At 66.0% G+C, this 115,343-nt stretch carries 94 protein-coding genes and 3 pseudogenes (2 of these 97 cut by a window edge); 49 read left to right on the top strand and 48 right to left on the bottom strand.

Translation table 11 applies throughout. The annotated features are described in order from the left end of the window. On the bottom strand, positions 1-221 hold the start of the coding sequence (locus AC1VVG_RS28825; RefSeq protein ID WP_034189865.1) for a flavin-containing monooxygenase. The gene continues 1,357 nt to the left of window position 1, outside the view; only the first 221 of its 1,578 coding nucleotides appear in the window; its start codon is at positions 219-221; its stop codon lies off the left edge, out of view. 246 nt (positions 222-467) lie between these two features. Continuing rightward, on the bottom strand, positions 468-1,139 hold the full coding sequence (locus AC1VVG_RS28820; RefSeq protein WP_034189946.1) for a lysoplasmalogenase: 672 nt from the start codon (positions 1,137-1,139) through the stop codon (positions 468-470). Positions 1,140-1,501: 362 nt separating this feature from the next. Here AC1VVG_RS28820 and speB point away from each other — a divergent pair, with 362 nt between their 5' ends. Further along, a complete protein-coding gene (gene speB / locus AC1VVG_RS28815; protein WP_482836998.1) occupies positions 1,502-2,470 on the top strand; it encodes an agmatinase in 969 nt (322 codons plus the stop codon). Between the two features lie 57 nt (positions 2,471-2,527). On the opposite strand, the gene ilvA is transcribed toward speB, so the two are convergent. The 5 genes from ilvA to AC1VVG_RS28790 all read right to left on the bottom strand — a co-directional run bounded on the left by ilvA (position 2,528) and on the right by AC1VVG_RS28790 (position 7,840). Continuing rightward, the gene (ilvA, locus tag AC1VVG_RS28810) at positions 2,528-4,108 is read right to left on the bottom strand and encodes a threonine ammonia-lyase, biosynthetic (RefSeq protein WP_482836997.1); all 1,581 of its coding nucleotides are present in this window, start codon (positions 4,106-4,108) and stop codon (positions 2,528-2,530) included. A gap of 248 nt (positions 4,109-4,356) precedes the next feature. After that, positions 4,357-5,337 carry a sulfonate ABC transporter substrate-binding protein gene (locus tag AC1VVG_RS28805; protein ID WP_034187990.1) on the bottom strand — a complete coding sequence of 327 codons (981 nt, stop codon included), beginning with the start codon at positions 5,335-5,337 and terminating at the stop codon, positions 4,357-4,359. 123 nt (positions 5,338-5,460) lie between these two features. After that, positions 5,461-6,309, bottom strand: a complete 849-nt coding sequence (locus AC1VVG_RS28800; RefSeq protein WP_034187989.1) for a MerR family transcriptional regulator — start codon at positions 6,307-6,309, stop codon at positions 5,461-5,463. Between the two features lie 27 nt (positions 6,310-6,336). Continuing rightward, positions 6,337-6,879 (bottom strand): GNAT family N-acetyltransferase, encoded by a 543-nt coding sequence (locus AC1VVG_RS28795; RefSeq protein WP_034187988.1) that lies wholly within the window; start codon positions 6,877-6,879, stop codon positions 6,337-6,339. An 88-nt stretch (positions 6,880-6,967) separates the two neighbouring features. Beyond that, positions 6,968-7,840, bottom strand: coding sequence for a LysR family transcriptional regulator (locus AC1VVG_RS28790; protein WP_482836996.1), 873 nt, complete (start codon positions 7,838-7,840; stop codon positions 6,968-6,970). Positions 7,841-7,971: 131 nt separating this feature from the next. Here AC1VVG_RS28790 and AC1VVG_RS28785 point away from each other — a divergent pair, with 131 nt between their 5' ends. After that, on the top strand, positions 7,972-8,970 hold the full coding sequence (locus AC1VVG_RS28785) for a quinone oxidoreductase family protein (protein WP_069704608.1): 999 nt from the start codon (positions 7,972-7,974) through the stop codon (positions 8,968-8,970). Positions 8,971-9,029: 59 nt separating this feature from the next. Here AC1VVG_RS28785 and AC1VVG_RS28780 read toward each other — a convergent pair whose 3' ends face one another. Further along, positions 9,030-10,544, bottom strand: coding sequence for an MDR family MFS transporter (locus AC1VVG_RS28780; protein WP_482836995.1), 1,515 nt, complete (start codon positions 10,542-10,544; stop codon positions 9,030-9,032). Between the two features lie 231 nt (positions 10,545-10,775). On the opposite strand from AC1VVG_RS28780, the gene AC1VVG_RS28775 reads away from it, so the two are divergent. Next, complete coding sequence (locus AC1VVG_RS28775) at positions 10,776-12,335, top strand: methyl-accepting chemotaxis protein (protein ID WP_034187984.1); 1,560 nt, start codon at positions 10,776-10,778, stop codon at positions 12,333-12,335. 72 nt (positions 12,336-12,407) lie between these two features. Here the strand turns inward: AC1VVG_RS28775 and AC1VVG_RS28770 are convergent, their stop codons facing one another. The 3 genes from AC1VVG_RS28770 to AC1VVG_RS28760 all read right to left on the bottom strand — a co-directional run bounded on the left by AC1VVG_RS28770 (position 12,408) and on the right by AC1VVG_RS28760 (position 16,853). Beyond that, positions 12,408-14,021 (bottom strand): DUF6402 family protein, encoded by a 1,614-nt coding sequence (locus AC1VVG_RS28770; protein ID WP_482836993.1) that lies wholly within the window; start codon positions 14,019-14,021, stop codon positions 12,408-12,410. 191 nt (positions 14,022-14,212) lie between these two features. Continuing rightward, on the bottom strand, positions 14,213-15,880 hold the full coding sequence (locus tag AC1VVG_RS28765; RefSeq protein ID WP_482836992.1) for an ATP-binding domain-containing protein: 1,668 nt from the start codon (positions 15,878-15,880) through the stop codon (positions 14,213-14,215). Between the two features lie 118 nt (positions 15,881-15,998). Next, complete coding sequence (locus tag AC1VVG_RS28760) at positions 15,999-16,853, bottom strand: helix-turn-helix domain-containing protein (protein ID WP_034187982.1); 855 nt, start codon at positions 16,851-16,853, stop codon at positions 15,999-16,001. Positions 16,854-17,079: 226 nt separating this feature from the next. Between AC1VVG_RS28760 and AC1VVG_RS28755 the strand changes: the two genes are divergently transcribed. From AC1VVG_RS28755 to AC1VVG_RS28700, 12 genes and pseudogenes are all read left to right on the top strand, one after another. After that, entirely contained in the window at positions 17,080-18,414 is a 1,335-nt protein-coding gene (locus AC1VVG_RS28755; RefSeq protein WP_200089386.1) for an NAD(P)/FAD-dependent oxidoreductase, read from the top strand. Between the two features lie 60 nt (positions 18,415-18,474). Then, positions 18,475-19,569 carry a potassium channel family protein gene (locus AC1VVG_RS28750; protein ID WP_034187980.1) on the top strand — a complete coding sequence of 365 codons (1,095 nt, stop codon included), beginning with the start codon at positions 18,475-18,477 and terminating at the stop codon, positions 19,567-19,569. 431 nt (positions 19,570-20,000) lie between these two features. Further along, positions 20,001-20,363 (top strand): annotated as a pseudogene (locus tag AC1VVG_RS28745) (Rieske 2Fe-2S domain-containing protein); the annotation flags it as partial. 536 nt (positions 20,364-20,899) lie between these two features. Then, positions 20,900-21,370 carry a hypothetical protein gene (locus AC1VVG_RS28740; protein ID WP_482836989.1) on the top strand — a complete coding sequence of 157 codons (471 nt, stop codon included), beginning with the start codon at positions 20,900-20,902 and terminating at the stop codon, positions 21,368-21,370. Next, positions 21,294-24,242, top strand: a complete 2,949-nt coding sequence (locus AC1VVG_RS28735) for a bifunctional glycoside hydrolase/polysaccharide deacetylase family protein (protein ID WP_482836988.1) — start codon at positions 21,294-21,296, stop codon at positions 24,240-24,242. The genes AC1VVG_RS28740 and AC1VVG_RS28735 overlap by 77 nt, the downstream gene beginning before the upstream one ends. Continuing rightward, complete coding sequence (locus AC1VVG_RS28730; protein WP_482837236.1) at positions 24,145-28,365, top strand: tetratricopeptide repeat protein; 4,221 nt, start codon at positions 24,145-24,147, stop codon at positions 28,363-28,365. Before AC1VVG_RS28735 ends, AC1VVG_RS28730 begins: the two co-directional genes overlap by 98 nt. A 171-nt stretch (positions 28,366-28,536) precedes the next feature. Beyond that, positions 28,537-29,034 carry a penicillin-binding protein activator LpoB gene (locus tag AC1VVG_RS28725; protein WP_080287820.1) on the top strand — a complete coding sequence of 166 codons (498 nt, stop codon included), beginning with the start codon at positions 28,537-28,539 and terminating at the stop codon, positions 29,032-29,034. Positions 29,035-29,068: 34 nt separating this feature from the next. Beyond that, the gene (locus tag AC1VVG_RS28720) at positions 29,069-30,529 is read left to right on the top strand and encodes a PelD GGDEF domain-containing protein (protein ID WP_482836986.1); all 1,461 of its coding nucleotides are present in this window, start codon (positions 29,069-29,071) and stop codon (positions 30,527-30,529) included. Positions 30,530-30,593: 64 nt separating this feature from the next. After that, entirely contained in the window at positions 30,594-31,628 is a 1,035-nt protein-coding gene (locus AC1VVG_RS28715) for a tetratricopeptide repeat protein (RefSeq protein ID WP_059556724.1), read from the top strand. Next, positions 31,625-33,271 carry a GT4 family glycosyltransferase PelF gene (gene pelF, locus AC1VVG_RS28710; RefSeq protein WP_367188539.1) on the top strand — a complete coding sequence of 549 codons (1,647 nt, stop codon included), beginning with the start codon at positions 31,625-31,627 and terminating at the stop codon, positions 33,269-33,271. Before AC1VVG_RS28715 ends, pelF begins: the two co-directional genes overlap by 4 nt. Beyond that, positions 33,271-34,644, top strand: coding sequence for an exopolysaccharide Pel transporter PelG (gene pelG, locus AC1VVG_RS28705; RefSeq protein ID WP_069704616.1), 1,374 nt, complete (start codon positions 33,271-33,273; stop codon positions 34,642-34,644). Before pelF ends, pelG begins: the two co-directional genes overlap by 1 nt. A 6-nt stretch (positions 34,645-34,650) precedes the next feature. Next, positions 34,651-35,625: an endo alpha-1,4 polygalactosaminidase gene (locus tag AC1VVG_RS28700; protein ID WP_482836984.1), complete on the top strand. Its 975-nt coding sequence runs from the start codon at positions 34,651-34,653 to the stop codon at positions 35,623-35,625. On the opposite strand, the gene AC1VVG_RS28695 is transcribed toward AC1VVG_RS28700, so the two are convergent. Further along, positions 35,587-36,003, bottom strand: coding sequence for a hypothetical protein (locus tag AC1VVG_RS28695; protein ID WP_059556683.1), 417 nt, complete (start codon positions 36,001-36,003; stop codon positions 35,587-35,589). The genes AC1VVG_RS28700 and AC1VVG_RS28695 overlap by 39 nt on opposite strands. 516 nt (positions 36,004-36,519) lie before the next feature. On the opposite strand from AC1VVG_RS28695, the gene AC1VVG_RS28690 reads away from it, so the two are divergent. Continuing rightward, complete coding sequence (locus AC1VVG_RS28690) at positions 36,520-38,088, top strand: methyl-accepting chemotaxis protein (protein WP_482836982.1); 1,569 nt, start codon at positions 36,520-36,522, stop codon at positions 38,086-38,088. Between the two features lie 209 nt (positions 38,089-38,297). On the opposite strand, the gene AC1VVG_RS28685 is transcribed toward AC1VVG_RS28690, so the two are convergent. From AC1VVG_RS28685 to AC1VVG_RS28660, 6 genes are all read right to left on the bottom strand, one after another. Beyond that, positions 38,298-38,567 carry a hypothetical protein gene (locus AC1VVG_RS28685; protein WP_034187971.1) on the bottom strand — a complete coding sequence of 90 codons (270 nt, stop codon included), beginning with the start codon at positions 38,565-38,567 and terminating at the stop codon, positions 38,298-38,300. A 382-nt stretch (positions 38,568-38,949) separates the two neighbouring features. After that, on the bottom strand, positions 38,950-39,387 hold the full coding sequence (locus AC1VVG_RS28680) for a hypothetical protein (RefSeq protein WP_226227393.1): 438 nt from the start codon (positions 39,385-39,387) through the stop codon (positions 38,950-38,952). Further along, on the bottom strand, positions 39,384-39,914 hold the full coding sequence (locus AC1VVG_RS28675; RefSeq protein WP_482836981.1) for a chemotaxis protein CheW: 531 nt from the start codon (positions 39,912-39,914) through the stop codon (positions 39,384-39,386). Before AC1VVG_RS28675 ends, AC1VVG_RS28680 begins: the two co-directional genes overlap by 4 nt. Positions 39,915-39,948: 34 nt before the next feature. Then, complete coding sequence (locus AC1VVG_RS28670; RefSeq protein ID WP_482836980.1) at positions 39,949-41,679, bottom strand: methyl-accepting chemotaxis protein; 1,731 nt, start codon at positions 41,677-41,679, stop codon at positions 39,949-39,951. A 331-nt stretch (positions 41,680-42,010) separates the two neighbouring features. Next, positions 42,011-43,390 carry a sigma-54-dependent transcriptional regulator gene (locus tag AC1VVG_RS28665; RefSeq protein ID WP_482836978.1) on the bottom strand — a complete coding sequence of 460 codons (1,380 nt, stop codon included), beginning with the start codon at positions 43,388-43,390 and terminating at the stop codon, positions 42,011-42,013. After that, positions 43,372-44,871: a sensor histidine kinase gene (locus AC1VVG_RS28660; RefSeq protein WP_482836977.1), complete on the bottom strand. Its 1,500-nt coding sequence runs from the start codon at positions 44,869-44,871 to the stop codon at positions 43,372-43,374. Before AC1VVG_RS28660 ends, AC1VVG_RS28665 begins: the two co-directional genes overlap by 19 nt. 456 nt (positions 44,872-45,327) lie before the next feature. On the opposite strand from AC1VVG_RS28660, the pseudogene AC1VVG_RS28655 reads away from it, so the two are divergent. From AC1VVG_RS28655 to AC1VVG_RS28635, 5 genes and pseudogenes are all read left to right on the top strand, one after another. Then, positions 45,328-45,523: pseudogene (locus AC1VVG_RS28655) on the top strand (IS3 family transposase); the annotation flags it as partial. A 304-nt stretch (positions 45,524-45,827) separates the two neighbouring features. Then, positions 45,828-46,505 (top strand): YfdX family protein, encoded by a 678-nt coding sequence (locus tag AC1VVG_RS28650; RefSeq protein WP_034187967.1) that lies wholly within the window; start codon positions 45,828-45,830, stop codon positions 46,503-46,505. Positions 46,506-46,511: 6 nt separating this feature from the next. Next, the gene (locus tag AC1VVG_RS28645; RefSeq protein ID WP_034187966.1) at positions 46,512-46,772 is read left to right on the top strand and encodes a GlsB/YeaQ/YmgE family stress response membrane protein; all 261 of its coding nucleotides are present in this window, start codon (positions 46,512-46,514) and stop codon (positions 46,770-46,772) included. Positions 46,773-47,377: 605 nt separating this feature from the next. Continuing rightward, a pseudogene (locus AC1VVG_RS28640) lies at positions 47,378-47,599 on the top strand (methyl-accepting chemotaxis protein); the annotation flags it as partial. 195 nt (positions 47,600-47,794) lie between these two features. Then, complete coding sequence (locus AC1VVG_RS28635) at positions 47,795-48,706, top strand: alpha/beta hydrolase family protein (RefSeq protein WP_482836976.1); 912 nt, start codon at positions 47,795-47,797, stop codon at positions 48,704-48,706. A 518-nt stretch (positions 48,707-49,224) separates the two neighbouring features. On the opposite strand, the gene AC1VVG_RS28630 is transcribed toward AC1VVG_RS28635, so the two are convergent. Further along, positions 49,225-50,409 carry a GGDEF domain-containing protein gene (locus AC1VVG_RS28630; protein ID WP_059556722.1) on the bottom strand — a complete coding sequence of 395 codons (1,185 nt, stop codon included), beginning with the start codon at positions 50,407-50,409 and terminating at the stop codon, positions 49,225-49,227. A 509-nt stretch (positions 50,410-50,918) separates the two neighbouring features. After that, positions 50,919-51,311 (bottom strand): tautomerase family protein, encoded by a 393-nt coding sequence (locus tag AC1VVG_RS28625; RefSeq protein ID WP_482836975.1) that lies wholly within the window; start codon positions 51,309-51,311, stop codon positions 50,919-50,921. Positions 51,312-51,410: 99 nt separating this feature from the next. On the opposite strand from AC1VVG_RS28625, the gene AC1VVG_RS28620 reads away from it, so the two are divergent. Together AC1VVG_RS28620 and AC1VVG_RS28615 are read left to right on the top strand one after the other, a co-directional pair. Continuing rightward, positions 51,411-52,319, top strand: coding sequence for a LysR family transcriptional regulator (locus AC1VVG_RS28620; RefSeq protein ID WP_482836973.1), 909 nt, complete (start codon positions 51,411-51,413; stop codon positions 52,317-52,319). A gap of 133 nt (positions 52,320-52,452) precedes the next feature. After that, the gene (locus AC1VVG_RS28615) at positions 52,453-52,848 is read left to right on the top strand and encodes a tautomerase family protein (RefSeq protein ID WP_034188006.1); all 396 of its coding nucleotides are present in this window, start codon (positions 52,453-52,455) and stop codon (positions 52,846-52,848) included. A 105-nt stretch (positions 52,849-52,953) separates the two neighbouring features. On the opposite strand, the gene AC1VVG_RS28610 is transcribed toward AC1VVG_RS28615, so the two are convergent. Both AC1VVG_RS28610 and AC1VVG_RS28605 read right to left on the bottom strand, forming a co-directional pair. Next, entirely contained in the window at positions 52,954-53,901 is a 948-nt protein-coding gene (locus AC1VVG_RS28610; protein ID WP_034187962.1) for a GlxA family transcriptional regulator, read from the bottom strand. 62 nt (positions 53,902-53,963) lie between these two features. Beyond that, on the bottom strand, positions 53,964-54,152 hold the full coding sequence (locus AC1VVG_RS28605) for a hypothetical protein (protein WP_226227399.1): 189 nt from the start codon (positions 54,150-54,152) through the stop codon (positions 53,964-53,966). A gap of 257 nt (positions 54,153-54,409) precedes the next feature. Here AC1VVG_RS28605 and AC1VVG_RS28600 point away from each other — a divergent pair, with 257 nt between their 5' ends. The 14 genes from AC1VVG_RS28600 (at position 54,410) to AC1VVG_RS28535 (ending at position 69,793) form a co-directional block, all read left to right on the top strand. Continuing rightward, positions 54,410-55,219 (top strand): SDR family NAD(P)-dependent oxidoreductase, encoded by an 810-nt coding sequence (locus tag AC1VVG_RS28600; protein ID WP_059556676.1) that lies wholly within the window; start codon positions 54,410-54,412, stop codon positions 55,217-55,219. A gap of 31 nt (positions 55,220-55,250) precedes the next feature. Next, the gene (locus tag AC1VVG_RS28595) at positions 55,251-56,132 is read left to right on the top strand and encodes a type 1 glutamine amidotransferase domain-containing protein (protein ID WP_245169478.1); all 882 of its coding nucleotides are present in this window, start codon (positions 55,251-55,253) and stop codon (positions 56,130-56,132) included. Between the two features lie 433 nt (positions 56,133-56,565). Beyond that, positions 56,566-57,117 carry a sigma-70 family RNA polymerase sigma factor gene (locus tag AC1VVG_RS28590; protein WP_034187960.1) on the top strand — a complete coding sequence of 184 codons (552 nt, stop codon included), beginning with the start codon at positions 56,566-56,568 and terminating at the stop codon, positions 57,115-57,117. Next, a complete protein-coding gene (locus AC1VVG_RS28585; protein ID WP_059556675.1) occupies positions 57,099-58,073 on the top strand; it encodes a DUF4880 domain-containing protein in 975 nt (324 codons plus the stop codon). Before AC1VVG_RS28590 ends, AC1VVG_RS28585 begins: the two co-directional genes overlap by 19 nt. Before the next feature lie 132 nt (positions 58,074-58,205). Further along, positions 58,206-58,670 carry an Lrp/AsnC family transcriptional regulator gene (locus AC1VVG_RS28580; RefSeq protein WP_105392488.1) on the top strand — a complete coding sequence of 155 codons (465 nt, stop codon included), beginning with the start codon at positions 58,206-58,208 and terminating at the stop codon, positions 58,668-58,670. Positions 58,671-59,001: 331 nt separating this feature from the next. Beyond that, entirely contained in the window at positions 59,002-61,371 is a 2,370-nt protein-coding gene (locus AC1VVG_RS28575) for a TonB-dependent siderophore receptor (RefSeq protein ID WP_482837235.1), read from the top strand. 31 nt (positions 61,372-61,402) lie between these two features. After that, complete coding sequence (locus AC1VVG_RS28570; protein ID WP_482836970.1) at positions 61,403-62,158, top strand: energy transducer TonB; 756 nt, start codon at positions 61,403-61,405, stop codon at positions 62,156-62,158. Between the two features lie 22 nt (positions 62,159-62,180). After that, a complete protein-coding gene (locus AC1VVG_RS28565; RefSeq protein ID WP_034187958.1) occupies positions 62,181-62,915 on the top strand; it encodes a MotA/TolQ/ExbB proton channel family protein in 735 nt (244 codons plus the stop codon). Between the two features lie 13 nt (positions 62,916-62,928). Continuing rightward, complete coding sequence (locus tag AC1VVG_RS28560) at positions 62,929-63,351, top strand: ExbD/TolR family protein (RefSeq protein WP_080287816.1); 423 nt, start codon at positions 62,929-62,931, stop codon at positions 63,349-63,351. Then, positions 63,348-65,129 (top strand): ABC transporter ATP-binding protein/permease, encoded by a 1,782-nt coding sequence (locus tag AC1VVG_RS28555; protein ID WP_059556673.1) that lies wholly within the window; start codon positions 63,348-63,350, stop codon positions 65,127-65,129. The genes AC1VVG_RS28560 and AC1VVG_RS28555 overlap by 4 nt, the downstream gene beginning before the upstream one ends. Before the next feature lie 79 nt (positions 65,130-65,208). Further along, entirely contained in the window at positions 65,209-66,432 is a 1,224-nt protein-coding gene (gene trxA, locus AC1VVG_RS28550; protein WP_059556672.1) for a thioredoxin, read from the top strand. Between the two features lie 42 nt (positions 66,433-66,474). Continuing rightward, the gene (locus tag AC1VVG_RS28545; protein WP_175027751.1) at positions 66,475-67,833 is read left to right on the top strand and encodes a TldD/PmbA family protein; all 1,359 of its coding nucleotides are present in this window, start codon (positions 66,475-66,477) and stop codon (positions 67,831-67,833) included. A gap of 12 nt (positions 67,834-67,845) precedes the next feature. Next, entirely contained in the window at positions 67,846-69,321 is a 1,476-nt protein-coding gene (locus AC1VVG_RS28540; protein WP_482837233.1) for a metallopeptidase TldD-related protein, read from the top strand. Positions 69,322-69,361: 40 nt separating this feature from the next. Further along, positions 69,362-69,793 (top strand): Fis family transcriptional regulator, encoded by a 432-nt coding sequence (locus tag AC1VVG_RS28535; RefSeq protein WP_241510306.1) that lies wholly within the window; start codon positions 69,362-69,364, stop codon positions 69,791-69,793. A gap of 60 nt (positions 69,794-69,853) precedes the next feature. Here AC1VVG_RS28535 and AC1VVG_RS28530 read toward each other — a convergent pair whose 3' ends face one another. Beyond that, entirely contained in the window at positions 69,854-70,612 is a 759-nt protein-coding gene (locus tag AC1VVG_RS28530) for an SDR family oxidoreductase (protein ID WP_069704632.1), read from the bottom strand. A 140-nt stretch (positions 70,613-70,752) separates the two neighbouring features. Continuing rightward, positions 70,753-71,697: a LysR family transcriptional regulator gene (locus tag AC1VVG_RS28525; protein ID WP_034187951.1), complete on the bottom strand. Its 945-nt coding sequence runs from the start codon at positions 71,695-71,697 to the stop codon at positions 70,753-70,755. Between the two features lie 166 nt (positions 71,698-71,863). Between AC1VVG_RS28525 and AC1VVG_RS28520 the strand changes: the two genes are divergently transcribed. Then, complete coding sequence (locus AC1VVG_RS28520) at positions 71,864-73,078, top strand: FAD-dependent monooxygenase (protein ID WP_034187950.1); 1,215 nt, start codon at positions 71,864-71,866, stop codon at positions 73,076-73,078. A gap of 51 nt (positions 73,079-73,129) precedes the next feature. Here the strand turns inward: AC1VVG_RS28520 and AC1VVG_RS28515 are convergent, their stop codons facing one another. Together AC1VVG_RS28515 and AC1VVG_RS28510 are read right to left on the bottom strand one after the other, a co-directional pair. Then, complete coding sequence (locus AC1VVG_RS28515) at positions 73,130-74,065, bottom strand: alpha/beta hydrolase (RefSeq protein ID WP_059556670.1); 936 nt, start codon at positions 74,063-74,065, stop codon at positions 73,130-73,132. Positions 74,066-74,126: 61 nt separating this feature from the next. Beyond that, positions 74,127-75,224 carry an OpgC domain-containing protein gene (locus AC1VVG_RS28510; RefSeq protein ID WP_034188001.1) on the bottom strand — a complete coding sequence of 366 codons (1,098 nt, stop codon included), beginning with the start codon at positions 75,222-75,224 and terminating at the stop codon, positions 74,127-74,129. A 381-nt stretch (positions 75,225-75,605) separates the two neighbouring features. Between AC1VVG_RS28510 and AC1VVG_RS28505 the strand changes: the two genes are divergently transcribed. Further along, positions 75,606-76,760 (top strand): porin, encoded by a 1,155-nt coding sequence (locus tag AC1VVG_RS28505; protein ID WP_034187948.1) that lies wholly within the window; start codon positions 75,606-75,608, stop codon positions 76,758-76,760. A 37-nt stretch (positions 76,761-76,797) separates the two neighbouring features. Here AC1VVG_RS28505 and AC1VVG_RS28500 read toward each other — a convergent pair whose 3' ends face one another. Further along, entirely contained in the window at positions 76,798-77,709 is a 912-nt protein-coding gene (locus AC1VVG_RS28500; protein WP_482836968.1) for a LysR family transcriptional regulator, read from the bottom strand. A 142-nt stretch (positions 77,710-77,851) separates the two neighbouring features. Between AC1VVG_RS28500 and AC1VVG_RS28495 the strand changes: the two genes are divergently transcribed. Then, positions 77,852-78,853: an aldo/keto reductase gene (locus tag AC1VVG_RS28495; protein WP_034187946.1), complete on the top strand. Its 1,002-nt coding sequence runs from the start codon at positions 77,852-77,854 to the stop codon at positions 78,851-78,853. A gap of 114 nt (positions 78,854-78,967) precedes the next feature. Continuing rightward, positions 78,968-79,708, top strand: a complete 741-nt coding sequence (locus AC1VVG_RS28490) for a sulfite exporter TauE/SafE family protein (protein WP_124670985.1) — start codon at positions 78,968-78,970, stop codon at positions 79,706-79,708. 104 nt (positions 79,709-79,812) lie between these two features. On the opposite strand, the gene AC1VVG_RS28485 is transcribed toward AC1VVG_RS28490, so the two are convergent. The 3 genes from AC1VVG_RS28485 to AC1VVG_RS28475 all read right to left on the bottom strand — a co-directional run bounded on the left by AC1VVG_RS28485 (position 79,813) and on the right by AC1VVG_RS28475 (position 83,800). Next, complete coding sequence (locus AC1VVG_RS28485; RefSeq protein ID WP_124608791.1) at positions 79,813-81,984, bottom strand: hypothetical protein; 2,172 nt, start codon at positions 81,982-81,984, stop codon at positions 79,813-79,815. A gap of 497 nt (positions 81,985-82,481) precedes the next feature. Beyond that, the gene (locus tag AC1VVG_RS28480; protein ID WP_059556718.1) at positions 82,482-82,868 is read right to left on the bottom strand and encodes an ester cyclase; all 387 of its coding nucleotides are present in this window, start codon (positions 82,866-82,868) and stop codon (positions 82,482-82,484) included. 35 nt (positions 82,869-82,903) lie between these two features. Further along, positions 82,904-83,800, bottom strand: a complete 897-nt coding sequence (locus AC1VVG_RS28475; RefSeq protein WP_034187943.1) for a LysR substrate-binding domain-containing protein — start codon at positions 83,798-83,800, stop codon at positions 82,904-82,906. 497 nt (positions 83,801-84,297) lie between these two features. On the opposite strand from AC1VVG_RS28475, the gene AC1VVG_RS28470 reads away from it, so the two are divergent. The 3 genes from AC1VVG_RS28470 to AC1VVG_RS28460 all read left to right on the top strand — a co-directional run bounded on the left by AC1VVG_RS28470 (position 84,298) and on the right by AC1VVG_RS28460 (position 87,239). Continuing rightward, positions 84,298-85,149, top strand: a complete 852-nt coding sequence (locus AC1VVG_RS28470) for a peptidoglycan DD-metalloendopeptidase family protein (protein ID WP_226227408.1) — start codon at positions 84,298-84,300, stop codon at positions 85,147-85,149. A gap of 210 nt (positions 85,150-85,359) precedes the next feature. Beyond that, on the top strand, positions 85,360-86,259 hold the full coding sequence (gene bla, locus AC1VVG_RS28465) for a class A beta-lactamase (protein WP_482836967.1): 900 nt from the start codon (positions 85,360-85,362) through the stop codon (positions 86,257-86,259). Positions 86,260-86,366: 107 nt separating this feature from the next. Beyond that, positions 86,367-87,239 carry a LysR substrate-binding domain-containing protein gene (locus tag AC1VVG_RS28460; protein WP_034187999.1) on the top strand — a complete coding sequence of 291 codons (873 nt, stop codon included), beginning with the start codon at positions 86,367-86,369 and terminating at the stop codon, positions 87,237-87,239. A gap of 36 nt (positions 87,240-87,275) precedes the next feature. Here the strand turns inward: AC1VVG_RS28460 and AC1VVG_RS28455 are convergent, their stop codons facing one another. From AC1VVG_RS28455 to sapR, 9 genes are all read right to left on the bottom strand, one after another. Further along, positions 87,276-87,611, bottom strand: a complete 336-nt coding sequence (locus tag AC1VVG_RS28455) for a type 1 fimbrial protein (RefSeq protein ID WP_034187940.1) — start codon at positions 87,609-87,611, stop codon at positions 87,276-87,278. 363 nt (positions 87,612-87,974) lie between these two features. Further along, entirely contained in the window at positions 87,975-88,229 is a 255-nt protein-coding gene (locus tag AC1VVG_RS28450; RefSeq protein ID WP_034187939.1) for a GlsB/YeaQ/YmgE family stress response membrane protein, read from the bottom strand. 129 nt (positions 88,230-88,358) lie between these two features. After that, a complete protein-coding gene (locus tag AC1VVG_RS28445; RefSeq protein ID WP_034187938.1) occupies positions 88,359-89,135 on the bottom strand; it encodes an ABC transporter ATP-binding protein in 777 nt (258 codons plus the stop codon). After that, the gene (locus AC1VVG_RS28440; protein ID WP_069704638.1) at positions 89,132-90,025 is read right to left on the bottom strand and encodes an ABC transporter ATP-binding protein; all 894 of its coding nucleotides are present in this window, start codon (positions 90,023-90,025) and stop codon (positions 89,132-89,134) included. The genes AC1VVG_RS28445 and AC1VVG_RS28440 overlap by 4 nt, the downstream gene beginning before the upstream one ends. Position 90,026: 1 nt before the next feature. Beyond that, entirely contained in the window at positions 90,027-90,941 is a 915-nt protein-coding gene (gene nikC / locus AC1VVG_RS28435) for a nickel transporter permease (RefSeq protein WP_034187936.1), read from the bottom strand. A gap of 66 nt (positions 90,942-91,007) precedes the next feature. After that, positions 91,008-92,078, bottom strand: coding sequence for an ABC transporter permease (locus tag AC1VVG_RS28430; RefSeq protein WP_034187935.1), 1,071 nt, complete (start codon positions 92,076-92,078; stop codon positions 91,008-91,010). A gap of 10 nt (positions 92,079-92,088) precedes the next feature. Beyond that, positions 92,089-93,690: an ABC transporter substrate-binding protein gene (locus AC1VVG_RS28425; RefSeq protein ID WP_034187934.1), complete on the bottom strand. Its 1,602-nt coding sequence runs from the start codon at positions 93,688-93,690 to the stop codon at positions 92,089-92,091. A 61-nt stretch (positions 93,691-93,751) separates the two neighbouring features. After that, entirely contained in the window at positions 93,752-94,315 is a 564-nt protein-coding gene (ddpX, locus tag AC1VVG_RS28420; protein WP_069704641.1) for a D-alanyl-D-alanine dipeptidase, read from the bottom strand. 17 nt (positions 94,316-94,332) lie between these two features. Then, positions 94,333-95,232, bottom strand: a complete 900-nt coding sequence (sapR, locus tag AC1VVG_RS28415) for a sap1 transcriptional regulator SapR (RefSeq protein WP_069704642.1) — start codon at positions 95,230-95,232, stop codon at positions 94,333-94,335. Between the two features lie 398 nt (positions 95,233-95,630). Here sapR and AC1VVG_RS28410 point away from each other — a divergent pair, with 398 nt between their 5' ends. Together AC1VVG_RS28410 and AC1VVG_RS28405 are read left to right on the top strand one after the other, a co-directional pair. Continuing rightward, complete coding sequence (locus AC1VVG_RS28410) at positions 95,631-96,887, top strand: oxalate decarboxylase family bicupin (protein WP_482836965.1); 1,257 nt, start codon at positions 95,631-95,633, stop codon at positions 96,885-96,887. A 111-nt stretch (positions 96,888-96,998) separates the two neighbouring features. Then, on the top strand, positions 96,999-98,306 hold the full coding sequence (locus tag AC1VVG_RS28405) for an Nramp family divalent metal transporter (protein ID WP_482836964.1): 1,308 nt from the start codon (positions 96,999-97,001) through the stop codon (positions 98,304-98,306). Positions 98,307-98,321: 15 nt separating this feature from the next. Here the strand turns inward: AC1VVG_RS28405 and AC1VVG_RS28400 are convergent, their stop codons facing one another. The 6 genes from AC1VVG_RS28400 to AC1VVG_RS28375 all read right to left on the bottom strand — a co-directional run bounded on the left by AC1VVG_RS28400 (position 98,322) and on the right by AC1VVG_RS28375 (position 105,450). Continuing rightward, positions 98,322-99,575 carry a hypothetical protein gene (locus tag AC1VVG_RS28400; protein ID WP_482836963.1) on the bottom strand — a complete coding sequence of 418 codons (1,254 nt, stop codon included), beginning with the start codon at positions 99,573-99,575 and terminating at the stop codon, positions 98,322-98,324. Positions 99,576-99,763: 188 nt separating this feature from the next. After that, a complete protein-coding gene (locus AC1VVG_RS28395) occupies positions 99,764-101,353 on the bottom strand; it encodes an ABC transporter substrate-binding protein (RefSeq protein WP_069704644.1) in 1,590 nt (529 codons plus the stop codon). A 126-nt stretch (positions 101,354-101,479) separates the two neighbouring features. Continuing rightward, on the bottom strand, positions 101,480-101,812 hold the full coding sequence (locus tag AC1VVG_RS28390) for a sugar ABC transporter ATPase (RefSeq protein ID WP_034187928.1): 333 nt from the start codon (positions 101,810-101,812) through the stop codon (positions 101,480-101,482). Between the two features lie 268 nt (positions 101,813-102,080). Continuing rightward, complete coding sequence (locus AC1VVG_RS28385; protein ID WP_124670994.1) at positions 102,081-102,410, bottom strand: hypothetical protein; 330 nt, start codon at positions 102,408-102,410, stop codon at positions 102,081-102,083. Between the two features lie 180 nt (positions 102,411-102,590). After that, a complete protein-coding gene (locus AC1VVG_RS28380; protein ID WP_482836962.1) occupies positions 102,591-104,150 on the bottom strand; it encodes a DHA2 family efflux MFS transporter permease subunit in 1,560 nt (519 codons plus the stop codon). 397 nt (positions 104,151-104,547) lie between these two features. Next, positions 104,548-105,450, bottom strand: coding sequence for a LysR family transcriptional regulator (locus AC1VVG_RS28375; protein WP_034187925.1), 903 nt, complete (start codon positions 105,448-105,450; stop codon positions 104,548-104,550). A gap of 146 nt (positions 105,451-105,596) precedes the next feature. On the opposite strand from AC1VVG_RS28375, the gene AC1VVG_RS28370 reads away from it, so the two are divergent. After that, entirely contained in the window at positions 105,597-107,627 is a 2,031-nt protein-coding gene (locus AC1VVG_RS28370) for an FUSC family protein (protein WP_482836960.1), read from the top strand. A 5-nt stretch (positions 107,628-107,632) separates the two neighbouring features. Here the strand turns inward: AC1VVG_RS28370 and AC1VVG_RS28365 are convergent, their stop codons facing one another. Together AC1VVG_RS28365 and AC1VVG_RS28360 are read right to left on the bottom strand one after the other, a co-directional pair. Beyond that, positions 107,633-108,553, bottom strand: a complete 921-nt coding sequence (locus AC1VVG_RS28365; protein WP_059556653.1) for a bestrophin family protein — start codon at positions 108,551-108,553, stop codon at positions 107,633-107,635. Between the two features lie 12 nt (positions 108,554-108,565). Continuing rightward, positions 108,566-110,890: an FdhF/YdeP family oxidoreductase gene (locus AC1VVG_RS28360; protein ID WP_226227415.1), complete on the bottom strand. Its 2,325-nt coding sequence runs from the start codon at positions 110,888-110,890 to the stop codon at positions 108,566-108,568. A gap of 155 nt (positions 110,891-111,045) precedes the next feature. Here AC1VVG_RS28360 and AC1VVG_RS28355 point away from each other — a divergent pair, with 155 nt between their 5' ends. Next, entirely contained in the window at positions 111,046-112,467 is a 1,422-nt protein-coding gene (locus AC1VVG_RS28355) for an aminotransferase-like domain-containing protein (RefSeq protein WP_034187921.1), read from the top strand. A 48-nt stretch (positions 112,468-112,515) separates the two neighbouring features. On the opposite strand, the gene AC1VVG_RS28350 is transcribed toward AC1VVG_RS28355, so the two are convergent. Next, a complete protein-coding gene (locus AC1VVG_RS28350; protein ID WP_034187920.1) occupies positions 112,516-113,727 on the bottom strand; it encodes a mechanosensitive ion channel family protein in 1,212 nt (403 codons plus the stop codon). Between the two features lie 496 nt (positions 113,728-114,223). On the opposite strand from AC1VVG_RS28350, the gene AC1VVG_RS28345 reads away from it, so the two are divergent. Next, positions 114,224-115,343, top strand: partial view of a SulP family inorganic anion transporter gene (locus AC1VVG_RS28345; protein WP_482836957.1) — the 5' portion only. It continues 602 nt past the right edge of the window; 1,120 of the gene's 1,722 nt are visible here — the first part of the coding sequence; the start codon lies at positions 114,224-114,226; its stop codon lies beyond the right edge, outside the window.

The raw sequence follows: 115,343 nt of genomic DNA, 5'->3' as shown, positions 1-115,343 counted from the left end.
TGCGATTGCACGTCGCATGCACACCCGGGGTAATGATTGTCGCGCCACGTGCCGCCGACCGACGCGGCCTTCTCGAGGACGACGAAGTCGGTCACGCCTGTTTGCCGCAGGCGGATCGCCATCCCGAGGCCGGCGAAGCCGGTGCCGATGATGGCGATGTCGATGGTTTCGTCCTGGCCGTCGTGGCCGGGTGGACCGAAAGGCAACGTGCGAGCATTCATCCGGGTGTCTCCGATTTGGCTCATTTTTTAATGTTACATTGTTTGATGTAACGATAGTGGGTGAACCCGGAAACCGCAAGAGGCTAGAAGCGGCGCTCTAAGGGCCGGAAGCCAGGCGGGAAAAGGCTGGGCGGGGTTTGGAACGGTTCGTTTTCCGCGCCGCGGGATCGGCGGAAAGGGCCGTCGACAGGACGAGACCGGCGATGGACGAGACCGCCGGCGCGCGGCGGCCTGTTTGAAACGGTATCAGGGACGGATCGGGCGGGCGGTCGTCTCATGGAAAACCCCGGCCACGATCGTGACCTGCGCGAGCGCGTAGAGGCCCCAGATCAGGTAGTCGATACCCGGAAAACCGCCGAGGAACCGGCCGACGCCGATCAGCGTATCGGAGCCGACGAAGATCAGGCTGCCGATCGCGACGAGCGCGCCGTGCGTGCGGGCGGCGAGCGCGAAGCTCGCCATCACGCACAGCACCAGCATGTAGACGGCCACCGGCGCGAGCAGCGCGCCGAGATGCGGGAAGAACGCCGCGTAGAACGCCGGCGCGGCGATCCACAGGCCGATCAGCGCGACGATGCGCCAGCCGTGCGGCCGCGCGCGCCAGCGAAAGAAGATCGCGCAGTAGCACACGTGCGTGAGCAGGAAGGACCCGAGGCCGAGGACGAACGACAGCGGCCAGTCGGGCAGCGCGAGCAGGACGTCGCCGAGTACGGCGGTCGCGAGCGCCGCGCACAGCCACGCGCGTTCGCGCGGCGCGCCGCAGGTGCCGCCGGCCGCGAGCAGCAGGATGCCCATCGCGGCCTTCGCGGCGGCCTGGCCCGGATAGGGCGCCGCGGCGAGCGACAGCCCGTACAGCAGCGCGGCGGCGATGGCGAGCGGCCAGAGCCGGCGGTAGGTGGCGGGAAGCGTGGCGAGCAAGGCGGGGGTCTCCGGTGTGTCGTGGTCCGCGGTGGACGGCGCGCCGTCGAGGGCGTGGCTGCCGGCCATTATCCGGAAGAACGCGCGGGCGAAAACCGGCGAATCCTTCTAGGAATCGATGGCGGCCGGCGGCGATGCCGCCGCCGGATTTCTCGGCGCGTTGCCCCGGTTGAACCGGGGCAACGACTTCAATTCGGCTTGTTATGATCGCCGCGGTATTGCCGTTGTCGTTGTCGCTGTTCCGCCCGGCCGCGCGACTGGCTGCGCAGCCGGTGCGTGCCCGATGAATCCCTGCCGTGCCCGACCCGTGCGCTCACAGGGAGCAGGGCGGCGCCGGCTTCCCACGAAAACAGGTCCGACCCATGACCGAACTTCTCCACGGCGACGGCGCGATCCGTCGCACGACGCCGTACAGCTCCTCGATCGAAAACACCTATGCGGGCGTGCTGTCGTTCATGCGCCGCAACTATTCGCGCACGCTCGACGGCGTCGACGTCGCGATTTCCGGCGTGCCGCTCGATCTCGCGACGACCTATCGGTCGGGCGCGCGGCTCGGGCCGGCCGCGATCCGCGCGGCGAGCGTGCAGTTGGCCGAGCTCAATCCGTATCCGTGGGGCTTCGATCCGTTCGACGATCTCGCGGCCGTCGACTACGGCGACTGCTGGTTCGACGCGCACAACCCGCTGTCGATCAAGCCCGCGATCGTCGAGCATGCGCGCACGATCCTGCGGTCCGGCGCGAAGATGCTGACGTTCGGCGGCGACCACTACATCACGTATCCGCTGCTGGTTGCACATGCGGAGCGCTACGGCAAACCGCTGTCGCTGATCCATTTCGACGCGCACTGCGATACGTGGGCCGACGACGAGCCGGACAGCCTCAATCACGGGACGATGTTCTACAAGGCCGTGAAGGAAGGGCTGATCGATCCGGCGACATCGGTGCAGGTCGGGATCCGTACGTGGAACGACGATTTTCTCGGGATCGAGCGGCTCGATGCCGCGTGGGTGCATGACCATGGTTCGCGTGCGGCGGTCGAGCGGATCGTCGACATCGTCGGGTCGCGGCCCGCGTATCTGACGTTCGATATCGACTGTCTCGATCCGGCGTTCGCGCCCGGGACGGGGACGCCGGTCGCGGGCGGGTTGTCGTCCGCGCAGGCGCTGGCGATCGTGCGCGGGCTGGGGGCGGTGAATCTGATTGGCGCGGATGTGGTGGAGGTCGCACCTGCGTACGATCACGCGGACATCACCGCGATCGCGGCCGCGCATGTCGCGTGCGATCTGCTGTGTCTGTGGCGGCAGAAGAAGGTGGCGGGCGCGGGGAAGTAGGAGAGCGGGGGCATGCCGCCGGCACGTCGTGTGCGCCGTCGGCATGCGCTTTCGGTCCTACAGGAACAAGCGATAGGCGAGATTGTCGCCTTCCTCGATGGACGGGTAGCCAAGCGTCGACAGGAAGTGATCGAATGCCGCGCGGTCCGCTTCCGGCACCTGGATGCCGACGAGGATCGAGCTGTAGTCCGCGCCCTGGTTGCGGTAGTGGAACAGGCTGATGTTCCAGTCCGGCGCCATCGACGACAGGAACTTCATCAGCGCGCCCGGCCGCTCGGGGAATTCGAAGCGGAACAGGCGTTCGTCGAGCGCGAGCGGCGAGCGGCCGCCGACCATGTAGCGGATGTGTTCCTTCGACAGTTCGTCGTGCGTCAGGTCGACGCTCTTGAAGCCGTGCGACTCGAAGTTCGCGGCGATCTCCGCCGATTCGCCGCGGCGCTTGATCTGCACGCCGACGAAGATGTGCGCGGATTGCGCATCGGCGATCCGGTAGTTGAACTCGGTGACGTTGCGGTCGCCGACGAGCGAACAGAAGCGCCTGAAGCTGCCGCGCTCCTCGGGGATCGTGACCGCGAACACCGCTTCGCGCGCCTCGCCGACCTCCGCGCGCTCGGCGACGAAGCGCATCCGGTCGAAGTTCATGTTCGCGCCGGAGGTGACCGCGACGAGCGTCTGGTTCTCGACGCCTTCGCGTTCCGCGTACAGCTTCGCGCCGGCCACCGCGAGCGCGCCGGACGGTTCGAGCACGCTGCGCGTGTCCTGGAACACGTCCTTGATCGCCGCGCACAGCGCGTCGGTGTTGACCGTCACGACGCCGTCGAGGAATGCGCGGCACAGCCGGAAGGTTTCCTCGCCGACGAGCTTCACCGCGGTGCCGTCGGCGAACAGGCCGACCTCGCTGAGCTCGATGCGCTCGCCGGCGTCCAGCGACTGCGCCATCGCGCACGAATCCTCGGCCTGCACGCCGATGACCTTGATCTCCGGGCGCACGGCCTTCACGTACGCGGCGACGCCGGACGCGAGCCCGCCGCCGCCGATCGGCACGAAGATCGCGTGGATCGGGCCCTGGTGCTGGCGCAGGATCTCCATCGCGATGGTGCCCTGGCCGGCGATCACGTACGGATCGTCGAACGGGTGGACGAACGTGAGATCGCGTTCCTGCTGCACCTTGACCGCGTGCGCATAGGCATCACTGTACGATTCGCCCGTCTGGATCACCTCGACGCTCGGGCCGCCGTGCGCGCGCACGGCATCGACCTTCACCTGCGGGGTCGTGACCGGCACGACGATCACGGCCTTGACGCCCATCCGGGCCGCCGAGAACGCGACGCCCTGCGCGTGGTTGCCGGCCGACGCCGTAATCACGCCGCGCGCGAGCGCGTCCGCCGGAATGTGCGCCATCTTGTTGTACGCGCCGCGCAGCTTGAACGAGAACACCGGCTGGTTGTCCTCGCGCTTCAGGTAAACGGTGTTGTGCAAGCGGGCCGACAGGTTGCGGGCCGGCTGGAGTTCGGTCTCGCGTGCGACGTCGTACACACGGGCCGTGAGAATTTTCTTGACGTAGTCGATCGGTGGTCGGGCCTGCTTGACAGGTGCGACGCAGGCGTCGGGCGAGCTGCGATACAAAGACACGGTCATTTCCTTTCGAGGGCGGGTTTGACATGCCCTGGGCGGAAATGAAAAACCCGCCTCAGGGGCGGGTTGTCGTCATTGAGCCGGATGCGCGCTAACCCACCATTCGAAGAATGGTGCGAATAATCAGCGCGATGGCGAATGCTCGGTGGCTCATGTCTTGAAGCATCAACCATTGCAGTGGCAGTTGTCAACCGTACGGAGCGAATGGGTGCCTGGGCCGATCGCCGACACTTCGCGCCGCGGTGCGCGCGTTACTTCGCCGCCAGCGCGCTCGCCACGCTTTTGTCGGTCCACGCGTTCTCTGCCACGCTCAGCTTCTGCGGAATCAGCTTCGCCGCATAAAACGCATCGGCCACCCCTTGCTGGACCGCGACGATCTTCTCGTCGACCGGCACCGCGCCGAACGGCACGCGCTTGATCCACGTCTCGACGAGCGGCAACGGCAGGCCGACCTTCGGCGCGATCAGCGCGGCGGTCTCCGACGGATGCCCATTGACCCACAGGCCCGTTTCGCGCACCTGCTTCAGGATCGCGCCGACCACGTCCGCATGCCGTTGCGCGAAATCGCGCGTCGCTTCGTAGAAGTTGTTCGCCGGCGTCAGACCCGTGTAATCGGACAGCGTGCGAATCTTCAGCGAATTCTGCGCGGCCGCGTAGTACGGATCCCAGACTGCCCATGCATCGACGTTGCCGCTCTCGAACGCGGCGCGCGCGTCGGCCGGCGGCAGGTACACCGGGCGAATTTCGTCGTAGCGCACGCCGGCCTTCTTCAGCGCCTCGAGCAACAGGTAGTTCGCGCTCGAACCCTTCTGCAGCGCAACCTTCTTGCCGCGCAGGTCGCCGAGCGAACGGATCGGCGAATCGGCCTTCACGAATACCGCCTCGTTGTGCGGCGACGGCGGCTCCGCGCCGACGTACACGAAGCGCACGCCGGCCGCCTGCGCGAACACGGGCGGCGGCGCGCCGGTGTAGCCGAAATCGATGCTGTTCGCATTCAGCGCCTCGAGCAGTTGCGGGCCGGCCGGGAATTCGAACCATTGAACGTCGTAGCCGAGCGGCTTGAGGCGCGATTCGAGCGCGCCCTGCGCCTTGACGACCGACAACAGGCCGGCCTTCTGATAGCCGATGCGCACGACCTTGTCGGCGGCGCCTTGGGCGAAGCTGGACGTCGCGGCAAGCGCGACGAGTGTGACGGCGGCGGTGCGGGTGATCCAGCGGGTGAAACGAATCATCGAACGGACTCCATGCGAAACGTCTTCGGGGAGCGGCCGGTGCCGCTCGGTTGGAAGAATCGTCGCATGGGCGTTCGTGCCCGCAAACGAAGCATTGCCGATATGAATATGACGGCGGCGGTCCTATGCTTTGTCGCCGTCGCGTGCGGGATCGGATGTATCCGGCGCGCCGGACTGCCGCGCGGCTTCGTCGCTGAGCTTCTTGTCGAGGATCGTCGCGACGCGGCCGCCGAGATACGCGCCCGCCGCGGTTTCGAGCGCGCGGTTCGTCTCGCCTTCGACGAACACGGCCGCGAGCGGGCGCAGGCGCCAGATCGCGTCGACGAGTTCGGGCACGTCGGTGGCCGGCGGCAGCGTGCCGGCGTCGTAGCGGTCGAGCCGCTTCACGACGAGATCGACGAGCAGCCGCGCGATCGCGTCGAAGTGCGGCCGGGCGAGACTGATCACGTCGAGCAGCTCGCGCGGCGGAATGCCTTCCTTCGTCATCGCGGCCGCCGCCTCGAGCAGCGCGGGGCTCTTCGCGACGAACGACAGGCCGCGCCGTTCGAGCAGCCCGAGCTCGGTCACGCGCGACAGCTGCGTGGTCGCCTGCGGGCCGAACATCTGCGCGAGCGCGGCGAGCGAATAGGTCTTCGGCAACTCGTGCGACCAGCGGCCGCCGATCGCGTTTTCGAGGCCGAGGATCGAGCGCAGGTCGTGGCCCTCGTCGATCGCCTTGATCAGGTCCTGGATGTTCGACAGCGTGTAGCCGCGCGCGAGCAAATGGTTGATCAGCTTCAGGCGCGCGACGTGCGTATCGTCGTAGATGCCGACGCGCCCGCGTTTCTCCGGCGGCGCGAGCAAGCCGCGATCCTGGTACGCGCGGACGTTGCGCACGGTGGTGTCGGACACGCGCGCGAGTTCGTCGACCGTGTACTCGTTGCGGGAATCCGGCGCAGCCTCGTCGGGCGTGGAATGAGTCTGTTTTGACATGCGGGCATTCTAGCGCGACGCGGCGGGTCAGGGCGAGGCGGGGAGCGTGTGCGCGCCGCCGCCGAGCGGCCGTTGCAGCAGCGCCGTGTCGATCCAGCGGCCGTGCTTGAAACCGACCGCTTTCAGCACGCCGGCCGGTTCGAAGCCGAATGCGTGGTGCAGCGAGGTCGAGCCGCCGGTGCCGCCGTCGGCGATCACCGCGATCATCTGCCGCCACGGGCCTTGCTCGCAGCGCGCGATCAGCGCCGCGAGCAACGCGCGGCCGATCCCGCGCCCGCGCTGCGCATCGTCGATGTAGATCGAATCCTCGATCGCGAAGCGGTACGCGCTGCGCGTGCGGTACGGCGTGGCATACGCGTAGCCGGCCACGCGGCCGTCGCATTCCGCGACGAGATACGGCAGTCCTTGGCGCAGCACCGCGTCGCGACGCGCGCGCAGTTCGGCGACGTCGGGCGGCGTTTCCTCGAACGACGCGACGCTGTGGTGCACGTGGTGCGCATAGATCGCGTGGATCGCATCGAGGTCGGTGTCGACGGCGTCGCGAACGACGCAGGCAGGAGCAGTGGACATGGCGGAGGCGGCGGAGAAATGAAAACGTTACTATGCCGCTCGCCGTGCGGCTTGGCAAAGCTGTCGGGCAAATTACGGTGTCGGCTGTCTACAGCCGTCCGTCCGCCGCGTGAATCGCATCGGCGATCGCTTCGGCGACGCGCTGCACGCGCGGCGACCGGCGCACGTCCGGATGAACGACGAGCCAGATCTCACGCTCGATGTCGCAACGCGGGGCGTCGGTCAGCTCGACGAGCGGCGCAGCGACGCGGGCGGCCGGATCGTCGACGAGAAACCTCGGCAGCAGCGCGACGCCGGCCCCGGCGGCGCACGCGCGATGCTGCGCGGCGAGGTCGTTGGCGATGAACGCGAAACGGCGCCCGGCCGCGAAGCGTTCGAGCCATTGCTGCTGCGGCGTTTGCGCGAGCGCGTCGTCGTAGCCGACGAACGGCCAGGTGTCGGGCGGCGCGTCGGCCCATTCCGGCGCCGCGCACAGCGCGAAACGCATCGTGCCGAGCCGGCGCGCGGCGAGTCCCGGCTCGCTCGGCCGCGACAGCCGCACCGCGAGATCGGCCTCGCGCGCATACAGGTTCGCCGCATGCATCTCGCCCAGCAGGTCGATCCGCAGTGCCGGCCACGCACGCTGTGCCCGGGCCAGGCGCGGCGCGAGGAAATGGCTGGCGAACACGGGCGACGCCGACACGCGCACTACACCGTCGAGCGCCGCGGCCCCTTGCGCGGCGCGCGCGAACGCATGTGCGTCGGCTTCGAGGCGCGCGGCGTGTTCGGCGAGGTGCAGCCCTTCGTCGGTCGGCGGCCAGCCGCGCGGCAGCCGGTCGAACAGCCGGATCCCGAGCGCCGACTCCAGCGCGTCGATGCGCCGCGCGACCGTCGAGTGCTGGACCTGCAGCGCCCGCGCGGCGGCCGACAGGCTGCCGCCGCGCATCACCGCGAGGAAGTAGCGGACGTCGTCCCAGCTCATCGGCAGCGCGGATGCCGGGGCGGAATCCGGATCGGTCGAATTTTGCACAGTAAATGGGCGATTAACGTGAATTCCGCTCGATTATGCACGATGGGATGATCGCATCACATCATTCGAAAGCGAGGAACGTCATGACCCAGACTACCCATGCCATCCGGATCGGGATCGACCGTTACGGCGACGCCGGCGTACTGCGCCGCGTCGATGCGCCCGTCGCGCCGCCCGGCGCCGGCGAAGTGCGGATTCGCCAGACCGCGATCGGCGTGAACTTCGTCGACATCTATTTCAGGACGGGGGCGCACGCATTGCCCGCGCTGCCGGACGCCCTCGGTGTCGAAGCGGCCGGTGTGATCGACGCGGTCGGGCCGGGCGTGACCGATCTCGTGCCCGGCCAGCGCGTCGCGTACGCGGGGATGCCGACCGGCAGCTATGCGAACCTGCGCACGATGCCGGCCGGCCGCGTACTGCCGATTCCCGACAACCTGAGCGACGCAGCCGCCGCTGCCGGACTGCTGAAGGGAATCACCGTCTACATGCTGATGCATCGCGTCCGCCAGGTCGGCGCCGGCGACACGGTGCTCGTGCATGCGGCGGCCGGCGGCGTCGGGCTGCTGGCGACGCAGTGGGCGCGCGCGCTCGGCGCGCGGGTGATCGGCACGGTCGGGTCGGCCGCGAAGGCCGCGCTCGTGCGTACGCACGGCGCCGACGCGGTGGTCGATTATCGCGAGGAGGACTTCGTCGCGGCGGCGCGTGCGTTCGGCGGTGGCGCGGGGGTCGATTACGCGATCGACGGAATCGGTGGAGACGTGCTGACGCGCACGCTCGGCGCGGTCCGTCCGTTCGGGATGGTCGCGAGCATCGGGCAGGTGGCCGCGATCGGCACGCGGCAGACGTTCGATCTCGATGAACTGGGCCCGGCCCGTTCGATCGCGCTCGCGCGGCCGAGCGTGCTCGGCTTCATCGCGCGCGACGTCGACGGATATCGGGACGCCGCGCGCGCGACGCTCGACCGGCTGGCCGGCGGCATGCATGTCGAGATCGGCGCGCGGCTGCCGCTCGAACAGGCGGCCGACGCGCACCGGCTGCTGGAGTCGCGCGCGACGACGGGCGGTGTTGTGCTGCTGCCATGACGGCGGTCGCGCGCCGATCGCGAGGCGGCCCGCCGGTCGCGTCGTGATTCGCCGAACGCTCAGTGGTGCTTGCGCAGCGGCGCATCCTCGACGAACCACGCGAGCACGAACGCGATCGCGATCACCGTCGCAGCCGACAGATACACGACATGCAGCGACCCGGCGAACGCGTGCAGATACGCATCGCGCACCGCGTCGGGCAACTGGTGCACGGCGGCCGGGCCGAGCGCGGACGGCAACGCCGTGCCGGCCGGCAGCGCGTGCATCATCCGCGACTGCAGCCCGTGCGAGAACAGCGCGCCGAACGCGGCGACACCGAGCGAGCCGCCGATCGAGCGGAACAGCGTCGCGCCCGACGTCGCGACGCCCATGTGCCGGAATTCGACCGTGTTCTGCACGGCGAGCGTGAGCACGGGCATCACCATGCCGAGCCCGATCCCGAGCAGCGCCATGTACGCATACATCGTGTGCAGCGGCGTGTCGAGCGTGAGCGTCGCCAGCAGCGCCATCGCGACGCCGCCGATCAGCGTCCCCGCGATCGGGAACATCCGGTACGAACCGAGCCGCGAGATCAGCCGGCCGCTGACGATCGACGTCACGAGCATTCCGCCCATCATCGGCAGCAACTGCAGGCCGGCCTGCGACGGCGTCGAGCCTTTCACGACCTGCAGGTAGAGCGGGATGAACGTGACCGAGCCGAACAGCGCGACACCGACCACGAAGCCGATCAGGCTGACCAGCACGAAGGTGCGATGGCGAAACAGTTCGAGCGGCATGATCGGCTCGGCCGCGAGGCGCTCTTCGTAGACGAAGCCGCCGATCGCGACGACGCCGAGCACGAGCGTCATCCACAGTTGCGGCGACGTCCACGGCAGCAGCGAGCCGCCTTCGCTCGTGAACAGGATCACGCAGGTGAGGGCGGTCGCGAGGAACGCGGCGCCCATGTAGTCGATCCGGTGCTTCACGTGCGCGGTGTGCGGCCGGAACGCCACGCCGATCACCGCGAGCGCGAGCAAGCCGAGCGGCAGGTTGATCGTGAAGATCCAGCGCCACGACAGGTGCTCGACCAGGAAGCCGCCGAGCAGCGGGCCGACGATCGTCGCGAGGCCGTAGACGCCGCCGAACATCCCCTGGTAACGCGCGCGGCGATCCGGCGGGACCAGATCGCCGATCGCGGCCATCGTGACGACCATCAGGCCGCCGCCGCCGAGTCCTTGCAGCGCGCGCAGCACGATCAGCTGCGTCATGTCCTGCGCGACGCCGCACAGCGCGGAGCCCGCGAGAAACAGCACGATCGCGGCCTGCAGCACGATCTTGCGGCCGTACAGGTCGCCGAGCTTGCCGTACAGCGGCAGCACGACGGTGGACGACAGCAGGTACGCGGTGACGACCCACGACAGCTGGTCGAGCCCGCCGAGCTCGCCGACGATCGTCGGCAGCGCGGTCGACACGATCGTCTGGTCGAGCGCGGACAGCAGCATGACCAGCAGCAGCGCGGCGACGATCAGGCCGGTCGGCGCGTCGCGGCGCGCCGTTTCGACGGCCGGAGGAGTGAGGAGGGTGTCGCTTGTCATCGATATGTCTGCCATGGCAGGGAATTGAATCGAAATATAGCCATGGATGATTGCCTGGTCAATTTCTGCCCAGCCTTGATATGTTGCAGGCGTAACAGGAGATTGCCGGCACGAAAAATTGACCGGGATCAGACGAGAAACGGGGGCGGACTCAAGTTTTTTGCAGGCAAACCGTAATACAGAGTGCCGCGGACCGATTGCCGCGGCACTTTTCACCGCTCACGTGCCGTCATGAACCTGAACGCCCTGTTTTCCCGTTTCTCGATCCGTACGCGGATCTTCTCCACGCTCGGCCTCGTTGCCCTGCTGCTCGTCGTCTCGGGGCTGATCGGCCTCGCCGGCATGCAGAGCTCGAACCGCGCGCTCGACGAGGCCTACACGCAGCAACTGGCTGCGAAGACCGCGCTGTCCGCGGCGAGCCTGAACCTGACGATCGTGCGCACGACGCTCGATCGCGCGCTGCTGCATCCGGAAGCGCCGGACGTGCCGGATCTCGTCAAGAAGGCCGAGAACTATCTCGCGAAGGCCGACGCGGCCTGGCGCAACTACGCGGCGATGCCGCACGACGGCGACGAAGGCCCGCTTGCGAGCCGCCTCGACGCCGCGCGCCAGGCGCTGATCGGGCAGGCACTGAAGCCGCTGATCGATGCGATCCGCGAAGGCCGGCGCGACGAGGCCGACCGGCTGCTGATGTCGGTTGCGCCGCCGCTGTCGGTCGCGCTCACGCAGGCGACCGATGCGCTCGACGCATACCAGGTCGCGCGCGGCAAGGACGTGTACGACACCGCGCAGACCTATTACGGCTGGATGCGCATGGGCGCGATCGCGGGCATCGCGTTCGGCCTGGCCGCGTGCCTCGGCTGCGCGATCGGCCTGCATTTCGCGATCACGCAGCCGGTGAACCGGCTGCTGTCGCATTTCCGCCGCCTGTCGGAGGGCGACCTGACGTCGGAAGTGCGCTGGTCGTCGCACGACGAAATGGCCGAGCTGGTGAAGGGCGTGACGGGCATGCAGCGCAGCCTCGCGGATACGGTGCGCCAGGTCAGCCAGGGTTCCGAAGCGATCTCGACGGCGACGCACCAGATCGCGGCCGGCAACACCGACCTGTCGCAGCGCACCGAGGAGCAGGCATCGGCGCTGCAGGAGACGGCCGCGAGCATGGAGCAGCTGACGGCGACCGTGAAGCAGAACGCCGACCACGCGCTCGAGGCGCAGGCCTGCGCGGACAGTGCGAGCGAGATCGCGACGCGCGGCGCGACCGTGGTGGGCGAGGTGATCGGCACGATGAACGAGATCGACCAGAGCTCGCAGAAGGTTGCCGACATCATCGGCACGATCGAGGGCATCGCGTTCCAGACCAACATTCTTGCGCTGAATGCGGCGGTCGAAGCCGCGCGCGCCGGCGAGCAGGGCCGCGGTTTTGCGGTGGTCGCGGGCGAGGTGCGCACGCTCGCGCAGCGCTCGGCGTCCGCGGCGAAGGAAATCCGCACGCTGATCGGCGAATCGGTCGAACGCGTCGCGACCGGCTCGCGGCTCGTCGGCATGGCCGGCACGACGATGCAGGACATCCAGCAGGCGATCGGGCGCGTGACGGGCATCATGACGGAGATCGCGGCCGCATCGGGCGAGCAGCGCGACGGGATCGAGCAGGTGAACCGCGCGGTGTCGCAGATGGATCAGGTGTCGCAGCAGAACGCCGCGCTCGTCGAGCAGGCTGCGGCCGCCGCGGCGTCGCTCGAGGAGCAGGCCGACGGGTTGCGTCGCGCGGTGGGAGCGTTCCGGGTGGCTTGAGGGCCCGTCGAGAAGTGAAGCCCCGGTAACGGGGCTTTATTCTTTTATAAATCGCGATTTTCTGGCGTGCCTTTAAAACAGGGGCAATCTGGCGCGAAGCCAATCCCACCTGGATGGCGGAATCGTCAGATGTTTTTCGTAACGCGATTTGCCGGTCAAATCGATGTAGCGAACCAGGTTGCCCTCGTAATCCAGGGGCGGGTGGAAGACGTTTCCGTGATGCCAGTTGACGGAGAAATATCGTCGAGCGAGAAGCTCGCCGTCTTCGCTGAATACTCTTAGCTCTATATTGTCGTTCGCTGCGTCCTGGTCGTTTCCGCCGGTGCCGCACATCTTGAATCGGTACGGAACGCCATTCATGTTCTTTACGCCGCCGTCCAGTGTCTCCGGATGGTCGTAGAAATCGCATCGCCCGTAGGTGGGGCGACTGAAATGAATGATCAAGCCTGCGGCTATGTAAATGCTAAAGGCTAGGCCAATGTATCTGATGGCTCTATTCTGCATATTTCGCCAAGATTGAGATCGATTGGTTTTTTTCAACTTCAAATAAACTGGGTTTGAATATATCACGAAGTCTCTGCCTCGGTGATGTTTCTCACGCCAGCGGATGTAGTCTGCATTGTGGATTGGAAAGTAAACATCGGAATTTCTGAATTTTCCGATCCAACCCCTTCGCGTGTCTACAGGTTTGTTGATGTTTCTCGACCAAATGCCGATGTCGGAATCTCGTTTTGGAGAGCTTGATCCAGTGAGAATCGATCCGGGGGCAATGATGACTCCGTGCTTGTTCCAGTGCCCTAAGTATTGCTTTCCGTTGAATGAATAGTTGTCTTTCACATATGCATAGATGTGGGTGATTTTTCCGGCGATGTCAAGGCAGTAATAATTTCCCGATTTCTCGTATTTGAAATATTTTTCGCTTGAAATTTCAACTTTTCCGATGGCGACATAAATATTGAAGTTCGCCAGCGCTCCTGTGAGATCGGTTGGGGCGAGATTTTCCAGGGTGTCCCAGTTGTCTATTGGCGCCAGCTGAAATTGCCAATCGTTGTGAAATTTCTGTAAATTGGATGTAAATGGAGTGGTACTGAAGTCGGACGTTGGATTTCTTTCGAAAAAGAGTTTCTTGAGGAAGGATTTTGTGATGTCTGATGCCGTCCGGATGGATCGCTCGCTATAGATGTCGCTTGCCAGAAGTTTTTCGTATTTTCTTTTGACACTTCCGAATTTCAATGCCCAGTCGAGAGTAACGACATTGTCGTTCAGCGGCTGGGTTGATGTCGGGTCATCGTTGTAAATATGCGCATCACCCGCAAACCAGATTCGCGCAAGTTTGGCTGAAACCTTCCAGCCCAAATTGTCCATCGCGATTGGTACGTCCTGGAGATCGAAAGGCGGCGGGTTTTCGCAAGCGTCCGATTCCGCCTGTCTCGGCGATCCTTGGGTTGTTGGTTGATCGGCTTGCGGCGGCGATTGGGGGGCCGCAGAGGGCTTGGGAGCAGTCGAGGGCCTGGAAATCGGCCTGGGAGGCGGTGGCGGCTTTCCCCCCGGTGCGAGCCGGTCGAGCGAGACACCCCTTTGGGTATCAAGCGGAATACACCCTTGGGAACCCTTGTATTCCTTCAGCTCCGATCCGAACCATCCCTTTTTCGGCTTGTAGTAAGCCACCTTTTTTACGTCGGCCATGGACTATCCCGTTTGCAACGAATAGCCGGGCATCGTAAAAGCCGGCGGCAAGCGGATAAACCATCAGCAGTGGCCGAAACAGGGCGAAACGCGGGGGGGCAAGAGGGCGAAGCAGGAAGAAATGTGCCCGATTGTGTCGGCGACCGTCATGTCGGAGATCGTCCCCAAGCCGGGCGCGCCGTCCCGCCGCGTTATCCCGCCGCGAGTTGCGCGGCCGCGCGCGACGACGCGACGATCAGCAGCTTCATCGTCGCCCGCGTCGCGCCGACGAACAGCTTGCGCGCGGCACGCGCGTCGAGCGTGTCGAAGTCGACCTCGGTGAGGATCACGCACGGCGCCGACTGGCCCTTGAAGCGATAGATCGAATCGAGCAGCACGTCGCCTTCGCGATATTCGGGGTTGCCGAACAGGTCGTACTTGCCGGTGAAGCTCTTGATCCGGTGCGGGCCGAGCTGGTCGAGCGGCGCGAGCACCGAGCCTTCGCGGCCGCGATACGACAGTACCGCGATGTCCTGCTTGCGGAAGCCGAGCGACAGCGCCTGCGTGACCGCACGCTTGGTCGCGTCGATACAGGCTTCCGCCACTGCGTCGGCCGACGCGCCTGGTTCCCCGTATGCCGATACCGACGGATCCGAACCGTCGAACGGGCTGCCCGAGCGCAGCTCGGCCGCGAGCGGCTCGACGCGGCCGACGACGTCGCGCACGAATTCGAGCAGGTCGCGCGGGCTGCGGTAGTTCGTCAGCGCCTTCAGCGTGACCCAGCCGGGCAGTGCGACGGGCTCGCGCATGTACAGATTCTGCAGCGGATCCTCCAGCCACCACCATGCGCCGTCCGGCGCCAGCAAGCGCTCCAGTGCGGCCGCCCACGGCGCGTGGAAATCCTGTCCTTCGTCGACGACCAGCACGTCGAAGCGCCAACGCTCGGGAATCGGCGCTTCCGCGAAACGCGCTTCGAGCCGCTCGAATTCGCCGGGCGCCTGGAAGTCGGGCGTATAACCGCCGTCGCGCGCGACCCAGTCGCACAGCTGGTGGTAGTTCGCGATCTTCGCGCCGGGCGGCGCGATGCGCGCGATGTAGTCGGCGAGCGGCCGGTTGAAGCACACGTACAGCACGCGCTTGCCGGCCGCGACGGCGTCGCGCATCGCCTGCACCGCGAGCTGCGTCTTGCCCGAGCCGGCCGTACCGGTGACGCGCAGCCGGAACGGCGCGAATTCGAGCTGGCGCGCCCACGCGGCGAGCCCGCCCGACAGCCGCGTGACGAGCGTGCCGGCCTGCCCGACGAGCGCGCTCGTGTCGGGCGTGAGCGCGAGCTCGTCCGCGAGGAAATGGTGGAGTTTCGGCGCGTTCGGAAAGGGCTCGTCGTCCTCGGGCAGGATCTGCAGGATCACGTGCGCGAGCTGGGCCTTGCGCGATGCGTCGACGATACGGTCGGCCGGGACGCCCGCGATCGACGCGTCGCGGATCGAGTAGTTGGGGCAGTACAGCAGCGCCTCGACGCCGTAGACGCCCGCGCCGAGCGCGGCCGTCAGGCGCCGGTGCAGCGTCTCCTGCGTGCGCGCAAGCTGGATCGGGACATTGCGCTCTTTCTGCAGGTAGACCTTCACGAGCCCCTTGGGCGTTTCGCGCAGGAAGCCGGCCTTCTGCTCGATCAGCAGCACGCGGCCGGCCGGGCTCACGACGACGAACGCCGCTTCGCCGAATACCGAGAACGCCTGGTCGGCGCGCGTCCAGTGGACGCCGTGATACACGGTGTAGCTGTCGGGCAGCGCGTGTTCGAGGGCGGCGAGCGTTTCGCGCTCGCGTTCGGCCGCGCCGGTCGCGGCGAGGCTTTTCCAGTCGTCGGGGATGAGGCGGGCCATGGCGTGGGCGGCGGATGCCGGCGTGGGCGTGAACAGGTGCGGCTATTGTACTGATGAACCTGTTCATGCCCGCGGCGCCGCGCGTGCGTTGGCCGCTCGAAGGGCGGCCGGGCGGAGGTTATCCGCGCGCGAGCCGTTTCGCGAGATCGGCGCTGAGAATCGCCATGCGCGCGGGTTTTTCGTAGCAGACGACGTCGAACGCGCGGATCACTTCGCTGATGTCGGCCTCGCTCGCGCGGCCGGTGAGCAGGTCGCCCGTCAGCACGAAAATCGGCGCGCCCGGGTTGTCGGACGTGCGCACGGCCTTGATCGCGGTGGCGGCCGTGCTGTCGTCGAACAGCCATTCGGTCAGCACGGCGTCGAACGCCTGGCCCTGCAGCGCGTCGACGAACGGCGCGAGGCCGTCGAACGAGGCCGTCGAGAAACCCTGTCGTTCGAGGTAGCGGCATAGCTCGGTCGCGCTCACGCGGTCGGGGTCGATCACCGCGACGACGAGCTTGTCGCTCTCCGCGCGGCGCGGATAGATTTCGATCTTGTGCACGTCGTACGCGTTTTGATACAGCACGCCGGTGTGGCGCAGCACGCGCCAGCGGCCGTTCTGCTCGTACGCGACGAACTCGGGGCGCGCACCGGCCTCGAGCGGCGCGCCGATCCATGCGGTGCACGGAATCTCGGCGACGCCCGCATACAGGACGGCCTCCTGCGAATAGGCGCCGACCATGCCGGGGTCGAGCGTTTGCGCGCCGAACAGCTGCGCGGCGGGTTCGCCGTACGCTTCGGCGACTTTCTTGATCTGCGCGAGCGTCCAGGGGCTGCTGCCGCGCAGTTTGCGATGGCCTTGCGAGAAACTCAGGTCGAGGATGCGGCACAGCTCGGTGGTCTGCTGGCGCTTGCCGATGCCGTTGCGGGTCATCAGCTCGCGCACGCGCTCGGCAACCGCGAGGGAATCCGTGGTGATTGCTTCAGTGGTCATGCTACGGGAACGGATCGTGACGTTCAGAACGACGCCTTGCGGCAGTCTCGACGGACAGTCTTCATGACGTCCAATGGCGAGCCGACCGGCCACGCGCGGAAAAGATAACTTTACCGCAAAATGGTCGTCATTCAGTGTCGCGTAAGGTGCGTTTGTGTGAAAGGTGTGTCACGACGTTACCGCCGCGCCCCCTCATCTCGTATGGATTAACGCTTGACAGGAAGCAATGACGACAACCTATCCGCTGCACGATGCCCTGACCCGCGCCGAAACGGCGTTTCCGGCCGAAGCCGACGTCGTGATCGCCGGCGCCGGCATCATGGGCTGCGCCGCCGCGTATTACCTGAGCCTGCGCGGGTTGAAGGCCGTCGTGCTCGACAAGTCGCGCATCGCCGGGCAGCAGTCGACACGCGCCTGGGGCTTCGTGCGGCAGCAGGGCCGCGAGTCGGCCGAGGTGCCGCTGATGATGGCCGCCATGCGAATCTGGGAAGGGTTAGAGGAAACCCTCGGTTTCGATCTCGAATGGCGGCAGGGCGGCTGTCTTTATATTGCGGACAACGAAGCGGACTGGTCGTCGTTCAACGCGTGGCTCGCCATTGCGCGTGAGCACGGGCTCGACACGCGCACGCTCACCCGCGCGCAGATCGACGAACGCGTCAGCGGCCTTTCGCCGCAGGCGCGTACGCTCGGCGGGTTGTATACCGCGACCGACGGGCAGGCCGAGCCGCGTCGCGTGGCCGCCGCGTTCGCCGCGCGCGCCACGGAGGGCGGGGCGCGTTTCTTCGAAGGCTGCGGCGTGACGGCGATCGAGACGGCCGGCGGCGCGGTCGTCGGCGTCGCGACCGAACGCGGCACGATCCGCACGCGGCGCGTGATCTGCGCGGCTGGCGCGACCAGCTTCCGGCTGCTCGACGGCGTCGGCATCCGGCTGCCGCAGCAGGCCGTGCGCGGCACCTGCATGCGCACCAACGTGGTGCCGTCGGTATCGGCGGCGACGGTGTGGGGGCATGGCCTCGGCATCCGGCAGCGCAAGAACGGCGCGATCAACCTCGCCGACGACATGCAGGTCGACGTGGACCTGACGCTCGGCCATTTGCGCGGGTTGAGCCTGTTCTGGCCGGAGTTCTGGTCGCAGCGCGACAAATTCCGGTTGCACGTGAATGCGGCGGCGTGGCGCGATGGGCTTGCACGCATCAACGGCGCGGCCGGGCCGATCGAGCCGCGCGATCCGCAGCCGCAGCCGAACCGCGCGCATGCGCCGCGCGCGCTCGCGAAGCTCAAGGCGATCTTCCCCGCGTTGAAGGATGCGCAGATCGTCGAGGCGTGGGCCGGCCTGATCGACGTGCTGCCCGACGGCATCCCGGTGATCGACGCGCCGGGCACGCCCGCGGGGCTCGCGATCGCAACGGGGTTCTGCGGGCACGGTTTCGCGATGGGGCCGATCGTCGGCCGGCTGCTCGCCGAATGGATCGACACGGGCGCGCCGTCGCTTGACCTGTCGGCGTTTCGCGCGCAGCGCTTCGTCGACGGCACGATGGTGCGGCCGCGCAGCATGCTGTGACGGCCGGGTGCGCGCGTTCCCGTCGTAGAATCGAGCCCGCATCCTTCAGGAGAATCCCCGTTGGCAACGCCCTCCGATCAGCGCCGCTCGTTGCGCATGCGCCTGCGTCGCGCCCGCAACCCGTGGCAGGCGCCGCGTGCGCGCACGCTGTTCACGCGTCCCGCGACGTCGCCGCGGCGCACGCTGCTGTTCCGCATCGGCGCGGTCGCGCTGCTGTGCACGCTCGCGTTCGTCGTGCTGTACCTCGATCGCGACGGCTTGCGCGATTCGACCAAGAGCACACCGATGACCGTCGCCGATCTCGTGTACTTCACGATGGTGACGGTGGCGACGGTCGGCTACGGCGACATCGTGCCCGTCACCGAGCGGGCGCGCCTGCTCGATGCGTTCTTCATCGTGCCGATCCGCATCGTCATCTGGTTCATTTTCCTGGGCACGGCCTATCAGTTCGTGATCCAGCGCGTCATCGAGGAATTCCGCATGAAACGCCTGCAAAAGCAACTGTCCGATCACATCGTCGTGTGCGGTTACGGCCTGTCGGGGTCGATCGCGGTGCGCGAGCTGCTGGAAAGCGGCGTCGATCCGGCGACGATCATCGTGATCGACTCGCAGCAGCAGGCGCTCGAGGCCGCGACGTCGCTCGGCGTGACGGGATTGCTCGGCGATCCCGCCCATGAGGATCTACTGCAGCAGGCGCAGGTGCGCGCGGCGAAGGCCGTGATCATTTCGGTGACCGACGATCCGACCGCGATCCTGCTGACGCTGTCGGTGCGCAGCATCGCGCCCGATACGAAGATCGTCGTGCGGATCCAGGAGAATCTGTATCAGCGGCAACTGCGGCAGGCCGGCGCGGACGTGATCGTGTCGTCGACGAAGATCGGCGCGCTGCTGCTCGCGGACGCGGTGCACAGCCGCTACATCGTGCCGTTCGTCAACGACATGCTGTCGACGCGCGGGCGGGCGACGCTGATCGAGCGCGAGGCGCTGCCGCACGAGATCGGCTGCATGACGAACGTCGTGCCGGGCGCGATCGTGGTCGGGCTCGACCGCTGCGGGAAGATCCAGTCGTTCTACGAGGATCCGCCGTGCCGGATCGAGGCGGGCGATACGCTGGTGGTGATTCAGTCGGCGCGGATTCCGGATCCGGATGTTTGATGATTGATTGTTACTGTAAATTCAATTAATTCAATGGGTTGTGGTTGTTTTTCAAGATGGCGTGTCGTTTTTGTCATTGTGTAGGCGTCGTGTAGGCATTCGGGAGTGACATCGGTCTACGTAGATCCTCGTGGAATCGATGCCTCCGAATCGGGTTCGACGGCCGTCAGTCCGAAGCAGCATGTTTTTCAACGATCTTGATAACTTGACCAATCCATTTACATCCGGGTTACGTCTCGATATCTGATGTGGTTAAAGCGATTGCCAACTGTATAGCCCCACCTCCCATGTAGGAGACGTTGGTACAGCCGTTGCACGATGCAAATCGATTCCCAATCGACGTTGGCAATGCTTCTGTCGCTGGCAAAGAGCTGTTGACGTGGTTAGAGCGGCACAAGATGCGAGATCTTTTGTCGCCGCCGCAGGTCATGCGCGCGCTGGGCCTGAACATGTCGCAGATGAACCTGCACTTCGACGGCTACCCCGGCGGGTGCGTGATGACCGTCGCGCTGGACGGAGACGTCAAGTACAAGCTGCTCCGGTGCGTGACGCCGGTGAGCGACGGCAAGAACGTCATGCACATGCTGATCTCGATCCGGAAGGTGGGCGGCGTCCTGCGCCGCGCGACCGACTACCTGCTGTTCGGGCTCCAGACCCGGCAGGCCTCGGGGTACGACGTCAAGATCTGGAACGAGATGAAGCCGGACGGCTGCGGTGCGTACAGCAAATACGACAAGCTCGTGCTCAAGTACCGCGCGTTCTGCCGGGGCTGGGCCGACCACGTCGGCCGGTAGCGTTGCCGCGGTGATGCCGAGGGCCGCCAGCGGCATCGATATGCCCGATACGCGATGACGAGATGGCCAGATCGCGCCCGATCGGCGATTTTATCGATCGAAGCGAATGCGGGCGTGCTCGCGCGTAGGCACGCCAGTCGCATGTACCGCGGCGTGGATAAATCGCGGTTAAAGGCAGGCTGTAAGGCAATCGAATTCGGTATTCAAAGCAATCGGTACCCATGGCAGCGCGGCGCTGCAAACGTGTGCGGCCATGGTGCGCGTCACGCCTGTTGCGACGCATCGAGGGAGTCGAATGCCATACGCAGGTCATCTTGGGCCGGGATAATCCAGGAACTCCGCCGGTGATTTCGATCTCGGTATGTGGCTCCGGTTCGATTGGGCAACGGCGTCATCCCATCTCGCCGCGAATGTCCGTCGAAATGCCTTCGTCGTCTTTACGATGTCGCATCAAAACATAAATTTATGTAAGAACATAAAATTTATCAATGGGCATGGTAATTTAAAAAAGAAGAACAAACGGGGAAATAATAAGTATGGCCAAGTCGGAAAAAGCGTCCGGGTTGATGCTTGTCGCTAGTTTCATCGGCTCTTCCGCGATCAATGGCTGCAATGCGCTGCGCTTGCAGCCATTTGCGGTGCGGGTCTTGTGTGTGCTGGCAATCACGTGCTGTTTTTTCGTCGCCTATCGAGGCGAAGTGGTGCCGTCCGGGGCGAAGGCCGAGAGCACGGATTGCTTCGAATATTGCTCGGACATACACGGCATGGGCGCACTTCAAGCCGCCCTCGTACTGGCTGCCGACAAGGCCGCCGGTTTCAGAATCTCCACGCGCTTGCAGATGCCGCGTATCACGGACGCGGGCCATCGCCGGCATGGGCGTCGGCAAACGATGAGTGCGCAAACGACCTCCGCGTCATCGTGGTTGCTGCATGCACGTGCTCCGATGGAGCGCGACGGCCGCGTGCAGATGGACGGACGTCTGTCGGCTTTCGACACCATCCGCTAGGTCTTACCTGTGCTGTGCCGGGGCGGCGTGTGCCGGCATTGCTTTACGTCCGGAACGACACGAATTGAATCACCCACCCAGAGCAAGCGCGGCCTCCGTGCTCGCCGTCCGCGGCAGCGTGGCCGCGATCTTGTGCAGCGCGGCGCTTGCGTTCGTTTCGCTGCACGTCATGGCGGCCGATACCCCGGCAGTTCCATCCTCGTCGGGCGCACTACGTGCGAACGTCGCGTTTTTCGACGGCGCGCAGCCGCCCGAGGCGTTGCTGCAAGCGTTCGACGCGGTGGTGCTCGATCCGGCCCGAGGCTTCGATCCGGCAACGCACCCGCTCGCGCACACCGTTTGGATCGCGCACGTACCGCATGACGCGTCGGGCTCGGCCCTTGGGCCGGCTGCGTTTGTCTCGCAGCGCATCGAGCCGCTGTGGGCGCGCGGTTATCGCGGCTTCCTGCTCGACACGCCGGAGGCGATCGCATCGAGTGAGGCAATTCATGCGGCCTATCCCGACGCGCGGCTGATCGTCGGCGGCCACGATGCGCTGCGTGCGGCGCAATCGCATGCGAATGCGCTTTACGCGGTACTCGGTCCGCCGCTGGTACGCGGTTTCATGGACGGCGACGATATGGGTACGGTACGCGACGTCGCCGCTGCAGACCGTGCCGCACGCGTCGACGCGGCACGGATTTTCATGCGTGAGACGCACGTGCCGGTGTTGTCGATCGAGATCTGCGAGCGCACCGACCGTGCATGTGCACGCGCGACGGCCGCGCAGGTCGTCGCGACCGGCGTGACGCCGTACGTGACGGACGCCGGCCGTGACGTCGTCGGCATCGGTGCGATCGAAGTGCTGCCTCGCAAGGTGCTGATCGTGCAGAACCGCGACGCCGATACGCCGGTGGACGAAACGCGCGGCGTGCGCGACCTCGCGATGCCGCTCAACTATCTCGGCTACGACGTCGAATACGCGGATCTCGACGCGCCGCTGCCGGCCGATATCACACCGGACCGTTACGCGGGCGTCGTCGCCTGGATCGAAGGCGCGGAGCCCGCCGACCCGGCGAGATGGCGGCGCTGGATCGATGCGCGCATCGCGGATCACGTGCCGGTCGCCTTCATGGGACAGTTCGGTTTCGACGCCGCGCAGGAAGAGGGCGCGGCACTCGACCTGCAGCCGGTGCCCGGCCCGTTCACGGCGCCGCTCAGCGTCGTGACGCGCGATCCGATGATGCACTTCGAGATCGATCCGAGGCCGGATGCGCGCGATCTCGTCGGGATGCGGGTCGGCTCGCGCAGCCGCGTGCTGTTGCGGCTCGCGGCGGCCGGCACGAACATCGACGCGGCCGCGATCACGCCGTGGGGCGGCTATACGCTGAGTCCGTACACGGTCGTTTCGCTGAACGGCATCGGGCAGACGCGTTGGGCGATCCAGCCGATCTCGTTCGTGACCGACGCGCTGCGTCTCGTGCGGATGCCGTCGCCGAGCGTCACGACGGAGAACGGCCGCCGCCTGTTCATGACGCACGTCGACGGCGACGGCTATGCGTCGCGCGCGGAATTCCCCGGTGCCGATTATTCGGGAGACGCACTCTATCGACGTATCTTCACGCGCTACAAAGTGCCGATGACGTTGTCGGTCATCGAAGGCGAAGTGGGGCCGACAGGCCTGTATCCGAAACTGTCGCCGCGCCTCGAGGCGCTCGCGCGGCAGATGTTCGCGCTGCCGTGGGTGCAGATCGGTTCGCACACCTACTCGCATCCGTTCCAGATGGCCGACCTCGATGCGACGACGGGCGCACGCGTCGACCACCGGAACAACGTCGAGCGCGGCAACGGCGGCGATACGGCGTTCTCGCTGGATATCCCGGGCTACACGTTCGATCTCGACCGCGAGATCGCCGGCTCGATCGCCTACATCGACTCGCGTCTCGCGCCGCCGGGCAAGCGTACCGAAGTGCTGCAATGGCCGGGCGACTGCGAGCCGCCCGCGATCGCCGTGCGCAAGGCCTATGCGGCCGGCGTGCAGAACATCAACGGCGGCGACACGATCATCCGCAAGTCGGTGAACAGCTGGACCCATATCGCGCCGCTCGGCATCGACAAAGGGCCGGGCGCGTACCAGGTATACGCGCCGGACCAGGACGAGAACGTTTACACGAACGACTGGCAGGGACCGTTTTATGGTTTCACGCAGGTACTCGAAACCTACGACATGACGGAGCATCCGTATCGCTTCAAACCGATCGACGTGTACTACCACATGTACAGCGGCACGAAGATCGCGTCGCTGCGCGCGCTGGATCAGATCTACTCGACCGTGCTGACGCAGCCGGTGCTGCCCGTCTACATCACCGATTACACGCACAAGGTGCTGGACTGGCGCGATTTCGCGGTCGCGCGTGAAATGGCCGGCGGCGCATGGGTCGTGCGCGGCAACGGCGACGTGCGCGAGTTGCACTGGCCGCGCAACGACGTGCCGGACCTGCGTGCATCGCAGGGCGTGACAGGTTATGCGCCCGGCCCGGACGGCCTCTATATCCATATTGCCGACGGCGCCGCACGTGTCGTGTTCGAGCGCGCCACGGAGAGCGGACTGCGCGGCGGAGCGCAATCGCATGGCCCGGGCGGGACACCGTACATCGCTCAAGCGAACGGATTCGTCCGGCACTTCCACCGTACCGCCGACGGGATGTCGTTCGAGTTCGGCGGCTACTACCAGCCGTTCGTCGAGCTTGCCGATGCGCAGCGCTGCCGTGTGCGCATCGCGGGCCGACCGATCGATGCACGGCGCGACGGAACGGTTCTCCGTTTCGAAACGGCGGCCGACGTCCGTCTGCCGATGCGCTACCAGCCGGTCGAGATTGCGTGTGACCGGTAATCGCCCGCGTATCGCGCCGCCATGGCTCGTGCTGGTGCTGGCAGGCGTCGTGCTGCTGGCTGGCTATGCGGTTGCACCTCATGACGGGCTGCGTGAGCGGATGGCCGCGGTGGGCGGCCCGAGCGATCTGAGCGCGGCGTATCTCGAAGCATGGTTGAAAGTGCGGCCGCGCGACGAAGCGCTACTGGCGATGCTCGGTGAGCAATATGTGTCGCTGGGCCGGCTCGCGGATGCGGGGCGGGTCGTTCAACGGATGGACGAGGCGGCTTCCCCGCCCCTGCGGCAGGCCGCGATGAAGCTGCAGCTCGCGATCGCGCAGCAACGCACGAACGAGATGCAGGCCGACGATCCGCGCCGTTCCGTTGCGCTTGCCGCACTGCGCCGGCAGATTTCCGATGCTGCCGCGCTCGACTGGTCCGATCGCGATCTCGAATGGTTCGCGCAATCCGCGGCATCGGTCGGTGCCCCCGCGCTCGCGCTGCGGTTCTATGTGCGCCTCGCACGGCGCGACACTGCACATCGCGACAAGTGGGACGGATACGTGTCGCGCTACGCGTTGCAGATCGGCGACTACCAGGAGGCGGCCGACAGCTGGTTCCGGCGTCAGCAGAACGCGACGACGCTCGGCGCGCAGCGTCGCTGCTTCATCGCCGGCATTCGTGTGCTGCAGGCCGGCAATCTGACCGCCGATGCAATCGCGGTTGCGCAGCGCCAGAACGACGCGTTCATCGACGATCAGCCGACGCTTGTCGCGTTGCTCGATCTCGCACGGGCGGCGCAGCGGCCGGACCTGATCGAGCGGTATGCGAAGGCGTTGGCGCGGCGCGCGGGGATCGGCGGGATTGCCTATCGGAGCAGGCGCGCGGAGCGCGTGCTCGCCATGCCGGCGGTTCACCGGTCGGGTTCGACGCAGCAGGCGTACGCCTATCTGGACGGTCCGATGGTCTGGGGTGGCGCACGTCGCGGTCGCGTCGCGCGGCAGCTCCGGGCAGGCCATGACGGCCATGGCCCGTTCATCGATGCGGCGCAAGCGCAAGTCACCGCACCGACGCAACCGCGGGCGCACATCGTGAAGGTCGCGCTGCAACGGCGCGACGCAATGATGCGCTTCGTCGACGCGACGCAGGTATCGAATCATGCGAGAGCCGTGCAACTTCCGTCGCCGCCGGCTGCCGATGGGGCGGACATTGCCGATCTTCTCTATCAGTCGTTCCTGGAGTCCGCCGATCCCGCCAATGCGGAGAAGGTCGCGCTCGCGCAGCTCGCCAAGGAACCGCATTCGGCGCTGTGGCGCAAGCGCCTTGCACAGGTGGCCGAATGGAACGGGGCGTCGCAGCTCGCGCTGAAGTCGTGGCTCGACTATGCGCGACAAACGGGCGACCCCGTCGGCTGGCGGAACGTTCGGCGCATCGCCCCGATGCTGGACGACGACGACGCCTACCTGGCCGCTTTGCTGTACGCGGCACGGGCGACGCCCGACGATCTCAAGCTCGTCGATTCCATCACCGCAACGTATGAGCGTCTCGGGCGGCCGGACGACGCGATCGCGTTCCTCGACGGTCTGCCGCACGGCCGTGAAGCGAACGCGCTCGACGAGCGCGCCGGTGCGCTCGCGGAACGTGCCGGCCACGATGACGAGGCACTCGCGATCTACCGTCGGTTGCAACGGCGCGAGCCGCGCAATCCGCGCTACGCGCTGCACACCGCCAATGTGCTGTATCGCGACGGTGACTACGCGGGCGCACTCGATGCAATGACGAATGCGAGCCGTTACGCGCAGGACGGCGAAGTGGCGTTCTGGCGAAACTACGGCGAACTCGCGCGCCTGCTGCAACGTGACGACGCGGCGCACGACGCGTATCGTCATCTGCTGGCGAGCGATGCGGCGACGCCCGACGATCTGGCCGACATGTCGTACTTCTACGATGCGTACCCGATCGACGCCGGCCGCATCTCGGTGCTGCACTACCGGCGCGACCATACCGTGCGCGCGCTGCAGCAGGCGGTTTACTACTACACCGCAGCCGGCGCGATGGAACGCATCGACGCGCTGCTCGCGAGCCTCACGCCGCGGGAGCGCGAGGCAGCCGAGGCGTCGCCGGGTTTTCTCGGCGTGCGCGCCGAGTACGAGCGGCAAGCGGGCCGTCCGCTCGATGCGTTGCACGATCTGCAGCGTGCGGTCGATCTGCCGGGCGCATCGGTGGATCTGAATGCGGCGCTATTGTGGACGCTGGTCGATTACGGCACGGATGCCGAGTTGCATGCGGCGCTCGTGCGCTGGCGCGACAAGGCTTCGGCTGATGCGCCGCTGTGGGGACCGTACGCCGCGGCCGAACTCCGTCTGAACCGGCCCGTCGATGCGCTCGAATATCTGCGCCGTCAGGCCGTGATGATGTCGCACGATCCGCTGTGGCTGATCACGTACGCCGATGCGCAGGAAATGGCAGGACGTCCGGATCTCGCGTGGTCGATTCGTCGCAAGGTGTGGCTGCAGATCGGCGCATTCGGCCGGAAAGAGGCCTGGCAGACGCCGCGGGAACGGGATGCACGGTCCTCGCCGCCGCGACGGACGACGCAGGAGCGGCAAGCGTCGCAACCCATCCAACGCGGTGTTCCGGCACGTACGTCGCAGGACATCGAGACGCACCTGGAGCTGCGCAGCCGCGGCGTCGATCTGGCTGCGCAATATTCGAATGCCGACCACGCGGTCGCGCTGCTCGACGAACTGCTGAAGGACGGCTCGGCGGCTGCCGATTTCATCAGCGAACGCCGTACCTTGCTCGGTGATGCACGCGGTCTTTCGCCGCTCGAATCGTCGGCGCGGGGCAGCCCGAAATCGACACGGGACATGCTGGAAAAAGACCGCCGTGCGTACGCCGCGGTCGCGCAGGAGGTGGCGATTAGCTGGGCGCTGTCGCACGAGGCGAATCCGCTGGCGAAGCGGTGGCTCGCGTTGCAGGCGGCGAATCTGTTCGCGCGGCCGGCGTCCGCGCAATTGACCGTCGCGCTAGCCGACGGCGACATCGGGACGATGGAACGTCTGCTCGATCAGGGCGTGCACCTGCCGCGCTACGACCGTATCGATGCGGCCGAAGCCGTCGACCGGCCGGCGCAAGCACAAACGCTCGCGTTCGATGGCCTCGATGGCGCGCCCGACGACAGCGAAATGCATCGGCGTTTCGTCGAAACCGCGCTCGCGTGGCCGCAGTCGCTCGACGCGAGCATGACGACCTACGCCGAACGTCCGCTCGATTACAGCGTGCAGACGATCGCGGCAAGCCGCAAGATCGCCGGGCATTACCTGATCGGCATGACCGCCACGCTGGACCTCCAGCGATCGACGGACGCGTCGCAACTGGTCAACGTGCCGTCGGCGGACCGCTCGCTGGTGGTCCATGCCCGTCGGCAGACGCGCGACGATGCGTTCACGGTGAGTGCGGGCCGCCGCGAAGGACTCGACACCTTCTATACGATCGGACTCGGCGCGGAATTCGGACGCGACGGACCGCTGCGGTTCGGCGTACGTGCGGGTCGCGATCAGGTCGCCGACGAGCTGCCGGCGTTGCGCATCGGCGGGATGAAGGACAACCTGATCGCCGATGGAAACTGGCAGGCGAACGAATGCGTGACGGTGTCCGGCAGTGTCGAGATGGACCGCTTCTACAGCCAGGCGCGTACCTATCTCGGTAGCGGCGTGCTGTCGACCGCGCAGGTGAGCTACCGAATTCGTACGGCGTACCCGGACTATACGATCCGCGTCGTCGGCATGCACGGCGCTTACGGTGCGGGGGGGCGGGCGGACACGCTGATTTCGTCGCTTCTGCCTACCGCGAGCCGGTCGGCCTCCGCCGGAAACTTCATGCCGGCCACGTACACGCAATACGGATTGTTCGCGGGGTTCGGGACCGATCTGCGCGAACGGTACACGCATCGGTGGCGGCCGTTTCTCGAGGTCGGCGTCGTGCACGATTCGATTCAGGGCGGCGGAGCGGCCATCGATGCCGGCATGGCGGGTTCGGTGTTCGGCGGGGACCACGCGGCATTGTTCATCCAGCACCAGCGTGTATCACGCCTCGGTACCCCTGTGACGGTGGTCGGCGCGCAATACCGCTGGTTTTATTGATTCCGGTTTCCGTCGTTGCGCGGCGCGAACGGAACGACGCACACGATGATGCATACAACGAAGTGAGTAGGGAGTGGTTCGATGAACGAGATTAACGAAGCGGCTGTACGGTCCGGATGGTTGCGCTGCGCGGAGGCAGCCCGGCTCGTCCGTTGGGGCGCGGCGATCGCGATGTCGGCGGCGGTGCTCGCGGGCTGCGGCTCGATGCGCCAGACTGCGGCGCCGACGCTTGCGGCCAGCGATGCGGTGGCGATCGCGCCGATTGCGAACTTCACCGAAACGCCCGCGGCGGGCGGGAGCGCCGCGGCGCTCGCGGCGACCGTGTTGCGCGCGAACGGGCTGGCCGACGTGCGTCTCGCGCCGGCCGACGGAGACGGCAACGCGATGTTCGACACCGCGCAGCGCGACACGGGCGAGCGTCGGCTCGCGTGGGCGCGCGAGCATCACGTGAAGTACGTGCTGGCCGGCGCCGTCGAGGAGTGGCGCTACAAGGTGGGCGTCGACGGCGAGCCGGTCGCCGGCCTGACCTTCGAACTCGTCGACGTCGAGTCGGGCCGGGTCGTCTGGAGCGCCGCGGGTACGCGCAGCGGCTGGAGCCGTTCGAGCCTGTCGAGCGTCGCGAATGCGCTGGTCGGCCGCCTGCTCGCGCCGTTGCGTCCGCGCTCGTGATGCGTGCTCGACACGACTGCACCGGAAGACGACCATGAGCTCCGCGAACGCTACCGATAACCCTCACGGCGGGAGCGGCCCTGCATCGGCGTCGCCTCGATCGCGCCAGACGAATCCGTTCGGGCACCTGAGTCGGATACGCCGTCTCGTCGCGCCGGCCGCTGCGCGGCCGATTTCGGTTGTGGAAACGATCGTGTTCATGCTGATCGTGCTCGCGCTTGCGTGGCACTTCGACCGGAGCGATCCGCTGCTGCTGCATGCGGATTTTCCATGGCTGTGGTTCGGCCCGCTCGTCGTCGCGCTGCGTTACGGGACGCTGCTCGGGTTGCTCGCGAACGCGTTGATGATCGGCGCATGGCAATGCGTCGCCCACCTGCATCCTGCCGCGGCCGGCGAAGTGTGGCCGCTGCAGCGCTTCGCCGGCGGTTTGCTGCAGACGATCGTCGTCGGCCATTTTGGCGACACGTGGGGCGCTCGCGCAACTCGGGCGAACGCGCTCAACGACTATCTGAACGACCGGCTCGTCGCGATCACGAAGAGCCACTACCTGATGCGTCTGTCGCACGAGCGGCTGGAAAAGGATTTGCTGTCGAAGCCGACCACGCTGCGGGATTCGATCACCGAACTGCGCCGTCTGTCGCTCGCGCACGGATTCGATGCGCCTCCGCAGGGTGTGGCGAGCACGGTGCGGCTACCCGGTGCGCACGCGCTGCTCGAATTCGTCGCGCAGGCATGTCAGATCGAGGTGGCGGCGCTGTATCCGGTCGAAGGCGCGACGCAGTCGCCCAGAATCGTGTGCGAACCGGTTGCGCGGCTCGGCGATGCATTCGATTTCGACCCGCGCGACGGCCTCGTGGCCCGCATGCTCGAGACGAAATGCATCGCCCATCCGAAGAGCGGCGGCGACGTGGCGCCGAATACGGCGCTGCTGGTCGCCGCGCCGGTCGTGTGCGCCGACGGTCGCCTGATCGCGTTGCTCGCGATCAAGCGCATGCCGTTTCTGTCGCTGAACTTCGATAATCTGCAACTGCTGCTGGTGCTGCTCGGCTTTTACGCGGACGGCGTCGAGCATGCGGCGTGCGTGCGCGACGTGGTGGCGGCAGTACCGGCATGCCCGTACGAATTCGCGCTCGACATCGCGCGTCTGACGCGCCTGCAGCGCGAGTCGGGGATCGCGTCGTCGCTGGTCGCGCTCGTGTTCCAGCACGACGAGGCGGACGATTCGCTGTTCGAGCACGTGATGCGCGGGCGCCGTTCGCTCGATCTCATATGGCCGCTGAAGACGCCGACGCAATCGGTGCTCGTGAACCTGATGCCGGCGACCGATACGGCCGGCGTCGACGGTTATCTCGCGCGCATCGAGGCGAGCTTCGCGGCGCAGTTCGGTCTCGATCTCGAAGGCGCGCGGATCGGCGTGCATACGCTGCATCTGGGCAGCCTCGAACCGGGGGCGGCATTGCAGCGCCTGCTGAAGGGATGCGGAGTTCATGTCTAGGCCGCGATCCGGTTCGCGGGCGCCCGGTCTCGAGCGGCACGCGTTGCGCGTGCCGCCGGCGTCGATGCTGGCCGCACTCGCGTCGTGCGTCGGCATTGCGATCGTCGCGGCGCTGCAGTATGCCGTGCTCGTGCAGTTCGGCGGGTCCGCCCGGGTGGGGGCGGCGATGACCGTCCTGGCACCGTCGGTTGACCCCCTGTGGCCCGTGTTCGGGGCGATGGTGGCGGGCGGCGCGGCGCAGGCGGTGCTGTACCGGCAGTTGCTGCCGCAACGTTACCGAACCCAACGCAACGGGACGCTCGCGGCGCTCTGGCTCGCCTGTACGTTCGTGCCGGTCGGCGGCGGCCTCGTCGTGCTGGCCAGCTGTGCGTGGGCGGCTTGCTGGCCCGCGAAGCAGGGCGACGACGCATACGCCGACGTGCCTTTGCCCGAGTTCGTCACCTATCTCGTGTCGCGCGTCTCGCACGGCGGCGGTGCGCGTCTGCAGGCGCGTCTCGTGAATACGCGGGTGGCCGCGTCGGATCGGCTCTCCGCGCTGGTTGCGATCCAGAGCATGCCGACGCGCACGACCGGCACGCTGCTGCGCGATCTGCTCGCCGATCCTCTCGAAGACGTGCGGCTCATCGCATACGGCACGCTCGACCGCGCCGAGAACGAGATCGCGCAGAACATCTTCCGTGCGCAGCAGACGCTCGATGCCGCCGACGACGATGCAACGCGCCAGGCGAATCATCGCCGGCTTGCCGAGCTGTACTTCGAGCTGGTCTATCAGAATCTCGTGCTCGGTGCGGTGCACGGGCACACGCGCGAACAGGCCGACCGCCACGCGCAGGCCGCGCTCGCGATCGACGCAGGCGACGCGGCGATGTGGCTCGTTCGCGGCCGCCTCGCACTCGCGACCGGCGACGCAGACGCGGCCGTGCAATACATGAGCCGTGCGCTCGAATGGGGCTTTCCGCGCGAGCGTCTCGTGCCGTGGCTTGCCGAGGCTGCATTCCTGCGTGGCGAGTATCCGCGCACGGCCGAACTGCTCGCGTCGCTCGGCAACGCGGCCGCGCTGCCCGTTCTCAATCCCGTCGTTCGTTACTGGTCGTCATGAAACCGTCCATTCACCGCCGTGCCGGTCCGTCGACCGCGATCGACGTTTGCCTGCTGCTCGAGGGCACGTTCCCGTATGTGCGAGGCGGCGTATCGAGCTGGGTCAACGAGATGATTCGTGCCTACCCGCACAAGCACTTCGCGATCGTGTTCATCGGCAGCCGGGAAGACGACTATCATGGCGCCGCGTACGCATTGCCCGACAACGTCGTCCACTTCGAGTCCCATTATCTGTATGGCGACGTGCCCGCCGATACGGGCAGCGCACGGGAGATTCCCGGCGACGCCGAAGCGTTCAGGCGTTCGGCTGCGCTGCACGATGCGTGGCGCGGGCGGGATGCGGACGGCGTCGTGGCGAATCCGGCTGCGCTGATGGCTGACCTGGTCCAACTGATCGACGACGACGGACCGCTGAACGAGCGGCAGTTTTCCACCAGCCGCGCGGCGTGGGACTTCATCGTCGAGCGTTATCGCCGCTACTGCACGGACCCGTCCTTCACCGACTACTTCTGGACGGTACGGATCATGCACAAGCCGCTGTGGCAGCTTGCGCGGATCGCACGCGGACTGCCGCCGGCGCGCGTCTATCACACCGTATCGACGGGTTATGCGGGCTTTCTCGGTGCGCTGTTGCATTACCGCACGGGCCGGCCGCTACTCGTTTCCGAGCACGGTATCTATACCAAGGAACGCAAGATCGATCTGCTGCAAAGCGAGTGGATCCGCGACAACCGGGGCGCGTTTGAGCGGGACGTATCGGCGATCAGCTATTTTCGCGCGCTGTGGGTGCGTTTCTTCGAAGCACTCGGCAAGCTCGCCTACGACGCGGCCGACGAGATCGTCGCGCTCTACGAGGCCAATCGGCACCGTCAGATCGCCGACGGCGCCGATGCCGCCCGGACGCGCAATATTCCGAACGGCGTCGACGTGGACGGCTTCGCGCCGCTGCTGGACAAGCGGGACGGCGGCCCGCGCCGCGTCGTCGCGCTGATCGGCCGCGTGGTGCCGATCAAGGACATCAAGACGTTCGTCCGCGCGATGTTCATCGCATCGCGGACGATGCCGGAAATCGAAGGCTGGATCGTCGGGCCGGAAGAAGAGGATCCCGCGTACGCGCTGGAATGCCGGGCGCTCGCGCAGAGCCTCGGGCTCGCGACGACGGTGCGCTTTCTCGGCTTCCAGCGGATGCACGACATTTTGCCGAAAGTCGACGTGATCGCGCTGACCTCGATCAGCGAGGCGCTCCCGCTCGTCGTGCTCGAAGGCTTCGCGGCCGGCGTGCCGTCGATTACCACGGACGTCGGGTCGTGCCGGCAACTGATCGAAGGGCTCGGAGAGGATGACCGCGCGTTCGGGCCCGCCGGCGCGGTCGTGCCGATCGCGAATCCGGCCGCGTTCGCGCAGGCGGCGCTCGACCTGCTCGGCGACGCGCAGCGCTGGCAGGCCGCGCAGCAAGCCGGCCTCTCCCGCGTCCGACGCTTCTACACGCGTGCACAGATGATCGACCGGTATCGGGCGTTGTACGATGCGCTCGCGATCGCCCCCGACCGGATGCGCCGCGGGCGGCCGTTCGAAGCCGGCTGCCCGGTGCACCATGCAGGTGCGGGCGTGGTTGCATCCGGCTCGCGCAAGGAGGGCCGCTGATGGCCGGCATCGGCTTCGAGTTGCGCAAGATCCTGCGGCAACAGACGCTCTTCGGCGTCGCACGCGCATACGCGTATGCGGGGCTGATCAGCTCCGGGCCGCTGATTCTGTCGATATTCGGAATTCTGATCATCGGCGTGATGAGCGTCGCGTTCGTGATACCCAAATATGCGATCGTCCAGTTTCAGGTGTCGGTGACTTACCTGATCGCGTGCAGTCTGATTCTGACCGGGCCGCTGCAATTGTCGTTCACGCGCTTCATCTCCGACCGGCTGTTCGAGAAGCGCGACGATCTCGTGCTGTCGAACTATAACGGTGTGGCGCTGATTGCCACGGCGGCATCGGGATGTGCCGGCTTCATCGCGGTGGCGTCGGGATTTCGCGGCGAGCCGCTGCTGTATCGGCTGCTGATGGTCGCGGGATTCGTCATCGTCAGCAATATCTGGATCGCGGTGATCTTTTTGTCCAGCGTGAAACAGTACCGGCAGATTCTCGCGGTATTCCTGGTCGGATACGGCTGCACGGTCGCGTTCGCGCTGATGCTGAACCGGCAGGGCATTTGCGGCCTGCTCGGCGGTTTCGTCGCCGGGCATCTCGTCTTGCTTACCGGGCTTTCGGGGTTGATCTACCGAAACTACCGCAGCGATCGCTTCGTCTCGTTCGAGATGCTCGACCGGCGCTTCGCGTATCCGACGCTCGCGCTTGTCGGACTGCTGTTCAATCTCGGCGTATGGCTCGACAAGTTCATGTTCTGGTATGCACCGGGCACGGGTGCGCAGGTGATCGGGCCGTTGCGTGCATCGGTGATCTACGACATACCCGTGTTCATCGCGTACGTTTGCGTGATGCCCGGGATGGCGACGTTCCTGGTACGCATCGAGGCGGACTTCGTCGAGTATTACGATGCGTTCTACGAAGCCGTGCGCAGCGGTGCGACGCTGCGGCACATCAACGACATGCGCGACATGATGGTCGGCAGCGTGCGCGCCGGGCTGTATGAAATCATCAAGGTGCAGGCCGCCGTGCTGGTGCTGATCGTCGCATTCGGTCACTGGCTGCTGGCGGCCCTGCATATCTCGACGCTGTACCTTCCGCTTCTGCTCGTCGACGTGATCGCCGCGAGTCTGCAGGTGCTGCTGCTGGGTTTGCTGAACGTATTCTTCTATCTCGACGCGCGCCGGCTGGTCGTGGCGCTGTCGACGGCGTTCGTCGCGCTCAACGGCGTGCTGACCGGCATCACGCTATGGATGACGCCGGATGCATACGGCTATGGCTTCGCGCTTGCGCTGCTCGTTCTCGATGTCGCGGCGGTCCTGCTGCTCGACCGCAAGTTCGGCCGCCTCGAATACGAAACCTATATGTTGCGTCATTGAGGAGATATGTTTTCATTCCGAATCCGTCGGCCGCACGGGCGGCCGATGATGGCGCTGGCGCCGGCCGCGGCTGCCATCGCAGTCGTCATCTTGGGTGCGCTGTGCGGGCGGGCAGGCTATGCGCAACCCGCACCGCCCGTATCGTCGCCCGACGCGTGCGATCCGGCCGATGCGATGCGTGCGCATTCCGTCGCGTTCTTCTACGGCAACGACGTGCCGGTTCGCCAGCTGGAGAAGTTCGATGTCGTTGTCGTCGAACCCGACAGCGGCTTCGATCCACGTGCGCAAGACGTGCGACGCCCCGCGTGGTTCGCCTATGTGAGCGTCGGCGAAGTCACGCAGGAGCGCGACTATGCGCGCAGGATGCCGAAACGGTGGTTGTTCGGGCGTAATACGACATGGGCGTCGGCGGTCGTCGATCAGTCGGCGCAGGGGTGGCCGTCGTTTTTCGTCGAACAGGTGATCGCGCCGCTGTGGGCGCGTGGGTACCGAGGCTTCTTTTTCGACACGCTGGATTCGTACCAGCTCGTCGCGAAGACGGAAGCGGCGCGCGCGAAGCAGGAGGCTGGCCTGGTCGCCGTGATCCACGCCGTGAAATCGCGCTATCCGACTGCGCAACTGATCCTGAACCGCGGCTTCGAGATCTTGCCGAAGGTGCATGACGCGATCGCCGCGGTTGCATTCGAATCGCTGTTCGGCAACTGGGATCAGCGCAACCGGCGTTACGGCGCCGTCCCCGCGGCGGATCGCGACTGGTTGCTCGCGCAAGCAAAGGCGATTGAAGCGCGCTATGCGCTACCGGTGGTCTCGATCGACTATTGCCCGCCGGAAGACGCGGCGTGCCGCGACACGATCGCCGCGAAGATTCGCGCGACGGGTCTCATTCCGTATGTGACGGACGGAGCGTTGCGCACCGTCGGCACGGGCCCCGATGCGACGGCATCATGGCGATGCCGCGACGCGAGGTTCGGCGGAGATTGACGCATTCTGCCTACTGCTGTCGAGCGTATCTCGAGACAGCGCGTCGATTGCCGCAATGATCGAATTGAACAGCCCGGAGAGTTCGTCTGCGTGCACACTGACGCGAGCAAGCATTTCTCGCTGCTCGGCGGTCGTGGCCTCTGCTTGCCAGCGCATGAACTGCTCGTCTTGAATCGGTAACGTTTTTCGTTGCCGGGCGTAGTAATGCCGGATTCGTCCAAGCATCGCGCCGTCCAGCACGTGCGGCTCCATTTTGTGCGTGGTCAGTTTGACCTGTATCCCACGCGCTTCGTCCAGTTGAGCGTCGAACAAATAAAGGAAGGTCGGCAAAAACCGGATCGGTCGCCATGCCGGCGCTTGTCGCGTGGTGTCGTTCATCGTTGGAAATCCGCCGGGATGACTGTTTTGTCGATCTGTGTCGAGAGTCCCCCACGCTGCGCGCGCTGGTATTGAGCCACTGGCTGGACATCGACCGCGCAATACATGCAATCGGTATGCCATCGGGTCCGCTCGATCAGGCAAGGGTTGGCCGGCAGGGCTGAAACCCATGTGTCAACGGTTCGTGACACCGATGTATGGAAATCCGTACTCGTCGCGGTACGCGACGATGCGACCGCGCTGCCGTTTCCCGTTTCCCGTTTCCCCAGTGACGAGGGCGTCCTGCATTTTCATCACGGCCGACGCGACGTTTTTCGCGGCAATCGATAAAAAGATAATACGCCCGTGATCGTTTGCGAGGACGGATTGTCACCTGAGGCGCAAGCGTGTCAGGGCAAGCCGACCGATATATCCGACCATCTCGCGAAAGGTTTCCTCAGGCGAGGAATGCATGAGTTACAGGAAGTTTGCTTGCGTGCCGACATAACGAACAACAACACACGGGGGGAAGCAAGCATGGGCTCCATGACAGTCGGCAGGAAGCTGGGCGTTGCATTCGGTATCGTCGTACTTATATCGTTGATCGGCAGCGCGATCTCGATCGTCAATTTTCTGAAGCTGAATCAGGCGAACGGCTGGAACGTTCATAGTTACCAGGTCTTGCGAGCGAACGACGACATGCTGACCAGCATGGTCAACATGGAGACGGGCGTGCGCGGCTACGTGGCCTCGGGGGATGACCGGTTTCTGGAGCCCTACAAGGCAGGCGTCAAGCAGTTCGCCGCGTCGCTCGATGTCGTTCGCGGCCTCACCGCGGACAACGCGGCGCAGCAGCGTCGTCTCGAGACACTGCGCGACATGCATCGGAAGGTGGCGGAGATCGATGACAAGCTGATCGCGATGCGGCGTGACGTCAATGCCGGTACGCAGCCGGCCAACGTGCTGATCGACTACTTCAAGCAGGGCAACGACAAGCAGTTCATGGATCGCTATCGAGCCGTGACCGCCGAGCTGAACGAGGCCGAGCAGTCGCTGCTCGATCAGCGCTCAGGGGAAGTGGCTAGCTTGACTGCGTTGACCAAGTTGACGCTGGCGGCAGCAGGCGTCATCACCGTCGTCCTCTCGATCGTGCTGGGAACCGTCATCACGCGCGGAATCATGCGGTCGCTGGGGGGCGAGCCCGCCGACGCCGCGGTCGTGGCCGGGCGTATTGCCGAAGGCAATCTCGAAGCACCTGTGCCGGTCGCGCCGAACGATCGCGGCAGCCTGATGGCGTCGCTCGAATCGATGCGGCGGCAACTGAGCGGCATCGTGTCGGAAATCCAGTCGACCGCGGAATCGATCACGACTTCGGCTGGCGAAATCGCGCAAGGTAACCTGGATCTCTCGCAGCGAACGGAGGAGCAGGCGGCTTCGCTCGAGGAAACGGCGGCCAGCATGGAGCAGTTGACCGCGACGGTTCGTCAGAATACGGAAAACGCCCGGCAGGCGAATGTGCTTGCGGGCAGCGCGTGCGAGGTCGCGATGCGCGGCGGCGAAGTGGTGAACCAGGTGGTCGACTCCATGCGCGCCATTTCGAGCAGTTCGGGCAAGGTTGCCGAAATCATCACCGTGATCGAGGGGATTGCGTTCCAGACGAACATCCTCGCGCTGAATGCGGCAGTCGAGGCCGCGCGTGCGGGCGAGCAGGGGCGCGGATTTGCGGTGGTGGCCGGCGAAGTGCGCACGTTGGCGCAACGCAGCGCGAACGCGGCCAAGGAAGTCAAGGATCTCATCACGGGTTCGGTGGAAAGCGTGGCCCAAGGGTCGCAGCAGGTCGAACGCGCGGGCGCCACCATGTCGGAGATCGTGCAGTCCGTGCGGCGAGTGACCGACATCATGAATGAAATCGCATCGGCGTCGGACGAACAGGGAACGGGTATCGAGCAGGTCAACGTCGCCGTGGGCCAGATGGACTCGGTCACGCAGCAGAACGCGGCGCTCGTGGAGCAGGCATCGGCGGCCGCGCAGGCGATGGCACAGCAGGCGACCACGCTGCGCGAGGTGGTCGGGGTATTCAGGATCGGTCGCGCGCTCGCGCACTGACGCCCCCCGAATCCCGGTGCTCCACTCGAAGTCGATGCGCGAGGCGCCGAGTCGCTCGCGTGGCGATGCTTTCGTGGATCGAGGCAGTTTGTCGCAGGATGTCCGGTGAACCGAGCGCCGGCCGTATCGCGCTTCCGTGTGGCGACCACGTCATGCCCGCATGTCGTTTCGCCCCTCTTCAAGCGTGGATGAATGTCTGCGCAAGCTTTCTACAGGTTCTCGACCGGAACGGGAATCGTCTCGCCTTGATACGGTATCGCCGAGAACGGTCCGACCGCGCGAAGGATCCGATGCCGATTCAGTTCGAAGGCCAACCGAATCTGCTGTTCGCTCGTATCCCGGGCGCCGAGGCAGGTGCGGACGGTCTCGCGCAATAACGAAAACGAGCGATATCCCCAACCGAATCCATAAGCGGAAAATTGCAGCGTGCCCGCATCCGTCAAAACGGGCAGCGTGCTCTCGATCGGTAGCATGTTCATCCTTGGCACCTGTTTGAAGACCATACGGTATGTCGCCGCGCATAGGAGCAGCGTGACGGCCAGGCGAGCATGCCGCGCTATCCGGTCCGCTTTCGACTACGTCCACCGTTGCACGGGCCGCTTCCTGTTCGCGCGAAACATGCAAGCGACGTGCCACGTCAAGGCCTATGCCGGACAAAGGCACTGCCAACAGCGAACAATCAGATGTGTCAAGCAATCGATACACCGGCGTCAACGAATTAGACGCCGATCGAGGTTGATGTGGGTATTGTTTTATTGTCGTCAATCAACCGAAATAGTTTGGAAAGGGAGGCGATGCCGGTTACATCGCCGATGCCGTTCATTCGCACGGCGGGTTGACGCAAAGCCAGTGCGCATAGGCTCATGGCGCCGGCTCGAATCGAGGTCGGGCGAACGTCGACGAATCGTTCGGCTGCTTGACGCCGGATGTTGCCCGGGACGATTCGTCGAACCACGCGATGATCGAATCGTACAGCGCGGCGAGGTGGTCGGCGCGCTCGCCGATCCGCCTGAGCATTTCCCGTTGTTCCGTAGTCGTGGCTTCCCATTGCCAACGCATGAATTGCTCGTATTGAATCGGCAACAGCTTCCGTTGCCCGATGTAGTAATGCGTGACTCGTTCGCGCATCGCAGGATCGGCCATGCGTCCTTCCGTCGTGTGCCGGGTCAATTTGTCAAAGGTCGCCCGCGCTTCGTCCACTTGAATGTCGACCAGATAAAACAGGATCGGCAAAAACTCGATGGGCCGCCATACCGGCGGCCGTTGCGTGTCTTTCGTCATCGGTTGAATGTCGATCAAGCTTCGCTCGGTCGGTTCCAGCGCGCGCCGACATCGATCGTTTCCATCAGTCGATCGATGTCGAGCAGGGTCAGCATTTGTTCGCCGTCGTCCCCTTCATGGATGGCGAGGCCCGTGACGCATTCCGTTTGCATCGCGGTCCCGACCTCCGGCGCGGGGCGGCGAGCGGAGAGATCGATATCGACGACGCCGCTCACCGAGTCGACGATCAAACCGATCGCCTGTTCCGCACCGTCGAGTACGATGATGGCGGTCGGTACGGTGTCGCTGATCGGGTCCAGCGAGAACGTCGTGCGCAGGTCGACGATCGGCATGACGAGGCCGCGCAGGTTGATCGTGCCTTTGACGAACGGCGGCGCATCGGCGGCGGGCGTCGGTTCTACATAGGGGCGAATTTCGCGGACACTCATGATATCGATGCCGTATTCGTCGTCGCCGAGCACGAAAGCGACAAATACCTGCTTGGTCGCGTCGCCGGCGCTTTCGCGTACGGGTGTGCTCTCCGCGATTTCAACTGCTTCCGTCATGTCATGCTCCAGAAAATGGATGGTTCGTGCCGTATCAAAAGGCGGTCCAGTCTGCTGCCGCGTCCATCGCGGCACGGGGTGACGGCGCGCTTGCCTCCGTCACGGGCGTGCGGCCCGGTCGCACCGGCCGTGACACGGCCGCCGTGGTGGCCGCACCCCGGCGCGTCGCCGGCTGGTCGTAGGCATGGCTATCCACGGACCCGACACGGAAGAACGAGACGGCCTCGGTCAATCGATGTCCCTGATCTTCGAGCGACTTCGACGCGGCCGCCGCTTCTTCCACCAGTGCCGCGTTCTGTTGCGTGACTTCGTCCATCTGCGTGATCGCGATGTTGACCTGTTCGATCCCGCGACTTTGTTCGGAGGACGCCGCGGCGATTTCACCCATGATGTCTGTCACGCGTGCCACGGCCTTCGTCACGTCGGCCATCGTATGGCCCGCATCGTCGGCAAAACGCGAGCCGTCCCGAATCTTCTGGACGGATGCGCCGATCAACGCCTTGATTTCCTTGGCTGCACTCGATGAACGCTGCGCGAGGCTTCTCACTTCGCTCGCCACGACGGCGAAGCCGCGACCCTGTTCGCCCGCGCGGGCAGCTTCCACGGCAGCGTTCAGCGCGAGAATGTTGGTCTGGAACGCGATGCCCTCGATGATCCCGGTGATCTCGGCTATCTTCGACGAGCTGTCGCTGATGTCGGTCATGGTTTCCACGACCTGGCTCACCACCGCGCTGCCTTTGTGCGCGACGTCCGACGCACCGTGGGCCAGGGCGCTCGCCTGTTGCGCGCTCTCCGCGTTCTGACGCACGGTAGCGGTGAGCTGTTCCATGCTCGATGCCGTCTCCTGCAGCGACGCCGCCTGTTGCTCCGTGCGGGACGACAGGTCCTGGTTGCCGGACGCGATCTGGCTGGATCCCGTCGCGATGCTGTCCGCGGCGGTACGGACTTGCCCGATCAGCCGGACGAGGCTCGCCTGCATCTCGCCCATCGATGCCAGCACGCTGCCCTGCGGCGCGACCGCGGCGCCGTCCACGGTGCCGAGGTCGCCCGCCGCGACGCGGCGTGTGATGTCGCTCAGGGCGCCGGGTTCCGCGCCGAGTGCGCGCGTGATGCTGCGCGTGATCAGGAGCGCCGCAACGACGGCGGCGGCGACGGCGGCGAGACAGATGCCGATCAGCAGCGCGCGGTGTCTGTCGTACTGTTGCGCGGACGCCTGCTTGCTTTCGGCCGCCCGATTGCTTGCGAAGCCGGCGTAGGTGTCGGCTGCTGCGACGAGTTCCTTCAGTAGCGGCCGGCATTGATCGTCGATCATCGCGATCGCCTGGTCTCGCTGGCCGTGCAACGCGGCGTCGCCGATCGCGACGGCCACCGGGCCATATCGCGACTCGATGCGGTTGATCTCGGCCACCAGCGCGCGGCCTTTCGCCGTCACGTCGGGGTTGGTGGCGATGGCTTCGTTCAGCTGGCGAAGCCGTGCCTGCACTTCGTCGTGCGCCTGCGTCATCGCAACGCGTTCGGCTTCGATATCGTCGGGCTTCGTCACGAGCACCAGATTACGGACGGCGACCGCGCGACGAAGTACCGCCGCACGAACTTTTTCGGTCAACTCCGCGCGCGCACGCGCACCGTCGACGTAGTTGGCGAAACTGTCGTTCGCATCCCCGAGCGCACCGAGTGCGATCACCGAAACCAGAACCACCAGCGCGGCCATCATGCCGAAGGTCAGCGCGAGTTTCGCTCGCACGGTCAATTGTCCGAAGCTCATGTTTAGTCTTCCCCTGTCGTTTGCCCTGGTCGAGCGGTTGTCGTTGTGCTTGTTATGAACGTCGGGTCGGGAAGGCATCGACATGCGTCGACGCTCATCCGCATCCCGTCGTTGAAATCACGATCACGCAGGGACCGGTACCGGCTTCGATGTCTTCGCGTGCAGTTTCGCGAAGGATGAGCGCCGCCTGCCCGGTGCGATCCGCGAGATCGCTCCGGGCAATACATGCAAGCGGTGTGCCACATAAAGGGGACTGTCGGACAAGGCTTTGCGGGCAGCGCGGCAGCGAGACTGTCAACGCATCCGGACACGCGTGTCCGGCAATCCGACGCTAGCCGATGTCGAGGTGTGCCATGCGCGTGTACAGCGACTGGCGGCTGATGCCGAGCCGCTTCGCTGCTTCCGCGCGATTGTCGCCGGTGAGTCCGAGCGTGCGCAGGATCATCTCGCGCTCGACGGCGGCGAGTGCTTCCGACAGCGGACGATTGAGCATCGCGGCAGGCAGCAGCGCGTCGCGCGAAGGAACACCCGGTTCGTCGAGGAACGCGAGATCGCATCCGGTGACGACGACGCCGGGCGCGAGCGCATTCACGCGCGCGATCGCGTTGCGCAGTTCGCGCACGTTGCCCGGCCACGCATACGCGATCAGGCGGCGCTCCGCCTGCACGGACAGCCGCTTCGTCGTAGTCGAGGCCGACGTCGTGTCGAGAAAATGGACGGCGAGCGGCAGGATGTCGGCCAGCCGCTCGCGCAGCGGCGGCAGATGAATGGGGATGACGTTGAGTCGGTAAAGCAGGTCTTCGCGAAACGTTCCGTTCGCGACCATGGTCCGCAGGTCCCGATGGGTTGCCGCAATCACGCGGACGTTCACCGAAATGGACCGGTTGACGCCGAGTGGGGTGACTTGCTGTTCCTGCAGCACCCGCAGCAGCTTGGCTTGCATGGAGGTCGCCATGTCGCCGACCTCATCCAGAAAAAGCGTGCCGCCATCGGCTTCGACGATTCGGCCGGTCCGGGCGGCCGTGGCGCCCGTGAAGGCACCTTTGCAATGGCCGAAAAGCTCGCTTTCGAGCAGCTCATGAGGAATCGCCGCGCAATTCACGGCAACGAACGGGCCGGCGCTACGCGACGACTCGACGTGGAGCACCCTGGCCGCGACTTCCTTGCCGGTTCCCGTTTCCCCGGTGATGAGAACGGTCGCGTCCGACGCTGCCGCGCGGCCGATACATTTCTGTACTTCGCGCATCGCCGCGCTGATGCCGAGCAAGCGTGGCTCCGCACCGGCAGGTTCGTCGAACGCGTCGACGTTCGCCTGCGCATGGGGAGCGGCATCGGACAGAGGATGGGCCGCGAAGATCCGCTCGAGCAGGCTCGCGATATCGTCGCGGCCGACCGGCTTCGTCAGGTGGTCGAATGCGCCGAGGCGCATGGCGGCGATCGTGTTGCCGCTACGGGCATAGGCGGTCAGTACCACGACGGGGACCGTCGCGAGTCGAGGGACGCGCCGCAGTTTCGCGAGCACGGTAATGCCGTCCATGTCGGGCAACCGGATGTCGAGGAATATGCAGGCGGGTTGCAGACCTCGGTCGACGCGGGCGAGCGCGTGCTCGCCCGTGCCGGCGCATAGGGTTTCGTGACCCAGATCGGTCAGCGTTTCAGACAATCCTTCGCAGAAGGCATCGTCGTCGTCGATCAGCAGGATGGTCGCCATGGGATATCGATGACAAAGCAAGTAGTAGGGGTGGCGGCGTGACAGGCGTTGCCGCCGTGCGACGCTGCGATCTCTCGAACCAGGGTGAGACCGAGCCCGCAGCCGCCGGGCCGCGCGCTGACGAAGGGCTCGAAGATGCGCGCGCGCTCGGCTTCGGCAACGCCGGGGCCGTCGTCGGCGACTTCGAGCACGAAGCGTGCGCCGCATGGTGAAGCGCGGCGGCTGGCCTCGACGTGAACCTTGCCGCCCGGGCGAACGTGCGCCAGCGAATTGACGATCAGATTGTCGAGCGCACGACGCATCTGGGCAGGGTCGAATACGGGGCGATCGGTCATGTCGCTGGTGGAGACCGTCGGCATATTGCAGGCCACCGTCAGCGCGACATTCTTGCCGCGCGCGAGCTCGTCGTGTGTCTGCACGCTTTCCGAAAGCCACGTGGCCGGATCGACCGGCTCCAGGCGCGGCGTAACGGGCTGGGTGAGCGCCAGGAGCCTGGACACCTGGATTTCGATGCGCTCGATCTGGCCGAGTATCGAGCGCAGCGCCGATTGCTGCCGGCAGGCATCGCCGGCCAGCGCGTTCTCGGCTTTCAATCGCATCGCGCCAGCCGGATTGCGAATTTCATGCGCAACCTCGGCGGCCAGTGTGCCGAGCAGCGCGACACGATGTGCTTGCGCGAGGCGTATTTCCAGTTCGCTCGCGTGTTCGCGAGCATTGCGGGTACGCGCAGTACAGCGGTTGAATGCATGCGCGATCCGATCCAGTTCCGGCTCGCCCGGGCAGGGGATGCTGCCGGCGGAATCGGCGTCGCCGTTCGAGAGCGCCGTGTCGAGCCGCACGAGTTTGTCGCGCCATGCGAGCAGTGCGAAGGCGAGATACAGGGAAACGGCGAACAGAAGCGCCAGAACGACGGCAAACGTTGCTACGATGGCGTCGCCCTGACGGACCAACATCGATTGCGCGCGCACAAGGGTCCATGCATAGAGCCCGGCATGTCCGTTCACGGGGCACGCGATCGCGACGACTGCGTCGTGGTGCCTTCCCGCTATTTCGGCGGCGGAGCGCACGCCGGTGGACGCTGCCGAGAGCGCGCTCAGGATCAGCGGCGTTTCCGCTTCCGGAATGTCGCGCTTGATGCCGCTGCCGGGGTACGACGGAAACGCGTAAGCCAGAAATCCACCGGCACGCTCGGGCGCATTCGCCGATGGCGCGGAATGCAACGCGCCAGCGTGCCAGAAGCCCCCTTCGATACCCGAGGATGCGGCAAGGGCCGCGTTGAGTACGTCGCGCAACAGTTGAACGCTCGGCTCCGTCGCGTGAGGTAACGACAGCGTGTAGTGGGAAGCAATCGCGTCGCACGCGTCGCTCGCGCGCTGCCTGGCGGATGCGATCCTGTGGCCTTCGGTGCAACTGGCCATTAACCAGACGATTGCGACCAGCGATGCGCACAACGCCGCGGCAAGTGCCCTGAGTAGCGACAATTGCGTTGAAAACCTCGGTCTGACTAGCGGCATGGTCTTGCGTGGAACGGTGCTACGTCGGTGCTCATGGAAATGGTCTGCACAATGCAGGGCAATCGCGTTCGCGTCTGCGTCGACGTTCGGTCGAGAATAATGGGGTGGCCGTGGGGACGATGTGGTGGGCCATTCTTGTTTGAAGCATGCGATGTATGCGGTACGCACGCGCTCGCATCGCTCGGTTGGCAGGTTTTGTCAGACAACAGCTTCTGAAATGCGACACGTTCCGGCTGTGAAATCAATGTGTCAGGCCGGTTCGAGGTCGTATCCGGAAGTGATCCTTATTATCTGAATGGTACAGAAACGTTTTATTTTCGTCCTGTGCGCAATCGTTTGCGTATGTGCGCGATCAATAAAAAGCAATGCGGTCCCGCGTCCGCACCGGCACGCCGCGCGTGTGGAAGTTCCACCTCGGCAAGTTTGCGCGAGCAGCGTAGCGAACATTCGTCGACGCGAGCGGCGGTCGAGTCAATGGCGCCGATGATGGGCTGTACGGCGCAGACGCCGCTCGCATTGGGCAAACCAGGTCGATCATGGCGAGCGTGATGGCGTGACCACTGACGAACGCGAACGGCTGAAGGCCGTGGAGCGCAACGTTAATGAGACGAGGGAGTCTGTCGGTTCCATTTTTTCAGGCCGGCCTCGGTAAAGATCTCGTCAGGATGGAACATGCTCCGCGCATCCACCGGGACATGACGCCCTCCATTCTGCGGAATCCGAATCAACTCATGTGTTGATTTCCATCGAGAGGCTTCCCACTGCGCGCCAGATGGGTTGGTGAAATCGCGTGTTGACCGCCAGGGTTAAGTTTCTTTTAAGTCCGCCTTCGTATCTTGTGTTCAGGGCGCGTGAATGATGCAACTGCGTGATGTCCAGTCCGCCCTACGGGAACAACAACGATCAGAGAAGGAGAATTCGACATGTCCACCCTGAACAGAAAGAAAGTAGCCTTCTGCGTGATGTCGGTCGCATTGCTGGTCTGCGGCACTGTGCCTGCCGGCTATGCGGTCGCGGCCGTCACCCAGGCAAAGGCCGTCAACCAGGATTTCACGAAACTGTCGCATGCCGGGAATCGGGCCATGATTGACGTCATGATTGCCCGATCTGCGCTCTTCGACGGCCATCCTGAGGCGGCCACCCATCTGCTGGCCGACGCCAAGACGGCCATGCAGGCGGCGAAATCCGACAACTCGGCCTTCATGAAGGCCGAATCGACGCTGAGCGACGCCGCCGGTGCACACGCCAACACGGCTACGAGCAATCAGGCTACGGCATGGCTGCCGGTCGGCGGTGACATGACCGTACTGGATGACTTTACCGCCCAGCCGGTCAAGGCCAAGGCAGTCGCCAACGCCAACGCGGCCTTGAAGAAGGGGGACCGCGAAGGGGCGATCAAGGCGCTGAAACTTGCTGACGTCAATGTCGCCTATACCGTCGACGTCGTTCCACTCGACCAAACCGCCGAGCGTATCGATCAGGCGTCGGCACTGCTGAACGCGGGCAAGTATTACGAAGCAGGTGTCGTCCTGCACCACGTGCAGGACAGCCAGCGCTTCGATCAACTCGATATTAATGCCGTGCCGGCCACCCGCGGATAAACCATCGTGAGCGATACCTCCCATAGCCTGCTGACGTGGATTCTCATCGGCGGTGCGTCAGGCTGCTTTGCCGGGGTGGTCTGGCGTGGACGCCCGTACCAGATCATTCGCGATATCGTCCTGGGCGTCATGGGCGCATGCGTGGTCTCAGGTATTGCTCATGTCCTAGATTTATCGGTAGCCAACAGCGTGTTTCTCGACATTGTCACCTCCACGGCGGGTGCGCTCGTCGCACTCGCCGCAATGCGTCAATTACGCAAGACCTAGTCTGACGCGCAAGCGGCTGATACGCTCGATACACCGATTGTCGTCGCGCGCCGCGCTGCAACCGACGATCGTCAGGCAACTGAGGATGTTACAGGGCGAGAATCCTGCATGCGCCTTCAAGTTCCCCTCCTAAAAGTACGCGCGCGGCGTTTGTAGAGGGGGCTCCGGCATTTTCTGCTGTGCGCCCGGCGGCATCGGGATCGCGCGTCCGGAGCCGCACGCAGATCGACGATGACGGTCCCACGCGATGGAGCACGGGGTTCCCAATGCCGTCGATCACGAGTTCCCTTCCGCAAGTTTGCATTTTGTCGTAAACAACTTGTATGGATCATTCATCATCGCCTCGGGAACCTCTATGAGAAATAGGTAAGGATCTAGCCGCCTGACTATCGGATTCGGGTTATTGACGGTCCTACCGGTGGCAATAGCGGTGACCGCGTTTTACGGACTGTGGCAATTGAGCCATCAACTTGACGCTATTACGCGAGTAAGCAATACGGAAGCACGGTTGGCGAACCCACTATGCTCATCAATACAGGATCGCGCAATCGCCATCCGGAATCTGGCGTTGCTCACTGCCCAGCAAGATATGGCACAGGAAGCCGACCGCATTCCTTGCGCTCAACGCAGCGGTCGACGCGGCGCGTGCGGATGAGCAGGGACGAGGCGTCGCGGTTGTCGCAGGTGAAGTCCGAACCTTGGCACAACGAAGTGCGGTAGCGGCGAAGGAAATCAACGAGCTCATCGGAACATCGGTATCTCACGTCGCTGCGGGTTCAAATCCGGTTTCGAACGCTGGAGCGACAATGGAGGAGATCGTCCGATCGCAAGCGATCGATAAACGACGCCCCTCGGTCATCAAACGTGTAAGAACGCTCTGATATCCTTCGCCTCTCATTCTGGCTGACCAGGGGAGTAGTGACATGCGTTGGATAGTGCCTCTCGTACTGGCGATCGTATGTCCGTGTTCCGCGCTGGCTGATCCGGCCGCTTTTAACGCAGGGATAATCCGGCTCACGGGGGTGAACGAAGCTGCCCCTTTCAACACGGTGATCTTTTACCCTACGCGTGAGCGCGAGGTTCCGTGGCAAGCGGGCCCGTTCACTGTTGAGGCGACGCGCGATGCTTTGCCTGTACCGGATGGCCGTTTCCCCGTTGTATTGATTTCACATGGACGAGGCGGCGGTCCCTTCAGCCACCGTGAATTGGCCACAACTCTGGCTCGCGCCGGATTTATCGTCGTCTTGCCGACGCACGTTGGGGACGCTTCAGGCTATCCCCGAGCGCAGTCCCAAGCCCAGATTCTGATTGATCGCCCCCGGCAGGCAGAGGCCGCGCTCAATGCAGTCCTCGCGGATCCACGGTTTTCCGCGAGCGCCGATGTCGGCCGAATTGGCATGATCGGATACTCAGCCGGTGGCTACACTGCGCTGATTCTGGCCGGAGCGAAACCCGATTTTGCGTATGCCGGTGCGTACTGCGCAGATCACGATGATCCGGGATCGTGTCCGCGTCCAGCAACCAGCAATGGTGCGCACGGCACCCAAGGCAAAGCGGCCGTACCCGCTGACCTGGTAGCTTGGCAACCGCCCGTTGATCGCCGCCTGAAGGCCTTGGTGCTGATGGATCCGCTGGCGATGATGTTTGAGGCATCTGGCTTGTCCGCCGTGCGCGTACCGACGATGCTCTATCGACCGCGGGACGACAGCTATCTTGGTTCTGCGAGAAACGCTCTTGGAGTTGTGTCAGGCTTGCCCACACCGCCCGCAGTCCACATCGTGCCAGGCAACCACTTCGTTTTCATTGATCCTTGTCCGGCCTCGGTCGCCGCCAGTGCGGCACTGATCTGTCAGGATGCGCCCGGGATCGATCGTGTGGCGATTCATCGCCAGATCGACCATGAGGTCGTGGAGTTCCTACGCGCAAATCTATAAGTCATCCAGACTGAGCTGACCTGCTCCAGGGAAGCAACGCGGCGTGGTCGATGGCCGACCAAGCGGAAAGCCTGAAAGCGGCAGTGTCTATCTTCAAAGTCGACTAGTAGCCACGGCCGATTCCGTTGCCTTGGCTCATTCACGGAGGCTGAGGGGACCGCCGCCTCGCCCATGTGAAATCAATACAACGGGGAAGCGGCCATCCGGTACAGGCGAAGCATCGCGCGTCGCCTCAACGGTGACCGGGCCCGCTTGCCACGGAACCTCACGCTCACGCGTAAGGGTAAAAGATCACCGGATTGAAAGCGGCAGAGCCGGATTACCCCTGCGTTAAAAGCGGCCGAATCAGCCAGCGCGGAAAGCGTACAGACGATCGCCAGTACGAGAGGCACTATCCAACGCATGTCACTGCTCCTGGTCAGCCAGAATGAGAGGCGAAAGCTATTAGAGCGTTGTTGCGCGTTTGATGACCGAGGGGCGTCGTTTATCGATCTCTCACAGTTGACTTATTCGCGATGCTACGCACGTGCAGTCTCGTCGCGCTCTTGTCCTCGGGCGTGATGAACCAGCTGACTGCCACCTTGGGACTTGGCCAGATATAGTGCTTGATCTGCAGCTGCGAGCAGATCGGTGAGTGCAATCATCTCCGAATTCGATGTCGCCAGGCCAATGCTGACGGTTGCTTGAATTCGATGACCGTCGGCGCTGTGAACCATCCTGGCAAACTGGCTCGCAATGATTTCTCCGACTGTTTTCGCGCGATGGCTATCGTGGTCAGGAAGCAGGGCAGCAAATTCTTCACCGCCGATGCGCGCCAGAATCGTATTCGCGTCGGTACTGGCGCGAACCACGCTCGCGAACGACCTCAATACCTCGTCGCCGGCCTTGTGACCATAGCGATCGTTAATTCTCTTGAAGTGGTCGAGATCAAACGCAAGGAGCGTGACGGGGCGTCGACGTATTGCGCAATCGTCGATCACTCGCTCTCCCTCTTCAAAAAACAGCCTGCGATTTCCCAGGCGGGTCAAGTAATCCGTACGGGACTCTTGCAGGAGTTCGCCATGAACTTCCTCCCGGGTGAGCCGGAGTAGCGTCATCGGCAAAATGACGGAATAGAGGACACCCTCGTACATCGTGATTTTGCTCGAAATTGACAATGCTTGCGTCCCAAAAATCGAGACCAGCCATGGCAGGACAATGGCTCTGGCAGCGTAGAACAATGCATGGATTCCCGTCACCGCCACAGCGACGCGTCGAGATTGAACGGCCGGCATCGCGTCACGTCGTGTCAGTTCGAGGGTTGTCATTGCGGAAACGAGCGCGATGGGTATCGCGCTGGCATAGAGCCATACTGCGGCCTGCCAGCGCGCACCGGCCGCCGCCCATGTAAGCCCCATCAAGAGAAGCAGACCGATCGAGCTTGCGAGATGCCGCCGGCCGTTGAACATCGCCACAGCGTGCAAAACCAGGAGATAGCCGCCCAGAATCACGAGATTGCTTATAGCAGCGCCAGCGGAGCCCAGCAGTTCAAGCCGAAACGCAGCCACCGCGCAACCGACCCCTAGCGTCGCATAGCCGGCCGCCAGCATTCGCAGTTCGTTGCTGCGCTTGGGATGCGATACGTGCTCCCAATATGTCATGGCGGAACTGGCCAACAAGGTTCCGATCGCTAAAAGGTAGAGGGTAGCAAGATCGACTTTCATCGTCGTTATAAAGCACGTCGCCGCCACGACGAGGAAGAGGTTGCCGACAAACCTGCAATAACGGCAGATACTAACAATTCTTGAGAATAGACGGGGAAATGGCGATCCTTACGTTTCAAAAACTGTTCTGGCCTCCTGTTCTTGTAAGTCCAATCGCAGTACTTTGCGGCGCAGCCAACAGAACGTTGAGTCAAATTTGTGCCGCCAGGCTGCTTGACTGATCCTGAAACGGGTTGGATTCGCTTTCGGGGATGACGTTTCGATTCGATGGCCGGGAATTGGGTTCGTCTCGATCGAGGAGGGAACGGCGAAACCATCGCGCTGGCGTTGCCGGTGATCACGCCCGGTTCGACCCTATCCCCGGCACACCCGGGCGTGCTCCGGCCAGTAGGCCGTCTCGCCGCCGATACCGGCGACACGGTCGGCTGGCCGCTCGGCGTGATGTCGGCAAAGCGCATCGTGACCGACCGTCCGATGGCGCGAGTGACGCAGGAGTTGGGGCGGCGGAGTTACGCCTTCGGCGCGTATTGCATCTCGCCGTTGCCGAACGACCAGTCTTCGCGCGCGACGTCAACGAGGCTGATCCACACATCTTCCTTGCGCACGCCGGCCTTCGCGTGGATGCCGTCCGCAACGGCGCGGTAGAAGGCCTTCTTCACGTCGATCGTGCGCTCCGCGTTCCAGGTGACCTGGATAAACACGATGCCGGACGTGTAAGTCACGTCCAGATATCCGTCGGCCGGATAGACGAGCTCGTCCGGCGCATGGCGCGAAATGATCTGGAACTTGTCGTTCTCCGGGACGTTGGCGACCGTGGTCATCGCTTCGTAGACCGTGTCGCTGACAGCCTTGACGACTTCGGGCGATGCGTCTTTCGACAGATTGATTCGTACGAGGGGCATTTCATTCTCCGTGGACTGGTGTGCGATTGCGGTTGAGAGTAGGCTAGTGCACAAGTTTCCAAAAACGAATGTTTTTCATTGAAATGTTGACGAATCGGAATGATGATTGAAGAACTGAAATCGTTCATCGCGGTAGTCGACGCGGCTTCGCTGACCCGCGCGGCCGATCAGCTGTGCGTGTCGCAATCGACGATATCGAAGCGCATACAGCGGCTCGAGGAGGGGCTGGGCGCCACGTTGTTCGACAGAAACGCCAAGCCGCCGCGGCCGACGGCGCTTGCCAGCCGGGTCTACGAACAGGCCGTGCCGGTTCTGCGCGCGTTGAACCAGCTTCACGACATTGCCCGGGAAGATTCTCCGCCGTCGGGGACGCTGCGCTTCGGCTTGCCGCAGGCCGTCGCGGATATCGTGCTGTTCGACGCCGTCATGACCATGAAGGCGCGGTTTCCTGCGCTGGACGTGAGGTTGCTTACCGACTGGAGCGTCGGTTTGCAGCGCATGGTCGAAAACGGATCGCTCGACGTCGCGTTGCTGATGTTGCCGGCGGGGGCTTCGCTGCCGGAGGACTTCGGCTGCAGCCTCGTCACGAGATTCGATGTGAAGGTGGTGCAGAGCGCGTCGAAGCCGGTCGTCGATGCGCGCGCGACGGTGGAAGCGCTGTCCGCCCACGGATGGATACTCAACCCTGACGGCTGCGGCTATCGCGCCGCGCTCGAGCGAGCGATGGCCAATCGGGGGCAGCGCTTTCGATTGAGCATCGACACCTATGGAACCGACATGCAACTCAGGCTCGTGGCCAGCGGGCTCGGGCTTGGCCTCGTGCCGACGGACGTGTTGCGCGCGAGCCCGTGGCGTTCGCAGCTCAGCGTCGTCGAGGCCGGCGGCTTTGCGCTGGCGCTGGACGTGTGGCTCGTGTTTCCGCGCGCGCTAGGCAATCTGCGGCGCGCGGTCGACGTGCTCGCGGAGTCGGTGGCGGCCTCCTTCGAGCAACAGGCCATTGGGCAGTAGCGACGCGCTGTGTCCGGAATCATTGCTTATCCGACATGGCGAGGGCGGCGAGCCGGGTGCCAGAATCGGCTGGCAGCCTACGCACAGGCCGATGCCGCACGAGTTCGATCAATCACCTGGAATCCTGACCACCATGCCCTATCTGCAACTGGACGTGAACGACCACTATTCGGTGGAAGCCAAGCAATTGCTCGCCGCCAGAATGAGCGAGACCTATGCGCGGATGATGTCGGTCGATATTCGGCGTATCAGCGTCGCGATCCGGGAACTGGGGCAAGGCGGTGTCTGGCGCATTGCCGAGGCGGGCAAAGCGCCGGTCCCGGTCGCCGTGATGATGCTGGATATCCGGCGGGGGCGCCCGCCCGAGCAGCGCATGGAAGTGGCGCAGGCGCTTTGCGCGCACTGCGTGGAGATTCTCGGCCTGCGTGAGGACCGGCTCAATGTCGAATTCACGCAGCATTCCGGCGACGAGATGTACCACCCGGCGCTGGGCGGTTACAGCCCGGAGTGGGGCCCCGGCGAGCAATAGATCGTCCGCTTGCACGGCTGGCTGCCTGCAGGCCTGCCGGTGGTCGGGCGCTCGGGGTTTGGGCAGGCAAGACCGCGCAAACCTCGCCTATTGGTTCAACAAGTCCTAGTTCACGAGCGGCGCGACTCCCGAGGCTCGCTGGATGGTCTGCGGGGGTTGCCCGAACGCGCGCAGAAACGCTTGGCGCATGCGCTCGCGGTCGCCGAATCCGGTTTCTCTCGCAATGATTTCGATCGGGTGGCGCGTCGTTTCCATCATCAGGCGCGCGGCCTCGACGCGCAGCCGCTCGACCGCCTTGGCGGGGGATTGCCCCGTCTCCTCCCGGAACACGCGGCTGAATTGGCGCGGGCTCAAACGTGCCGCCTCCGCCAGTCGTTCCACCGACAGATCGCTCGCCAGGTTCTCGCTCGCATAGGTCAGCGCCATTCGCACGCGGTCCGATCGCGCGTCCAGTTCCAGCAACGTCGAGAATTGCGACTGCCCGCCGCCGCGCCGTTGGTACAGCACGAGCTTGCGCGCGACCATGCGCGCCGTTTCCAGCCCGAAGTCGCTTTCGACGATCGCGAGCGCGAGATCCACCCCGGCGCTCATTCCGGCCGAAGTCCAGACCTGGCCGTCCACGACGAAGATGCGGTCTTCGTCGAGCTGCACGTCCGGATATTGCTTCCTGAAATCCCGCGCGTGATACCAGTGCGTCGTGGCCCGTTTCCCGTCGAGGAGGCCGGCGGCCGCGAGGACGAAGGCGCCCGTGCATATCGACGCAATGCGCCGCGAATGGAAGGGCGCGCGACGCAGGAAGTCCACCAGCGTCGCCGACGGAAGCCGGCATTCGTTGTCGCCGGCGACGATCAGCGTGTCATAGCCGTCGTTGGCCAGTGGCTCGGTGTTGACCGAAAACCCCTGCGACGACACGACCGCTCCGCCGTGCTCGGACACGATCCGGAACTGGTACACCGCCTCGCCGCGGAGCAGATTCGCGTACTCGAACACGCTCGCCACCGCGAGCGCGAGCGACTGGAAATTTGGGTAAACAACGAGTCCTACGGTGTGCATGATGTCCGCCAGGTGGATGGCCTGATTAATTGAATCTAGCATAAAACGGACATCGCCGCGGGCTACGGTGGCGCTTCACTCATGACCTTGTGCGCGGCCGGATCCGGGGCTGCCGCGCTTTCGCCGGCATGCCCGTCGATGTCGTCGAGGCGCCGCCCGATGGCGTGGCGCAACGGATTGCGCGACCGTTTCGGGCATCGCGCGACGCGCGTTTCGTGTGGCCTTGATTCAATCAGGATGCCTATCTTCACCGGTTTTTCCGCTGTCTTTTTCCAGGGTCGTCCTGTCGGCCGTCTTCGGAGGGGGCAAGGCACCGCGCGGCACCCCCTGCAGGGCCGATTTTGAGTAACCGGGCGTCACTTGCAAAGGACGAATCCGCAAGGTTTCCGGTCAATGCACGGATGGCAGAAATCATTGCATCTATGACATTGAGGAAGAGCGTGGTCGAAACCAGAATTCATTCCACGAACCGACACCCGGTCGGCTCAATCCACGGAAAGGAACAGACATGAGCACTTCTACGAAAGGCACCGCGCTGATCACCGGCGCATCGGCCGGCATCGGCGCCATTTACGCGGACCGCCTCGCCAAACGCGGCTACGACCTCATTCTGGTGGCGCGTAATCAGGATCGTCTGAATACGCTGGCGGGCCGCCTTACGGCCGAAACCGGCCGCTCGGTCGAGACCGTTGCCGCCGATCTGAACGACAAGGCCGCGCTCGCGAAGATCGAAGGCATTCTGCGCGAGGACAGCAGCATCACGATGCTGGTGAACAACGCGGGAATTGGCTCGGTCGCGTCGATTCTCAACGGCGACGTCGACACGATGGAGTCGATGATCAATCTGAACATCACCGCGCTCACCCGCCTGACTTACGCCGTCGCCCCGGTGTTCGCCGGCAAGGGCACGGGCACCATCGTCAACATCGGCTCCGTCGTTGGCATTGCGGTCGAACTGCTCAACGGCGTGTACAGCGCGTCGAAGTCGTACGTGCTGAGCTTCGGTCACGCCCTTCAACGCGACCTGGCGGACAAGGGCGTGCGCGTGCAGACGGTGCTGCCCGCGGCGACGGCGACCGAGTTCTGGGATGTGGCCGGCTACGCGAAGCAGAAGGAGGCGGCCAGCACGATGACGGCCGACGACCTGGTGGATGCCGCGCTCGCGGGCCTCGATCAGGGCGAGCTCGTGACGATCCCGACGCTGCACGACGGCGACGGCTGGACGCAATGGGAAGCGGCCCGCCGCGCACTCACGCCGAAATTCGCGAACGCCAAGGCCGCTCCGCGCTACGCGGCGGATGCCAAGGCCGGCGCTTGAACCGGCTCACTCATTTTTTCGGAAGGGTTTGATGATGAACATCCTCAAGATCGGTGCTGCCGTACTCGCCACGTCGGCCGCGTTTGCATTGCCGGTGGGCGCGTCGGCGCAGTCGCGCGGCAAGGTGCTGGTTGTCATGTCGAGCGCTCACGCGCTCGATCTGCGCGACGGCAAGACATATTCGACCGGTTATTACCTCAACGAATTCGTCGTGCCGTACCGCAAGCTCGTCGAGGCGGGCTACGAGCCGGTGATCGCCAATCCGAATGGCGACATGCCGGTGATGGACGCGAACTCGAACAACAAGCTGTTTTTCGGCGGAGACGATGCCGCGCGCGCGGATGCACTGAAATACGCGCAGGGTATCGCGCAACTGAAGCATCCGAAGACGCTCGCGTCCGTCGTCTCCGAGGGGACCGACGGTTATGTCGGCCTGTTTATCCCCGGCGGCCATGCGCCGATGGTCGACCTGCTCAAGGACCGGAATCTCGGCAAGATCCTGGTCGGCTTCCATGACAGCGGCCGTCCCACCGGGATCATCTGTCACGGGCCGATCGTGTTGTTGTCGACGCTGCACGATCCGGATGCCTTCGTTGCATCGATGACCGCCAACGATGGCAAGGCGAATGCCTTCGCGGCCGGCTGGCCGTATGCCGGTTACCGGATGACGGTCTTCTCGACGGGCGAGGAGCAGCAGCTCGAGGGGCCGAACGGGCTTGGCGGCAACGTGCCGTTCTATCCGGTGAACGCGTTGGCAGAAGCCGGCGCCCACGTCGACACGGTGGCGAACTGGCACGGCAATGTCGTCGTCGATCGCGAGCTGATCACGGGGCAGCAGCCGATGTCGGCGCCGGAATTCGGCGACGTCCTCGTGGCGAAACTGACAGCCCGCGCGAACGGAGTTCGTCCGTGACGGCAGCGGCCGGGCATGTTGCGCCCGGCCGCTTCGACTTCGCTGCCGACTCGACATGGATCGGGCAATGGGCGGCATTTGACGCAGGCGAGCCGGTGGCGATGGATCTCGGGTATCGCGGCGCCAGCGCGCGCGTCGTCATGTTCCGTCGGATCCACGGGCGAATCGCCGCAGCGATATCTCGCAGCCGGTCGAGCGCGCATGATTCGGGGCGGCCTGCGGCTCGGCGAGGTGATCGGGGCGTCCTTGCCGTCCCGGCGTCGAGGACGACTGCCCCGGACATCAGGGTTCTGGATTGATATCGCGCCGGCACGCGGCGATTTTGAAATGGCATACTACGACACCGATCTAGCGGGGCATGACGTTGCATTTCGGCAGATGATTGGCATCCTGCAGTGCACGCCCATCGCGCCATCGCTTTGGAAATTGGTACATGAGCACTGGCCCGGCAGCACAGCCTCTCGACAAACTGGAAAGGAGCGACGACGAGTCGGCTCGTTCCCGCTCGGTTTGGCTCGCCAACGAGTTTCGGGCCAGCTACGGATGGCTGAAGGCGAAGCTGATGCGGCGTGTCGGATCGCCGGCCGATGCCGAGGATCTGGCGTCGTCGTCGTTCGAGGCGCTTGCCGGCGTCGATGACCCGCCGGGTATTCGCGAGCCTCGAGCGTGGCTGACCGTCATCGCCCAGCGTCTCACCTTCGAGATGTGGCGCCGCCGGGATCTCGAGCGCGCGTATCATGAGGCGCTCCTCAATGCCGAGGAACCCCTCGCGCCGTCCGCCGAATCGATCGTCGAGATTTCCCAGGCATTGTTCCTGATCGATCAGGCGCTCGATGGATTGCCTCCGAAAGCGAGAAGTGCCTTTATCTACAGCCAGATCGACGGCCTCACTTATTCCGAGATTGCCGCTCGACTCGGCGTTTCGACAAGCATGGTTCGCAAATACATCGCCCAGGCGCTTACCCGATGCTTTCTGATCAGTTGAATGCCGCGCGCGGCGCCGGCACGGTCGATTCGTGCGCGGAGGAAGCCATTCAGTGGGAGGTCCGGTTGCGTGCCGAGGACGCCACGCAGCAGGATCGCGATGGCTTCGAGGCATGGCGCCGCGCCGATCCCGCGCACGAAGCGGCGTGGATACGGCTCCAGGAGGGGCTGGCACGGTTTGCGTCGCTGCGGAACGCGCCCGGCTCGGCGGTGCGAAGCGCGCTGAACGAGCCGTCCCGTGCGCGGCGCCGCATGTTGAAGGCGGGCGCCGGGGTGGGCGCGCTGGCGCTGGCCGCGATCGGGACACGAGAACTGGTCCGGGCCTATTCGCTCGACGCCGATTATCACAATGGCGATCTGACGCCGCAGGCCGTGGCGCTGAAAGACGGAACGCCGATCGTCCTCGGGGCATCGGCGCGTGTTTATTGGACGCGGGACGGCGCGCGCGGCGACGTCTATCTTGCGTCCGGCCAGATCCTGTCGAGTCCCGCCACGACGAACCGCTCGCCGTTCGCCGTGAGGACGCGGGACGGGACGGCAATCACGAGCCGCGCCCGCCTGAGCGTCGATGCATTGCGTTATCACACCGTGGTCGCGGTGCAGGGCGGCGATGCAACCCTTGCGACGCCGCGCGGCGGTAGCGTCCGCATCGCCGATGGTTCGGTCTGGTCGCTATCGCCGGGGCGCATTGCCCGCATGCCGGAGACGGCCGCCGACATCTTCGCCTGGAGCCGCGGCACGCTCGTCGTCCTGGATCGGCCGCTGCCTGACATCCTCGAGACGCTGGGCCGCTACTACGGCGGCTATATCCGGTTTCCGCAGGCCGCGCTCGCTCGCCGGGTCAGCGGCGTGTTCCCGCTCAACGACGCCGAGGCGGCGCTGCACCAGCTCGCCAACGGCCTGGGACTCTCCCTGGCCGTGTATGGCAAGGTTCTGGCCGTCGCCTCCGAGGCTTGACGCCGCGCCCCGTTCAGCCGGGGCGCGAAAAAAATTTTTCTTTCCCGGTGTCACTTTTCCCGCTTCGTTGCACAAGGTGAATGAAGGCGTCCGAATGCCTGCGACGCTTACCTTGTCCCGAAGGGGGGAACTGTGATCGACCATATCGACAAGGCCATCCTGACAGTCCTGCAAGAGGACAGCACGCTTTCAGTGGCGGAAATCGCCGATCGCGTGCATTTGTCGACGACGCCTTGCTGGCGCCGCATACAGAAGCTCGAGCAGGACGGCGTCATCGCCCGCCGGGTTGCCCTGCTCGACGCCGACAAGCTCAATGTCGGCGTGACCGTGCTCGTCGAAATCAGGACTGCGCAGCATACCGCGGCCTGGCTCAAACGCTTCTGCGACGTGGTCGCCGACATCCCCGAGGTGATCGAGGTGTACCGCATGAGCGGTCATATCGACTACCTGCTGAAGGTGGTCGTTCCGCACATTGCCGGGTATGACGGCGTGTACAAGCGCTTGATCAGCGAGCTGGAAATTTTCGATGTGAGTTCGAGTTTCTCGATGGAGACCATCAAGCATACGACGAGGTTGCCCCTCGATTACGTTTGCTGATTTTCTTGTCTGCGGATTCCGCCTGCTGGATTGAATTTTCAAGGACGGCGCGGTCGGTGGGAATAAAAAACCGGAAATGGCGCGAAGGACGAATTCTTTCAAAAAAGTATTCCGGGCAGGATCGCTAGACTTTTTCATGTGGATGAGGAGCCGGCAAGCCTGCCGGGGCCGGCGGCCTCGAGCGAAGCCGGGAGTGAAGGGGGAAGGCATGCCGTTGCGGTTGGCCGCTGCTTCCCGACTTCTCGATCGTGTGGGACAAGACAGGCGTTTTGCCGAAATACAACCGACTAGGGATGGGTGCATCGTGGGGATCAAGTTCGACGGCAAGGGTATGGCCCGCAACGTTGCGGCAATGGCGATCGCAATGGCGGTTGCCCAGACTTTCATGGTGTCCGCGGCGTATGCGCAGCAGGCGGAACAACACACCTATCATCTGCCGAGCGGTCCGCTGGATCGCACGTTGGTGGAGATCGCCCGGGTCGCGCAGCTTCCGTTGAGCTATGACGCGTCATTGGTGCAGTCGCTCAAATCGGCGCCGGTGGACGGCACGTATTCGGCCGAGGCCGCGATCCGCAAGGCGTTGCAGGGCACGGGCCTCGACCTGGTTCCGACGGCGAACGGCGGTTACACGCTGGCTCACGTCAAGGCGGATGCCAAGGGGGTTTCGTCGGCGCCGGCCGCTGCCGCAGCCGCAGCCGCGGCGACCACGGCGCAGGTGGACACCACCTTGCCCCTCATCAGCGTGGCGGCCAGCCGGGATTCAGGCGGTACCGGCTTCGTCGCGGAATCGTCCTCCACCTATGCGCGCTCGGATGTGCCGCTGAGCGAGACGCCGAAATCGGTCAGCGTCATCAATGCCGCGGTGATCCAGAGCCAGGGTGCTCAGTCGCTCTCCGATGTGCTGAGGAATGCTTCCGGTGTCGTCACGCGGCCGGGGCCGCTGGGCGTGCCGAGTTACACGATTCGCGGGTTTGTAGCGCAAAACCTCACGTCGGATGGATTGTCGACTGTCGGGACGGCCCCTAACGTTACGCCGACGATCGCCATCTCGAGCGTGGAAGTGGTCAAGGGACCGTCGGCCATCGTGAATGGCAACAGTCCGCCGGGAGGCGTCATCAATCTCGTCAAGAAGACGCCGCAGGCCGATCCGTTTCATGAAATCCAGGTGGGCTACGGATCGTACGGCGACACCCAGATCGCGCTGGACAGCACGGGCGCGATCACCGCCGACAAGAAACTCCGGTATCGCTTCATCATCTCGGGTGAACGGGTCGGCCAGAATTCGATGGGATATGACGGCAAGAGAAATTTCTACTTTGCGCCGACTGTGCAATGGAAGGACTCGACCACGGATGTGACGGTCGGCTATGAGCGCACGGTCTACCGCGAGCCGGTTCCCCAGTTCACGCTCGGCCATGCTGCCGGTGATATCTATCGAAACTATATCGACAAGCCGCTTGGCACGCCGTCCGACCATTTCGGCGCGCAAACGGACAATATTTTCATTCATCTCGAACAAAAGCTCGGCTCGGCGCTGACCTTCGTGAGCAAGGGTTCCTATACGCGGACCCAACAAACGCAGCAAGCCTGGACTACGGCCACGCCGCTCTCGGCGACCAACGGCGTGTTGTTCCACAATTTCGATTCGCTCTCGGATTTCTACAGTTGGAGCTTCCAGAACTACCTGCGCGCCAAGTTCAATGTCGGCGCTGCGAAAAATACGGTGATTGCCGGCTGGGACGTTCTTCGCTACAGCCAGCATCAGTTTGACACCACGACATCGAAATTCATTTCCATTCCGAATGTCTTCGGCTCATTTACGCTTCCGTCTTCCGACACGGGAAACCTGATGCCGAATGGGACTACCTACTTCACCCAAACCGGCTTGTATCTACAAGATCAGTTCTCCTACAAGAATTTCCATGCACTCGCGTCCGTGCGCCGGGATACCTATCTGACACATGCGACCTACGCCGGTAACCCACCCCCGGGAAACCATCAGAATGCGTATAGCCCGAGCCTCGGCCTGCTCTACGAACTGACGTCCGAGGTTGCCGCCTACGCCAGCTACAACCGTGGCTTTCAGCCGGGCACGGCGCTTGAATTCGGCGGCGGTGTGCTCCCCCCGCAAACCAGCCAGCAGGTCGAAGTGGGCATGAAGTTCAACCTGCTGGACGACAAGCTGGCCATCACGACCTCGGCTTACCGCACCTCGTTCAGCAATTACAACGTTGCCGACCCGGCCCATCGCGGCTTCTATCTTCCCGCCGGCGGCGCCGTGAGTCGCGGATTCGAAGCGGAGATCAGCGGCCAGCCGCTTCCCGGCGTCAACCTGATCGGTAGCTACACGTACAACGACTTCGTGCAGCCGCCGAACAGCAAGCTGGCGGTGAACCTGCCCAAGAACAGCGCCAGCCTGTGGGCGACCTACAACTTCCGCTCCGAGAAGCTCCAGGGTTTCGGTGTCGGCGCGGGGCTGTTCTTCGCGAGCGGGCAGTACATCGGCACGGGCTCGGCGTATCGCATCCCCAGCCAGGTGGAGACGGATCTCGGCGTGTTCTATCGGAAGAAGGGTTACGGCCTGAATCTTTCGGTCAAGAACGTATTCAATCGCAAGCTCTACTACAGCAGCACGACCGCCAGCCTGATCCCGATGGGACCGGAGCGGACCGTCATGCTCACCGGTACCTATGATTTCTGACACCCTCGAGACCCGGCCGTGGAGCGGCGGCATGTCGAATCCTGAGCGCATCACTCATTCGCGGGCGCGATGGCGGCGCGCGGCGATCGGGGGCGCGGTCGTGCTGGCGCACGCACTGGGGCTGTATCTGATCGTTCATCGCAGCGTGGACCTGATCAGGCTGGAGGCCGACCGGGCCTCCGGTGCGTCGGTTCAGGTCAGGCTCGTTGCCGCGCCGACACCCGAGCCCGTCGCGCGGCCGGAACCGAAGCCCAAGCAGGAGCCTCAGCGGAAGCCGGAACCCAAGCCCGTCGAAAAGACCGTGGTGCGGAAGACGGCACCCTTGCTTTCCTCGGAGGCTCCTGCTGCCCGGACCGTCGCGCCAGCCAAGACCGAGCCCGTCAAACCGGTCGAGCCGGCGCCGCCGGCGCCGCCGGTACCGGTGCCCAGCGCGGTCGCGCCCTCCGCAGCGACACCGCCCGCACCCGCGCCGGGCCCCCAACTGCTCGATAGCCCGAAGCAGATCAGCAGCGCGGAGCTCAAGCAGCTCGGTTGCCGTATCCCGCGGCCGGACTATCCGCCGAAGGCCCGGCGGCTGGAGCAGCAAGGCACGGTGGTGGTGAGGCTGAACATCGGCGTGGACGGTGTGGTGAAGACGGCGCGGGTTGCGCAAAGCAGCGGCTACCCTATGCTGGATGCGGCCGCGCTGGCGGCGATCGAAGCCGGCCATTGCCAGCCCTACACGACCGCCGGTATTGCCCGTGCCGTAGAGGCCGAGCAGCCGATCGCCTTCAACCTGAATGATTGACCTGGAATCTACGGAGCAAAAAATGGAACAGTACGGCATCGCCAACGTCTGGCAGCAGGGCGACTTCATCACCCGGTTCATCTTCGTCTTTCTTCTCGGCATGTCGATCGTGTCGTGGTTCGTCATCGTGACCAAGGGCCTGGCGAATCGACGTCTCGAGGTCATGGGCAAGCGTGCGCAGACGCGCTTCTGGTCCACGCCGTCGCTCGATGACGGCATCGAGGCGCTGGGCGACGGCACCGACAATCCGTATCGCGCCGTGGCCCTTGCCGGCCGCGAGGCGAACGACCAGCAGGCCGGCGGCGACGCGTCGCTGCAAGGCAGCCTCAGCAGCAGCGAATGGGTGGCGCGCGGCCTGCGCAACGCGTTCGACGACGAGGTTGCCCGCCTGCAGAACGGCCTGGCCATTCTCGGGTCGATCGGCAGTACCGCGCCGTTCGTCGGCCTGTTCGGGACCGTGTGGGGCATCTATCACGCGCTGATGGCCATCGGCGTGTCGGGACAGGCCAGCCTCGATCATGTCGCGGGCCCGGTCGGCGAGTCGCTGATCATGACGGCGATCGGCCTGTTCGTGGCGATCCCCGCCGTGCTCGGATTCAACTACGTCAATCGAGGCAACAAGCGGGTGAGCCATCGGCTGAACCGGTTCGTGCACGAGTTGCACGTGTACTTCGTGACGGGCGCCAAGGCCCGCTGCGACGTTCGCCCGGTGCCCGCGGCGCCGGCGACGAGCAAGCGCGTCAACGCCGCCGCCTGACCGGGAGCCTATCGTGTCGATTCTCATGGATGGCAACAACGACGAAGGCGTGATGAACGACATCAACATGACGCCATTGATCGACGTCATGTTGGTTTTGCTGATCATTTTCATCGTGACGCTGCCGGTCATCAACAAGGCGGTGAAGGTCGATCTGCCCAAGGCCGCGGCTCAGCCCGCCCAGTCGAAAACGCAGGACATCGACCTGTCGATCACGGCTGACAAGACCGTGCTGTGGAACAAGGATGTGGTCGACGACGCGGCGCTGAAGCTGCGTGTCGAGGCGGCGTCGAAGCAGGGCGATCCACCGGCCGTCAACATCAATGCCGACGAGCACGTCGAATACGGGAAGGTCGCCGCGATACTCGCGGCGCTGCAGGGCGGCGGGCTGAACAAGATCAATTTCGTCATGCAACCGGACAAGGGCCAGCAATGATCAGGAATCGGGCATTCCCGACGGATCGCGCCGAGGATCGGGATGCCAGGCGTCACTTTCCTTCCGTCTGGAAGTTGATCACGCCGTACTGGACCACCAGGGAGGGCATGCTGTCGGCATTGATGCTCGCCTACGTGCTTGGGGCGGGCTGGAGCCACACCTATATCGCCGTGTGGCTCAACCGATGGACCGGCACGTTCTACGACGCCGTGGGATCCGGGAGGTTTCAGGCGCTGCCGAACCTGCTGTTGCAGTTCCTGCTGGTGTCCATGGCCGCCGCCGCGCTGACGGTGTCCACGGTGGTGATGCAATCGATCGTCGAGATTCGCTGGCGGCGATGGCTGACGACCTGGCTGGCCGATCAGTGGCTGGCCCGCCATACCTACTACCGCATCGAGCGCGACCGCGCGCTCGAGAACATCGATCAGCGTATCGCGGAGGATGCGAAGCAGTTCGTCAAGGACACCTTGCAGCTGTCGATGGGCGTGCTTCAGGTGCCGGTGAGCATCGTGAGCTTCAGCGTGATCCTGTGGTCGATCGGCCATTCCCTGGATCTCGATATCGGTGGACACACGTACAGCATCCACGGATACCTGGTCTATGCCGTCTTTCTCTATCAAGGCCTGTTTTTCTGGGCCACGCACCTGCTCGGCCGACGCTTGATCACCCTCAATGCCAAACAGAACCGCGTGGAGGGCGACTTCCGCGTGCTGATGGTGCGGGTGCGCGAATTCGCCGAGCAGATCGCCTTCTTCGATGGAAGCGGCGCGGAAGGCAAGCGATTGAACGGGGCTTTTCGCCAGGTCGTTTCGAATCTTTATGCGCTGCTTTGGGTCAACACGCGGGTCTCGCTGTTTACCAACATCGTCGGGCAATTCAGCTCGGTGGTGCCCGTGGTGCCCACGTTGCTGGTATTGCCGCAACTGATAACGGGGGGGCTGACGCTGGGCGGGCTGATGCAATCGAACGCAGCATTCAGTTCCGTGTCCAGTTCCCTGGCGTTCTTTCCGCAGGCCTATCTGGGATTCACCGCGTGGCGCGCCGAAGCGAACCGGCTTCGGGAATTTCTCTACGTGAACGCGCTGGATTCGCGGGGAAACGTCGTGTTGACCGCCGGCGAGCGCGGAGCCGTAGGCGCCCACGGGTTGGTTCTGCGCGACGCAGCCGGCGCGGAGATTGCCCGCGTGCCCGACTTCTCGCTCGCACCCGGTTCGCGCTGTCTGATCCGCGGGCGCTCCGGAAGCGGGAAAAGCACGCTGCTCAGAGCGCTCGCGGGCCTCTGGCCCTACGGCGAGGGCATCGTCACCTGCGGTGCCGAAGGAACGATGTTCGTTCCGCAGCGCAGCTACATTCCCGTCGGCACGTTGAAGGCGGCGATCGCGTATCCGCACGAGGAATCGACGTACACCGACGGCCAATGCGCGGACGTCCTGCGCGCATGCGGCCTCGATGCGCACGTTGCATCGATGCTGGACGCCGATCGCTGGAGCGACCGGCTTTCCGGCGGAGAGCAGCAGCGGGTGGCGTTCGCACGCGTGTTGCTGGCCCGCCCGACCACGATATTTCTCGATGAATGCACGTCGGCGCTCGACACCGAGAGCGAGCGAACGCTCTACCAACTGCTGATCGACTGGCTACCTCAGGCCACGATCCTCAGCGTCGCGCATCGACAGGCGTTGCTGGCCTTTCATCAGCAGACCCTCGACTTTTCGCCGGAACGGGCATCCGCGGTCGCGGCCGGCCTGACCGGCCCGGCTTCGTCTGCCTGCCCGGCATGACACCGTGATCCCGTCAGGACGCTTGCACCTCACCGGGGGCAAGGTCCGACAAAACCGAACTGATGGACAGGAACGTGAAATGAGCGATTTGAAAAGTGTGACCGCCGCGAGCTTCGAGGCCGACGTGATGATGAACAGCCGTCCGGTGCTGGTCGACTTCTGGGCCGAATGGTGCGGGCCGTGCAAGGCGCTGGCGCCGACGCTCGAGAAGGTGGCGCGGAACTTCGACGGCAAGGTCGACATCGTCAAGGTCAACGTCGACGAGCATCCGTCCTTGCGCGAGCGTTTCGGTGTGCGTGGCATTCCCGCCCTGGTGCTCATGAATGGCGGCCACGAGGCGGGCCGCATCGTGGGCCCCCGGTCGGCCACGCAACTGGCGAGTTATCTCGATGCGCACCTGGGAACCGTCACGCAGCTGGCCAGGCCCGAAGTGACGCTTCGCGCGTTCGGCGGTGATCCGCAGGTGAAAGCGGCGCGCATCGCACGGTTGCGCGATTATCTGGATCACAAGCAAGCCGCGCTGGACACCCCCATGTGGCCGGACAAGATCAGCGGCGCACTGGAATTCGTCGCCGACTCGCATGATCCGGACGAGTGCGCATCCGTGTTGGGCATGCCGACCGATGTGGTCGAGGCGGTGACGGTCCTGTCGAGCTATCGAGGCACCCATTTCAAGGCGGCGCTGTTCGTGGCGGACTGGCTGGAAAGCGTGCCGGTCGGCGCGAATCTCTCGACGCTGCCCGGCCGGCTGCTGGTGTCGATCCTGTCGAGCCGGATCGTCTCGGACACGCTGGAGGGAGAATCGAGGTTGCTGGCGATTCGTGACGAGCTGGTTTCGCTGCACGCGGCGGAAACGGACGGCGCTCCTGTGGCGGACGCGAACTGGGCGGACGTCCGACAGGCATCCAGGGCGGCGGCGGCCGAACTCGGCGACGGGAGTGCTGCCGTGGCCGCCGAGGTGCTGGAGGCCGCTTCGTCGTCGTTGGCCCGGAATCCGGACGTCTTGAAGGAATTCGTCTTTTCACTTTGCAGCTCCGTGCGGAAATGGCTTCAGGTCAAATGCAACTGGGGCGCGCAGGACGATGCGCGCTTGAATCAATTGGCGGAAGGGGTCTTCAAGCAGGCAATCGACGCCGGCGTCGAGCCGCCGCGGGGCAGCGCGCTGATGGAGCGGGCGGCGGAGGTCGATCCTCAACTCGTGGGGCGTTTCCTGTCCTATTACGAGGACGGCCATCTTGCCGCGGCCGAGCGGGGCAGCGCGATCGGCGACATGCTGATCGCGCTCACTGGGCAGACCGCCTGACGCATTCGACGACACGATGCCGCATGGCGGAGGAGCAGGCTGATGCAATCGAGCAGTACGCAGTTGCAAACCGTTGCCGCTGAACTGGCGAGTTCGGCGGAGCGTGTGATCGCGTTCGCGCGGCAGGCGGGTGCCGAGGGGACGCGCGTGGAGATCGAGGCCGCCGAATCGAGCGCCGTGACCGTGACGAACCGGGTACAGACGGAACGCAGTTTTTGCGGCACCCTGGAGATGACGGTGACGGTGTTGCGCGACGGAAAACGCGCTTTCGCGAAATCGTCGGACCTGTCGGACGACGGGCTGAAAAAGATCGTTCGCGCGGCGATCGAGAGTACCGCCGCAACCGAGCCCGATCCCGCGGCCGGATTCGCCGATTCGAGCCAGTTGGCCAGGGACTTTCCCGATCTCGATCTCCATCACCCGCTGGATTGGTCGCTCGACGATATCGGTGCCCATGCGCAACGCGCCGAGGATGCGGCGTTCGCACATGACCCTTCGATCAAGGCGTCGAAGGGCGTGACGGTGAGAACGATGTCGGGCACGTCGTTGCTGGCCACGTCGGCGGGGTTCCATGCGACGGCGCCGTGGTCCGTCCATTCGATCGCATGTGCGCCCGTCGCGTTCGGCACCGGCGAGAAGCAGATCGGTTTCTGGGGCCATGCAAGTCGCGCATTCGACGATCTCGCGAAACCGGAGGAGGTCGGGGCGCTGGCCGCCAGGCGAGCCATCGACGCGCTCGGCGCGACGCAAGTCCCCACGCAGCAATGCCCGGTTCTGTTCGAGCCGTCGGCGTCGCTGGGGCTGCTGGCCGAACTGGTGTCCTCGGCATCGGGGGATGCGCTGTACCGGAGCGGATCGTTCTTGAAGGATGACATCGACGCGCCGTTGTTTCCGCCGCATGTCCAGCTTGACGAGGATCCATTCGTCAGGCGCGGGATGGCCAGCCGCTGCTTCGACAGCGACGGCATTCCGGGCGGGCGCCGCAAGGTGGTGGAGGACGGCCGCCTGCGCGGGCTGTTTCTCGGACTTTATGCGGCGCGCCGCTTGAACCTGACGCCCACCGGCAACGGCTACGGGCCTCACAACCTCGACATGCGCAGTACACGGACCCAGCCCGGCGACGACTTCGCCGCGATGCTGAGGAAGCTGCATCGCGGACTTCTGGTCACGGAGATGGTCGGCGGCGGCGTGAACCGCCTGACCGGCGATTTCTCCCGCGGCGCCAAGGGGTTCTGGGTGGAAGACGGCGAGATCCGCTTCCCGGTGAGCGGTATCACGATAGCGTCGAATCTCCGCCGGATGTTCGGCGGACTACAGGCGATCGGCAGCGACGCGTTGACGAGGGGATGGGCGACCTCCGGATCGTGGCTGATCGATGCAATGAAGATCGGGGGAGCTTGAAGCATGAGTGACATGAAGCAGCGGCAGGTATTGCGGCCTGCCCGCGAGGAGATCCGCACGCTGGCGCGGCACGCGCTGCTGGACCGGCATGGCATCGACGAAACGGCGCTTTTTTCCGCGATGGGCATCGCCCTCGGCCAGCGATGGGACTTTGCGGATGTCTTCCTCAAGGAAACGACCGCGGAATCCTGGTCGCTGGAAGGCGGGGCCGTGCGCGCGAGTTCGTATCGTTGCGATAGCGGCTTCGGACTGCGCGTGTTGAAGGGAGAGCAGGCGACGCTGGCGAGTTCGCAACGCATCGACGCGATGGCGCTCCGGCATGTTGCGTCGCGACTTAGCGAAACCGGAAGCGGCATGTCGCGTGACGGCTCGGCAGCGATGCAGCGCAGGCCGGTTGCAACGGCACGATCGTTCTACGACCCGGCTCATCCGTTGCGGACGATGGAGGGAGCGGACAAGATCGCGCTGCTGAAGACGCTCGACGAGATCGCCCGGGCCGCCGACCCGCGCGTGATCGAAGTGCATGCCGTGCTGAGCGCCGTGCATGAAACGATCTGGATCGCCCGATGCGACGGCCTGAGTGGCGGCGACGCGCGTCCGCAACTGGCCTTGTGGATCAACGTGCGCGTCAGGTCCGGCGCGCGCGTGGAGAGCGCGAGCGGAGGGATCGGCGGGCGCTATGGCATCCGGACGTGGGATGACGACGAACTTCGTACCTTCGTGCGGGAGCGTGTGACGGCCGCCCTCACGAAGCTGCAGGCGCGGCCGGCGCCGGCCGGAAAAATGACGGTGGTGGTCGGCCCGGGCTGGAATGGCGTCTTGCTGCACGAAGCGGTCGGCCATGGACTGGAAGCCGACGGCGTGCGCCGCGGGACGTCCGCCTTCGCGGGACGCCTCGGCGAAAAGGTGGCGTCCGGGAACGTGACCATCGTCGACGACGGAACGCTCCAGGGGGGCCGCGGTTCCTTGAATATCGACGACGAAGGGTGCGCGACGCGGCGCACGACCTTGATCGAGAACGGCGTGCTGCGCGCGTACATGCAGGATGCGCTGAGCGCGAGGTTGATGGGAATGGAGCCGACCGGAAACGGCCGCCGCGAGGGTTACGCGTCGCCGCCCATGCCGCGCATGACGAACACGTTCATGCTGAACGGGGACCACGAGCCGCAGGAAATCATCGAGTCGGTACGCAACGGTATCTACGTGTCGGGTCTCGAGGGCGGGCAGGTCGACATCACGAGCGGTCAGTTCGTCTTCGAGGCATCCGAGGCCTACCTGATCGAAAACGGCAGGATCACCGCGCCGGTCAAGGGCGCGACGATCACGGGCCACGGCCCCGACACCATCCGGAACATCAGCCTGGTCGGCAACGATCTCGCCTGCGATCCCGGCAGGGCGACGTGCAGCAAGGCGGGGCAGTCGATCCCGGTGGGCGTGGGCCAACCGACCGTGAGGGTGGATGAAATGACCGTCGGAGGCACCGCATAGTCATGGCCGTCGAGGCGGCGCATTGCCGGTGGAATGGAACGTGAATAAATGGGCTCATCGTCTCAGTCAGTCCAGCCGCACGCAACGCGAGGCGAAAACGGAACTGCTGCCCTTGCCGAGGCCGATACGCGATGCCTTGTCGCTGGAGTATCACCTTCAGCTCGAAGCGCTGCATGCCGGGGTGGGGTCGCTTGTCGCGCTTCAGGTCCTGATGAGGACCGTGATCGCCACGGGCATCCTGTGCGAATACGGCTACGGGGATGTCGAGGACGCTTCGTACAAGGACCTGGAAAAGATCGCGAACCACGCGTTTTCCTCGGGTTGCCAAGGGCATTTCCATTTCGACGGCGACGCATTCCATCTGTTCGCGAGGGTGCTGACAACGCATGATTTGCAGCTGGAAGTCGCCCCCGTCAAGGTGATCGACGAAGTCGCGAAGCGCCTGCAGCGATACTGCACGGCGACCCGGTGATCGGGTTCCGAAGAATCGGCCGGTGCGGCGCGCGCAACGCGCCTTCGCCCGCAGCGCGCGCTATCCGCGCCCCACGAACGGCATCGCGGTCGCCATGATCGTCATGTTCAGGATGTTCGTGTCGAGCGGCAGGTTCGCCATCTGGACGATCGCGTTCGCGACATGCGCGACGTCCATCCGCGCCTCGGGCGCGAGGCTGCCGTCCGCTTGCGGGACGCCTTGCGTCATCCGTTCCGTGAGCGAGGTCGCCGCGTTGCCGATGTCGATCTGGCCGCATGCGATGTTGTACCGGCGGCCGTCCAGCGCCAGCGATTTCGTGATCCCGGTCACCGCATGCTTGGTGGCCGTGTACGCGATCGTATCGGGGCGCGGCGCGTGCGCCGAGATCGAGCCGTTGTTGATGATCCGGCCGCCTTGCGGCGTCTGCGCTTTCATCACGCGCCACGCGGCCCGTGCGCACAGAAAGACGCCGGTCAGGTTCGTCGCGACGACGCTGTTCCACACGTCGAGGTCGTATTCGTCGAGCGACACGACCGGGGCGTTGCGTCCGGCATTGTTGAACAGGACGTCGAGCCGGCCGAATTGCTGCGCGATCTGCGCGAACGCGCGGTCGACCGACGCCTCGTCGGTGACGTCGGCGGGAAACGCGTGCGCGTCGCCGCCGGCGGCGCGGATGGTGTCCTGCGTTTCTCGCAACGAGGCCTCCGTGCGCCCGAGCAGCGCGACGGTGAAGCCGGCCTGCGCGAGCGCGATTGCTGCTGCCCGACCGATGCCGGAGCCGGCGCCCGTAACGGCGGCGAATTTCTTCGAGACAGACATGGCTTGATTTCCTGCGGGTTGAGTGAGGAACGAGGCGGCCGAGGTTCGATGTCGTCAGCCCTTCGGCAATGTAGTCGAAATGCGCGGCGCACGGATTCGAGCGATATCGGCACTCGTGTCCGACCACGCGGCGAAGGCGATCATTTCTTCCGGCCAGTCGCGGCCTTCCGTGCTCGTGCGCCCGTCTCCGCGAACAGGTCGACCACGACGTCGCGCAGCCAGCGGTTGCCTTCATCCTGATTGACGCGCGTGTGCCACAACATATGGATCGGCGTGCCGGGCAGCGCGACGGGCAGCGCACGCCAGCCGAGCGAGAACGGCGCGGCGAGCTGCTGCGCGAGATGCTCGGGCACCGTCGCGATCAGGTCGGTGCGCTGCAGGATGTAGCCCACGCTCATGAAATGCGGCACCGTCAGCCTTACCCGGCGCTTCACGCGGCGCCGCTGCAGCCATTCGTCCACCTGCCCGTGACCGGTGCCGGCCGACACCACGACCAGATGTTCGGCGTCGCGCCATGCGTCGACCGTCAGCGCCGCTTCCTCGAGCGGATGGCCGCGCCTGAACAGGCACACGTAGCGCTGATCGAACAACCGGCGCTGATAGAACCCGCCCTTGAGCTGCGGGAGCAGGCCGATCGCGAGATCGACGCGGCCGTCGGCCATTTCGTCGCCGAGGTTGACGCTCGTGTTGCGCACGGTATTGAGCGCGATGCCCGGCGCCGCGCGCGCGAGGTGTTCGAGCAGCGCGGGCAGGAACACGACTTCGCCGATATCGGTCATGCCGATCGTCAGCGTGCGCGTGGCGCGCAGCGGATCGAAACCGGTTTCGGGATTCAGCGCGGCGTGCAGCGTCGCCAGCGCATGCGACACGGGTTCGGCCAGGCGTAGCGCGAACGGCGTCGGCACGACGCCGCCCGGCCCGCGCACGAACAGCGGATCGCCCAGCCGGCGGCGCAGCTTCGCGAGCGCGTTGCTGACGCCCGGCTGGCTCATGTTCATCTGTTCGGCGACGCTCGACACGCGCCGCTCCTGCATCAGCCGCTGGAAAAGCAGCAGCAGGTTGAGGTCGATCTCGCTCAGTTCCATGGGTTTCGCGGTGCCCGGTTCATTGCATTCCGTGATGAAGCAGATTCATTTCATTTTATTGCGGGATGAAAGTCCACTCCTGAAAATACCGATACGGCCCATGCACTCGACATGGCCGCTGCGCAAGGCGCGGGCCCCACACGGAAATATCGGAGACACCTTCATCATGCAGACGAATCTGAAGATTGCGATCGTCGGCGCCGGCATCGGCGGCCTGACGCTCGCGCTCGCATTGCGCGAGCACGGCATCGACGCGCAGCTCTACGAGCAGACCCATGAATTGCGCGAAGTCGGCGCGGCCGTCGCGCTGTCGGCCAATGCGACGCGCTTCTACGAACGCATGGGCTTGCGCGCGGCCTTCGATGCGGTGTGCGCGGACATCCCGGGGCTCGTGTATCGCGACGGGCGCAGCGGCGCGGTGATCGGCCATCATCGCGGCGAGCCCGACTACCGCCGGCAATTCGGCGGCGCGTACTGGGGCGTGCATCGCGCGGATCTGCAGGCGGTGCTGTCGAACGCGGTCGGTCCCGACTGCATCCATCTCGGCCATCGTCTGGTCGATCTCGCGCAGCATCCCGATCGCGTGACGCTGTCGTTCGACAACGGCACCCGCGTCGACGCCGATCTCGTGATCGGCGCGGACGGCGCGCGTTCGATCACGCGGCGCTGGATGCTCGGCTACGACGATGCGCTGTATTCGGGCTGCTCGGGTTTTCGCGGCGTGGTGCCGGCCGCACGCATGGACCTGCTGCCCGATCCCGACACGATCCAGTTCTGGGTCGGGCCGCACGGGCATCTGCTGCACTATCCGATCGGCGACAACGGCGACCAGAACTTCCTGCTGGTCGAGCGGCATCCGTCGCCGTGGCCGTCGCGCGACTGGGTCATGCCGGCTCAGGAGGGAGAGCAACTGCGCGTGTTCGGCGACTGGCACCCGGCCGTGGTGCAGATGATCACCGCGGTGCCGATCAGCCAGCGCTGGGGGCTGTTCCACCGTCCGCCGCTCGGCCGCTGGAGCCGCGGGCGCGTGACGCTGATCGGCGATGCCGCGCATGCGCTGGTGCCGCACCACGGGCAGGGCGCGAACCAGTCGATCGAGGATGCGGTGGTGCTGGCGGCACAGCTCGCGAAGGCCGGGCCCGGGAAGTGGCGCGAGGCGCAGGAAGCCTACGAGCGGTTGCGTCGCGGCCGCACGCGCAAGGTGCAATACGCATCGATCTCCGCGGCCGACGTGCTGCACCTGCCCGACGGGCCGGCCGCGCAGGCGCGCAACGCGCGTCTGGCCGACCGCGATCGCGTGCTGCAGCACCTCGACTGGATTCACGACTTCGACGCGCTCGACGATGAGCCGAGCGAGCGGCAGGGCGGTACCTGGCTTTGAGCCCGATGGCGGACGCGACAGGTGTTGCGTTCGCCGGTTATCGGCCGGTCGTCACTTCACGCACTCCAGCGCGTACTTCAACCCCTGCCCGAGCACCCCGCGCCACACGTCCCACGTGTGCCCGCCGTCGACGATGCGCAGCTCGGCCGGATTCTGCGCGCGGCGCAGGTGCGTGTACAGCACGCTCGATTCCGCCTGGATCGTCAGGTCGTCGTCGCCGGCCGCGATGAACATCGGCACGCGCCAGCTGCGCGCGAAATAGCCGCGCAGCAGCGCCGGGTAGTTCAGCTCGTGCCACACGCGTGAATCGAACTGCCGGTCGCCGAACACGCCGACGTAGCGCGCGGCGGAATTGAGCGGCGGCTCGTTCGCATAGATCGCGGGGCTCAGCAGCATCGCGCCGCAGAACAGGCCCGGCTCGAGCAGCGAGAAGCGCAACGCGCCGAAGCCGCCCATCGACACGCCGCCGATCGCGCGACCCGCACGCTGGTTCGACACCGCGAAGTGCGCCTCGACCTCCGGCAGCAGGTCGTTGAGGAACGCGCTCTGCATCTTCTCCTTGCGGTCGACGTACCAGTCGGTGCCGCCCTGCGGCATCACGATCACGACGGGCGGAATCTCGCGGCGCTCGATCAGCGTGTCGGCGGTGGCCTGCAGGCGGCCTTGCGTGACCCAGTCGTTCGCGTTGCCGGCATTGCCGTGCAGCAGGTACATCACCGGGTAGCGCGCGCCTTCCGGGTTGTAGCCGGGCGGCAGGTAGACGGTGTATGACCAGTCGCGCTTCAGCGACGCCGACCGGAACGTGCGCAGCACGACGCTGCTGCCCGGGTTGACCGGCGGTTCCTGGGCGCTCGACGGTGTCGTGGCGGTCTGGACGGCCGGGGGCGGCGGCACGGGCGAGACCGGCGGCGCGGCCGGCGTGGCGCCGGCGGTGGCGATGGAGCCGGCGATCAGGGCGATGGCGAACGGAAGGGCGAGTCGGCGCATGGCGAAGCGTTTCAGGAGAGGCGCCGGCTATCGTAGCAGCGGCGCGTGACGGCGCGGCGCGTCATCGCCGCGAACGGAACGGCAGCCGCGCGACGAGCGGCCCGTAGAGTTTGGCGACGAGATACAGCAGGCCCATCGCGACGGCGTCGGCGGCCAGGCCGAGCGGCACGTTCAGATAACCTTCGGTCGCCTGGTAGAGCAGCGAATCGACGGCGAGCGAGATGCCGGTGCCCGCGACGAAGCACAACAGCCCCTGCCGGCCGATCGTGCCGATCCACGGCATCGCGTGCGCGACCTTCTTCATCCAGCCGAGGTGCACGAGCTTCGCGGCGAGCCATGCGATCGCGAGGAAGTTCACGAGCCGCAGCGCGCCGAGGTTCTGCTTGATCGACGGATCGGTCGGGAACGGCTCGATGCGCAGCCGGTAGTACGCGCCGGCCGCGACGATCGCGAGCGAGCCGGCCGTCAGCAGCCAGCCCTGCGGGCGGGGAGCGAGTGTCTGGTAGACGGGCTGGCAGCGCGCGATCACGCCGAGCACGAACAGGAACTGCCACGCGAACGGGTTGAAGTCCCACGGCACGCCTTCGACGGTCGGCAAGAAGCGTGCGACGTGCGGCGCCGCGTACCAGAGCGACCCGCTGAACGCGAGCAGCAGCCACGGCTGCGTGCGCGCCAGCGGCAGCGTGAGCGGGACGAGCAGCGCGAAGAACGCATACATCGGCAGCACCGACGCGAGGTACGGCTGGCGGCGGAACAGCAGGATGTCGCGCAGCGCGGCGAGCGGCTTGTGCAGCAGGCCGTCGAGGTCGTTGGTCGGCATGTTCGGGCCGTCGATCGCGAACGCGTTCAGCGCGGCGGTGATCAGCAGCATCAGCCCGGCCGTCACGAGGAACGCGCGATAGATCTCGAACGCGCGCCGGATGAAGCGCTGGCGCGCGGCGGCCTCGTCGTGCCGTTCGGCGAGCGAGTTGTAGGCAATGGCGGTCGCGAAGCCGCCGAGAAACACGAACACCTCGGCCGCGTCGCACAGCGCGTATGCATGCAGCGTCACGCGCGACAGGATGCTGCCGCCGATATGGTCGACGACGATGACGAGCAGCACGAGGCCGCGGAAGAAATCGAGTTCGGCGTAGCGGCCGGCCCGGGCAGGCGCGGTCATCGGACCGCCGCCCGGCGCGCGCCGCGGGCGCGGCCGGCACGGGCCGCGCATGAGTCGGGGTGAAGCATGACTTCGTGAAGAAATGGCGAACGGATGCGCATTGTGCCACCGATGCGACACCCACCGGGTTTACGCGGATGGCGGGCCCGCCTGCCGCTGCCGATAAGCCCGGTCAGGCGGTCGGCGCAACCGGGCAGTTGGACGAGCGCAACGCTTTGCGCACGGCGACGCCCCCCCGATGGACGGACGGTTTCCGACGTGACACCATTTTATCCTCACGCGGCCGCACACCGCGTCGTCCGCCCTGCGGGCCACACATACAACAGACCAAACATTCGCTGGGCGCTCGGCCCGCCCGGCCCCCGGCTCCGGAGATACGTCATGAAGAAGCACGCCATTTTTGCCGCCGCGCTCGCTGCATTCGCCGCGCCGGCCTTTGCCCAGAACAGCGTGACGCTGTACGGCCTGATCGATGAAGGCATCAATTACACGAACAACGTCAACGTCAATGGGGTCGGAAAGACGAATTACCAGCTCGCGAGCGGCTACGCGCAGGGCAGCCGCTGGGGGCTGAAGGGCAGCGAGGATCTCGGCGGCGGGCTGAAGGCGATCTTCACGCTGGAAAACGGATTTGACGTCAACAACGGCCGGCTCGGCCAGGGCGGCCGCATGTTCGGCCGCCAGGCGTTCGTCGGGCTGAGCCAGTCGCGCTTCGGCACGCTTACCTTCGGCCGCCAGTACGACGCCGTCGTCGACTATCTCGCGCCGCTGACCGCGAACGGCAACTGGGGCGGCACGCTGTTCTCGCACCCGTTCGACAACGACAACACGGACAACTCGTTCCGCGTCAACAACACGGTCAAGTACGCGAGTCCCGACTGGAACGGCCTGACGTTGGGCGGCACGTACAGCTTCAGCAACAGCACGGGCTTCTCGAACAACCGCCAGTACAGCATCGGCGCGCAGTATTCGCTGGCCGGGCTGCAGGTCGCGGCCGCCTATCTGCAGGCGAACAATCCGGGCATCGGCAACGCGGGCGCGATCGCGGCCGACGACGCGAACTTCGTCGCCGACCGCCTGCGCATCTTCGGCGGCGGCGTGAACTACACGTTCGGCCCGGCGACGGTCGGCGTCGTCTACACGAAGACGGACGTGAAGAACCCGGTGTCGACCGTCTACCTGCCGGCCTCGACGTTCGCCGGCCTCGGGCTGACCGCGACCAAGTTCCAGAACATCGAGATCAACGGCAAGTACCAGCTCACGCCCGATTTCTATCTCGGCGCGCAGTACGTGTACACCGACGGGAAGTTCGATGCGGCCGCCGGCTCGTTCAAGCCGAAGTACCACACGGTCGGCCTGATGGCCGACTACAGCCTGTCGAAGCGGACCGACGTGTACCTGCAGGGCGCGTGGCAGAAGGTGGCCGGCGACAAGACCGGCACGGCGGCCGATGGCGGCTACGTCGTCGGGACCGACGGCCCGTCGGCGTCGTCGAACCAGTTCGCGGTGCGCGCCGCGATTCGCCACAAGTTCTGATCGGCGGGCGGGGCCGGCGCCCCGGCGTCGGCCCGCGTCAGTCCGCCAGGTGGGTGCCGCCGAGCGTGTCGGCAAGCCAGTCCACGAAGATCCGCACGCGCGGCGCCAGGTGCCGGCCGTACGGGAACACCACCGACACGGGCAGCGGCCCGGCACGCCATTCCGGCAGCACTTCGACCCGCGAGCCGTCGGCGAGCAGCGGCGCGAGCCCCTCGCGCGGCGCCTGGATCAGCCCGAGGCCCGCGAGGCAGCAGGCGAGATACGCCTGCGAACTGTTGACCGACACGACGCTGTGCATCTTCACCGCGTGCATCTCGCCCGAATCCATGTCCGCGTATTCCCAGTCCAGCTCGCGGCCCGTCCGGCTCGAGAAATAGCCGACCGCGACGTGGTCCGGCAACTCGTCCGGCGAGCGCGGCGTGCCGTGGCGCGCCAGATACGCGGGCGACGCGCAGTTGATCTGCGCCAGCTCGCCGATGCGCCGCGCGACGAGCGACGTGTCGGACAGCACACCGACGCGTACCGCGCAGTCGATGCCGTCGGCGACGAGATCGACGAAACGGTCGGTCGTGCCGATCACGACGCGCAGGTCGGGGTAGCGCGCGTGGAAATCCGGCAGCGCCGGAATCACCTGGTGCAGCGCGAAGCGTTCGGGCAGGTCGACGCGGATCACGCCGCGCGGCGACGCGCCGGCGTCCTCGAACAGCGTTTCCGCATCGTCGAGATCGGCGAGCAGCTGCACGCAGCGTTCGTAGTAGGTCGCGCCTTCGGCCGTCAGCGCGACGCGCCGCGTCGTGCGTTGCAGCAGGCGGATCTTCAGGTGCTTTTCGAGATACTGGACGGCGTTGCTGACGGTCGGGCGCGGCAGGTGCAACTGCTCGGCCGCTTTCGTGAAGCTGCCGAGATGGGCGACGCGCGCGAAGATGCGCATTGCTTGCAGATGGTCCATGCGGGCGGAAGCCTGGGCGGGGAGGAGAACAGGCTCCATTGTTAATCAGCGTCGAATGGTTTGGTGGCGCGTTTCGCGTTTATCGCGCGGCGTCGTGCGCCCAGAATCCGTTCCATCCACTCACCCTTCGGAGGAAACGGACATGGACACGCGTCAACTGGGCCGCACGGGCCCGCAGGTATCGGCGATCGCACTCGGCTGCATGGGTATGTCGGACTTGTACGGGCCGGCCGACCGCGACGAGAGCATCGCCACGCTGCACGCGGCGCTCGACAACGGCATCACGATGCTCGACACCGGCGATTTCTACGGGATGGGCGACAACGAGATGCTGATCCGCGACGCGTTGCGCGGCCGCGCGCGCGACCAAGTGCTGATCAGCGTGAAATTCGGCGCGCTGCGCGATCCGGCCGGCGGGTTTGCCGGCTACGACGCACGGCCCGTCGCGATCCGGAACTTCGTCGCGTATTCGCTGAAGCGGCTCGGTACCGACTACATCGACATCTACCGGCCCGCGCGCGTCGATCCGGCCGTGCCGATCGAGGACACGGTCGGCGCGATCGCCGATCTCGTGAAAGCCGGGTACGTGCGCCATATCGGGCTGTCCGAAGCCGGCGCCGACACGATCCGCCGCGCGGCGGCCGTCGCGCCGATTGCCGACCTGCAGATCGAGTATTCGCTGCTGTCGCGCGGCATCGAAGCCGACATCCTGCCGGCCTGTCGCGCGCTCGGCATCGGCGTGACGGCCTACGGCGTGCTGTCGCGCGGGCTGCTCGGCGGGCGCTGGAGCGCGGCACGGCAGGGCGAGCGCGACTTCCGCGCGGCGAGCCCGCGCTTCCAGGGCGACAACCTCGTACACAACCTCGCGCTCGTCGACGCGCTGCGTGCGATCGCCGACGAGAAGGGCAGCAATCCGGCGCAGGTCGCGATCGCGTGGGCGCTGTCGCGCGGCACCGACATCGTGCCGCTGGTCGGTGCGCGCAAGCGCACGCAGCTGCAGGACGGTTTGCTGGCGACAAAAATGCAACTAACGGTCAATGATGTCGACCGCATCGAAGCGGCGGTACCCGCCGGGTCGGCTGCCGGCGAGCGTTATCCCGCCGCCCAGATGGCCCACCTCGACAGCGAGCACGGACGGGGGTGAGCCAGGGGCCGGCCCGTCCGGCGGGGCCTAGCCAGCCTCAGGCAAAACCAGATGGCGGGCTGCGTGGCGGAGCGGCACCATCGGCGCCGTACTCGACCGGATGGAACCGCCTCCATGCAAATTCATACGCTGACAATCATCGTGCTGGTGTTCCTGCTGGCCGGCGCGGTCAAGGGCATGATCGGGCTCGGGCTGCCGACGATCGCGATGGGGCTGCTGACGCTCGCGATGCCGCCGTCGGCCGCGGCGAGCCTGCTGCTCGTGCCGTCGTTCATCACCAACGTGTGGCAGTTGGGCCTCGGCCCGTCGTTCGGGCCGCTGCTGCGCCGGCTGTGGCCGCTGCTCGCGGGCCTCACGATCGGCACGCTGACGGGCGGGCTGCCCGCGCTCGCGGCCGGCAGCACGTGGACGCACGCGGCGCTCGGTGTCGTGCTGATCCTGTACGGGGTGTGGGGGCTGGCCGCCGCGCGGCTGCCCGCGCCGGGACGCCGCGAGAAATGGCTGTCCGCCGTGGTCGGTTACCTGACGGGCGTCGTGACGGCGGCAACCGGCGTGTTCGTCGTGCCGGCCGTGCCGTATCTGCAGGCGCTGCGGTTGTCGAAGGACGACCTGATCCAGGCGCTCGGGCTGTCGTTTACCGCATCGACGATCGCGCTCGGCCTGCAGTTGCGCGTATCGGGTGCGTTGCAGACGGTCGACCTCGGCGTGTCGGCACTCGCGCTCGTGCCGGCCCTGGCGGGGATGGCCGGCGGGCAGTATGCGCGACGGGTGATGAGCGAAACGGCGTTCAAACGCTGCTTCTTCATCGGGCTGATCGCGCTCGGCGCGTATATGGCCGTTGCGGGGTGGCTGTGAACGGGTACCACGCGCCGCGCGTGGGCGCTGCCCCTTGCTGAAGCGCCCGAAGCCGGCTCAAGCGGCCGGCTTCGGGCGCGTTCACGTGGCGCGAATCACACGGTTCAGGCCGGGTCGGCGTACTTCAGCGACCACCCGAACGTGCGCGTCGTGCCCGCGCCGAGTGCGAACGGCTTCGTCGTGCACGCGAAGTTCGAGTGCAGCTGGCCGATCGGTGTCGTCGACAGCGGGTTCGTCGTGCCGTTCGCCGTGTCGAAGGCGGACAGCGCGCAGGTGTCGAACCCCGACGCCGCATAACCGGTCGCGGCGCTGTTGGCGTACGTCACCGACACGCCATCGCCGTTGGCCTGCGTCGATGCGAAATCCGCGAACGACGTGAAGTCCGTCTCGACCGCGAGGTTGCCCGCGAGCGTACCCGAGCTGAGCGTATCGCTGCGCGAGATCGTGCCGTGCGCGAACGTCAGCACCGTATGCACCTGCAGGTCGAGATCCGTCGTGTAGGCGGCGTTCTTCGATGCGAGGCGGAACTTCGTCGTATCGAACGACACGATCACCTGGCCGTTGGCTTGCTGCACGTTCAGGTTCTTGTAGTACGTGACGGGAATGTACGTCTTCGCGTTGTACGTCACCTGCGGCACCAGCAGCGCGTAGCCGAGGTCGGTCGTGCCGTAGATCAGCTTGTCCGAGAACGGTACCGGGTAGTACGGCGTGTACGAGTTGTAGTCGGGCGCCTGGCTCAGGTTCAGGTTGATCACGCGCCGGCCGTCGCGCACGGTGAGCAGCGCGGCGCTGTACGGATGCGCGGCGTCGGTTGGCTGGTTGTACCAGGTCAGCGTATAGCGCGGCAGTGCGTCGAGCCATGCGCCATAGTCCGCATCGGCCATCGGCGCCTTGCCGCCGAAACCGAGCTTGTTCCACCACGCGTTCACGTACAGGTACTGGTGCAGCAGGCTGAAGTTCTCGCCCATCACGCGCGGCTTGCCGCGATACGCGTCAGTGCCGCGGCCCTTGACCCACATGTTCACCGACGGTGTCGGCAGCGACGGGTCATACCAGTACGTGTCGAAACGATGCGCGGCCTGGTAGATGAACGTGTACGCGACGCGCTTCTCCTGGTCGGTCAGCACGCCGGCGTTGGCGGCGGCCGTCAGCACTTCCATGAACGCGGAATCGCCGTACGGGCCGATCGAGCGGCCGTAGTTGAAGCCCTGGCCGCTGGCGTTCAGCTGCGGCAGGATCAGGTCGACCGACTTGCGCAGATAGCCCTTCAGTTCGGGCGTGAGATTCGCCACGTTGTCCATCTCGAACGTGCGCTCGACCACTTCGCCAATCAGCAGCGTGCTGTAGCGGTCGAAGCGCGCCTGGTCGTAGTAGGTCGTGTGCGTGTTCGACGCTTCATCGGAGAAGCCGCCGGAAGAATCGTTGCGGATGTGGTTCGTCAGCGTGTACAGCAGCGCATCGCGCGCGCCCATCGCCGCGACGGACGGATCGGTCTTCGACGCGAACGACGGGCTGCTCCAGCCGAGTTTCTGGCGCAGCCCGGCAATGCCGTAGGACACCGCATAGTAATTCTGCGCGGTGTTGAGCGACGCGATGTCGATCGGCGTGCCGGCGGCCGGGCACGTGTTGGTCTTGCCGCTCGCATCGGGGCCGAACATGTCGCAGAAGGTGAGGCGCTGCTGCAGTGTCGCGAGCATCGCGTCGCTGAAGACTTCGTTGAGCATCCCGTGCGCCTTCAGGTTGTTCAGCGCGACGAGATAGTAGTACTCGCCCCACGACGTGTTCGCGTACGTGTAGTTGCCGCCCGACTGCGCCATCATCGCGGTCGTGATCGTCTGGTAGGTCGCGAGGTAGCTCGCATACTGCGGGTCGTTCTTCGACTTCATGTCGATCAGGATGTACGACAGGCCGAGCGCGAGCTTGCCGGGCAGGAATTTGTCGCCGGTGTTCGTGTCGAGCACGTGGACGGGCGTGCCGTCGCCGAGATCCATCACGACCTGCGTGAAGTCGGGCGATTTCCGGATCAGGTCGAACAGCGCGCGCATCTGGCCCATCATCGTGACCGGCACGTTCGTGCCGGCCGGCACGCTGGTGTCGGGCGCGCCGTAGACGAGCGCCTGCAGCGAGTTCGCCGCGAGCGCGGGGGGCGTGGACGTGGACGGGGGCGGCGATGACGGCGGCGTATCGGTCACGTCGTTGCCGCCGCACGCGCTGACGAACACGACGGAAAGGGCGCTGAGCGCGGCGCCGAGCGCGAATCTGCTGCGCGGATGCATTGTGTCTCCAGTTTTGAATAGTGATGAAGGACGGGCGGGTGTGGCCGTTGCCGCGCTCGATGCCCGTACCTGACCGTCGCCTTGCAACCCTGATCCCTGAAGGCGGACGGCCTGAATCACAACTCGAGCGGGCAAGCGTTTCCCCTGCGCGGACCGTGGCCGACGTCGCGCCGATGAAGTGGAAAACGTTTTCCAAATTTAGGCATCGCGCGGTGCGATGTCAATGAACTTTCACGTCGGAGGCGCCGGTGAAAACCCGGATGGTGGGAATGATCGGACAGGTGCGCGAATCAGAATTTCGTGAAAATCACGCAAGATATTGCCGATGGGCGAGCGCGTTTCATCCTGGGTGCGGGCGGTGGCGTGGCAAGCGGCAGGGCTGAACGACGGCACGCTCTCGGCCAGTCATGAGAGAAAACGTTATCCATAAGGGCCGAAGTGCATCAGGCGGGAAATCGGATCGCCGATCCCGACCGGCAGCGGCTGCCGCGACGGGGTTAAAGCTGTGCCTCGATCGCGGCCTTGTCGATCACCGACCAGACCTGGCGGATCTTGCCGTCATGAAACTCGTAGAACACGTTCTCGGCGAACGTGACCTTGCGGCCGTCGACGGCCAGCCCCATGAACGTTCCTTTCGGCGAACAGGCGAAACGCAGCCGGCACGCGACGCGCGGCGGCTCGCACGCGAGCAGCCGGATCTCGAAGCGGAGATCGGGAATGTCGCGGTAGTCCCGTTCGAGCATCGCGCGGTAACCGGCGAGGCCGAGCGGGCGGTCGTTGTGGATCACGTCGTCGGCCACGTATTCGCCGAGCGCCTGCCAGTCCTGCCGGTTCAGGCAGTCGATATAGGCGCGATAGCGGGTGGCGAGATCGGTGTCGGTCATGGTCATGGCTCCGAGTATCGACGAGACCGCATGCGTCACCGCGACGCCGCCTCGCCGGACAAGAATGCGACGAATTCGCGCGTGTACTTCGGCAGCGCGTCGAACGAGCGCGCGCAGAGCGTCAGTTTCCGGTGGCTCCACGGATCGGACAATTCGACGAGCCGCACGTCCATCGTCTGCATCGCGCGCTCGGCCGCATGACGCGACACGATGCCGATGCCCACGCCGCTCGCGATCACGCGGCAGATCGCATCGAAGCTCTTCAACTGCACGCGATAACGGATCCGCTTGCCGAGCGCGCGCGCCTGGTCGGCGAGATGCACCTGCAACGCGCTACCGTCGGTGAGGCCGATGAAATCCTCGCCGGCGATCGCGTCGAACGCGACCTTCTCGTGCGACGCGAGCGGATGCGCGGCCGGCACGACGACGATCAGCCAGTCCTCGCGGAACGGCTTCTGTTCGAGCCCGCCGAGCCCGACCGAATCGGCGACGATGCCGACCTCGGCCGTCTTGTTGCGGATCGCATGCACGATCTCCTGGCTCGAGCGCTCCTCGACGCTGACCGACAGCTTCGGGTGATGCGGCAGGTAATCGGCCAGCGCGTCGGGCAGGTATTCGCTCAACGATGCCGTGTTGCACAGCAGCCGGATATGGCCGCGCAGCCCCTGGCCGTATTGCTGCAGTTCGCCGCGCATGTGGTCGATCTGCTGCAACACGGTGCGCGCATGGTGTTCAAGCGCGCGGCCCGCGTCGGTCGCCTGCGCGCCCGACTTGGTCCGGTGCAGCAGCGGCACGCCGAGCTCGTCCTCCATGCCGCGGATCCGCTCGCTCGCGGCCTGCAGCGTGATGTGCGTGCGCTCCGCGCCGCTCGTGATCGTGCCGGCTTCGCAGATGTTCAGGAAGAGCCGCAGGTCGGTCAGGTCGAAGCGCATGATGGGCGGGGCGTGAGGACGTTGTCGAATGGCCGATAAGTTAGCAGGAACCGCCGCGCCGGTCTCAGGCGCAGCCTGAGGCCCGCTTCGACGGTTCCGCATTTCCGGGGCGCGATCGATGGCCGATCATGGCTGCACATCAACCGGGGAGCCTGTCATGCAGATCGATTCGTCATGGGGCGTGTCGTTCAAGATCGCGCTGCATCTGTTGTTCCTGTGCATCGGCATCGCGTGGGCCTGTGCCGAATTCGTCGGATGGTTGCGTTGAATCGAGCGCCTATCGAGATTGATCCTTCATAGTTTTTTGAAACGAAAATTCTTCCGTTTTCCTGCAACAAGACCATCAAGTTTTTCCGAATCGGACCGTATTACCGGTATCCAATGCCGGCCGGCATCCGGTTCGTGATCGTTTGTCATCATTGTTTGCATCCGGTTACACGTCGGCCGTTCCGTTTTTGAGATGCTTGAAAGATTGTCAAACCGGAGTCGGATCGTCCATGAAAACGCGCGAGATTCACCGCAACGCGGCGTGGCTGCCGGGCCTGGCAGCCGCGCTCGTCATGGCCGGTTGTGCAAGTACGCAGTCCGTCCCGCCGAGCGACACGCTCGCGGGCCCCACGTCGAACCAGCCGGCTTCCGCTCCGTCGGCGGCCACGTCCGCCGCGCTGCCGCCGGCGCCGATTCTCGTCGCGCAAAAGTACGTCGTGAAGCGCGGCGACACGCTGACGGGCATCGCGTCCGCGAACGACTGCAGCGTTGCCGACCTGCGCACCTGGAACAAACTGCCCGCGCACGGCAGGCTGCGCATGGGGCAGGTACTGCGCATCGTCAAACAGCAGCCGTTGCCGCCGGCCGGCGCGGTCGGCACGCAAACCGCGGCGGCCAATGGGGCCGCGGGAAGTCAGGCAACGTCGCCGAGCGCCGCGTCGAACGCGAGCGACCGGCAGGTCGTCAAGGAAACGAAACGGCATGCGGGCGGGGTCGCGCTCAAGTGGCCCGCCAACGGCAAGATCGTCGACGGGTTCCGGCCGGGGCAGAACCGCGGCATCCAGATCGCCGGCCGACCGGGCGACCCGGTGCGCGCCGCGGCCGACGGCCGTGTGATGTATGCGGGCACCGGCCTGAACGATTACGGCAGCCTGATCATCGTCCAGCACAACGCCGATTTCCTGACCGCGTATGCGCACAACCGCAAGCTGCTCGTGAAGACGGGCGACATCGTGCGCCAGGGTGACGCGATCGCCGAGATGGGCGACCTCGACAACTCGCGCGTCGCGCTGCTGTTCGAGGTGCGGCGCGACGGCAAGCCGGTGAATCCGATGCCGTACCTGCCTTCGTCGCAAGGGTGACGCGGGGCCGTTTTGCTGGAACGTGGCGGCGCTCGCTGCTACGCTAGGGGCTGTTCATGCGCGTCCCGCGCATGGCGGGGCCGACGGGCGTCATTCGGGGATGCGCGGCGAATGCCGTCGCGGGCCGGCCGTCGGCATGAACCGGCGCGCTTCGTCGAAGCGCGCCCGCGTTGCTTCGTGCCACCGTTTCCGACAGAACACACCGCATTCATGGAACACTCTCCGACACGCCGCTCGCTGTTGCTTGCCGCCGTTGCCGCACCGTTCGTCGCCGCGTGCACGTCCGCGCCGGTCGCCGACCAGGGGCGCGCCCATACCGCGCAGGCCGAACTGGCCGCGCTCGAAAAAGCCTCGAACGGCCGGCTCGGCGTCGCCGCGCTCGATACGTCGAATGGCGTGCGTATCGCCCATCACGCGCGCGAACGCTTCCCGCTGTGCGGCACCTATGCGGTCATGGCGGCCGCCGCGATGCTCGCGCGCGGGTCGCTCGACGCGTCGCTGCTGCCGCGCCGCATCCTGTATCGTCGTTATGAAGTCGTGTCGGGCTCGCCGATTACCGAAAGCCGCGTCGACACGGGCATGACGATCGCGCAGCTGTGCGAGGCGATGCTGCAGGCCGGCGACAAGGGGGCGGGGAACCTGCTGATGGGCGTGCTCGGCGGCCCGCAGGCCGTCACGTCGTTCGCGCGCGAGAGCGGCGACACGACGTTCCGCCTCGACCACTTGGAGCCCGAACTGAACCGGGCCGCGCCCGGCGACGAACGCGACACGTCGACGCCGGTCGCGATGGTCGACACGCTGCAGCGATTGCTGCTCGGCGATACGCTGCACGAGCCGCAGCGTACGCAGCTGACGGAATGGATGGCCGGTGGCGCGCGCGGCGCGACCGGCATCGCGGCGGGCGTGCCGCCGGGCTGGCGCGTCGCGGACAAGGCCGGTACGGGCGGCTACGGCACGACGACCGATGTCGCGGTGCTGTGGCCGCCGTCGCGCGCGCCGATCGTGATGGCCGTGTCGTTCACGCAGCAGCGGGCCGACGCGGCGGCCCGCGCGGACGTCGTCGCGTCGGCGGCGCGCATCGCGGCGGGTGCGTTGACCGCGACGGCCTGACCGTCCGGCGTCTCGCGCAACGCGCACGTTTGGCTTATCGTGTCGGTCTGTGCGCGCCGGTGTCGGCGCGCGGCCCTTTCGCGCCGTATTTCCGTTTCCCGTTCGCCATGCGCCGACTTCCGCCCCTGCACGCGTTGCAGATCTTCTCGACGGTGGCTCGCCACCGCAGCTTCACGCGCGCGGCCGAGCAGCTGTGCATCACGCAGGGCGCGGTGAGCCGGCAGATCCAGACGCTCGAGGCGCACTACGGCTTTCCGCTGTTCAAGCGGCATGCGAAGGGGCTCACGCTGACGGCGGAGGGCGAGCAGCTGCTGCCGGTCGTCAACGAGAGCTTCGCGCGGATCGAGGACATCTCGATGAAGCTCACGCGGCAGCGCACCGATCTCGCGCTGAAGGTGCCGACCTGCGTGATGCGCTGGATGCTGCCGCGCATCATGCGCTTCCAGGGCGAGCATCCCGATCTCCATGTGCAGATCACGACCGCGTGGCAGCACGTCGTCGATTTCTCGACCGAGCCGTTCGATGCGGCGGTCGTCTACGGCACGTCGCCGGGCCCCGGCGTGTTCGCGCTGCCGCTGTTCGACGAACGGCTGACGCCCGTCTGCGCGCCCGAATTGCGGCAGGCGTCGCCGCTCGATACGGTCGGCGATCTCGCGCGCCATACGCTGCTCCATCCGACGCGCGACCATCGTGACTGGCGTGCGTGGCTCGACCATGCGGGCGAGCGCGGCGTCGATCCCGCGCGCGGGCCGACGTTCGACACGCTCGATCTCGCGACGAACGCGGCGATGCAGGGTTTCGGCGTCGCGATCGGCGACGTGACGCTCGTCGACGACGACGTCAGCGCGCGCCGGCTCGAACGGCCGTTCGACATCGTGCTCGAAACCGGCGCGCGCTACTTCTTCGTGTATCCCGAAACCATCGGCAGCCAGCAGAAGATCCGCGCGTTCAGCGACTGGATCGCGCGTCATCGCGACTGACGGGCGGCCACGGCGGCGGGCGCCCGACGGCGGATTTTACTGGTAGGTCACGACGGCGATCATCGGCGCATGATTGCTGCCCGTACGCTCAGGTAAAACGATTGCGCGCGAGGCCTGCGTAAAGGTCGTGGTCTTGATCGTGCGCAGGCTGGCCGCGTCGACGAACGCGACTTGTCCGCTTGCCGGACGCGGGCAGTCGGGGCGCACGTGTGCGTGGGCGACATCGGCCGTATCGAGCGCGAACGAGCAGGGCGGCTCGACGATCATGCCGGAGAAGTGAATGATGCCGGACGTGCCGCCGGCAAAGGACGAGGACGTGGCCAGAAGCGAGCCAGCCAGGACGAACGAGGCGGCGAACAGGCGATGCTTCATGACAGGCTCCAGAGAGGAAGCGCGTCGCAGCGGGGCCGCTCGGGTGGCAGTCCGTCAACGCTGCGATGCTGTATGCGTAAACGGCAAAACCATCGGACCTCTTGAATCGAAAAATGGAAATAAAGGGAATAAGCAAACCGCGCGTTATTCCTTCAATCAATTTATCTCAAATTTGCGCGTCCGCAAGTCGGGGATTCGCCGGTCGCGTACGCTCGCTGGAAGACCATTGGCGGATGGAGGAGCGTGCCGTTGAATCGTTGCGAAGCCAACGAATCGGTAGTTACCCGGTCTCCGGCTCGCCACAAGCAAAACGGCCGCTCTGACGAGCGGCCGTTTTGCATTGACACGACGCGAGCGCGGTGTTCAGCCCGTGCGCTTGCGGATCGCGCCGACGACCACGAGCAGCACGATCGCGCCGATGATGGACGCGATCCAGCCGGCGCCCTGGCCCGGCGCATACCAGCCGGCGGCGCGGCCGACGTAGCCGGCGATCAGCGAGCCGACGACGCCGAGCACGACGGTCATCAGGATACCCATCTTGTCGTCGCCGGGCTTGAGCGCGCGGGCGAGGAGGCCGACGATGAGCCCGACGACCAGGGTTTCGATGAATTGCAGCATGAACGCCTCCCTATTGCGATTGAGCTGTTGATGAAAGGAAATGGACCCGCGTCGCGCGCAAGGGTTCCATGCAACGGCCAGCTGGCGCGTGGCGTGCCGAGTATCGCACGCCGGCGCGTCGCGCGGATGTCAGTTCGCCGGTGTTGCAACCACCGGGTCGAGACGGCGGTAGCCTTCGGTCGCGTTCAGCAGCGTGCGCGTGTAGTCGCGTGCGACCTGTCCTGCCCGCACGTCCTCGACACGGAGCTGTTCGACGATCTCGCCGTGCTGCATGACCGCGACGCGCTGGCACAGGAAGCCGATCACCGCGAGGTTGTGGCTCACGAGGATCATCGTCAGTTGGCGTTCGCGATGCAGGCGGCGCAGCAGGTTCAGGATTTCTGCCTGCACCGACACGTCGAGCGCGGACGTCGGTTCGTCGAGCAGCAGCACGCGCGGTTCGACGATCAACGCACGCGCGATCGCGACGCGCTGCCGCTGGCCGCCCGACAACTGGTGCGGATAGCGAAAACGGAACGCGGGGCCGAGGCCGACCTCGGACAGCGCGCGGGCGATGCGCGCATCGGCGTCGCCGATCGCATGGATCGACAGCGGCTCGCGCAACGTCTGGTCGACCGTGAAGCGCGGATGCAGCGACGCGTACGGATCCTGGAACACCATCTGCACGTGGCGGCGGAACGCGCGATCGGGCGTGCCGCCGACCGGCCGTCCGTCGATCGACAGGCTGCCGGACGCGAGCGGCACCAGGCCCGTCAGCGCACGCAACAGCGTCGACTTGCCGGAACCCGATTCGCCGACGAGCCCGAACACTTCGCCGTCGCGCACCGCGAAGCTCGCGTCGCGCACGGCGTCGACGTGACCCGTGCGGGTCGGAAAACGGATCGATGCGTGATCGACGTCGATCATCGTGCTGCCTCCTGTCGGCCGGCGGGCTCGAGCCACGCCGGATCGCGGCGCAGCACGGGCAGTTCGTCGGGCGGGTTCGCGAGCGGCGGGGTCGCCGCGAGCAGCCCGCGCGTGTAGGGATGCGAGGCGTCGCGCAGGTCGCGCGCGGCGCAGGTCTCGACCACGCGGCCCGCATACATCACCGCGACGCGGTCGCAGAACGACATCACGAGCGGCAGGTCGTGGCTGATGAACATCAGGCCCGTGCCGTGGCGCGCGATCATCGCGTCGAGCACCGCGAGCACCTGCATCGACACCGCGACGTCGAGCGCGGACGTCGGTTCGTCGGCGATCAGCAGGCGCGGGCCGGTCGACACCATCATCGCGATCATCACGCGCTGGCCCATGCCGCCCGACAATTCATGCGGATACGCATCGGCGACGCGCGCCGGGTCGCGGATCTGCACGGCGGAGAGCGCGTCGACGATCCGGTCGCGCAGCGCGCGGCCGCGCAGCCCGGGCTCGTGCAGACGGAACGCTTCGCCCATCTGCTTCGCGACCGTCATCACCGGGTTCAGCGAATACTTCGGGTCCTGCAGGATCATGCCCATCTGGCTGCCGCACAGCCGCCGGCGCTCGCGCGGCGACATCGCGAGCAGGTCGTGGCCCGCGAAGCGCATCGTGCGCGCCGACCAGCGGGCGGCGTCGGGCAGCAGGCCGAGCAGCGCGCGGCCCGTCAGCGACTTGCCGGAGCCCGATTCGCCGACGATGCCGAGCCGTTCGCCGGGGGCGAGCGTCAGCGACAGGTCGCGCACGGCGTCGGTGACGACGCCGTCGTGGCCGCGAAAGCCGATCTTCAGCCCGTCGATCTCGCAGAGCGGGGCGGGCGCGGGGGCGGTATTCGTCGGCATGTCATGCTCCATGGCGGGGATCGAAGACGTCGCGCAGCCCGTCGCCGAGCAGGTTGAACGCGAGGCTCACGAGCAGGATCGCGATGCCGGGCAGCGTCGCGACCCACCACGCGTCGAGCAGCACGTTGCGGCCCGATGCGACCATGAAGCCCCATTCGGGGCTCGGCGGTTGCGCGCCCAGGCCGAGAAAGCCGAGGCCCGCGACGGTCAGGATGATGCCGGCCATGTCGAGCGTCGCGCGCACGATCACCGACGACATGCACAGCGGCATGATGTAGCGCAGCAGGATGCGCGGGCCCGACGCGCCCTGCAGCCGAGCGGCGTGGATGTAGTCGGCCTGCGCGATGCGGATCGTCTCCGCGCGCGCGAGCCGCGCATACGCGGGCCACGCGGTGATCGAGATCGCGACGACCGCGTTGATCACGCCGGGCCCGAGCGCGGCCGCGAACGCGAGTGCGAGCACGATCTTCGGGAACGCGAGCGCGATGTCGGTGATGCGCATCAGCACGCTGTCGACGAAGCCGCCGCAATAGCCGGCCGTGGTGCCGATCAGGAGGCCGATCGGCACCACGATCACGACGACGAGCAGCGCGATGCCGAGCGTGAGGCGCGAGCCGGCGATCAGCCGCGAAAGGATGTCGCGGCCGAGCTGGTCGGTGCCGAACCAGTGCGACGGCGAGCCGGGCGGCAGCAGCCGGTCGGACAGCACCTGGCGCAGCGGGTCGTGCGGCATGATCAGCGGGCCGATGATCGCGACGACGATCAGCGCGACGAGGATCGCGAGCCCGAACAGGTTGAGCGGATTGGTGGCGAACCGGCGCCAGCGTCGGTACGCGAGGCCGAGTGCGGCCTGCGAGCGCGACGCGGGCGCATCGGACAGCAGCCACGCGCGCGGCGTGAGGCGCTCGGTGTTCATGATTGGACGACCTTCGGCATCGGCGATGAAAGAAGCGGGGGGAAAGCGGTCATGTCGGCGTAGCCCTCAGCGCGCACGCGGATCGAACACGCGGTAGAGCGCGTCGGTCAGCAGGTTGACGGTGATGAACATCGCGCCGATCACAAGCGTCGCGCCGAGCACCGCGTTCATGTCGGCGTTCAGCAGCGCGCCGGTCAGGTACGAACCGAGCCCCGGCCACGCGAACACGATCTCGGTCAGCACCGAGCCTTCGAGCAGGTTGCTGTACGTAAGCGCGATCACGGTCAGCAGCGGCACCGCGATGTTGCCGAACGCATGCCGCCAGATCACGCGCCGTTCCGACAAGCCCTTCGCGCGCGCGGTGACGATGTATTCCTGGCTCAACTGGTCGAGCATGAACGAACGCGTCATGCGGCTGAGATACGCGACCGAGTAGTAGCCGAGGATCGCGGCCGGCAGCGCGATGTGCGACACCGCGTTGCGGAACACGTCCCACTCGCCGGCGAGCGCGGCGTCGATCAGCAGGCTGCCCGTGCGCGGGTCGACCATCCCGTCGTACACGGGGTCGAGCCGGCCGGGCCCGCCGACCCAGTGCAGCCGCGCGTAGAACAGCAGCAGCCCCATCAGCCCGAGCCAGAACACGGGCACCGAATTGCCGATCAGCCCGACGAAGCGCGCGATGTGATCGATCGGCCGGTTGTGCTTCACGGCGGCCGCGACACCGAGCGGCACGCCGATCGCGATGCCGATCAGCGTGGCGATCGTCGCGAGTTCGAGCGTGGCCGGGAACACGCGCCGGATGTCGTCGAGCACCGGGTTCGCGGTCAGCAGCGACACGCCGAGATTGCCGTGCAGCACGTCGCGCACGTAAATCATGAATTGCGTGGCGAGCGGCTTGTCGAGCCCGAGCGCGATGCGTTCGGCCGCGTATGCGTCGGCCGACGCGCGATCGCCGAGGATCGCGAGCACGGGATCGATCGGCACCTTGCGGCCGATCACGAACGTCAGCGCGAGCAGCCCCGCGAACGTGACGGCGAGCGTGAGCGCCCAGCGCAGCACGCGCAGCGCCCAGCGCACGGCCGGGCGACGCGCGGGCAGCGTGCGCAGTGCTTCGAGTGAGGAGGCGGGAGTCGACATGCGGCGAATCTTATTGCTTCTTCAGGTTGCGGTACGACACGAGATCGTTGATCGGCCCGACCTCGAGCCCGCTCACGCCGGGCCGTGTCGCGACCTGCGCGACTTTCTCGAACATGATCACGAACGGCGAGTGCGCGAGCACTTCCTTCTGCATCGCCTGATACCGCTGCGCGCGTTTCGCGGCGGTCGGCTCGGCGAGCGCGGTGTCGGTTTCCTTCGTCAGTTGCGGGATGTCCCAGCTGTTGCGCCAGGCCAGCATTTTATAGCTCGACTTGTCGGAGTTGTCCGGATTCCACGCGAAACCCTGCGCGTTGCTGTGCGGATCGATGTAGTCGGCCGACCATTCGCCGATGTAGATGTCGTGCTGGCGCGCGCGGTATTTCGCGAGCGTCTGCTTGTTGTCGCCGGGGATCAGCTGCACCTTGATGCCCGCCTGCGCGAAGTTCGCCTGCACTGCCTGCGCGATTTCCGTGTACGGATAGTCGTTGCGCACGTCCATCGTCACCGAAAAGCCGTCGGGCACGCCGGCCTTCGCGAGCAGCGCCTTCGCTTTCGCGACGTCGAGCTTGTAGGGGTTCGCGTTCAACGTGCCGAGGAAGCCTTCGGGCAGGAAGGTCTGGTGCACCTTGTAGGTCGTCTTCACGACGTTGCCCTGGATGCCCGCATAGTCGACGAGCCATTTCAGCGCTTCCTGCACGTCGGGCTTCGCGAGCGTCGGGTTCTTCGTGTTCAGGCCGAGATACAGCAGCGTCGCCTGCGGCGAAGCCGATACCTTCGCCTTGCCCGATTTCACGACCGACGCCAGATCGTCGGGGCTCAGGTCGCGCGCCGCGTCGACGTCGCCGTTTTCGAGCAGCAGGCGCTGGCTCGCGGCCTCGGGCACGTGGCGCAGCACGATGCGTTTCATCGCGAGCGGCAACCGGTAGCCGTCGAAGCGCTGCAGCACGAGGCTGTCGCCGGCCGTCCACTTGACCAGCCTGTACGCGCCGGAGCCGGCTTCGTTGGTCTTCAGCCACGCATTGCCGAAGTCGTTGCCTTGCTGATGCGACAGCAGCAGCTTCTTGTCCAGCACCGACGCGGGCCACGAGCCGAGCACGTTCAGCACGAACGTCGGCGCGTACTTGCGGTCGGTGGTGACGGCAATCGTCTGGTCGTCGAGCTTCTTCACGTTCGCGCCGACGTTCGCCTTCGTCAGGCCGATGCCGGTCAGCACGGCGGCCGGGCCCTTGTCGAGCAGCACCGCGCGCTGGATCGACCAGGCGACGTCGTCGGCCGTCAGCGGATTGCCCGAGTGGAACTTGAGGCCCGGGCGCAGCTTGAACGTATAGGTCAGGCCGTCGGTGCTCACCGTCCACGACTGCGCGACGTCGCCGTTGAATTTCGACGGATCGCGCAGGTCGACGCGCACGAGCCGGTCATAGGTATTCGCGACGTATTCCTCCGGCACCAGTTCGTAGATCTCGCCCGGGTCGAGCGTCGTGAATTCGTCGAGCAGCGTGGCCATCACGAACATGTCCTTCGGTGTTTCCGCATGCGCGGCGCAAAGCGGAACGGCGGCGAGAACGGCCGCGGCGGCCAGCGCCGCGACGAGTCGGGATGTCGGGAATTTCATGGGCGCTCCATCTGTCGTTGAAGTCGTTGAACGTGAACGGTGAGGGGGACGTGCATCGTCGTTACATCAGGCGCCACGGGCCGCTTGCCGCGTCGTCGATCTGCGGCAGCGCGTGCGAGCCGGGCAGTTCGTAGTGCCACCATTCGCTGTCGATGTGCGCGAAGCCGGCCGCGTGCATCACGCCGAGCAGCAGCAGGCGGTTGCGTTGCACGGCTTCAGGCAGCCCGGCGTGGAAGTGACCCGACGCGGCGACCATCTCGTCGAAACCGGTACCCATGTCGAGCGGCTCGCCGTTCGCGGCGACGAGCGTCAGGTCGAGTGCGGTGCCGCGGCTGTGATTCGAGCCGCGGCCGAGATCGGCGATGAAGTTCGGGTCGGGCAGGAAATCCCACAGGACCTGCTGCGCCTGCGGCGGCCGGTACGCGTCGTAGATGCGCAGCGTGAAGCCGGCTTGCGCCGCGATGTCGACCGCCCGCCGCAACGCGGCCTCGGCCGGCGCCAGCAGCAGGCAGTGCGCATGGCGGTAGATCGGCTTGCCGGTCAGGTTGCGGTCGGTCGCGTAGACGAGATCGATGTCGACGCGATGCGTGGCGGGCGTGATTTCGACGAGGCGGTGATCGTTCATCGGCAGGGCGGTCTCGCTCAGGATTCGAATTGGTCGAACGTGCGCTGCAGTTCGCGGTTGCGTTCGACGCGGCGGTCGATCGCGGGGCCGAGGCGGTCGACCACGGCCGTGATCAGCAGGTTGAACAGGCAGGTGAGCGGCGCGAGCGAATCCCAGAACTGGCCGACATCGGTCTTCACCTGCAGCAGGTCGGACGGCCAGTCGCGCGCCCACGGGCACGACAGGTCGGTGACCAGCGCGAACGGCTGCCCGCGCTCGGCGGCCGCCTGGCAATAGCGGCGCGCGCCGCGCGAATACGCACGCGTATCGGTAACGATGCAGTACGGCCGCTCGAATTCGGAGTTCAGCGAATCGACGTACGAGCCCGACTGGCCATCGGAATAGAACACCCGCGGGCGCAGGTATTCGAGGTAGCTGCTGAAGGCGTTGCTGATGCCGCGCGTCGACTGGATGCCGAGGATGAACACCGCGTCGGCCTGTGCGATCCGGTCGGCGACCTGCGCGAACACCGGGCCTTCGGCGAGCCGGTACACGTGGCGGATCGCATCGAGCTCGCGTTCGAGGGACAACGCGAGCGCGCGTTCGCCGCGGCGGGCGCCGTCGTTGCCGCCGACATCGCCGTCGACCGAGTGCGTGCCCACCGTGCGGCGGTATTCGTCGAGCCGGTCGGTGATCATCCACGGACGATCGCTGCCGCCGCGCAGCTCGCGCTTCAGGTCGTCGAGATTGCGGTAGCCCACGCTGCGCAGGAAGCGCCCGACCGAGATGCCGCTGGTGCCGGCCTGCTGCGCGATCTGGTCGGCAGTCTCGAGCCCCAGACGGTCGAGGTTCGCGAGCATGTAGCTCGCGATGCGCTTGGCGGTCGGTGTCAGCTCCGCGTAGCGGGATTCGACGGTACGGGCGAACGCGCAAGTCATCGGCTGTTAGATCGTTGTCGTTTGGTGATCGAATGTCATCTATCTGACAAAGCCAAAATCATTCGCGCCAGCGGATAAAAACTATGGTGTGAGGATGGGTGATAGGTGCGTGACGGACCGGCGTTCGCACGGCCCAACCCTGAATCGCCGATCGATTGGCGGATCGTTCGCCTTGAATGTCGCGGTGAGCCGTTCCGCCAGTCGTGTCCCGCGGTATCGCGATCATTACAAAATTAAAGCGAATCACATTAAGTCATTAATTCAGGTCAATAATTCATTTAAGTTTTGCGTCGATTTGGATTTAACTTGCGTGACGGGATGTTCGATTTTCGATAATCCGAAAACGGCATGTATTCCGTAATGGGAATTCGCTCAATCGAAATAATGAAGAGGCAATCATGACGAATCTTTCTCGACGCAAGATGCTGGCGAATACGGCTGGCGCCATTGCCGCCGCAGGCCTTGCCGTAACGGCCAAAGCCGCGTCGTTCGGCAATCCGGACAGTCCGCCGGAAGGGGCGATCAACGCGCGCAACACACAGGGATTGACCGACCCGGGGCCACAAAATCCCGCATTGGCGAATCAATTTCTGTCTTTTCAGGATCCGCCTGCCACTGATATCAACGGGATGCCGTTATTCTGGGCGTCTTTCAATAATGCCCATAAACGCATTCAAAACGGCGGGTGGGCGCGCGAGGTCACGCAGGACGATTTTGCGATTTCCGAAACCATTTCCGGCGTCAATATGCGCCTCACGCGCGGCGGCATTCGCGAGATGCACTGGCACCAGCAGGCCGAGTGGGCAATCATGCTTGACGGCCGCTGCCGGATCACCGTGCTCGACGAACTCGGGCGGCCGTCGGTGCAGGACGTCAAGACCGGCGATCTCTGGTATTTCCCGCCGGGCCTGCCGCATTCGCTGCAGGGCCTCGGCACCGACGGCGCCGAATTCCTGCTCGCGTTCGATAACGGCCGTGCATCGGAATTCAATACGCTGCTGCTGACCGACTGGGTCGCGCATACGCCGCCGGACGTGCTCGCGCTCAACTTCGGCGTGCCGGCCGACGCGTTCAGGAACATTCCGCTCGACAACCTGTGGATCTTCCAGGGCGACGAACCGGGCCCGCTCGCGGACGCGCAGCGCGCATCGGCCTCGTCGGCCGGCGCGCCGCCGCATCCGTTCATCTTCTCGCTCGGCGACATGAAACCCGTCAAGAAGACGCGCGGCGGCGAAGTGCGGATCGCGGACAGCACCAACTTCAACATTTCGACGACGGTCGCGGCGGCGCTCGTGACGGTCCATCCGGGCGGCATGCGCGAGTTGCACTGGCATCCGAACGCGGACGAATGGCAGTACTACCTGCAGGGCGAGGCGCGGATGACCGTGTTCGACACGGGGCCGAAGGCGCAGACGGCCGACTTCCGCGCGGGCGACGTGGGCTACGTGAAGAAGAGCCTCGGGCACTATGTGCAGAACACCGGCAAGACCGATCTCGTGTTCCTGGAGATCTTCAAGACCGACCGGTATGCGGAGGTGTCGTTGTCCGACTGGCTCGCGCATACGCCGCCGAAGCTCGTCGAAGCGCACCTGAACGTCGCGCCCGACGTGATCGCGCGGTTTCCGCGCAACCGTCCCGACGTCGTGCCGCTGTAAAGCGGCCGGCGCCGCCGCGGCCGGCGGGCGGCAGGCCGGCCGTGGCGTCCGCTTCCGCTTCCACTTCCACTTCCACTTCCACGTAAGCCCCTATCCGAACGGAACCTCACCATGATTCCCGTTACGAGCAAAACCGCCGGCGGCTTCGCGCTGCCGGGCGCGTCTCCCGAACGCATCGACGGCGCGGCGCGCGCCGCGCTGGAAGGCCGCCGCACCGGTATCGCCGCGCTGCTGCCGTTCGTCGGCCCGGCCGTGATCGCGTCGATCGGCTACATGGACCCCGGCAACTTCGCGACCAACATCCAGGCCGGCGCCGCGTACGGCTACCGGCTGCTGTGGGTCGTGCTGGCCGCGAACGCGATCGCGATGCTGTTCCAGGCGATGTCCGCGAAACTCGGCATCGTGACCGGCCGCAACCTCGCCGAGCTGTGCCGCGACCGTTTCCCCGCGCCGGTCGTGCTGGGCATGTGGATCGCGTCGGAAATCGCCGCGATGGCGACCGATCTCGCCGAATTCCTCGGTGGCGCGCTCGCATTCGGGCTGCTGTGCCACCTGTCGCTGTTCGCCGGGATGATCGCGACGGCGCTGGCGACCTGCGCGATCCTCGCACTCGAGAAGCGCGGCTTCCGGCCGCTGGAAGCCGCGATCGCGGCGCTGGTCGGCGTGATCGGCGCGTGTTATCTCGGCGAACTGCTGATCGCGCCGCAGGACTGGCATGCCGCGGCGTTTCATCTGGTCGTCCCGCAGATTCCGGATCACGCGGCGCTGACGATCGCGGTCGGGATCATCGGCGCGACGATCATGCCGCACACGCTGTATCTGCATTCGGGCCTGACGCAGGATCGCGCCGCGCCGCGCGACGACGTGGAACGGCGGCGGCTCGTGCGTTTTTCGAACCGCGAGGTCGTCGTCGCCCTCGGGCTCGCCGGGTTCGTGAATCTCGCGATGGTGATGATGGCGTCGTCGGCGTTCCATGCGAATGCGCCGGGCATGACCGACATCGGCGACGCGTATCACACGCTGATCCCGGTGCTCGGGCCGGCCGCCGGCGTGCTGTTCCTCGTCGCGCTGCTGACGTCGGGCGTATCGAGTTCGGTGGTCGGCACGATGGCCGGGCAGGTCGTGATGCAGGGCTTCATCCATCGCCGCCTGCCGGTGTGGGTGCGCCGCGCGGTGACGATCGCGCCCGCGTTCGCGGTGGTCGCACTCGGCTGCGACGTCACGCGCGCGATGGTCGCGAGCCAGGTCGTGCTCAGTTTCGTGTTGCCGACACCGATGATCGCGCTGTTGATGCTGTCGGCGCGCGAGGACGTGATGGGCGCTTATGCGATGCGGATGCCGCTGCGGATCGTCGCCGGCGCGGCGACGGTCGTGATCGTCGGGTTGAATGCGTACCTGGTGTGGGCGGCGTTCGACTGAGCGGCGGCGGGGCGGCTACTGCTGCATGTCCGGCGCCTCGCGCAGCCGCCAGATCGCGTTGCACTGCTGGCCGCCGAGGCTCGTCGCGCGTAGCGTGACGACGGTGCCGGCGGCGACCTGATACCAGAAATGCGCCATCAGCTCGGTGCCTTTGCGCTGCGCCTGCCCGTCGACCAGCACTTCGCACCGCAGCGGCGACGGCGAACCGGACGGGTGCGTGACGTAGACGTTCAGGCGCGCGATGTCGCGGGTCGCGGTGAACACGACTTCGTGGTTGCCGCTGCCGACGAGCATCGTGCCGCCCGGTTCGTCGATTGCCTGCAGGTAGGCGCCCGCGCTGCCCTCGATCGCGGCGGACGAAACGGTCAGCCCGGCCGATCGCACGTAGTCCGCCGCGGCGATGCGTGCGGCGACCGCGCCGGAGGGCACCGGGGTGCCGTCCGACAGCGCGAACGGCGCGCCGTCGCGCAGCGCGGCGTCGGTGTGGTTCGCGTAGTAGCGCCACCGGTCGAGGAAGCGGATGTCGCCGGTCATGTGCAGCGCGCGGATCGGTTCGTCCTGGTAACGGAGCGTCGTCGTACCGCTGCCCGCGTCGAACGATTCGTGAATGCCGTACTTGCTGACGAAGTTCTGGACCGGGTCGAGCAGCGCCGTTTCGCCCTGGGCGCTCCACAGATGCAGGAACGTCGTGTCGATCCCGAAGCACGCCTGGAAATCGGTGCCGACGCGCGCGAGGCAGTCGCGCAGGTGAGCGGCATAGCGTGCCCATGCGTCGGCGGTCCCGGCCACGAGCCCGGCCTGCAGCGCACCGCCGTGGCGGGCGGTGACCGCGTCGACGACGAGACGCCAGTGATGGTCGCGCCGCTCGCCGATCAGCGGCGTGACGACGAACGTGCAGAACAGCGGGTCGGGGCACACGTGAATCCGGTCGTCGCCGATCCGCGAGAACAGGTCGAATTGCGGCGCACAGAACCAGATGTCGGCATCGTACAGCGCGAGCTTGCGGATCTGCGGGTTGCGCGCGCAATACCCGGCCGCCTCGATGAAGCGGCCGACCGGCAGCGCATACGCGTCCGACGCGTCGATGACGTCGACCGACTGGCTCGCGTGGATCTGCCGCTTGCGCTCGGACAGCCCGTAGCCGATCACCGAGATCCGTCCGTCGTAGCCGGTCTGCCGGAGCGACAGCAGGAACGGCACGAGCATTTCGTACCACGCGCGGTTGTTGTCGTTGATCGCTACGCAGACCGCGTGCTCGCTCGGATGCATGTTCGGTTCCCGTTGTGCGCACTCGGGCGTGCGCATCCTGTCCTGGTTGGTGACGCGATTCCGGTGACTTCGATCCACCGCCGGCACGGGTCATTGTAGATCGGCGCCGCCGCCCGACATAGCGCCGGCGCCGCGGCCCATGGCGATTACCCGCGCGCCGGCAGGGCCGGGCGCGCGAGCCGCCGCGATTATTTCGCGAGCGTGCGGTATGACACGAGGTCGTTGATCGGCCCGATTTCCGGCCCGGTCGCACCGGGGCGCGTCGCGACCTGCACGACCTTCTCGAACATGATGATGAACGGCGAGTTCGCGAGCACGGCCTTCTGCAGCGCTTCGTAGCGCTGCGCGCGCTTCGCGGGCGACGGCTCGACGAGCGCGGCCTCGGTGTCTTTCGTCAGTTGCGGAATATCCCAGCTGTTGCGCCACGCGAGCATCTTCGTCGGCGATTGATCCGAGTTGTCCGGATTCCATGCGAAGCCGCGCGCGTTGCTGTTCGGGTCCATGTAGTCGGGCGACCATTCGCCGATGAAGATGTCGTGCTGGCGCGCGCGGTACTTGCCGATCGCCTGCTTCGCATCGCCGGGGATCAGCTTCACGCGGATGCCGCCCTGCGCGAAGTTCGCCTGCAGCGCCTGCGCGATCTCGAGGTACGGATAGTCGTTCGGCATGTCCATCGTCACGTCGAAGCCGTTCGGCAAGCCGGCCTTCGCGAGCAGCGCCTTCGCCTTCGCGACGTCCTGCTTGTACGGCCGCGCGTTCGACGTGCCGAGGAAGCCTTCGGGCAGGAAGGTCTGATGCACCTTGTAGGTCGTGCTGACGATGTTGCGCTGGATGCCGTCGTAGTCGACGAGCCATTTCATCGCCTGCTGCACCTCGGGTTTCGCGAGGTTCGGGTTCTTCGTGTTCAGGCTCAGGTACAGCAGCGCGGATACCGGCCACGACGCGACCTTGATCTTGCCGGCCTTCGACAGCGCGGCGAGGCTGTCGGGGCTCAGGTTGCGCGCGGCGTCGGCGTCGCCGTTCTCCAGCAGCAGCCGCTGCGCGGACGCTTCGGGCACGTGGCGGAGCACGACGCGCTTCATCGGGTACGGCGTGCGGTATTTCTCGAAACGCTGCAGCACGATGCTCTCGTTCGGCGTCCACTTGACGAGCTGGTACGGGCCCGAGCCCGCATCGTTGGTCCGCAGCCAGGCGCTGCCGAAATCGTTGCCCTGCTGGTGCGACAGCAGCAGCTTCTTGTCGAACACCGAGGCCGGGCACGCGCTGAGCACGTTGAGCACGAAGCTCGGCGCGTACTTGCGGTCGGTTTCGAGCACGACGGTCTGCGGATCGACCACGCGCACCTTCTGCATCACGTTCGCCTTCGTGAGGCCGAGATCGGCGAGCACGCCGGCCGGCCCCTTGTCGAGCAGGATGGTGCGCTGCAGCGACCATGCGACGTCGTCGGCGGTGACGGGGTTGCCGGAATGGAACGTGAGGCCGGGGCGCAGCTTGAACGTGTAGGTCGTGCCGTCTGCGCCGACCGTCCACGATTGCGCGATCTGTCCGTCGAAGCGCGTCGGATCCTTCAGGTCGACCCGCACCAGCCGCTCGTAGGTGTTCGCCACGTATTCGGACGGCACCAGCTCGTAGATCCCGCTCGGGTCGAGGGTCGTGAATTCGCCGAGTTGCGTGGCGACGACGAAGATGCCGGGCGGCGTGGCAGCCTGCGCCGGCAGCGCCGGAACAAGCGCGACGAGCGCGGCGCTGACGAACAGCCGGGACAGCAGGTGCTTCATGCGGGCTCCATCGAGAGGGATTCGTGGTGCGATTCTCTCATCGACGGCCGTCCGGATGAAAATATTCGGCGCGCGCGCGGGACGGCGCACGGCAGTCGGCCGGGCGGGTGCCCGGCGCGGGGGGCGTCAGATCGCGCAGCGCGCGATCGCGAAGCGCATGGCTTCCTCGGCCGGTTCGTTGCCCGAGCCGCGCACGACCTTGACGACCGAGCCGTTGCCCGACGGCGTCAGCGTGACGAAGTAGGAATTCGAGCCGACGGCGATATCGGTCACGCCGTTGTGCTGCGATTGCTCGGTGCCCGACAGGCGGCTGTCGAGGCAGTTCGCGATGGCGTAGGCCGGACGTTGCGACGACACGTAGATCATCGGTGCGGCACCCGACGAGGCCGAGTCGGACGAGGGCGCGGAACCGCAGGCGGCGAGCAGGGCGGCGGGAAGGAGCAGCAGGAATCGTTTCATGGTCGGTCGTCGGGTGTCTCGTATCGAGGCTGGGGCGCGGGGTAGGCGAAACGCGAAGCTTCGCGACGAAACCGCCCGGAATCGGGCCGTTTTTGACGGACGACGATGCGACAGGCGGCTGACGACGGAGTATACCCGCAGCATCTGACGCCGTTCGCGCGTTGAAACGATTCGATACAACCAGCCGATCGAACAAGCACCCGCTGCCGCATCGCGGCAGCGGGCGTTTCAGGTGATGGCGAATGGGCGCTTGCCGGTGTTGTCGCTGTTATTGGCCGATCTTGTTGCCGACCGCATTGTCCTGCTGGTTCAGCACGTGCTTTTCGCTCTTCGTGATGTGGCCGTGGTCCTGCGCGGCCATGTCCCGCTCTTCCCGGCGGATCTTGCGGTCGTCACGGTGCAGGCGCGCGGCCCGGGCGTGCGACATCTCGCCTTCCGTCACTTCGTGATGGATGCGGCGATGCTGGTTCGCGAGGCGCCGGTTGACCGCTTCGCGGCGCGGATGCGCCTGTTGCCACGGCGTCTCGGCGAACGCGGTGCCGGTCAGGACCGACATCAGGGCGGCGGCAATCGCGATTTGGCGGGTCAGGGCTCGCATCGTGTTTTCTCCTGTCGTTGCGCCGTCCCTCTGGAGGAGCGGCGCATGACGAAAAAACGCGGTACGGGCGCCGGCTGTTGACGTTTCCGCCTGTATCGATTGCAAGTCTTTATTACGTCGCAGGGGGAGCTGGCCGGCCCCGGCGTGCGTGGCGCGAGGGTCGGCCGCAACGGCCGCGGATCAATGCGCGCCGGCCGCCGCCGCATCGGCATCGCCGCCGCCCGAGCGCGCCGGTTTCGTGATCCAGATGAGCGGGATGATCGCGATGAAGATGATCGCCGACACGTAGAAGATGTCGTTCAACCCCATCACGGCCGCCTGCGAATCGACCGATGCGTTGAAGAACGCGAGCGCCGAATCGGGGCTCAGGTGCAGCAGCGAGCGTGTCGTGTCGACCTGTTGCGTGAAGACCGGGTTGGTGACGCTCGCCTGTTCGGTGAGCCGCACGTGATGCAGGATCGTGCGGTCGTTCCACGCGTTGCTGATCAGCGACGTGCCCACCGCGCCGCAGAACGTGCGGCCGAAATTCGACAGGCCGGCCGCGGCCGGGATCTTTTCGGGCGGCAGCCCGGACAGGATGATCGACGTCAGCGGCACGAAGAACATCGCCATCGGAATGCCTTGCAGCAGCGTCGGCAGCACGAGGTCCCAGCGCGACACGTCGGTGTAGAACGTCGTGCGCATCATGAACACGACCGCGAAGCCGACGAACGCGAGCGTCGCGATATAACGCGGGTCGGTGCGTGGCAGCAGGCGTCCCATGACCGGCGTGAGCAGGATCGCGAACAGCCCGAGCGGCGCGGTCGCGAGCCCCGAATCGACCGCGCGGTAGCCGAGATAACCCTGCATCCATTGCGGCAGCAGCACGAGCGTGCCGAAGAACATCCCGTACGCGACCGAGATCGCGATCGTGCCGCCCGCGAAGTTGCGCTGCGTGAACAGCCGCAAGTCCACGATCGGGTTGGCCTCGTACAGCTCCCACACGAGGAAGAACGCAAAGCCGATCAGCGCGACGATGCCGAGCGCGACGACGACGGGCGAGTTGAACCAGTCGAGATACTTGCCCTTGTCGAGCATGATTTGCAGCGACGCGACCCACAGCACGAGCAGCAGCAGGCCGACCGTATCGATCGGCAGGCGGCGCGTGGCCGATTCGCGGTCGCGGAACACGATCCACGTGACGGCCGCCGCGAAGAAGCCGACCGGAATGTTGATGTAGAAGATCCACGACCAGTTGTAGTCGTACGTGATCCAGCCGCCGAGCGACGGCCCCGCGATCGGGCCGACGAGCGCGGTCATCGACCACAGCGCGAGCGCGCTCGACGATTTCTGCCGCGGCCAGGCGCCAAGCAGCAGCGCCTGCGACAGCGGCGCGAGCGGCCCCGCGACCGCGCCCTGCAGGATCCGTGCGGCGAGCAGCGTCGGCAGGTTCGGCGCGATCCCGCACAGCCACGACGCGAACACGAACAGCAGGATCGACGTGACGAACAGGCGCACCTGGCCGAAGCGCTGCGTGAGCCAGCCGGTCAGCGGAATCGACACCGCGTTCGCGGCCGCGAAGATCGTGATTACCCACGTGCCTTCGTCGACCGAGACGCCGAGGTCGCCCGAGATCGTCGGGATCGCGACGTTCGCGATCGACGAGTCGAGCACGTTCATGAACATGGCGAGCGATACCGCGATCGTGCCGATCGCGAGCTTGCCGCCCGACAGCGGCGCCTGGGGTGACGGAGATGACATGGTGTTCCTGCGTGATGAAAGGTGGCCGGGCGGCGCGCGCCGTCGGCCGCGCGCGCCGCGTGCGCGGGCGGGCCGCGAAGCGGACGGCGCGATGCACCACGCGCGGGCGGCCCGGCAAACGGGGCCGTCCGCGCGCGGCGTGCGGTTCAGGCGTTCGATCGGATCGGCGAAGCCATGACGGGCTTCGGGGCGCGGGCAGGCCGGTCAGGAAGGCGCGACGCGCGTGACGCGGCGGCGGGCAGCGCTCGCGTGGCTGCCGTAGCGTGTGTGGCGATTTTTCATGGGCACAGGCTAACGATGCGGCGAACGGCGATCAACGCTCGCGCGCTCATTAATTCCTTTCGTGCGCCGCAATAATGCAGCCGGCCCGCCTCGATGGCCGGTCGCGCGATGCCGGTTACGGCGACGCGCGCCACGCGGTGAAGACTTCCGTCAGGAATTCGACGAATGCGCGCACCTTGCTGTCGAGCGTCGCGCGCTTCGGATACAGCGCGTGCAGTTCGACGTCGTCGGTGCGGTGCCAGTCGGGCAGCACGATTTCGAGTTCGTTGTTCGCGAGCCGCCGCGTGGTGAAGTGCGTGGAGATCAACGCGATGCCGCCGCCGCTCGCGGCCTGGCGCAGCACCGTGACCGATTCGTTCGAGATCAGCACGGGCCGCACCGGCACGTCGGCCACGTCGCCGGCCGCGTTGGCGAGCCGCAGCGTCAGGCCGGGCGTGTCGCGGCCGACGAACAGGATGTCGTGATCGGCGAGGTCCTGTGGTGTCTGCGGCCGGCCGGCACGGTCGAGATAGTGCGGGCTGGCCGCGAGTTTCGCGTGCGACCAGCCGAGCGAGCGCGCGACATAGCCGGAATCGGTCAGCACGCCCGTGCGCAGCGCGACGTCGAAGCCGTGCTCGACGAGGTCGAGCGCGCTGTTGTCGTAGATCAGCACGAGCTGCACCAGCGGGTAGCGCCGGCGAAACTCGGCGAGCGCCGGCTCCAGTTCCAGCAGGCCGATCGCGTAGGGCACCAGCACGCGCAGCGTGCCCTCGGGCTCGGTGCGCAGCGCCCGCGCCTGGCGGTCCGCGTCGAGCAGGATTTCCTCGGCGCGCAGGCAGCGTTCGTAATAGTCGCGCCCCGCTTCGGTGACGGACACGCGGCGCGTCGTGCGGTACAGCAGCTGGACGCCGAGATCGTCCTCGAGCTGCCTGACCTTGCGGCTCACGCGGCTGAGCGGCATGTCGAGTTGCGTGGCGGCGGCGGTGAAGCTGCCGCGTTCCACCACGCGCAAGAATATCCGGATGCTTTCGAGGTCCATACGGGGCGTTTCAGGGTTCGGCCTGCGCGCATCTTACCGTCGCGCGCCGGATCGCAGCGGATCGTGCCGATTATCCTGCCCGGTGCAATAACGCATCCCGCCGCCGCCCCGTAGTGGCTGCCCGCGCGCGATCGTATGCTCGCCGGATGAAATTCGCTTTCCCCAGCGTGCCGCCGTTCGCGGCCGTCCGGGCCGCGCTGCGCGACGCGCGCCCGATGTTGTCGCCCGGCGCGCTCGCGTTCGCGCTGCGCAATACCGCCGCGTCGTTGCTCGCACTCTATATCGCGTTCCGGATGAATCTCGACGATCCGAAATGGGCCGCGTCGACCGTGTGGATCGTCGCGCAGGGCAGCCGCGGGATGGGGCTGTCGAAGAGCCAGTACCGGATTCTCGGCACCGCGATCGGCGCGGCCGTCGCGCTCGCGCTGACCGGTGCGTTCGCGCAGACGCCCGAGCTGTTCCTGCCGGCGCTCGCCGCGTGGATCGGGCTGTGCGCGGGCGTCGCGACGTTCCAGCGGAATTTCCGCGCATATGCGGCGGTGCTCGCCGGCTATACGGCCGCGATCATCGCGATGGATGCGGTGTCCGCGCCGCTGCATGCGTTCGACATCGCGGTGGCGCGATTCCTGTATGTGGTCGTCGGCATCCTGTGCGGCGCGCTGTTCGAAACGGTGTTTGCGCCGGGCGCGCCGCTGAACGATGTCCGCACGCGGCTCGCGCGCTATCTCGACCGCGCGGTGACGCTCGGCGCGGGCGCGCTGCGCCGTGAGCCGAACGGGGCGGCCGTGCACCGCCTGTTCGCGGATGCGCTCGAACTCGACACGGCGGCCGAGTATGCCGCGGCCGGCGCGCCGCCGGTGCGCAACGCGATCGGCCATCTGCGCGCGGCGGCGCTGGGCGTGCTCACCGCGCAGGCCGCCGGGCAGGCGATTCGCGAGCATGCGGCGCGCGCCGGCGCCGCGCCGGATCCGCTGATCGACGAAGTCGCGCGCGTGCTGGACGGCGTCGCTGCATCGGACACCCCGGGGCACGCGATCGCTGCGCTGCGCGCGCGCGTGGACGACGCACTGCACGCGGCGGCCGCCGCGCAGCGCGGCCCGGACACGTCGCGCCTGCTCACGCTCGACCGGCTGGCGGCGCTGCTCGCCGGGTTCGAGCGCGCGTTCGCGAGCCGGGCGCTGCTCGACCGGCCGGAGCCGCCGCCTTCGCGCGTGCGCTATGCCTTTCACCACGATCCGGTGCTCGCGTGGCACAACGGGATCCGCGCGTTCATCGCGGTGCTGGCCGCATCGACGATCTGGATCGTCACGGCGTGGCCGTCGGGCGCCGGCTTCGTCGCGATCACGGCCGTGGTCGGCGCGCTGTTCTCGACGCGGCCGAACTCGGTGCGCGCGGCCGTCGGTTTCCTGAAAGGCACGGCATGCGCGGCGGCCGCCGGCGTCGTCTGCAACTTCGTCCTGTTGCCCGCGGTGTCGGGCTTCGAGATGCTCACGTACATCCTCGGCGTGTTCCTGGTCGCCAACGGCGTCGCGATGCGTCATCCGCGCACGGCCGCGATGGGCAGCGCATTCGCGATCTTCTTCTGGAATTTCACGTCGCCGGACAATACCGCGCGCATCGGCGATGCCGCGTTCCTGAACAGCGCGCTCGCCACCATGCTCGGCATCGCGTTCGGCGCGCTGATCTTCGCGCTGGTGTTTCCCGGCGATCCCGGCACGAGCCGGCGGCGGCTGCATCGTGCGGTGCGCCGCGACCTGGCCGGCATCGCACGCGACCCGCGTGCCTGGTCGGAGAGCGTGTGGCTGAGCCGGACGGCCGACCGTCTCGCGCGCGAACTCGGTTTCGCGGGTAGCCTGCCGCAGACGCTGATCGAGCGCGACATGCGCGACCTGCTCGCGATCTGGGGAATCGGCGACAGCCTGCTGTCGCTCGCCGCACTGGCCTCGCGCGAGCCGACCGTGCGCCGCGCGGCGGCCGTGGTGCGCGGCCGCTTCGCGCGGGCGGAATTCGCGCGGCTCGACCGGACCTGCGACGCGGCGGCGCGCGTGCTGTGGCGGCGCGCGGCCGGTCGCGCAGGCGATGCCGCGCAGGCGATGCTGCGCGGTGTCGTGCTGGTGCGGCGGATCGCCGACGCAGCCGCCGAGCACGGCCGTTTCCTGCGCGGCCTCGGCGACTGAGCGGTTCAGGTGAGGCGGTATGCGCGGCCGGGCGTCACTTCGGCCGGCAGCGGCTCGCGGTTCAGTTCGAGCAGCGTGCGTTCGATCTGGCGCGTCATCGCATCGAGCGCGAGATGGTTCGGCCCGTCGCCGAACGGCTCGGCGATCGCATGCGCGATCGCGTCGAGCGCGATCAGCGTATAGGCGACGAACACGGTGACGAACGGTGTCGCCGCGCCGATCGAGTCGACGAGGCCGAACGGCAGCAGCACGCAGTACGCGTAGATGGTCCGGTGCAGCAGCACGTCGTAGGAAAACGGGATCGGCGTCGACGCGATCCGTTCGCAGCCGCTCACCATCGCGACGAGATCGTCGAGGCGCGCATCGAGCATCCACAGGCGCGTATCGGCGAGGCGGCCCGCGTCGGCGCGTGCGGCGAACGCTTCCCGCAGCGCGTGCACGATGACGATCGGGCGGAACCGGGAGCCGGCGACACGCGCATGAGTGGCCTCGTCGAGCAGCCCGCGCAGGTCGGCGGCCGGATCGGTGCCGCGCAGTTGATGCTTGAGCGCATAGACGAAGGCGACGACCTGCCGCACGAAGGCGCGCCGCGATGCGTCGTCGCGGTCGACCGCACCGTAGCAGAGCGCCTGCGAGACCAGCGTGCGCGCGGCGGTCAGGACGCCGCCCCACAGTTGCCGGCCCTCGCGGTAGCGTTCGTAGCTCGCGTTATTGCGAAACCCCGCGAAGATCGCCAGCGTGAGCCCGATCAGCGTGAATGGCGTCGGGTTCAGCGGCACCTTCTCGCCGAGCACGCGGCCGCCGCCCCACACCGCGACGAGGCTGATCGCGAGCGTCAGCACGAGCTGCGGCAGGATGGTGGGCAGCACCGAGCCGTTCCACACGAGCAGCATCCGCAGCCAGTGCTCGCGCGGACGAACGATCATCGTCGCGCTCCGTCAGGCGGCGATCGAGGCCGGCGCGGCCGCGCGATGCAGCAGCACGGGCACCGACTTCGACGTCGGCGTGTTGCACACGTCGCCGACGCTGTCGAGCGGCACGAGCGGGTTGGTTTCCGGGTAATACGCGCCGATGCAGCCGCGCGGGATGTCGTACTCGACGAGCAGGAAGCCGTCCGCGCGCCGCTCGATCCCGTCGTGCCACACGGTTTCCATGTCGACCCATTCGCCGGCCTTCAGGCCGAGCATCGCGAGATCGTCGCGGTTGACGAACACCACGCGGCGCTGGCCGAACACGCCGCGATAGCGGTCGTCGAGCCCGTAGACGGTCGTGTTGTACTGGTCGTGCGAACGGGTCGTCATCAGCGTCATCAGCCGTTCGCCGTGCAGCGCGCGGGCGCGCTGGATCGGCGTGTCGGTCGGCAACGCGTGCGCGATGAAGTTCGCCTTGCCCGTCGGCGTGAGCCACTCGCGATCGCGCGACGCGACGCGCAGGTGGAAGCCGCCCGGCCGCGCGATGCGCGTGTTGTAGTCGTAGAAGCCGTCGAGCGTCGCCTCGATCGCATCGCGGATCTTCGCGTAATCGTCCTTGTACGCGAGCCAGTCGATCTTGCCGCTGCCGAACAGCGCATGGCCGATGTGCGCGACGATCGCGGGCTCCGACATCAGGTTCGGCGACGCCGGTTTGTTCATCCCGTACGACACGTGGACCATGCTCATCGAATCCTCGACCGTCACGCCTTGCGCGACGTTGTCCTGCAGGTCGATTTCGGTGCGGCCGAGCGTCGGCAGGATCAGCGCGTCGCGGCCGTGGATCAGGTGGCTGCGGTTCAGCTTCGTCGTGATGTGCACCGACAGGTCGCAGCGTCGCATGCCTTCCCACGTGCGCGGCGTATCGGGCGTCGCCATCGCGAAGTTGCCGCCGAGGCCGATCAGCACCTTCACGCGGCCTTCGAGCATCCCCTCGATCGTCTCGACGACGTCGTAGCCGTGGTGGCGCGGCGGTTCGAAGTCGAACACGTGGCCGAGGCGGTCGAGGAACGCCTGCGACGGCTTTTCCTCGATGCCGACCGTGCGGTTGCCCTGCACGTTCGAGTGGCCGCGCACCGGGCACAGGCCGGCGCCGGGGCGGCCGATGTTGCCGCGCATCAGCATCAGGTTCGTCAGCATCTGCACGGTCGCGACCGAATGCTTGTGCTGCGTGATGCCCATGCCCCACGTCGCGATCACGCGTTCGCTGCGCGCATAGCGTTGCGCGAGGCTGTCGATCTGCTCGTACGGCACGCCGCTTTCGGCGGTCAGCGCGGACCAGCTTTCGTTGCGCAGGTCGTCGGCGAAGGCGTCGAAACCGGCCGTGTGCTCGGCGATGAACGCGGTGTCGACGACGCGCGGCGCACCGGCGGCGCGCGCGGCGTCGTCGAGTTCGAGCACCCGTTTCGCCATCCCCTTGATCAGCGCGAAATCGCCGCCGATCGTCGGCTGGATGAACGTCGATGCGATCCGGGTGCCCGACATCGTCAGCATCTCGATCGGGCTTTGCGGATCGGCGAAGCGTTCGAGGCCGCGCTCCTTGAGCGGGTTGATCGACACGATCGTCGCGCCGCGCTTCGCGCATTCGCGCAGCTCGCCCATCATCCGGGGGTGGTTGGTCGCGGGGTTCTGGCCGAAGATCAGCAGCATGTCCGCGTGCTCGAAATCGTCGAGCGTGACGGTGCCCTTGCCGACGCCGACCGAGGCCGGCAGCCCGCGGCTCGTCGCCTCGTGGCACATGTTCGAGCAGTCGGGGAAGTTGTTCGTGCCGTACAGCCGCACCAGCAACTGGTACAGGAACGCCGCTTCGTTGCTCGCGCGGCCGGACGTGTAGAACGCGGCCTGGTTCGGGTCGGGCAGCGCGCGCAGGTGGCGCGCGATCAGGTCGAACGCGTCGTCCCACGCGATCGGCACGTAGCGGTCGGTTTGCGCGTCGTACACCATCGGGTCGGTGAGGCGGCCGTGCTGTTCGAGTTCGAAATCCGACTGTTCGAGCAACTCGGTGACCGTGTGCGCGGCGAAGAATTCGGGCGTCACGCGCTTGCTCGTCGCCTCGGCGGCCACCGCCTTCACGCCGTTCTCGCAGAATTCGAACGTCGATGCGTGCTGGCGGTCGGGCCACGCGCAGCCGGGGCAGTCGAAGCCGTCCGGCTGGTTCTGGCGCAGCAGCGTACGGTAGTTGCCGCCGGCGACCTTTTCCTTGATCAGGTTGATCGTGACGGCTTTCAGCGCACCCCAGCCGGCGGCCGGGTGAGTGTACGGTTCGATGCGCGCGGTGGCGGATTTCTTTTTCATGGTGCAGCGGGTGTCGGGGTCGATGGGTGCAGAGTACGCGCGGCACCCGTGTCGCTGTGTGTACACCTGTTCGCTTCAAAAAAGAGTACAGTTTCGGCCATTCGCACGGTGCGGATCGCAACTGTGTTGTTGAAGGGAAGTTGAAAGGGAGGCGCGTGAAGCGTTACGAACAACTGGCCGACGATCTCCAGGCGCAGATCGAGCGTGGCGTGTACCGGCCGGGCGAACGGATTCCGTCGGTGCGGCAGGCGAGCCGGCAGCAGCAGCTCAGCGTGACGACCGTGCTGCGCGCCTACCTCGTGCTGGAAAGCCGCGGCCTGATCGAAAGCCGGCCGCAGTCGGGCTACTTCGTGCGGGCACGCGCGGCGGCGCCGGCCGAGGCCGAGCTGCATACGTCGGCGCCGACGGCCGAGCCGTCGGCGGTGGACGTGAGCCGGCTCGTGCTGTCGACGCTGCGCTCGATCGCGCGCGACGACGCGGTGCCGCTCGGTTCGCCGTATCCCGACGCGTCGCAGTTTCCGGTGCAGCGTCTCGCACGCTATGCGCAGACGATCGGGCGACGCCGCACGCGCTGGGGCGTGATCGACGACCTGCCGCCGGGCAACCAGGAACTGATCCGCCAGATCGCGCGGCGCTACGCGGAACGCGGGGTCGCCGTCGAGCCGGGCGAGATCGTGATGACGATCGGCGCGACCGAAGCGATCAACCTGTGCCTGCAGGCCGTCGCGAAGCCGGGCGACACGATCGCGGTGGAGTCGCCGACGTTCTACGCGATGCTGCACGCGATCGAGCGGATGGGCATGCGCGCGCTGGAAGTCGCGACGCACCCGGGCGACGGCATCGATCTCGACGCGCTCGAACGGGTCCTCGAGCGTGAGCGCATCGCCGCGTGCATGGTGATGCCGAATTTCCAGAATCCGCTCGGCTTCCAGATGCCCGATGCGCGCAAGCGCGCGCTCGTCGAACTGCTCGCGAAGCACGGCGTGCCGGCGATCGAGAGCGACGTGTATCACGAGCTGCATTTCGGCGACACGACCCCGAGCGCGCTGAAATCGTTCGACCGTGACGGCCTCGTGCTGCATTGCGCGTCGTTCACGAAGAGCCTGTCGCCGCGTTACCGGATCGGCTGGGCGATGCCGGGCCGCTATCGCGACCAGGTCGAGAAGCTGAAATTCCTCAACACGCTCGCGACGCCCGCGATCGAGCAGCTCGCGATCGCCGAGTACCTGAAATACGACGGCTACGATTTCCACCTGCGGCGCATGCGCAAGCTGTACGCGCAGCAGGCGAGCCTGATGAGCGCGATGGTGCGCCGGTTCTTCCCGGAAGGCACACGGCTGTCGCAGCCGCAGGGCGGGTATGTGCTGTGGGTCGAGCTGCCGCGGCAGGTCGATGCGATGAAGCTGTACACGCTCGCGCTCGCGCAGCGGATCACGGTCGGCCCCGGCCACATGTTCTCGGCGGGCACCGACTACCGGCATTTCATCCGGCTCAACTACAGCTATCCGTGGTCGCGCCAGATCGAGGACGCCTTGAAGGTGCTCGGGCGGCTCGCATCGGAGTGCGCGGCGCGATAGGCGCGGCCGCGTCGCGCATCGACCCGCCCGCGGCGCCCGCGCGCCGGCTTACGCCGCGCGGACCATCTGCCGCATGTCGAAACCCGACGGATGCTGGTACACGCGCAGCCCGAACTCCGGCAGCACCGCGATCAGGTGATCGAACAGGTCGGCCTGGATGGCCTCGTAGTCGACCCACGTCGTCGTATCGGTGAAGCAGTACAGTTCGAGCGGAATGCCTTCGGCGGTGAGCGGCAACTGCCGCGCCATGCAGGTCATGTCGCGGCGGATGCGCGGATGACCCTTCAGGTAGTTCGCGACGTACGCGCGGAACGTGCCCAGATTCGTCAGCTGGCGGCGGTTCGCCGGGCAGTCGCCGGCCGCGCCGAGCGTGCCGTTCCATTGCTCGATCGCGTCGACCTTGTCCTCGAGATAATCCTTCAGCAGCGTCAGGCGTTCGAGCCGTTCGATCTCGTCGTTCGTCAGAAAACGCACGCTCGTCGCGTCGACGAACAGCGCGCGCTTGATGCGGCGGCCGCCCGCTTCGGTCATCCCGCGCCAGTTCTGGTAGCTCTCGGTGATCAGCTTCCACGTGGGCACCGTGATGATCGTGTGATCGAAGTTCGCGACCTTGACGGTGTTCAGCGTGATGTCGATGACGGTGCCGTCCGCACCGGCCGACGGCATCGTGATCCAGTCGCCGATCCGCAGCATGTCGTTCGACGACAGCTGCACGCCGGCGACGAGGCCGAGCAGCGTGTCCTTGAAGATCAGCATCAGCACCGCCGACATCGCGCCGATGCCGGACAGCAGCAGGCCGATCTGCTTGCCGGTCGCATCGCCGATCACGACGAGCGCGGCGGTGATGAACATCACGAGCTTGACGAGCTGCATCGCGCCTTTCAGCGACAGGCGCGGCTGGTCGCGCTGGTGCGTGCGGTGGGTGTGCTCGAGCGCGGACAGCGTCGCGCTGATGGTCATCGTCACGAGGAACACGATCAGCGCGAACAGCACCTTGTCGGCGACCTGCGTGACGCGCTCCGGAATGCCGGGCACCGCGCCGAGCCCGAGCTTGACCACGACGAACGGGACGATGCGGTTCAGCCATTTGAAGGCGCCGAACTCGAACAGCGCGTCGTCGATGCGCGTGGCGGACAGCCGCGCGAGGCGCGCGACCACGCGAAACAGCAGGAAATGGACGGCGGCGGTGATCGCGCCGGCGGTGGCAAGCAGAATGAGGATGCCGACGAGCGGCGTCAACCAGGATTCGTTCAGTGTCATGGCGGAAAACAGGGACCTTCTTGTGCGTTGAATCGGCGCCGCGACGCGGCGCGCGCCCGGTGAAGGGCACATGAAAGGGACCGTGATTGTGCCATCGGGTTCCGGACGCGTGGGGTGACGGCGGGTCGAACGGCTCCCGAATACGCTCACCATTGTGCAGGTGTCCTTCGCATCGAAGTGAGGGCGGACGGTGAATCCGCGTCACCGCACGCCGGTGCGCGAGTCTGTTGCCGGATGCCTCGCACGCACGGCTGCGATCGGCTCGAACCCGGCGTGGCGGGCCTTCGCGCGTCGACGCGCATGGTCGGCGATCCATGCAATCGTGCGAGCGTCGCGGGTGTTGCCGGCATGCCGCACGCGCCGGCGTGCGAGCGGTGCGTCAACGGTGAGCGCCGCGCGCCGCGTTCGCGCACTTGCCAGGCAAGGCCCGCCCGGGGCACGATGCGCGAACGGCTTCGCGATCCTCGCCACTTCTTCGACCTCACGCATTTCACGCATGCAAGATTCCAACGAAAACCGCCCGTCGGGCGTGCGGCTGTTGAAAGGCCTGCTCCCGATCCGCCGGGCAGGCGCCATCCGCGACGTGTTCGCGGGCCTCTCGCTCGCCTCGATGGACATCCCGCAGGTGCTCGGCTACGCGCGCATCGCCGGGATGCCGGCCGTCACGGGCCTCTACACGGTGTTCCTGCCGCTCATTGCATTCGCGTGCTTCGGTGCGTCGCGCCATCTTGTCGTCGCCGCCGACTCCGCGACCGCGACGATCTTCGCGAGCCGGCTGTCGTCGATGGCACCTGCCGGCAGCGCGGAATATGCGGCACTGGCCGGCATGGTCGCGCTGCTGACCGGCGCGATGCTGCTGCTCGCGCGCATCTTCAAGCTCGGTTTTCTCGCCGATTTCCTGTCGCGCACGGTGCTGGTCGGCTTTCTCGCCGGCGTCGGCGTGCAGGTGTCGATCGCGATGCTCGGCGACATGCTCGGGTTGTCGGTGCCGTACCCGGCGTCGCGCAGCCTTGCGCAACTCGACTACGTCGTCACGCATCTCGTCCACGCGAACCGGCCGACGCTCGCGCTCGCGGCGCTCGTGGTCGTCGCGATCCTCGCGTGCAAGCGGTTCGCGCCGCGCGTGCCGATGCCGATGATCGTCGTCGTGGGGAGCATCGCGGCGAGCGCGGCGTTCGACTTCGCCGCGCAGGGCGTTGCGGTGCTCGGGCCCGTCGCGGGCGGGTTGCCGCCGCTGCGCTGGCCGTCCGTCACGTGGCAGCAGTTCCTCGATCTCGTGCCGGTCGCCGCCTCGTGTTTCGTGATGATCATTGCGCAGAGCGCGGCCGCCGCGCGGGTGTTCGCGCAGCAGTACGGCGAAGACGTCGACACCAACGCCGATATCCTCGGCCTCGCGGCCGCGAACGCGGCGGCGGCGGTAGGCGGCGCGTTCGTCGTCAACGGCAGCCCGACGCAGACGGCAATGGCGGATGGCGCGGGCGTGCGCAGCCAGATCGGCCATCTCGCATTCGCCGCCGTGGTGGCCGTCGTGCTGCTGTTCTTCAGCACGTTCCTGCAGTACCTCCCGCATGCGGTGCTGGCCGGCATCGTGTTCACGATCGCGCTCGGGCTGATCA

This window comes from Burkholderia sp. L-4 (assembly GCF_056856535.1).
The sequence above is the reverse complement of the archived record's forward strand: the minus strand, read 5'-3'. Positions and strand labels throughout refer to the sequence as shown.

What these genes read in the sequence shown, in the direction of transcription:
- AC1VVG_RS28570 (WP_482836970.1), top strand. Translation starts at nt 61,403, where the DNA reads ATGTCGAATCCTGAGCGCATCACTCATTCGCGGGCGCGATGGCGGCGC.
- AC1VVG_RS28360 (WP_226227415.1), bottom strand. Translation starts at nt 110,890, where the DNA reads ATGAAAAAGAAATCCGCCACCGCGCGCATCGAACCGTACACTCACCCG.
- AC1VVG_RS28555 (WP_059556673.1), top strand. Translation starts at nt 63,348, where the DNA reads ATGATCAGGAATCGGGCATTCCCGACGGATCGCGCCGAGGATCGGGAT.
- AC1VVG_RS28760 (WP_034187982.1), bottom strand. Translation starts at nt 16,853, where the DNA reads ATGACCACTGAAGCAATCACCACGGATTCCCTCGCGGTTGCCGAGCGC.
- AC1VVG_RS28460 (WP_034187999.1), top strand. Translation starts at nt 86,367, where the DNA reads ATGCGCCGACTTCCGCCCCTGCACGCGTTGCAGATCTTCTCGACGGTG.
- AC1VVG_RS28725 (WP_080287820.1), top strand. Translation starts at nt 28,537, where the DNA reads ATGTCGGCGGCGGTGCTCGCGGGCTGCGGCTCGATGCGCCAGACTGCG.
- AC1VVG_RS28715 (WP_059556724.1), top strand. Translation starts at nt 30,594, where the DNA reads ATGCTGGCCGCACTCGCGTCGTGCGTCGGCATTGCGATCGTCGCGGCG.
- AC1VVG_RS28350 (WP_034187920.1), bottom strand. Translation starts at nt 113,727, where the DNA reads ATGACACTGAACGAATCCTGGTTGACGCCGCTCGTCGGCATCCTCATT.
- AC1VVG_RS28395 (WP_069704644.1), bottom strand. Translation starts at nt 101,353, where the DNA reads ATGAAGCACCTGCTGTCCCGGCTGTTCGTCAGCGCCGCGCTCGTCGCG.
- AC1VVG_RS28440 (WP_069704638.1), bottom strand. Translation starts at nt 90,025, where the DNA reads ATGCCGACGAATACCGCCCCCGCGCCCGCCCCGCTCTGCGAGATCGAC.
- ilvA (WP_482836997.1), bottom strand. Translation starts at nt 4,108, where the DNA reads ATGACCGTGTCTTTGTATCGCAGCTCGCCCGACGCCTGCGTCGCACCT.
- AC1VVG_RS28390 (WP_034187928.1), bottom strand. Translation starts at nt 101,812, where the DNA reads ATGAAACGATTCCTGCTGCTCCTTCCCGCCGCCCTGCTCGCCGCCTGC.
- AC1VVG_RS28495 (WP_034187946.1), top strand. Translation starts at nt 77,852, where the DNA reads ATGGACACGCGTCAACTGGGCCGCACGGGCCCGCAGGTATCGGCGATC.
- AC1VVG_RS28470 (WP_226227408.1), top strand. Translation starts at nt 84,298, where the DNA reads ATGAAAACGCGCGAGATTCACCGCAACGCGGCGTGGCTGCCGGGCCTG.
- AC1VVG_RS28735 (WP_482836988.1), top strand. Translation starts at nt 21,294, where the DNA reads ATGCACGTGCTCCGATGGAGCGCGACGGCCGCGTGCAGATGGACGGAC.
- AC1VVG_RS28610 (WP_034187962.1), bottom strand. Translation starts at nt 53,901, where the DNA reads ATGCACACCGTAGGACTCGTTGTTTACCCAAATTTCCAGTCGCTCGCG.
- AC1VVG_RS28510 (WP_034188001.1), bottom strand. Translation starts at nt 75,224, where the DNA reads ATGACCGCGCCTGCCCGGGCCGGCCGCTACGCCGAACTCGATTTCTTC.
- AC1VVG_RS28525 (WP_034187951.1), bottom strand. Translation starts at nt 71,697, where the DNA reads ATGGAACTGAGCGAGATCGACCTCAACCTGCTGCTGCTTTTCCAGCGG.
- AC1VVG_RS28595 (WP_245169478.1), top strand. Translation starts at nt 55,251, where the DNA reads ATGATGAACATCCTCAAGATCGGTGCTGCCGTACTCGCCACGTCGGCC.
- AC1VVG_RS28575 (WP_482837235.1), top strand. Translation starts at nt 59,002, where the DNA reads ATGGCCCGCAACGTTGCGGCAATGGCGATCGCAATGGCGGTTGCCCAG.
- AC1VVG_RS28780 (WP_482836995.1), bottom strand. Translation starts at nt 10,544, where the DNA reads ATGACAAGCGACACCCTCCTCACTCCTCCGGCCGTCGAAACGGCGCGC.
- AC1VVG_RS28765 (WP_482836992.1), bottom strand. Translation starts at nt 15,880, where the DNA reads ATGGCCCGCCTCATCCCCGACGACTGGAAAAGCCTCGCCGCGACCGGC.
- AC1VVG_RS28615 (WP_034188006.1), top strand. Translation starts at nt 52,453, where the DNA reads ATGCCCTATCTGCAACTGGACGTGAACGACCACTATTCGGTGGAAGCC.
- pelG (WP_069704616.1), top strand. Translation starts at nt 33,271, where the DNA reads ATGGCCGGCATCGGCTTCGAGTTGCGCAAGATCCTGCGGCAACAGACG.
- nikC (WP_034187936.1), bottom strand. Translation starts at nt 90,941, where the DNA reads ATGAACACCGAGCGCCTCACGCCGCGCGCGTGGCTGCTGTCCGATGCG.
- AC1VVG_RS28585 (WP_059556675.1), top strand. Translation starts at nt 57,099, where the DNA reads ATGCTTTCTGATCAGTTGAATGCCGCGCGCGGCGCCGGCACGGTCGAT.
- AC1VVG_RS28455 (WP_034187940.1), bottom strand. Translation starts at nt 87,611, where the DNA reads ATGAAGCATCGCCTGTTCGCCGCCTCGTTCGTCCTGGCTGGCTCGCTT.
- AC1VVG_RS28425 (WP_034187934.1), bottom strand. Translation starts at nt 93,690, where the DNA reads ATGAAATTCCCGACATCCCGACTCGTCGCGGCGCTGGCCGCCGCGGCC.
- pelF (WP_367188539.1), top strand. Translation starts at nt 31,625, where the DNA reads ATGAAACCGTCCATTCACCGCCGTGCCGGTCCGTCGACCGCGATCGAC.
- AC1VVG_RS28545 (WP_175027751.1), top strand. Translation starts at nt 66,475, where the DNA reads ATGCAATCGAGCAGTACGCAGTTGCAAACCGTTGCCGCTGAACTGGCG.
- AC1VVG_RS28515 (WP_059556670.1), bottom strand. Translation starts at nt 74,065, where the DNA reads ATGCGCCGACTCGCCCTTCCGTTCGCCATCGCCCTGATCGCCGGCTCC.
- AC1VVG_RS28625 (WP_482836975.1), bottom strand. Translation starts at nt 51,311, where the DNA reads ATGCCCCTCGTACGAATCAATCTGTCGAAAGACGCATCGCCCGAAGTC.
- AC1VVG_RS28445 (WP_034187938.1), bottom strand. Translation starts at nt 89,135, where the DNA reads ATGATCGACGTCGATCACGCATCGATCCGTTTTCCGACCCGCACGGGT.
- trxA (WP_059556672.1), top strand. Translation starts at nt 65,209, where the DNA reads ATGAGCGATTTGAAAAGTGTGACCGCCGCGAGCTTCGAGGCCGACGTG.
- AC1VVG_RS28670 (WP_482836980.1), bottom strand. Translation starts at nt 41,679, where the DNA reads ATGAGCTTCGGACAATTGACCGTGCGAGCGAAACTCGCGCTGACCTTC.
- AC1VVG_RS28400 (WP_482836963.1), bottom strand. Translation starts at nt 99,575, where the DNA reads ATGCATCCGAGCGAGCACGCGGTCTGCGTAGCGATCAACGACAACAAC.
- AC1VVG_RS28720 (WP_482836986.1), top strand. Translation starts at nt 29,069, where the DNA reads ATGAGCTCCGCGAACGCTACCGATAACCCTCACGGCGGGAGCGGCCCT.
- AC1VVG_RS28665 (WP_482836978.1), bottom strand. Translation starts at nt 43,390, where the DNA reads ATGGCGACCATCCTGCTGATCGACGACGACGATGCCTTCTGCGAAGGA.
- AC1VVG_RS28450 (WP_034187939.1), bottom strand. Translation starts at nt 88,229, where the DNA reads ATGCTGCAATTCATCGAAACCCTGGTCGTCGGGCTCATCGTCGGCCTC.
- AC1VVG_RS28730 (WP_482837236.1), top strand. Translation starts at nt 24,145, where the DNA reads ATGCACGGCGCGACGGAACGGTTCTCCGTTTCGAAACGGCGGCCGACG.
- AC1VVG_RS28800 (WP_034187989.1), bottom strand. Translation starts at nt 6,309, where the DNA reads ATGTCAAAACAGACTCATTCCACGCCCGACGAGGCTGCGCCGGATTCC.
- AC1VVG_RS28630 (WP_059556722.1), bottom strand. Translation starts at nt 50,409, where the DNA reads ATGAAAGTCGATCTTGCTACCCTCTACCTTTTAGCGATCGGAACCTTG.
- bla (WP_482836967.1), top strand. Translation starts at nt 85,360, where the DNA reads ATGGAACACTCTCCGACACGCCGCTCGCTGTTGCTTGCCGCCGTTGCC.
- AC1VVG_RS28785 (WP_069704608.1), top strand. Translation starts at nt 7,972, where the DNA reads ATGACCCAGACTACCCATGCCATCCGGATCGGGATCGACCGTTACGGC.
- AC1VVG_RS28410 (WP_482836965.1), top strand. Translation starts at nt 95,631, where the DNA reads ATGACGAATCTTTCTCGACGCAAGATGCTGGCGAATACGGCTGGCGCC.
- AC1VVG_RS28565 (WP_034187958.1), top strand. Translation starts at nt 62,181, where the DNA reads ATGGAACAGTACGGCATCGCCAACGTCTGGCAGCAGGGCGACTTCATC.
- AC1VVG_RS28770 (WP_482836993.1), bottom strand. Translation starts at nt 14,021, where the DNA reads ATGGCCGACGTAAAAAAGGTGGCTTACTACAAGCCGAAAAAGGGATGG.
- AC1VVG_RS28790 (WP_482836996.1), bottom strand. Translation starts at nt 7,840, where the DNA reads ATGAGCTGGGACGACGTCCGCTACTTCCTCGCGGTGATGCGCGGCGGC.
- AC1VVG_RS28755 (WP_200089386.1), top strand. Translation starts at nt 17,080, where the DNA reads ATGACGACAACCTATCCGCTGCACGATGCCCTGACCCGCGCCGAAACG.
- AC1VVG_RS28685 (WP_034187971.1), bottom strand. Translation starts at nt 38,567, where the DNA reads ATGAACATGCTACCGATCGAGAGCACGCTGCCCGTTTTGACGGATGCG.
- AC1VVG_RS28520 (WP_034187950.1), top strand. Translation starts at nt 71,864, where the DNA reads ATGCAGACGAATCTGAAGATTGCGATCGTCGGCGCCGGCATCGGCGGC.
- AC1VVG_RS28405 (WP_482836964.1), top strand. Translation starts at nt 96,999, where the DNA reads ATGATTCCCGTTACGAGCAAAACCGCCGGCGGCTTCGCGCTGCCGGGC.
- AC1VVG_RS28795 (WP_034187988.1), bottom strand. Translation starts at nt 6,879, where the DNA reads ATGTCCACTGCTCCTGCCTGCGTCGTTCGCGACGCCGTCGACACCGAC.
- AC1VVG_RS28690 (WP_482836982.1), top strand. Translation starts at nt 36,520, where the DNA reads ATGGGCTCCATGACAGTCGGCAGGAAGCTGGGCGTTGCATTCGGTATC.
- AC1VVG_RS28540 (WP_482837233.1), top strand. Translation starts at nt 67,846, where the DNA reads ATGAAGCAGCGGCAGGTATTGCGGCCTGCCCGCGAGGAGATCCGCACG.
- AC1VVG_RS28620 (WP_482836973.1), top strand. Translation starts at nt 51,411, where the DNA reads ATGATGATTGAAGAACTGAAATCGTTCATCGCGGTAGTCGACGCGGCT.
- AC1VVG_RS28490 (WP_124670985.1), top strand. Translation starts at nt 78,968, where the DNA reads ATGCAAATTCATACGCTGACAATCATCGTGCTGGTGTTCCTGCTGGCC.
- AC1VVG_RS28485 (WP_124608791.1), bottom strand. Translation starts at nt 81,984, where the DNA reads ATGCATCCGCGCAGCAGATTCGCGCTCGGCGCCGCGCTCAGCGCCCTT.
- AC1VVG_RS28500 (WP_482836968.1), bottom strand. Translation starts at nt 77,709, where the DNA reads ATGGACCATCTGCAAGCAATGCGCATCTTCGCGCGCGTCGCCCATCTC.
- AC1VVG_RS28695 (WP_059556683.1), bottom strand. Translation starts at nt 36,003, where the DNA reads ATGAACGACACCACGCGACAAGCGCCGGCATGGCGACCGATCCGGTTT.
- AC1VVG_RS28600 (WP_059556676.1), top strand. Translation starts at nt 54,410, where the DNA reads ATGAGCACTTCTACGAAAGGCACCGCGCTGATCACCGGCGCATCGGCC.
- AC1VVG_RS28475 (WP_034187943.1), bottom strand. Translation starts at nt 83,800, where the DNA reads ATGCGCTTCGACCTGACCGACCTGCGGCTCTTCCTGAACATCTGCGAA.
- AC1VVG_RS28590 (WP_034187960.1), top strand. Translation starts at nt 56,566, where the DNA reads ATGAGCACTGGCCCGGCAGCACAGCCTCTCGACAAACTGGAAAGGAGC.
- AC1VVG_RS28650 (WP_034187967.1), top strand. Translation starts at nt 45,828, where the DNA reads ATGTCCACCCTGAACAGAAAGAAAGTAGCCTTCTGCGTGATGTCGGTC.
- AC1VVG_RS28505 (WP_034187948.1), top strand. Translation starts at nt 75,606, where the DNA reads ATGAAGAAGCACGCCATTTTTGCCGCCGCGCTCGCTGCATTCGCCGCG.
- AC1VVG_RS28430 (WP_034187935.1), bottom strand. Translation starts at nt 92,078, where the DNA reads ATGTCGACTCCCGCCTCCTCACTCGAAGCACTGCGCACGCTGCCCGCG.
- AC1VVG_RS28775 (WP_034187984.1), top strand. Translation starts at nt 10,776, where the DNA reads ATGAACCTGAACGCCCTGTTTTCCCGTTTCTCGATCCGTACGCGGATC.
- AC1VVG_RS28740 (WP_482836989.1), top strand. Translation starts at nt 20,900, where the DNA reads ATGGCCAAGTCGGAAAAAGCGTCCGGGTTGATGCTTGTCGCTAGTTTC.
- AC1VVG_RS28805 (WP_034187990.1), bottom strand. Translation starts at nt 5,337, where the DNA reads ATGATTCGTTTCACCCGCTGGATCACCCGCACCGCCGCCGTCACACTC.
- AC1VVG_RS28370 (WP_482836960.1), top strand. Translation starts at nt 105,597, where the DNA reads ATGAAATTCGCTTTCCCCAGCGTGCCGCCGTTCGCGGCCGTCCGGGCC.
- AC1VVG_RS28675 (WP_482836981.1), bottom strand. Translation starts at nt 39,914, where the DNA reads ATGACGGAAGCAGTTGAAATCGCGGAGAGCACACCCGTACGCGAAAGC.
- AC1VVG_RS28365 (WP_059556653.1), bottom strand. Translation starts at nt 108,553, where the DNA reads ATGATCGTTCGTCCGCGCGAGCACTGGCTGCGGATGCTGCTCGTGTGG.
- AC1VVG_RS28375 (WP_034187925.1), bottom strand. Translation starts at nt 105,450, where the DNA reads ATGGACCTCGAAAGCATCCGGATATTCTTGCGCGTGGTGGAACGCGGC.
- AC1VVG_RS28530 (WP_069704632.1), bottom strand. Translation starts at nt 70,612, where the DNA reads ATGTCTGTCTCGAAGAAATTCGCCGCCGTTACGGGCGCCGGCTCCGGC.
- AC1VVG_RS28380 (WP_482836962.1), bottom strand. Translation starts at nt 104,150, where the DNA reads ATGTCATCTCCGTCACCCCAGGCGCCGCTGTCGGGCGGCAAGCTCGCG.
- AC1VVG_RS28700 (WP_482836984.1), top strand. Translation starts at nt 34,651, where the DNA reads ATGTTTTCATTCCGAATCCGTCGGCCGCACGGGCGGCCGATGATGGCG.
- sapR (WP_069704642.1), bottom strand. Translation starts at nt 95,232, where the DNA reads ATGACTTGCGCGTTCGCCCGTACCGTCGAATCCCGCTACGCGGAGCTG.
- ddpX (WP_069704641.1), bottom strand. Translation starts at nt 94,315, where the DNA reads ATGAACGATCACCGCCTCGTCGAAATCACGCCCGCCACGCATCGCGTC.
- AC1VVG_RS28480 (WP_059556718.1), bottom strand. Translation starts at nt 82,868, where the DNA reads ATGACCGACACCGATCTCGCCACCCGCTATCGCGCCTATATCGACTGC.
- AC1VVG_RS28385 (WP_124670994.1), bottom strand. Translation starts at nt 102,410, where the DNA reads ATGCGAGCCCTGACCCGCCAAATCGCGATTGCCGCCGCCCTGATGTCG.
- speB (WP_482836998.1), top strand. Translation starts at nt 1,502, where the DNA reads ATGACCGAACTTCTCCACGGCGACGGCGCGATCCGTCGCACGACGCCG.